This is a genomic window from Methylophaga sp. F-2, from assembly GCF_056859315.1.
Genome location: NZ_JBSXOF010000019.1, coordinates 229574 through 343763 on the forward strand (window position 1 = coordinate 229574; position 114190 = coordinate 343763).

Sequence of the window (114190 nt, forward strand, 5' to 3'; positions counted from 1 at the left end):
AGCTACAAAGGCCAGCACAGCGCCAAATACGATACCGCCAACCGCATCCACCAAAAACAGCTCTGCTACCCCAGAAAAGGTAGGTTCAGCACCTGAGAACGCTAAAGCAAAGATAGTGGTAAAAACGACCAGACCGACACCGTCGTTAAACAGCGATTCACCTTCTACCTGCACAGATATTTTTTCAGGTGCGTTCATCTTTTTGATAATCGCGAGTACGGCTATCGGATCCGTCGGGCTGATTAATGCGCCGAATAACATGCAATAAATTAATGGCAGGTTCCAGCCCAAAAGACCTAATACCCAGAAACTGGCATAGCCAATCAATACGGTAGAAAGTAGGGTGGAGAACAACGCCATGATGGTGATTTCCCAGCGTTGCTGACGAAGCAGATGTAAGTCAATTTCCAATGCGCCAGCAAACAGAAGAAAGCCTAACATCCCTTTTAATAACAAAAGGTTAAAGTTTAATCCCTGAAACGCTTCGCTGATGGATGCAGCCAGATCATTACCACCAAATTTAATTAATGCCATCAACAGAAGTGACATGGCTACTGAGCCAGTGGTGATAGCAATAGTCGTTTGCAACCTCAGTAGATATTGATTAGCAAAAGCAATAAATACCGACACCGCCGATAAAAAGCAGAGGAAATACCAAGCGTTCATGGGTTGCTCCAAATTTTTAAATTTTAAGATCTGTTTTCAGAGCAAACGCATTAGCGCTACTGTGAGAACAGTACTTAAATATTGACTGAATCAATGGTGTGTAGAGCTAAAGTCAGGCAATTTGTTCCCGATCACATAGCCACAAAATATGATCGCTGTGAGACAGCATTGTTATCACAGAAGTGATGCCAAAATTGGAATTTGCTAATAGACAAATCGAGATGTGGGACCTTACTACTTCTGCTTTGAACATTTCAGCCATCGTTCAGACAAGCGCGACAAGTTTAATGCTATTCCATCGGCCTGTAAAAACTAATTTTGTCAGTTTTAACGGTCGCTATGAAAATGGTTAATTTAGTATTAGCAACGCAGTTGGTTTGTTTTATTTACGCGGACTTTTAAGATCAAAATAACCATAGGTGGCGACAATTAAAATACAGCCAGTGGGGAAGGCGAGACAAAAGTAGGTGCCATGATACGCAAACAACACCAAAGCCGGTTCTCCTGACTCATGACATAGACTTTGCTGAACACTTTAACCAGCGGGCAGCCACGCCCCAGACAGCAAAACAGCTAATTAATAACAAAAAGATATGGCGTTTATCACGATAAACAAAGGTCTTGAGTTCGGTCATTTTTTCTCTGCCGCTTTACGTTTTTTCAATCAGTTTTTCAACAAAGTGATAAACGATACTCTCTCAGCTAACTATCGTTTATCTAGTGGCAGGATCTAACTGCTGCACTTCCCTAATAGTAAATGGCTGTTGTATCGTGTTGCCTGTCATTGATGATTCACCAAAAGGACTATGCATGCGAGCGCTATTTGCTATCAAGGGATTCTTGTTATTCAGTTTGATTGCTTTTTTGAATGCCTTTGTCGATCTTGGGCATAAAATACTGATACAAAACACTATTTTTAAAACCTATGACGGTGATGTGCAAATTATGCTGTCTGCACTGGTCAATGCCTTAATTCTGTTACCGTTTATACTGATGATGACACCATCATCGTTTCTTTCTGATAAATATCCTAAAAATAAAGTGATGCAATACAGCGCCTTATCCGCCGTCGTTGCCACCATTTTGATTACGATTTTTTATTATTTAGGTTGGTTCTGGGCTGCCTTTTTAATGACACTGGCATTGTCGATTCAAAGTGCGATTTATTCTCCAGCCAAGTATGGCTATATAAAAGAACTGGTCGGTGTAAAACAGCTTGCCTCAGGCAATGGTGTGATTCAGGCGGTGACGACAACAGCAATTTTGCTGGGGACACTGGCATTTAGTTTTGGCTTCGAGTCTTTATTGAGCAATCATTATTATCGTCAGCCTGAGGATATTTTGCCGTTGATTGCATCGCTGGGTTGGATTTTAGTGCTTTTATCCACAATCGAGTGGTTCGCGACATTAAAGCTCGAGCAAAAATCTAGCATCAGAAAAGAGCATGAATTCGATACTAAAGCTTATCTTAGTGGTCGCTCCGCCATTACTATTATGAAAGAGTTGTCCAGTAACCAGGTGATCTTTCGATCGGTGATTGGTCTGGCTGTGTTCTGGTCTTTATGTCAGGTTATGCTGGCTACCTTTCCGGCTTTTGCTAAAGATATTGCTGGCATCGATAACACCGTTATCATTCAAGGTACCATGGCTTTTGCCGGTATCGGGATTGTGATTGGGGCATTTATGGCCGGCAAAGTCTCATCAAATTATATTGAAACCGGGCTTATTCCAGTGGGCGCAATGGGCGTTGCATTAACAGTCGCTTTTGTCAGCTTTGCTATCACGCCATTTTTACAGGCTATTAACTTCTTTTTACTCGGGGTATTTGGTGGACTTTATCTGGTGCCACTGAATGCTTTGATTCAATATCATGCCAAAGCGGGTCAGATGGGCCGTATCCTTGCAGGGAATAACTTTGTTCAAAACATTGCCATGTTGTCATTTCTGATCCTGACGATGCTGGCCGCTTATGCGGGTATGAACAGTCTGGGCATTTTTGCCATTTTGTTGGCGGTGGCTCTAATTGGTGCTGTCTACACTATCACGCAGTTACCTCAGTCACTGGCTCGTCTTGTTGTCTCATTGGTGTTTTCATTACGTTACCGTCTGACAGTACTCAATATGGAACGTATTCCCGCCAGTGGTGGTGTATTGATGCTGGGGAATCATATCAGCTGGATCGACTGGGCGATTGTACAAATGGCAAGCCCACGTCCGCTTCGCTTTGTCATGGCAAAATCAATATATGAACGCTGGTATCTGCGTTTTATCTTCGAGTTCTTTAATATTATTCCTGTTGGTACAGGGGGTAGTAAACAAGCACTTGATGCGGTACGGGAAAGTTTAAATAACGGTGAAGTCGTGTGTTTATTCCCGGAAGGTGCGATCAGTCGTAATGGTCATTTGGGCGAGTTTCAGCGTGGCTTTGAAGTCGCTGCAGCGGATGCCAATGCGGTGATTGTGCCTTTTTATCTGCGTGGTTTATGGGGAAGTCGTTTTTCCCGCTCAAGTGATCGTTTAAAAACACTGCGCAGTAAACAGTCTTTTTCAGATTTAATTGTGGCTTTTGGCGAACCACTCGCCATTAATTCAGATCGGGTTGCGGTGAAACAAGCTGTTTTGCAGCTCTCAGTAGATGCCTGGACAAGTTATACCGAAACCTTGGAGCCATTACCTGAAGCCATTATCAAAGGTTTAAAACGTCAGGGCAGTGAAATGGCCGCCGCAGACATCATAGGCTCTACGATGAGTGGTCACAGAATGTTAAGTGCGTCGATTTTATTTTCTAAACAGATTCCTGCTGACTGCCATCAAAATATCGGCATTTTAATGCCAAGCTCCAGTGCAGGGATTATTGCCAATATTGCCTGTTTGTTGAAGGGAAAAACGCTGGTCAATCTCAACTTTACCGCCTCAGCTGAGGCGTTGGTTGCAGCCATCCAAAAAGCTGATATCAACACGATTATTACTTCCAGAAAATTTGTGGAAAAACTCAGCAATAAAGGGTTTGATGCGAGCCTTATAGATAAGGCGAAAAATCTGCTCTATATGGAAGATTTACGTCAGAATATTAAAAAGCGTGACTTCATCAGCATGATGATTTTTGTCCGTTTAATGCCGCTGGAAGTTATCAAAGCGCGTTATATGACCGCGGTAAAAGCAGAAGATCCTGCGGTGATTCTATTTTCATCCGGCAGTGAAGGGTCGCCGAAAGGTGTCTTACTGTCGCACCGAAATGTTATCAGTAATATCAAACAGGTAGCGGATGTTCTTAATACAGAACGTGATGATGTGGTTATGTCTGTTTTGCCGCTGTTTCATGCTTTTGGCTTAACCGTGACCACCTTATTACCACTGGTCGAGTCACTACCAGTGATTTGTCACCCGGACCCAACCGATGTCAGAAATATTGCCAAAGGCATCGCGACTTTCCGTGGCACGATTCTGTGTGGTACATCAACATTTCTTCGTATGTATGTGCGTAACCGTAAAGTGGAACCGTTAATGTTGGAGTCTTTACGTATTGTTGTCTCCGGTGCCGAAAAACTGAATCCAGATGTGCGTGACAGCTTTAAAATTAAATTTAATAAAACCATCTACGAAGGTTACGGTGCAACGGAAACTACACCCGTGGCAAGTGTGAATATTCCAGATAAGCTGGCGCCTGATACTCTAACAACACAGGTGGGCAGTAAGTTGGGTACCGTCGGCATGCCTCTGCCTGGTACACGTTTCAGAATTGTTAATCCTGATACATTTGAAGATTTAGCAGCGGGTGAAGATGGTTTAATTCTGATTGGCGGTAATCAAGTGATGATGGCTTATCTTAATGATCCTGAAAAGACTGAAGCAGTGATTACTGAGCAGGATGGCGTACGTTGGTATCACACTGGTGATAAAGGGCATCTTGATGAAGATGGTTTCCTGGTGATTGTGGATCGTTATTCTCGTTTCGCTAAGGTCGGTGGAGAAATGATTAGCCTTGGCGCCATCGAATCAGCACTAAAGTCATATATCAACGAAGAGGTGGAAATACTAGCCACCACGGTCGCCGATGATAAAAAAGGTGAAAAAGTCGTGTTGCTATACACCCAGGAACAAGCGGAGTCTGAGATAAAACAGGCGATCAGTGAACAATTATCACCGTTAATGCAGCCCAGCAAACTGCTCTATGTAGAGGAGATCCCCAAACTGGGTACAGGCAAAACTGATTTAAATGCAGCAAAAAAATTGGCTGCAGATGCTGTTGAGTGAGTCTAGAACAATGAAACCGTGTTGGCTTGGAAGAGAGATATGACAGATACGCAGCAGATGACCGATTTTTTAATGGAGCTGGATGCGCTAAAGCATATTAATCGTCGTAGTTATATTACCGGTGGTGAACGTCTTGAAAACTCTGCAGAGCATTCCTGGCATCTGGCCATGGCGTGCTGGAGCTTGGCTGCGCATTTTCAGTTAGATATAGATATGGCGAAATTACTGCAATATGCGCTGGTTCATGATTTAGGTGAAGTTGATGCCGGCGATACGTTTCTGTATTCGGCGCAAAGAGATACGGCAAATCAGGCGGAACGACAGTGTGTGGAACGCTTTGCCAAGCATCAAGGTAATGGTATCCAAGACCTGCTTACCGTCTGGGATGAGCAGGAGTTTGGTGATAGCACTGAAGCAAAATTGATGAAGGCGGTGGATCGGCTTTTGCCTTTTTTATTGAATATTGCTGCTGAAGGTAAAACCTGGAAATTACATCAAATAAAGGCCTCGCAAGTACACACTGCTCATGCCTTTATTGCAGAGACATTTCCTGAACTGCATCAATGGATTAGTGAGAAGATTGCATTTGCAACAGAGCAGGGCTGGTTATTAGCGGATGATAAGTCTGAAGTTGCCAGTAAATAGACTCTACAGGCATACTCCATTGTTCCAATGACAAGGAGAGACAAATGACATTAGCTTTAACCCCACTGATTTCACTGATTGCCGGCATTTTAATTCTACTGGTACCACGTCTGCTGAATTATATTGTTGCCATTTACCTGATTATTATTGGCTTAGTTGGTTTGTTTGGTACGCATATCAATCTGACACCATGAACCAGCATAATTAAACGTGAATGATGAATAAGCCTCGACAAAATAGTCGGGGCTTTTTTATAGAAGTGTAATCAGCTAATGACCTTATCTGATGTTATCGTCTTATTTTTAATGCTCGCTGCCATGGCAGCCTTGCCGAGTGCCAGTGTTATGTTGGTTGTATCCAGAACATTATCGTGTGGCGCGAAACACGGTGTAATGGTGAGTTTTGGCATCGTTCTGGCAGATTTGCTGTATTTGTTATTAGCTATTTTTGGACTGGCCGTGGTGGCAATGTGCTTAGAACAATATTGGCCGTTAGTACAAATAATGGCAGCGCTGATATTACTGATATTCAGCTATCAGCTTTGGCGAGCAGGCAAACTTGATACTGTCTCGTCAGCACATAATAAACACAGCGGATGGGCGAGTTTTGTTGCAGGATTTACGTTAACCGCGGTCGATTATAAGGCTATTGTTTTTTATCTTGGCATTCTACCGGTTTTTATCAATGACAATGAAATCACATTATCTTCATCACTGATATTGTTAATTACTACTGCTGTAGCAGTAGCTTCGGTAAAATTAACTTATGTTTATCTTGCCAATCTTGTGCAGCAGCATTTTTTGCCATTACAAAAAGGTCATCAAATCATGTCCGTCATGCTGCTGCTGACAGCGTTGTGGTTAATGATTAATCTGATAGTGAAATTTATATAAATTTAAGGGTAAAACATGGGGGATGATAGCCAAACTCGTCCGGATGACATCATTTGTGATTGCAGTGGCACCACGAGGGCGAAGATAGAAAGTTTGTTTGAGCAGGGTATTATCGATATCGATACAATCTCACGAAAAACAGGTGCTGTGTCAGGCTGTGGCTCATGTGAGTGGGATATTGAAGCCTTGCTGGATGAACTGGTACAGCGACTTTCCTGATCAGGTTTTCAGGTTTTCTATATACAACATCGTAGCGCCAGCAACTGCTGCGGGAATGACTAAAAAGTTAACAATAGGAATCATAGTAGCGATTAGCGTGGCAAAACCAAATCCCAGTGCCAGACTCCGATGCTGACGAAGTTTTTCACGCTGTTCTTTAAAACCCAATAAATGATTTCCCATCGGATAATCATGATAGTCAAGCGCCAATGTCCAGCTTGATAAGAAAAACCATAAAACCGGCGCGATAAGGTTCAAGCCTGGAATCCACGAGAGTAATAATAAAGGCAACATCCAACGCAATAAATAAGCCGTTTTACGCAGTTCATTCATCACCATTTTAGGCGTGTCTTTAATGACCTGTGTCCATGGCATATCTGGCGGGCTTGCCCCTGAAACCTGCTTTTCAACCATCTCTGCCAGAATACCGTTGAACGGTGCCGCGAGTATATTGGCGATAATAGAAAACGTAAAAAACACAATTAAGGCCAATAAGATCACAAAAAGTGGCCAGATGATCCAGGTTAGCGCACTTTCTAACCATGCCGGTAACCAGTTTGGCATCAGTGCCTCAAGCCAGCCTTCGAAATGAGATAAACCAAACCAGATAGCGCCACTGAATAACAAGGTATTTATCAGCATTGGTAAATAAGCAAAGCGTCTGATACCGGGCTGATTAATTAAACTGAACCCCTGAATTAAGTAACGTGCGCCTTGGATCATTTTTAGCATAAGTGCCTCATTCAGTGTTGCAGTAGTGGCTTAACCATAAATAGCTTGATGATTAAGAAAGCGGCATCAGTCAATACCGATGCCGCTGGATAATAATTTAAGGGAGGGTGACAGGCTCTGGTGCTACCCAGCCTTCTTTACGATACTCCGCGACCACTGTGGTATAGACACCACCACGCACGTTGAATATACCTGTTATACGCATAAATCTGGGCTGACATACTGCCACCAGATCATCCAGAATAGTGTTGGTCACTTTCTCGTGGAATGCGCCCTGATCGCGGTATGACCACATATAAAGTTTGAAAGCCTTTAATTCAACACATTTTTCATCTGGAACATAGTCGAGTTTGATTGTGGCAAAATCAGGTTGTCCTGTCTTAGGACACAGACAGGTAAATTCAGATGTTTCGATGTGAATGGTATAATCGCGGTCCGGTGTTGCATTATCGAAAGTTTCTAATTGTTTGCTTGGCTGTGTAGACATGGTTGCTCTCTGAAGTAATAAAATAAAACGACTATTATCTCTTAACTGAAAGATTATATTAAGTGTCTGAAATAATTATCCTGATCATTGTTATCCTTATCGCGTTTGCCGCTGCTAGTTGGTATGCCCATCATAAAAGTCAGCAACGTGCCAGTGAATTCGAGCGTGAACTGGATCTTCATAACGACGAAGATGAAGAGTTCAAAGAACGCTTTGACGCGCTTTTTGAGCAAGAGTTGCATGAGCAGTCACCATCTTCCACGTCATCGTTTAGTGAAACAGAATCAAGCGAAATAGACATTGATTTATTTGATGAGCCATTAGCGCTGACAGAAGAAGATAATGTGGTATCAGAGCCACTAAGCCAGACTGAACAACAAGAAAAACCAGCTAAGAAAGCTAAACCAGAACCTGCGCCAGCACAAGACTGGGATATGGTTATTGCATTCACGATTATGGCTGAGTCAAGCACGATGTTTTCTGGCAAAGCCGTAAAAGCGGCTCTGGAAGCACAGGACTTACATTTTGGTGATATGCAGATCTATCACCGTTTCACTCAAGGTTCACGAAAGCAGTCTTTATTCAGTGTCGCCAATATCATCGATCCTGGCACACTTTTGCCTGATAAATTTGTTTCTATGTCGACACCAGGCTTATTGATCTTTGCACGGTTACCGGCACCAGTAAATGGTTTAGCTTTATTTGATGATCTCCTGGACACAGCAAGAAATATGACCCAGTCACTGGGCGGCATTCTCTGTGACGAAACCCGTCAGCCGGTGAGTGAAGATGCCGTAGAAGCGATGCGAACCAAAATATTTGAATACCAAATGTCCGTCCAAGCCGAAAGTGATCACCTGTCGAATGACTACTTCAATTGATATTACCCAGCGAGCTGCTGAGTTACGTGAGCTTCTTAATCATTACAGCTATCAGTATTACGTTTTAGATAATCCCGAAGTACCGGATGCTGAATATGATCGTTTATTTCGTGAACTACAAGCGATAGAGAGCGAATATCCGCAGCTATTATCTGCTGATTCGCCCACACAGCGCGTGGGTGGTCAGGCGCTGGATAAGTTTGATGAAGTTCAGCATGCGATTCCGATGTTGTCTTTAGATAATGTCTTTGACCAGCAAGAGCTAAGTGCTTTTGATAAACGTGTTCGTGACTGGTTAAATACTGATAAAGCCCAAACTTACGCAGCAGAGCCTAAACTCGATGGCCTGGCTATCAGTATTCGTTATGAGAACGGTATTTTAGTTCAGGCGGCAACCCGCGGTGATGGCACAACTGGAGAGGATGTGACGGCCAATGTTCGCACCATCAATTCGGTGCCATTAAAGCTGCAAGGCGAGCATATTCCAGCGGTTGTTGAGATTCGTGGCGAGATTTTTATGCCCAAGGCCGGCTTTGAAAAGTTGAACCAGTCTCAGTTGGCAAATAATAAAAAACCGTTCGTGAACCCTCGCAATGCAGCTGCCGGATCATTAAGACAACTGGATTCTAAGATTACCGCATCCAGACCGCTGGAAATTTACTGCTATGGTATCGGCGTGATTGAAGGTATGCCTCGCCCCAACAGTCATTCTGAAGCGATGACATTGATTGCTGGTTGGGGATGTCGGATTTCTCCTGAACTAAAAGTGCTAGAAGGCTTAGAAGCCTGCCAGCGATATATTGATGACCTGGCCTTGCGTCGGGATAACCTTGAATATGATATCGATGGTGTGGTGTTTAAAGTTGATGACACCGCATTGCAGGAACGACTTGGTTTTGTGTCGCGGGCGCCACGGTGGGCTATTGCCTATAAATTTCCTGCACAGGAAGAGATGACCACGGTTGAAGATATTGAAATTCAGGTCGGTCGCACAGGGGCATTAACGCCTGTAGCTCGATTGAAACCGGTGTTTGTCGGTGGTGTTACGGTGTCCAATGCGACACTTCACAATGAAGATGAAATACGCCGTAAAGATGTCCGCATCGGTGATACCGTTATTGTGCGACGAGCCGGCGATGTGATTCCTGAAGTCGTGAAAGTAATTATCAGTAAGCGCCCTGATGATGCACGTGAGTTTGTTATGCCAACGGCTTGTCCTATTTGTGGCTCGGATGTGGAGCGGGAAGAGGGTGAAGCGGTATCTCGTTGTAGCGGTGGTTTGTTTTGTGCGGCACAGCGTAAAGAAGCGATTAAACATTTTGCCTCAAGAAAAGCATTAGATATTGATGGTCTGGGTGATAAGTTGGTTGAGCAACTTGTGGATTCAGGCCATATCAAGGATGTGGCAGATTTGTTTTTACTGGATGTCGATACTATCGCCAGTCTGGAACGCATGGGACAAAAATCTGCTGAAAACCTGGTTAATGCGCTGAATGCGGCTAAAGCAACACGATTCCAGCGCTTTCTTTATGCATTAGGCATTCGGGAAGTCGGTGAAGCCACAGCACGCGCTCTAGCATTACATTACTCGTCGCTGGAAGAACTGATGCAGGCGTCTTCAGAAAGTTTGATGGAGATTGAAGATGTAGGGCCAGTAGTTGCCCATCATATTGAGACATTTTTTCAGCAATCACATAATCGTGAGGTGATTGAGCGTCTGTTGAGCGTAGGTATTCACTGGCCAACGGAAGAGAAAAAACAAACCAATACTGCGCTAAGTGGTAAGACAATTGTTTTAACCGGAACGCTACAGACCTTATCCCGCAGTGAAGCGAAAGAAAAGTTGTTGGCACTTGGCGCAAAAGTCGCTGGCAGTGTGTCGAAAAAAACAGATTATGTGGTTGCTGGCGCTGACGCTGGTTCAAAGCTGACGAAAGCAGAATCACTTGGTATTGAAGTGGTTGATGAAGCAACATTACAACAGTGGTTAATACAGGAATAATGATGACAGCACTTGCAGACGCTATTAAAAAAGTCGCTACCGGACCTCATCTCAGTAAAGACCTGACTGAGCAAGAAGCGTTTGATGTGATGATGGAGATTTTGTCAGGCAATGCAGATCCTGTTCGAGCCGCGATATTCTTCATTGCCATGCGAATGAAGCGTGAGACCAATGAAGAAAACTTAGGTATTCTCAGAGCATGCCAGTCAATGACTATTTGCCAGTCGGTGGATGTCGACCAATTATTTATTTTTTCTGACCCGTTTAATGGCTTTAATCGTCATTGCCCAATGACTGCATTTTTGCCAGCCGTTCTGGCTGCCTGTGATTTACCAACCATGTCACAAGGGGTGTTCGAGATGGGCCCTAAGTTTGGTGTTACACATGCTCAGGTCTTATCACTGGCTGGCTACAATATTGAAAAATCGACGGCCGAGGCGTCTGACGCCGTGATGAATAATCAGATTGGCTGGGCCTATTTAGATCAGGCTCAGGCAAGTCCTGCCTTATTTGCATTACAAACACTACGCACGCAAATGATTAAACGTCCGAGTCTGGCGACATTAGAAAAAATGATTATGCCATTAAAAGCAAAAAAACAGACACATTTGGGTATTGGTTTTGTGCATAAAGAATATCCGGACATTCTGGGCTGGTTAGCTGAGGCATTTGGTTATAATTCCGCTTTTATCGCCAGAGGCCTTGAGGGAGGTTTAGTACCGACATTACGTGAGCCGTCAAATAATCATCGTTTGTTAAACGGTAAATTACAGGCTTGCACACTGGATCCTGAAGAGTTTGGTATTGAACAAGATACCCGAGGTGTTAAAACGGATGATGATGTCACTGCCCAACGCACACTTGATGAAGGTCAGCAAGCTTTATCAGGCGTAAAAGGTCCTGCATACGATAGTCTTGTCTATGGCGCTGCCATCATACTTTGGCATTGTGGCGTCATGGTGTCTCAGCGTGAAGCCGCAGATTTTGTCAGGAGCATTATTGATAATGGTAAAGCGAAAATGCACTTTGAAGCAGGTCTCGGCTAATGGTTTTTCAGCGCACATTAACATTTAAAAGTCCCGGACGAGGTACCACTAATATCACCCCTGATATACAAGAACTTGTTGCAGAGTCTGGTGTGTCTACAGGTACTTGTCATGTCTTTGTTCAACACACCAGTGCTTCATTAATGCTCTGTGAAAACGCTGATCCAGATGTGCGTCACGATCTTGAAACCTTTATGCAGCATTTGGTGCCAGATGGCGATCCAATGTTCAGGCATCAGGATGAGGGACCGGATGATATGAGTGCCCATATTCGTACGGTTTTAACCAATCCAGATCTAACTGTTCCGATAAGTGGGGCACAGTGTGATTTAGGCATTTGGCAAGGAATTTATTTGTGGGAACATCGTACCCATCAACAACGCCGTCGCATTATTGTGACGATAATAGGTGAATAACATTTATGTCAGAGTTTGAATATGATCAGGATGCAGAGTGGCCAGCTGATTGGGAATTTGAAAAAAGTAAAACACAGGTAAAACAAGAGCTTAATGCGTTAAAAGATCTTGGTCGTTCATTAATAGAGCTGTCAGCTAAAGATTTGCAAAAATTAGACTTATCTGAAGATCTTTATGATGCAATTATCAGCGCACAATCAATGAGTAAAGGTGCTTTGAAACGTCAGGTTGGGTATATCGGTGGTCTGATAGCTGATAGCGACCATGAAGCGATAAGCCAGAAGTTACAGCAGTTAAAACAGCCGCATCAGGGCCAGGTAAAACAGTTTCATCAAATCGAGCAATGGCGAGATAGATTGCTGGCAGGTGAAAATGAGGTCTATGCTGAATTAATCGCTGAGTTTGATGACTTTGATGTTCAGCATGTCAGACAGCTGGTCAGAAATGCACAACGTGAAGCGAAACAAGAAAAACCACCGAAGTCAGCACGACAATTATTCCAGTACTTACAATTACAGCAACAAGCTTAAATTCGGGGTAATTCCACAATAAAACTTGCGCCACCTAAACGGCCCCGTTCAAGGTGGATATTACCTTCGTAAGCCATAATAATATCGCTGACAATGGCAAGGCCGATACCTTGCCCCTCTGCTTGGGTATCAATGCGGTGTCCGCGTTTGATAATGTAGCTTTCAGCACGTGTCGGAATACCAGCACCATCATCTTCTACACGGATTTTGACCATATTTCCTGAGCTTGTGGCAATAACATGCACCTGATGTTTGCAATATTTGTATGCATTTTCCAGCAAATTGCCCAAAAGTTCGTACATATCGCCTTCATCTGCATGAATGTAAGCATCACGTTCAATCTCACATTGATGTCGTATAGCCTTGTTTTTATAGACTTTGTCTAAACTTCCGATAATTTTATGGATAATCTCACCGAGTGATACAGGGGCGAGTAAACTACTTTTACCTTCCGTAGAGGCACGCTGAAGTTGGTAATCGACAAGGGTACTTATCCTGTCCAGTTGTTCATACCCCGTGCTTTTAAGACTCTGCAAATCATGATTATTGGCCAGTTCACCACGAAAAACGGAAAGAGGCGTTTTAAGGCTGTGTGCCAAATCAGCAAGAGAATTTTTGTAGCGTTGACGACGTGATTGTTCGTGATCTAAAAGCGCGTTGATATTGTTGGTGAGTTGTTTTAGCTCACGTGGATATTCATCATTTAAACGATGATGTTCACCGGTTTCAATTGCATGTAGATCCTTTGCAACATCGTGTAATGGCCGTAAGCTCCACTTCAATATCAACCATTGTGCAAGTAATAGCATGAGACCCGTACCGCCTAACCAGTACCATAAACTACGTTGGAAACTGGCTGTTGTCTCTTTTATCGTCGACATGTCTTCAGCCACATTAATGGTGTAGTCCAGTTCTTTACCTGTCTCGGTTTCCCAGACAATACCAAAGGCCAGATTTTGCAATTTCATGCCTCCGTCAACATCCACCACGGTGTAATGTTCATTGGATGGTCCGGGTTGAAAGGGTAATGACAAGAAATGGCCAATGGCGGACGGGGATTGCCAGACAATTTTCCCACTACTGGTTATTTGTGCATACAAGCCGGAATTGGGAATAGAAAATTTAGGTTCTGCCAGATCGTGAGTCATTTTTAACTCACCTTTATCATTAATTTCTGCTGCGGTAAGTAGCGTGTAAACGTAGTTCTTTAAACGTTTCTTCTGTTCCAGCTCCGCGCTGCTTTTAAATGCATTATTAAGACTGATCGCAGATAGTCCAAGAAACGCAGTTAAAACAAGACTGACAGCAACAAGAACCCGGTTGGATAAAGAAAAATTAATGACTTTCACGGGGCAGGTTAAGCCTGTAACCACGACCACGTAGTGTCTCTATCGGATTTAGCTGTTTGTCTGGATCCAGTTTACTACGTAAGCGTTTTACAAATACCTCAATGACATTACTATCACGATCCTGATCCTGTTCATAGATGTGGTCTGTCAGTTCTGTTTTGGAAATCACTTCACCGGCGTGCAGTAATAAATAATGAAGCAGGCGGTATTCATAAGCCGTTAATTCAACAAGTTCATCATGTTTAGTGACTTCTTGTGTGGCCGGATTCAGTGTAATGGGGCCACAGCTTAGTGTAGGGTTTGACCAGCCGGATGCACGACGACTAAGCGCATTGATACGGGCAATCAACTCTTCAAAGTGAAAGGGTTTCACAAGGTAGTCATCTGCGCCAGACTCAAGCCCTTCCACTTTATCTTGCCAACGACTACGGGCGGTTAATATCAGGATAGGGTAATCAAAACCTTGTTTACGCAAGGATTGAATAAGTTCAATACCCGAAAGTTTAGGCAATCCTAAATCGATAATGGCGACATCATAAGGATATTCAGACCCCATAAACAGACCTTCATCACCATCAGCTACTGCATCGACAGTAAGATTATGCTGCTTTAATTGTTGGGTAATTTGTTCGCGAAGATGCTTTTCATCTTCCACTAATAGTACGCGCATGCAACCTCATGGAACGGAGTGGCCAGAGTCACGATCAAAGCGATGTATTTTCACTTTACCGTCGTTATGCAGCACTTTAACACGAAAAATAATTTTATTGCCGTAGTGTTCTTCGTCTACAGAAAGTACTTTTCCACCAGTCTCCACTTTAGCCAGTTCTGCTGCAGTGTGATCCGATAGTGGTAACGTTATTTCATTTATATTATTACCTGGTTCTTGTTCGTAGGGGAGGTGGTCATCTGCCCAGGCAGGTAGGCATAAACTGGCAACGAATAGCAGTAACATGACTTTATACATGGCTGTGCCTTACTATCTCTATGATATTTGAATATAGCGGGTTCAGCGGGCTGAAATGTCCTTTTTTAAATACTTGCATTAGTCGATTAACTCGGGTGTAACGGCTCCTAGAGCACCATCTGCTCTGGCTCTCAGGTAGCTATAAATTCTGTCTCTGTTTTTCATTACATTATCATTTGACTGCCAGGCTGGCATTTCGCCCATACGGCCTTTTTTCCCTCTGGCAACGATCTTAAAGAAATCATCACGATCCGTGTTTTTTAATGTATTGGTAAGGTCACTGGCTGCGAGTCCTTGACCAAAAGTGCCATGACAACGAGCGCACCATGTTCTGTATACCTTGTAACCGATAAACGTATCTGAATCTACTTTATTATTTTGTTTGACTGTATAAGGTCTTCCATCGGCAAGCACTGGCAACGGTATAAAAAGTGCAGAAGTAAATGAACATATAACAGCGACCGATGCCATGATATATCTTAAGCTAACCTTCATTTTCAGCACTGCTAGAGAGGTTCGTCTAACCTGAAGGTTGATTATTTTTCTTTGCATATTTCTCTCTCAATTCATTATATGCTAAGCATCAGCGCCAATATGATCCAGTAAGCTTTACTTGCATGCCATGATTTAGGTCATTTTTAATTATATTGATGTTTTATAATGCCCTAACGGCAATGCTTTGAAACAGAATTAATGTCATTAATAGTCAAAATTTAATTCATTTACTGAGATTAATATTAATGAATTAGCCGTTTTACTAAGCGCTAATTCTTCCTATCTATTTAATAGATAAACCATAGCAAAGTGAAACTGAACTACTCCTGAATGAATTGTCTAATCTTAGATATCAATTTTTCGTATTCTCGTGAACTATCTCACAGGCATATCTCATAAAGTGTGTTTTACTGTGCCGTCGTGTGATGTAGTTCAAATATTTAAATAACTTTTAAAACTCAGGAATCGTGTTGAAAACGGTTAGTCAAAGTGATGTAGAACCTGGCGTTCAGCAATTTGAGATAAACAAAATGCGTATAGGCATTTTGTTACAGCAAGGTGTTATCGCCTGCATAACAAATATTGTTATTCTGCTATTAACCCTTATCGCACTGTATTCATACAATGACTTAAAGTTATTGCATCTATGGGGCGCAACTATCTTTCTGACTATTGTGCTTCGACTTTTGATAGTCAAATATCTCAACGTGTATTTTTCTCAACGTTCTGATGATCCCAGCGTTGTTTCACGTTGTGAAAAAATCTATGCCGCTGGTGTATTTCTATCTGGTCTGGCTTGGGGCAGTCTGGGTTTTGCGTTTGATGCTGAGACGCAATTCAATCATCAGCTGATTATTCCACTCGTGGTTGCTGGGTTATGCTCAGGTGCCATTTATTCGATGTTGAGCAGCTTTATAAGCTTTATTTCTTATGTTTATCCGATGCTTATTTCCGTTATCCTGGCGATGTTCTATGTCGATCTTAAGGTTGAAGCACTGACACTTGTCACATATATGATTGCCTGCACGATGCTATTCAGAAACCTGCATGAGAGAGTCACCGAAAGTTTGCGATTACGTCAGGAAAACCGGCACTTGGTGCGTCATTTAACGAGTGTCAATGCGTCACAAACAAAGTTAGTTGAAACATTACAAAAGAAAGAGATTTTTCTGACACAAACCTTCGAAAATGCTGGTTTTCCCATCTTTTTAATGACCGCAGACATGGTCATATTAGATGCAAACAAAGCCGGATGTAAGCTATTCGGTTACAGTAAGACAGAATTCAAAGGCATGAATATGTTATTGCTATTGCATGAAGATGAATGCGGTGAAGCGAGTCGCGACTTTTATAGACTTATTGATGGTGATTTGCAGCAATATCAGATTACAAGAAAATGCTTGAGTCGCGATAAACGACCTCTGTGGTTAACAGGGACAGTTTCTGCGGTTAGAAATACGAATAACAAAGTCGATTATTTTGTCATTCACGCACAAGATATTACAGAGCAAAAGTCACTTTCGGAAGATCTTCAACATCTCACTTTACATGATACGCTGACCGGGCTTCCTAATAGATTCGCCATTGAAAAGCATTTACAGTTATTACTTCAGGAGACAAATTCTCTTAACCATGTTTTTTGTTATATCGATGTTGACCAATTTAAGGTTATCAATGATACCTGCGGTCATAAAGCAGGGGATAAACTACTTACTCAGATAGCAAACATTATCAAGTGTGAGCTACAACCATCGGATATTCTGGCCAGGTTAAGTGGTGACGAGTTTGCTGCTGTATTAATTGATACTACTTCTGAGCAGGCTAAAGAAAAACTCAACCGTGTGATGGAGAAGATCAGACGTTTCGAGTTTATTGATAATGATTTACTGTTTACCTCGTCTATCAGTGTTGGCATGGTCAATATCAGACCAGAAAGTACGATGACTGAGATTTTTAAACAGGCGGACAATGCCTGTTACGCAGCAAAAGAATCAGGCAGGGATCGACTGCATGTGTTTAGTGACAGCGATGAAGAACTTGTACAGCGCAGTGGCGAAATGCGTTGGGTATCTAGAATTCAGCAAGCACTGAGTAATAACAAACTGGTTTTGTTCAGCCAGCCTATTGTGGCTACACATAAGAAAAACAGTACGAAACCGCATTGTGAACTACTGATAAGAATGTTGGATGAAGATGGCTCAATTATTCCTCCAGGTCATTTTCTGCCCGCAGCAGAGCGGTATAACCTTGCTGCTTCTATTGATATGTGGACAGTTAGCCATGTGTTGTCACGTCTGGAAGAGGCGAGAAAAGCCGGGCGTGATATCAGTGGTGTATATGGGATCAATTTATCCGGTCAATCGCTTGGGGATACCCGATTTTATGACAAAATCATCAAGCTAATTATTTCCGCTGATTTAGTTGATTCAGGTGCCGTTATTTGTTTCGAAATTACTGAAACAGCAGCCATCTCGAATATGCATAGCGCGCTTTACTTTATTAATGAGCTGAGAAAAGTCGGCTGCTTATTTGCATTGGATGATTTTGGTAGTGGTCTGTCTTCATTTGCTTATTTGAAACAACTGCCGATTGACTTTCTCAAGATTGACGGAATGTTTGTCAAAGACTGTGTGGAAAATTCAGTGAACCTTGAAATTGTTAACTCTATCAATGGCATCGGTCAGGTGTTGGGACTCAAAACCGTGGCTGAGTTTGTTGAAGATGATGTGACACTAATCAGCTTACAACATATAGGCGTTGATTTTGTGCAAGGATATAACATTGGTCGCCCTGAAGCCTGGGTGGTTTAGGCACACATCAGCATTGTTGCCATTGTTTTTCCAAACGCTTAGCTGAAATGGGGTAGGCCGTTTTGAGTTCCTGAGCAAAGACGGAAATACGAAATTCCTCAAGCATCCAGCGGTACTCTTTAAAATCAGCCGTTTCGATTTTATTGACCTTATTAATAAACTTTTGCCAGTGTGGCATGACTTCTGCCATACGTTGTTTGTCTTTATTAGGATCGGTTAATAAACGATCAAGTCTAATACCTGCTGCCTGGCAATACACTGGCAAACGTTTTAACGCCTCATCTGGCGTATCGTGAACAAAGCCTTGATGAATCAGAAAGCCCAGTTGTTGTTTTATATCGTTTACAGAATTGATAGCTGCCAGTGGAATATTCCCTGTTAAACGTTTGGCAATGGCATGATATTCGGCAAGCGGTTTGGCAATATTCTGAGCCAGTTTGGCAGCCAGGTTAATCAGATCACTTTTTCTTTCTGTGATGCGCTTTTCAAATGCTGTTTTATCAGTGATGGTGGGCTGATCAAGAATAAAACAGCGGTCAAACGCCACATGAATCAGATCGCTTTTCAGCTGCTCGCAAGGGCTAATATCTGTCTGCTTATTATCAGCGTAGGGTGAAGGCGGCACATTGGCATAATGCAGGCACATCTGTTTGATATCTGGCAGGTTTTTATGTAAATACTTAACGGCATCAGCCTGGTTCAGCATAAACAGACGACGCAGCCCATAACGTGTTAGTTCTGCAGCCTGCGCTTTTGTATCCATCAAGGTTAAATCAACACAATCCCCTTTGTCGACCAGTGCGGGATAGGCTGTAACTTCTAAACCATTCTGTTCCAGTGTGATTTGCTCTGGTAAGCTATCGAATGACCATGACGTGAGTCCTCTCTTTTCATAATCACTATCTGGAATTTGTCTGAAACTGGCTGCGGCTTCACGAGCCCAGTTTTCCTTCAGCTTATCCAGATCACGACTTTGATCGAGCAACTCACCCTGATCATCCACCAGCTTAAAATTCATTTGTAGATAAAGCGGTAGTTCTTCTGTCCGCCAGTCTGACATATCAATTTCAATGCCAGTGAGTTTTCGTAATTGTTCACTCAGGGCAGGTAATAAAGCCCCAGATGTACTCGACATGGCTTTTATGCATTGATCAGCATACTGAGGCACTGGAATAAAATGACGACGTAACGATTTCGGTAAAGCTTTAATCAGAAAAATGACTTTTTCGCGTAATAATCCCGGCACTAACCATTCATAACGTTCACTGCTGGTTTGATTCAGTAGTGATAATGGAATGGTTTGTGTTATGCCGTCTTCTGCTTTTCCCGGCTCAAAATGATACTCAAGCGGCAGCGGGACTCTGTTGATTAATATTTGATCAGGGAACTGGTCCGGAGTAACTAGCTCGGCCTGATGCTGCATAAGCACTTCTTTGCTGAGCATCAATAAATTGGGATCTTTCTTTTCTGCCTGTTTCCGCCATTTCTCGAAACTGGCACCGTTAACAATGTTATCGGGTACTTTTTTTCGATAAAAATCAAACAACGTATCGTCATCGACCAGTACGTCACGGCGTCGCGATTTTTGTTCAAGCAGCTCAATTTCTTCAATCAGACGACGGTTATGCTGGAAAAACTTCGCCTGACAGTGCCAGTCACCTTCCACTAGCGCCGAGCGAATAAAAATCTCATTGGCTACAGGCGGATCGATAGGGCCGTAATGAATACGGCGACGGCTGACAATTGGCAGGCCATTGAGAGAGACTGATTCGAAAGCAACAACTTGGGCAGGCTTTTTCTCCCAGTGCGGATCTGAATATTGTCGTCTAACTAAGTCCCCAGCAATAGGTTCAATCCATTCCGGTTCTATTTTGGCCACAATCCTGGCGTAGAGCTTACCGGTTTCAACCAACTCAGCCGCCATAATCCATTTTGGTCCTTTTTTATGTAAGGCTGAACCTGGGAATATTTGTAACTTTAAATTGCGACCACCGGTATATTCAAACTTATCGGTTTTTGTTGCTACATGACTCAGCAAACCAGCAAGCAGCGCACGATGGATACTGTCATAGCTGGCTTCCTGCTGGTTAAACTTGAGACCAAGCTCAGCGAGTTGAACATGTAACTGCTGATGAATGTCATGCCATTCACGTAACCTTAAAAATGATAGAAACTGTTCTTTGCAATACTTTCTCAGCTTATTCTGACTGAGGTGTTTTTTCTTATCGTGATAATGATTCCATAGCTTAATAAAGGCAATAAAATCAGAACGTTCATCTTTATATTTAGAATGTGCCTCATCAGCCGCCTGCTGTTTATCCATCGGTCTTTCACGTGGATCCTGAATACTTAAAGCACTGGCAATAATCAGTACTTCGGTGAGACTGTTTTGCTCTGCACCAGCCAGTAACATTCTGGCAATTTTAGGATCAATCGGAAGTTTGGATAGCTGTCTACCCACCTCAGTAATATTGCGTTGTTTATCAACAGCACCGAGTTCATCTAACAGGCGGTAACCATCATTAATCATTTTTTGTGGCGGTGGATTAATGAAGGGGAATTTCGCCGGATTACCTAATTTCAGGGCCGACATCTGTAAAATGACGGAGGCGAGATTGGTCCTCAACACTTCAGGATCGGTAAAGGCCGGACGATTATTAAAATCATCTTCGTCATATAGACGAATACAAATACCCGCCGCAACTCGACCACAGCGACCTGAACGCTGATTAGCGCTGGACTGAGAAATTTTTTCTATTGGCAGTCGCTGCACTTTGTTACGCACACTATAGCGACTGATGCGGGCATTGCCCGGATCAACCACATAGCGTATGCCGGGCACGGTCAATGATGTTTCCGCGACATTGGTAGACAAAATAATGCGTCGTTGACCACCCGTTTTAAACACACGATTTTGCTCTGCGGCTGACTGTCTGGCAAATAGAGGCAGAATTTCCGTTTGAGGCGGATGGTGCTTGCGTAATGCTTCGGACACATCTCGTATATCCCGTTCACCGGCGAGGAAAATGAGTATATCCCCAGGTCCTTCACAACAAAGTTCATCTACGGCGGCAACAATACCTGACACCATATCGTAATCGGGTGAGTCTTCATCGGTGGTGAGAAGAGGGCGATAACGCACTTCTACCGGATAGGTGCGACCACTGACTTCGATGACCGGCGCATTATCAAAATGTTTGGAGAAACGCTCGGTGTCGATGGTCGCAGAAGTGATAATGACTTTGAGGTCAGGACGCTTGGGTAACAGCTGTTTGATATAACCTAGTAAAAAATCGATATTGAGGCTTCGTTCATGTGCTTCGTCAATAATCAGGGTGTCGTATTGATTCAGAAAGCGGTCATTTTGTGTTTCTGCCAGCAAAATACCATCGGTCATTAATTTGATGTAGCTGCTTTCTGCATTGACATGATCATGAAAGCGGACTTTATAACCCACCGTTTGTCCGATCTCGGAGCCCAGTTCCTCAGCAATACGTGTCGCAACAGTTCTGGCAGCAATACGACGTGGTTGTGTATGCCCAATCAAACCCGTGACACCACGGCCTAGTTCCAGACAGATTTTAGGGAGTTGTGTTGTTTTTCCTGAACCAGTTTCACCGCAAAGAATAATCACCTGATTATCCTGAATGGCTTTCGCCACTTCATGACGACGTTCAATAACGGGTAAATCAGCACTGAAGTCTGGTTTCGGGATATTCTTGAGACGGGTTTGGGCTCGCTCAACTGATTTCAGCACTCGCTGAGTAAACTGACCAATAGCCTCAGCATTTGCCTTATTCTTTTGTAATTGCTGCCACTGACGTTGAAGACGGTATCTGTCTGTCAGCATAGCGGATTGGATAAGTTGCGTTAAGTTTTTCTCAGAATTAGTCACAAGAATTTTATAGCAAAAAGGGAGGTATTCTACAGCTTCCAGGCTAATGAGACAGTATATTTAAAGTCATTGGGATCGGTATCGTCATGCACAGTAGAGTCATATTCATTGGTAACTCCCAGTTTCAATGCAACACCCACGAAACTGTTTAAGTCAAGAATCCAGTCCAGAGAAGTGAGATTCCTATAGTCTCTATCATTGAGGCTGGGGTAATACGTATTAGAGAACTCTACGTGTTGGTATTGATTCATATCCCATTTGGTTTCAATACCTAACATTCCCTCAGGCGTGAAATCTTGTTGTTCGCCACCAAAGGTTCGATTAAAACCTAAACCACTTCTGCCAACAAAAAACCATGTGTCGGTATTGACAAACTCATAACCAAAACCGGCATTGGCGTTAGTACGGTAATCCCAGTCTTTGAACTTATCCAGGTCAAAACGGCCACCGGCAAACTGGAACCAGGGTGAATCAGGGCGTAGCCAGTCTCGGTTCATTGAGGTAAAAAAACTTTGTGCTGACAATTCGTGATCAGATTCAGCGCGGAAGAATGCCGTCTTGTGAGATGTACGCATTTGTTTTGACTCATAATCAGCGTTAAAACCAATATTGAGCTGATTTGTACTGGATTTTCCGGCAGTACCACCTAGTCCCAGATCCAGTCTTCGTTTCCAGTTTGTGTAAAGACCTGTACCAAATAAGCCATCATCAGCATCGACATGCTGTACTTCTGGTTTTGCTTGTGGCGGCGGAGTGGTTGGCTCTGTATTGGTCGATGAGACCAGACTTTTAATGCGCGATCGCGGAATAATCATGACACCGAGTAGCGGGTGGTTTAGCTTTAAGGTGTCATCGGTTTCGGAGACGATGTCAGCCGTCAGCGTATCACCGTTAACAAGTTCAATCTTACTGGGGGTTGCTTGAGATACTAGTGGTGTTAACAAAATAGCTAAGAGTAGATATCTGATATATATCACTAGCGAATTCCTCCGCATAACTGCATAAAAAAGCAGCCTGAATCAGGCTGCTTGAAAGTAATGGCTTAGATCCTATTTTATTGACATCCACTGTTGTTTATTTCACCGTCCGGCATGATGGTGTTACAGAAGGTGACTCCACGAAGTTCAGCGCCTTCGAGGCTAGCACCTGTTAAATCTGCATCACTTAAATCAGCAAAGATAAGCTGAGTGCCTGATAAATTTGTTTTTCTGAGGTTCGCACCAGCCAATTCTGTGTAATCCATCAGTGCATTACTTACATCAGCACCCTCTAAAATGGCTCCTTGCATTCTGGAATGGGTAAACCAAACACCGTGTAATTTAGCATCAGTGAGGTTAATGCCTTTGAGGTTGGCTTCACTCATATCAGCGCCTTTCAAATCATGACCTGTCAGATCAGCTTCACTCAAGTTACAGAAGTTACACTGTAAGGTTTTAAGTAATCTGTCGAGATACACTTTGTCGTAAGCAGAAGCATTTGTCGCTATTATTGATAAGCCGAGTAAAAGAAGCATTTTTTTCATCATTTTCTCTCTCCTGGTAATTTTTATTTTATGACCATTTATTCATGAAAAATGCTTGCTCAACTGGGCGACGTTTACGAGGGGACAATTCCCTCTCTAGTTGTTCTTCAGTGAGGTTATCTAATGCAGCCTGGTGTCCGATAGCAATAACAGACCAAATATGGATATCAGCAGGAATATTGAAAGACTCACGTAGCACTTTGTCATCAAATCCCCCCATCTGGTGACTCATCAGTCCCATCGCTGTAGCTTGTAAACATAGACTGATGCTGGCTGCACCCGTGTCATAACCAGACCAACGATTGGGTTTATCATTTTGACTAAAGTTGGGGACAGAGGCAGTAACTATTAAAACTGGTGCATTTTTTGCCCATTCCTGATTGCCAGGCACAAGTGCAGAAAGCACTTTTTTCCAAGCAGATTCGTCAGTATTTTTATCGCAAACCAGATAGCGCCATGGCTCATCACCAAAACAAGAGGGAGCCCAGCGGGCAGCTTCGCAAAGCGCAGTGATTTCTTCAGCTGTGACCATAACGGTGGGATCATAAGCACGACCACTCCAACGTTCTGCCATTACATTTTCTATGGGTTGAGCTGTGTCTGCTGGTTTTTGAATCATATAATCACCTTGGTAGTTGGATTAAAGCTTTTTTTGATGGCCGATAAAATCCACCGATATGACCGATCACTTGAACCAAATCTGCGCCACTTTCTTCAGCAATTTTATCTAACATGGCCTTTCTATCTGCGCGTTCTTGACCACTTACTCGGACCTTGATTAGCTCGTGATGTTCCAGTGCATTATCAATTTCGGCAAGCACCGAATCAGTTAAACCACTGTTACCAATCATAACAACCGGTTTTAAGGTATGGGCAAGCCCTTTGAGATAACGTCTTTGTTTGTCAGTAACTGCCATTAGTGTGCTCACCTGTATTAAAATGTTTTGATTATATCAGGAAGGCAATATGGCTAAACAACACAAGTTTACGGTGACAGCAGCGAGAGGTATGTTGCCACTGCTTGCGGAAGAACTAAAACAGCTAGGTATTAAAAATACCAAGCAAGATCAGGGAAATATCCGTTTTACAGGCACTTTGGCCGAGGCATATACAGTATGTTTGTGGTCTCGCGTCGCTATCCGAGTCTTGTTACCTATTGCCCATTTAACAGCAGAAACGCCGGAACAGCTTTACGAAGGGATTAATGCACTTCCATGGGAAGACCATATTAATGAGCTTGATAGTACCATTGCTGTTGACTTTAATAGTTTCCGCTCAAAGATAAAACATACTCAGTATGGTGCTCAGCGTGTAAAAGATGCGATTGTTGATCGTTTTCGTACGCTTTTTGGTCAACGACCCTCCGTTGATCTCTACCAGCCTGATGTGCGTATTAATGTCTATCTTAAACACAATCAAGCCACGGTTAGCATTGATTTATCGGGCGAAAGTTTGCACAAGCGTGGTTACCGAGTCAGTAATACCGCCGCGCCGCTGAAAGAACATCTGGCTGCAGCCATCTTACTGAGTGCAGAGTGGCCTAAACTGGCACGACAAGGCTGGGCATTAATCGATCCCATGTGCGGATCTGGGACATTTCTTATCGAAGCCGCGATGATTGCTGCTGATATCGCCCCTGGCATTTTACGTGACTATTACGGCTTTAGTTTCTGGAAACAGCACGATAAAGACATCTGGAAACAACTTAAAGCAGATGCTGAGCGCAGAAGACAATCAGGTTTAGCCAGATGTCCTGTGATTGTGGGAGGTGACGCCGATGCGTCCGCGGTTGAAGCCGCTAAAAATAATATTGCTGAGGCGGGACTTAGCGATCGCATACACGTTAGCCAACGTGATTTGCTTGAATGGCCAAGACTGGCAACAGAACTACCGAAAACAGGTTTATTTGTCTGTAACCCCCCTTATGGTGAACGTATTGGCCGTACGGATGAATTACATTATCTGTACGAAAACCTCGGTAATATTATTAATGAGTCATTCGCAGGCTGGCGCACGGCCTTGATAACAGATAATGCGCAATTAGGTAAATTTACTGGCCTGACGCTATTTGATACCGTGCCTTTTGATAATGGCCCCATCGCCTGTGACGTACTTTTCTATCGTGCACCACGCCCGGTACGTGCAAACGAACTTACAGCATCGCCAACCCAGTTTGTCGATGACGAAGAAGAAAGCCGTGAACAAGCCCCTGTTGAAATGACCGAACAAGGTGCGATGTTTGCCAATCGCTTAAAGAAAAATAAAAAACACTTGGCGAAGTGGGCGCGTAAGTGTGGATTGAGTTGTTATCGGGTTTATGATGCTGATTTACCTGATTATGCGTTAGCCATTGATCTTTATGATGACCATATCCACGTTCAGGAATATGCACCACCCAAGCAGATTGATCCTGAAAAAGCTGTAGAACGACTGCAGGAAGCGATGCAGATTATTCCTGAGGTATTCGAAGTACCTGTCACCCATGTGGCATTAAAAGTCAGGAAGAAACAACGTGGTAAAGAACAATACGAAGCACAGGCTGCGAAAAACCAACGCTTTGAAGTGCGTGAAAATGGGCTGCGCTTTTGGGTAAACCTGACCGATTATTTAGATACAGGTTTATTTCTTGATCACCGTGATACCAGACAACTTGTCAGAGAATTAGCCAAAGGTAAGGACTTTCTCAATTTATTCTCATACACCGGATCGGCCAGTGTTTATGCGGCGGCAGGTCAGGCAAGATCAACCACCAGCGTCGATATGTCCAATACCTATTTGGCGTGGGCTGAAGACAATATGAAGCTAAATGGTTTTGTCGGCGAACAGCACCAGTATATTCGGGCTAATTGTATTGAGTGGCTGGAACAGGCGCTGCAAGATGAAAAACGTTACGGCTTAATTTTCCTTGATCCACCAACGTTTTCTAATTCAAGCCGAATGGAAGGGGTCTTTGATATTCAGCGAGATCACAGCACGCTGATCAAGCAAGCAGGTGCGTTACTGACATCAGACGGAGAATTGATTTTCTCCACAAATCGTCGTGATTTTGAATTAGATAGCGACGCTTTAAATCAATTTGTAATTGAAGATATCAGTACGGCCACCATACCGCGAGATTTTGAGAGAAATAAAAAAATTCACCGTTGTTGGCGAATTAAGCCGAGATCGTGATATTAAAAATCTGACAGTGTCTGTTTAATTTCACGCCATAATTCGGCATAAGCCTGACTAACGGTCGATTGTTTATCAAAGGCGGGGAGAGGTTGGCGATAATCACCCATTCTTTCGACGATTGCTGCGTAAGGAATCGCTGTTTTTAAACCATTTTTCAGCATCTTGGGTGGATGAGCAAGCATGACACGATGCATGCTTCTGCGTCTGTCGACCATATTAAAAAAGGCATGCAGACGTTTTGGCTTTAATTTATGTTCTTTAAAAAAGTCACGAGTCTGCTCAAATGTCCGCAGAGACAGATGTGTTGGAATCAATGGCAGAAATAACGAGTCGGCAGTGGCGAATATTTGTTCTGTGAGTAAGGAAAAACTCGGTGGGCAATCCAAAATCATCAACGCATAATTTTCACTGAATGGCTCAACCAGCTTAGCAATCAGATTCTGTTTACCTTGATCACTTTGTTCACTGAGTTGGTGATCCAAATGACGAAACGAAAAATCAGCTGGAATAATATCCAGATTCTCAAATTCTGTGCTTCTGACTAAATCGCCGATAGGGGTTTTGCCAGTTAATAATTTTTTTGGTTTTGTTTCTGATTTTGCAGTGGTATTAAATAACCAGCTGGACGCGCCTTGAGGATCCAAGTCCCATACCAGAGTCGGAATTCCCTCATTGGCAGCATGCCAGGCGATATTAACGGCGGACGTCGTTTTACCGACGCCGCCTTTCAGATTAAAAAAAGCAATGGTTTCCATAATAAAATTTAGAACGATTTCGCCATTTGTTCCAGCAAGGTAGTTTGTGCCGAAATTTGTGGCGCTGACTCTTCTTTGTCGACACGGTGATAACGACCATCAGCATTTAGAATCCATGCCTGTGTGTTATCAGTGAGATAAAGTTCTAAATCTTCCATAATACGGTTGCGTAATTTTTTCGATTCAATCGGGAAGCAGGTTTCAACTCGACGTAATAAATTTCGTTTCATTAAGTCAGCACTGCCAGCCCAGATTTCAGGTGAACCCTGGTTTTCGAAGTAGAAAACACGGGTGTGTTCGAGAAAACGACCGATAATACTTCTGACCTGAATATTCTCAGATAGGCCTTCAACTCCTGGTTTCAGACAACAAATGCCACGGACAATCAGATCGACTTTAACGCCAGCCATTGAGGCGCGATAAAACGCCTGAATCATTTCCTGTTCAACAACAGCATTCACTTTAACGATTATTCGGGCTGGTTTGTCTGCTTTTGCTGAATCAATTTCTTTTTCGATTTTTGCCAGCAAGCCTTCATGCAAAGTGAATGGTGCATGCAGCAATTTATGCATCTGAGGAATTTTACCGAGGCTGGTTAACTGAATGAACAGATTGTTAACGTCTTCGCCTATTTGTTTATCGGACGTCAGCAGGCCATAGTCGGTATAAATACGTGATGTACTGCGGTGATAGTTACCTGTACCTAGATGAACGTAACGACGTAGCTTGCCATTTTCACGGCGGAGGATAAGCAGCATTTTCGCATGCGTTTTATAACCTACGATGCCATATACCACATGGGCGCCGGCTTCCTGCAGACGTGATGCTAATGCGACATTGGCTTCTTCATCAAAGCGTGCACGTAGTTCCACCACCACGGTTACTTCTTTACCTGCCTGAGCAGCACTGACTAATGCATCAACAATCGGTGATTTAGCACCGGTACGATATAAGGTTTGTTTTATAGCCAACACACTACTGTCAGCTGCCGCCTGACGAATCATGTCAATAATTGGCGTGAATGACTGATAAGGGTGGTGCAACAGCATGTCTTGTTTACGCAGAGCATCAAAAATATCGACATCCAGACTTAAACCGCTCGGGCGACCTTGAGTGAATGGTCTGAATTTCAAATCAGGTCTATCCACCAGAGAACAGACAGTTTGAATACGGCTCAGGTTAACTGGACCATTTACCAGATAAACGTTGTCACGTTCCATCGCACATTCATTACGCAGAAACTCAACCATATCTTCAGGACAGTTATGCGCAATTTCCAAACGCACTTCATCACCGTAGTTACGTTGTGTTAGTTCGTCTGCAATGGTGGCAAGTAAATCACTGGTTTCTTCGGTATCAATGGCCAGATCACTGTTGCGTGTCACTCGGAACTGGAAACAACCTTTTATTTTCATGCCAAAGAATAGATCTTCAGCAAAGGCATGGATAATGGATGACAGGAACACAAATTTGTATTCGCCTTCGGCTACCATTTCAGGTGGAAGCTGAATAACACGTGGAAGCGCACGAGGCGCTTGTAATATGGCGTAACCACGGTCACGGCCAAAGGCATCTTTACCAACCAGTGACACAATAAAGTTCAAACTTTTATTGAGTAAACGTGGGAAGGGATGTGCCGAGTCCAGACCCATTGGACTGAGGATAGGTAAAATTTCTTCCTGGAAATAGTCTTTCAGCCAGGCATTGTGCTCATCTGTCCATTGTGCACGTGGTAAAACCTGGATAGATTCCTGATCTAACTCAGGTAATAACACGTCATTCAAGACACGGTACTGTTCTTCGACCAGTTCATGCGCGCGCTGGTTAATTAATTTCAAACATTCCTGTGCAGTGATCTGATCGGATTCAATGTAAGGATCACCAATTTCGATCTGCTGAATCAGGCCGGCAACACGTACTTCAAAAAACTCATCCAGATTGGTACTGGAGATACATAAATAGTTGAGACGTTCCAGCAAAGGCACATTAGGATCAAGCGCTTGCTGCAAAACGCGCCAGTTGAATTCAAGTAAACTTAATTCACGGTTGATGTACAGAGCCGGGTTATTTAAATCTAAAGCGTTTTCTTCAGTCATATTGCCTTTCAGATCGTTTTACACAGATTTTTTTATAATAATGCAGTTTTATGACAATGCGATGAATTACCATCGGTATTTGTCGTACATTTCGGGGTTTGCCCAGAACCGGCTATTCAGCCAATCACGTTTAGGCTGATAGTTTTCTATCGCATAACTAAAAATGCGCAAGCCTTCCTCTGTACCCGCAATATGTTTAAAGCCCATTGCCAGATAGTCGGTGAATTGCCAGTCGTTTTTAGCCGCCAGTTCAGTATGGCTGATGAGAATAACATGAGGCGAATATTGATTCTTGATCATACCAAGCCAGGCTTGGGCTGCTGGTTTTTCGAGTGACTCCGTTAAGTGACTGATAACGGCAAGGTCTACTGGTTCAATATCATGCAGTTGCTGCTGTTTAAACGGTGTCGTCAGATGCTGCAATCTAGTATCATTATCGGTTTGCAGACAACTAGCTGCTGTTTCTCCGGCCGTTAAAATCGTTTTAGGATTGAACTGCCTGATGAGAGGGGTAAGCAAGCTGGATAGGGCGATAGAATCTGTCATGACTAAGCAGCATAAAACATCTACTGAATTCTGGAAACACAAACGACTCAGTCAGATGACACACGATGAATGGGAAAGCCTGTGTGATGGCTGCGGGCGTTGCTGTCTTCACAAACTGGAAGATGAAGATGATGGACGCATGTATTACACAAAAGCCGCATGCTCTTTATTAGATATCCATAGCTGTCGCTGCAAGGATTATGAGAATCGTCAAACCGTCATTCCGGACTGTATTCAATTAAGCATCGAAAATGCGCACTATTTTGACTGGTTGCCTGCAACCTGTGCTTATCGTTTACTAGCCGAAGGTGAAGATTTGCCTGAGTGGCATCCGCTGATTAGCGGTGATCCGGATAGTGTTCATCAAGCGGGTATTTCTGTGCGTGGTATTGCTCAACCGGAAGATGAAATAGAAGAGCTGACTGAAGCTATTATTTCGCTGAGCTATGAGGCCAATTAGTTAAATGACACCACAAGAGAGCCGAGAGTTTACTGCCCGATTAGAACAAGCCGCTATATTGCTGCTTGAGATGGAAATTTACCGTAAACCTGATGACTTGGCTCGTCGATTTGGCCTTCCTGTACCGGTTGTACGTTATTGGTGGCGGCAAACGGATCAAAAAACCCATCCGGTTGACCAGAGTCAACTGTCACCTCGCGAAGTAAAAGTGATACGCAAAGCCTCTCAAACACTGGAAGGTTGGGAAAAAGTGAAACGCTACCGCCCTGAATGCGGTGCTCGTCTTACTGGGGGTAAGCGTTGTAAACGCTCAGTCGCTATCAGACCACCCGAAGGCTGGGGCATCGGTGCATTGGCTGATCGTTGTCGTTTACATGGTGGCTTATCCAAACGACCAAGAAAAAAAGTGAAAGATGATGACGAGCTGTTGTAATCTAACCATTAATAAATAAGCCTAAGCCATTGCCTGATAATTGATGATAGATAATACGGACGTTCTTAAAGAAATTTACACGCTGTCTCAAGCTGGCAAGACGGGAACTGTCTTTATTACAACAACAGAAAACCGGGCTTGTCATATTCTGCTGGAAAATGGCCGGGTCGTCGCTTTATCACACGGCTCTCTGCGTGGCGAACAAGTATTAAAACACTGGTTTAATTTGGATATTGAGCGGTATTCTTTTAAACCTAATCTCAAAATGCCATTAGCCGGACGCAGCTTTCTTGATGATGACACCGACATATTTCAGTTTTTAAATGTGTCATTTGAGGAGCGCAGCAGCGAGGCTGCTAAACCCGTGTCGACAAGTAAAAAACGCATTTACCGTGGTGTTGAAATTGAGGAGACTGAAACCTCAACTGAGTCAAATAAGCCACGTGAAAAAGTGAAAAAGCCATTACGAATCTACCGTGGCCAAATCTTAGAAGATTAACATCAGTAACAAGCCAACTTGAAAATCGGTATCATAAGCCGACTTTAACCTCTTCCAAATAATATGACGCTGACTATGAAATATACTCCAAGTGATTTTAATCCCGGTTTGTGTGATTTTCTTGATGCATCACCAACACCGTATCATGCGGTTGCATCCATGCAGACATTACTGGAAGACAATGGTTTTACTCAGCTTCACGAGGCTGACAGCTGGGGTGAGTTAGACGCTGGTCAGTATTTTGTTATTCGTCAGGCATCTATCATTGCGTTTACGCTAAACGGACAGGAATTAGTCAGCAGTGGCATACGCATGGTCGGTGCACATACTGATAGCCCTTGCCTGAAAGTGAAACCCAAACCGGAAAAGGTGAAACAGACCTTATTGCAACTTGGTGTTGAAGTCTACGGTGGTGCTTTATTAAATCCGTGGTTTGATCGTGATTTATCACTGGCTGGCAGAGTGAGTTATGAGAATGGTCAAGGGCAGATTGAACAGGTCATTATTGATTTTAAAGAGGCGATTGCGACGATCCCAAGCTTAGCGATTCACCTGGATCGTGAAGTGAATCAGAACCGTAATATTAATCCGCAATTGCATTTACCACCGATTCTGGCTCAAGTCGATGATGGCGATAGCCTGGATTTCCGCGCTTTATTGGAACAGCAATGTCGGCAACAGTATCCAGACATCAATATTGGTCGGGTGCTGGATTATGAAATGTGTTTTTATGACACCCAAAAAGCCGCAGTGATTGGTTTATCTGCTGATTTTATCAGTAGTGCCAGACTGGATAATTTGCTGAGCTGTTATATCGGTTTGCAGGCCTTGCTGGCTGCCGATAAAACACGACCTGCCTTACTGGTGTGCAATGACCATGAAGAAGTCGGCAGTCAATCTGTTTCCGGTGCTCAAGGCACATTTTTACAGTCGGTATTGCAACGTCTTGCGATGAATACTGAGGCCTATCAACGCATGGTAGAACAATCGATGATGATATCGGCTGACAATGCCCATGCGATACACCCGAATTACGCCGACAGACATGATGCTGAACACGGTCCCTTATTAAACAAAGGACCAGTCATTAAGACCAATGCTAATCAGCGTTATGCCACCAGCAGTCAAACCAGCGCCATATTCAGGCAATTATGCCAGCAGCATAATGTGCCAGTGCAGGATTTTGTGGTCAGAACAGATATGGCCTGTGGCAGCACGATTGGCCCCATCACGTCTTCTCATATTGGTGTTAAAACAATCGATATTGGCTTGCCCACATTTGCCATGCATTCGATACGCGAACTAGCAGGTAGTCAGGATGCGGTGATGCTCTGTAAAGTGCTGACCGCCTACTTTAATCAAAAATAATCTAGGAGTTTTTATTCTATGGCTGAAACAGTAGACGAATTAACCGTTGAATATCATGAAGGCGAGACCATGACGGTTAAAGAGTTAGATAAAGTCATCTTAACCAAAGGTGCGTGGGCAACGGTAATGTTCCGTTATCAGGATTTAGATCGCAAAACAGGCGAATTTGGTCCGGATAAATACACCATTCGTCGATACCAGAAGCGTAATGGCGAGTATAGCCAACGCTCGAAATTTAATATTTCCAGCCGTGATCAAGCATCGCAGATTATCAACGCATTAACTAAATGGACCGATGAATAAGAGTTTAATTACCCATCTGGTGGCTGCCACCTTTGTAGCCACCGGTTTATTTGTTGATTCTCAAGCCTCAAAGGCCATTCTGGCCACAGGTTTGTTTGCTTTGGCTGGCAGTCTGACTAACTGGATTGCCATTCATATGCTGTTTGAGAAAGTCCCAGGACTATATGGTTCTGGCGTGATTGTTGAACACTTTGAAGAGTTTAAAGCGGGTATCCATAAGCTGGTGATGCAGCAATTTTTCAGTAAAGACAATGTCGATCGGTTTCTGGCTGAATTAGTGTCAGATAATTCTCAACATCCGCTGGATTTCTCCGATGTGATTGAAAATACTGACTTAGAGCCCGTCTACGATAGCCTTGTCGCTACAATCATGGAGTCGTCTTTTGGCAGTATGTTATCGATGTTTGGTGGCAAGTCTGCTTTAGAGCCGCTACGTGAGCCTTTTATTAAAAAGATGACGCGCTCGCTGGATGATATTGCCCATAGCGATTCTTTTCAGCAAAGTGTCCGATCTAAGTTAAACAGTCATGCAGTGTTTGATGATATTCATCTACAAATTGAGCATATTGTGGAATCACGACTGGAAGAACTGACACCAAAAATGGTGAAAAACATTGTTCAGGACATGATTCGTACCCATTTAGGCTGGTTAGTTGTCTGGGGTGGGGTATTTGGTGGTTTGATTGGTTTTATTACCAGCTTCTTACCTGTATAGATGAGTGTTCTTTGTCCGCTGTGCCAGCATCAGGCCGGTGTGTTTTATCAGTTCAAAAAACGTTTATATCATCAATGTCAGTTTTGTTATGGCATTTTCATGGATCCGGCTTTATGGCCGGATCGTGAAGCAGAACAACGGCGTTATCTGGAACATTTGAATGATGTGGAAGATAGCCGCTTTCAGCGATTTGTTGCCCCGATTACCGAGCTTGTTCAGCAATTGTTTCAATCTCACCAACAGGGGTTGGATTTCGGTGCCGGTCATGCCCCGGTCATTACTCATGTTCTGCAGCAAGCGGGTTTTGCTATTGCCGCGTATGACCCTTTATTTTTTAATGATGATGTACTTTTAGAGCAGCGATATGACTATATTTGCAGTTGCGAAGTCATTGAACATTTTCATCATCCTGCACAAAGCTTTACTCAGTTAAGAAAGCTTTTGAAACCAGGTGGTCGACTGTTTTGTATGACAGAAATCTACCATGAAGGTATCGATTTTCATCGCTGGAATTATAAAAACGATCCGACACATGTCTTCATGTATCATCGTAATACTGTCAGCTATATTGCTGATAAATATGGATTTAAGGAAGCAGTAATTGAAGGTCGCTTAATACATTTCCAAGCTAATAGCTCGCTATAAATTGTTGGCGGATAGCCTGCTGATGTTGGGCGGGTAACACCAGGGTAACGACGACTTTATCAGTAAAATTCTGCTCAATGATTTCCCCGCGTAGCTGTTTGAGTTGATACTCCAGCAACTGAAGTTGGGAGTAATCAATCTCTAATGTCATTTGTGCCATTTCTACCCATTTAACAATATTCGCTTCGGCAATCGCTTGTTTTGCGGCTGCACCATAAGCACGGGTAAGACCACCAGTACCAAGTTTGATACCACCAAAATAACGGATCACACCAATCACGGTATTAATCAGATCCTGTCCTTCTAACGGCGCCAGTATCGGACGACCTGCGGTGCCGGAGGGTTCACCGGCATCATGAAAACGTTCGGTCAAAAAACCTTCTGGTTGGCGAATACGCCAGGCAAAAGCGAGATGATTAGCTTGTGGGTGTTGTCGGGCTAGCTGGCCTAATTTACGAAGAGCGTCATCTTCACTTTGGCAGGGCATGATAACGCCAATAAATCGGGATTTTTTTATTTCATATTCCACTTCAGTCGTGGTTTCTACAGTGTAAAATTCTGTGGCCATGAACACTCGGCTATAGGAAAAAATAAGCCAACAATTTACCATACTGTGCCTAACAACATTTTTGTCGCGGCTGTAAGGCGACTTGCTGAGCTTAGTGTATGGCTCAGCGTCAGTCTGATTGGATAGGATGATTTGATTCTATCGTCGCATAACAGCTTACCGGCAAGATGTTGAATAAAAAATTATGAAATTACGGAGCAAACCACATTGTCAGATAGTGCATTTATCATAGGCCAGCGCTGGGTCAGTAACAGTGAAGCAGAGCTGGGTCTGGGTATTATTCAGGAAAGCAGCGGACGTCGTATTGAAGTATTTTTTCCTGCCGCAGCAGAAAGTCGTTTTTATGCTGCCGATAATGCGCCATTGAGTCGGGTTATCTATTCTGAAGGTGACAAGGTCAGCACCCGTGAAGATGTGAGTTTTGTGATTAGTGCCGTGCAGCCCTTTAATGGCTGTTATATCTATCAAGGTGATACAGATGCGGGTGAACCTATCAGTATCCACGAAATGGATCTGGATAGCCGTGTGCACTTTAATCAACCGCAGGACCGTTTTTTTGCCGGGCAGGTCGATAAAAACAGTCAGTTTGAATTACGTGCCAAAACACTCAATTATCAACATGAACTGGTGAAGTCACCTGTATATGGATTATTAGGTGGACGAGTTCAGCTTTTACCTCATCAACTCTACATCGCCCAGCAAGTGGCACAGCGTTTCGCGCCGAGGGTGTTATTAGCCGATGAAGTGGGCTTAGGTAAAACCATCGAAGCGGGTTTGATTCTGCATAAACAAGTGTTATCGGGTCAGGTCAGACGCGCGCTTATTGTGGTGCCTGATGCCTTACTACATCAATGGCTGGTTGAAATGCTACGCCGCTTTAATCTGACATTCACATTGATTGATCATGAGCGCCATGAAGCACTGCAAGAGCTGGATGAAGGTAATCCTTTTGACAGTGCACAATTTGTTCTGTGTGGTTTGAACGATTTATTAGCCAATCCACAAATGCAGGTGGATATGCTGGCAGCCCAGTGGGATATGCTAATTGTTGATGAAGCCCATCATCTGGCGTGGTCACCTGACCAGTCAAGCGAAGGTTATCAACTGATAGAAACATTGGCTGCACAAATTCCTGCTTTATTGTTATTAACTGCGACGCCGGAGCAATTAGGCATCGAAAGCCATTTTGCGCGTCTGCGTTTATTAGACTCAGACAAGTTCTTTGATTTTGATGACTTCGTGAAACAGGAAGCCGCTTATCAACCGGTCAGCGAATTAATTGAACAGCTTGATGCGGCTGAAACCTGGGCACAATTATCAGCAGCACAGCAGTCGCAGCTTAAGGACTACATTGATGAGCTGTTATTTGAGCAATTAAACTCAGAAGACCAGTTTACTGTCGCTAAAGTGGATGCGATTCAACAATTGCTCGACAGACACGGTACTGGTCGGGTGTTGTATCGCAATACGCGTGATGTAGTGAAAGGTTTCCCCAAACGTATTCTTCATCAGTATGAATTGTCACTTCCACAAGCGTTGGTCGGTGAAGATGTCAGCCATATTATTTTGCCAGAGCAGCATTTTACAGAGGCTGACTGGTTAAAAAATGATAGCCGTGTGAGCTGGTTGGTCGATTTCTTAAAAGCGCACCGTGATGACAAGATTTTGATTATCTGTGCTCAAGCCGACACAGCTCAGCAGCTCGAAAACTACCTGAATATTAATCAAGGCATCCGTTCAGCGGTATTCCACGAAGGTTTAAGCCTGGTGAACCGTGACCGGGCGGCGGCCTATTTTGCTGATGACGAAGAAGGGGCACAATGCCTTGTTTGTTCTGAAATTGGCAGTGAAGGGCGCAACTTCCAGTTCTCGCATCATCTGGTGTTATTTGATTTACCGGTAAATCCGGACTTGCTGGAGCAGCGCATCGGCCGTTTAGACCGTATCGGTCAGCATCATGATGTGCATATTCATGTGCCTTATTATGCGGGTACAGCTCAGTCTGTGTTATTGCATTGGTATCACGACGGTATGAATGCGTTTGAACAGGTTTTGGCAGCAGGACAACGTATTGCTGGAGAAACCAAACAACAGCTGCAAGTCGCAATGGCCGAACCTGGAAACAACAAAGCATTAGACAGTTTAATAAAACAAACACAAAAAGTGACTGAGCAAACCCTGGCTGAATTACAGTCAGGTCGTCACCGTTTACTGGAACGCCATTCTTATAATGAATCTCATGCTGAATATGTGGTCGGCGAAGTCGAGTCGCTGTCACGTTCACTTGAATTAGCGGGCTTTATGGATGATGTGTTTGATGCCTTTGGTGTGGATCAGCAGCCGCATAGTACCGACAGCATTATTATCGAGCCTGGCACTCACATGCAGACCCAGTTCCCAGAGCTGCCAGATGAAGGTCTAACCGCCACCTATCAGCGTCATAAAGCCTTAGGGCGTGAAGATATGACATTCCTGACCTGGGAACATCCTATGGTGCTGGGCGCCATTGATATGGTGTTAAATAGTGAGCTTGGTAATAGCGCTTTCTGCACACTGGCAACGGATGAAATAAAAGCCGGTAGTCTGTTGCTTGAAGCGATATTTGTTATGCGAACTGTGTCTGAACGTGACTTACAGATTCAGCGTTTTATTTCTGAAAGCCATATCAGACTGGTGGTTGATGAGCGTGGCAGACAATATCAAACTCTGTTTGAAGAGCAGGATTTTAATAAAATGGCTGGGCGTATTCCGCGCGCCACCGCACAAGAACTGATTCGTCATGCTCGAAGTCCCGTGGAAAACTTGCTGGAGCAAGCCAAAAAAGCGGTTGTTGATATAGAACAGACGCTTAAACAAGAAGCGCTGGTTAATATGAACAATGAATTGGAGCAAGAGTATCATCGGCTCAGCGCACTAGCGAAGGTCAATCCAAATATCCGACCACAAGAACTGGATTACCTGAAGCAGCGTCAAGATAAGTTGAACAGTGGTATCCAATCGGCTTCATTATCACTGGATGCCATCAGGGTTGCTATAGTGACAGAACCGACTAACTAAAGAGACTGAGCCCAGGATGGTCAAGCTGAAAAAATTTTTATTACCGGTATTAATCTTTGGCCTGACCATTCTGATTGTCGTGGTGCTTGTTGCGACGAAACCCAAAGCCACGCCAAAGGATGCACAGCAAAAAGCCTGGCTGGTGAATGCGGTAGCAGCGCAGATGACCACGGTGAGTCCACAAGTCACCGTATATGGACGTATTGAAACCCCTCGTGATGCCACGCTAAAAGCGGCTGTCGAAGCCGATGTCGAGCAAGTTCTGGTGTTAGAAGGTGAAACCGTAACTCAGGGAGAGTTGCTGCTGCAATTGGATAAAACAGATGTTGAACTAGTAAAACAGCAACGTCAGGCCGACGTCGATGAAATTACCGCTTCAATTGCCAATGAAAATGTCCGCTATCAACGTGATCTCGCATTATTAGAGAATCAAAAACAACTTGTTAACCTCGCCGATAAAGCGGTGCAACGCGCAAAAAAACTCGAACAAAATAAATTAACCTCACAAGCGGCTTTGGATGAGTCTTCGGCCGCTTATCAACAACAAGAACTGGCGCTAAAGCAGTTACAAAATGATATTGCTGAGCACCCTTCACGAATCGCCCAGCTACAAGCATCAAAAAAACGGGCAGAAGCCTTGCTGAAGCAGAGTGAAGTCAATCTAGAACGAACAGATATCAGAGCGCCGTTCCCGAGCCGGGTGGCGAAGCTAAATGTTGCCGTGGGTGATCGGGTCAGACCCGGTGATAGTCTGATTAATGTCTACGATCTTAATAATCTGGAAGTGCGGGCACAGATTCCTGGACGTTATAGTCAACAAATCCGACAAATGATGCAGCACCATCAGCTTATTCAGGCGACGGCGATGATTGATGATGAACTGGTTAAGCTTGAATTAAAACGGCTCTCAGGTGAAGTCAGGCTTGATAGTGGTGGTATCGACGGCTTGTTTCGCTTAGTGAATCACCCAAATAACTTACCGCTTGGTACCTTTGTTGAGCTGCAGTTACAGCTATCAGAACAGCACAACGTGATCGAGCTGCCATTCAGTGCTTTATATGGTTTGGACCGTGTCTATCTGATTGAAGACGGCCACTTAAAAGCCGTCACCATTGAACGCGTAGGGGAAGTTGTTGGCAAAGATAATCAACATCGTTTATTAATCCGAAGTGACGAGATTGCTAGCGGTGATTTAATTGTCACTACTCAGCTTCCCAATGCCATCACCGGTTTAGCGGTTGAGACCAAGTTGTGAGTTCCACCTCCCATCGCGCAGATATCATTGGCATTTTTGCTCAACATAAGGTTGCAGCAAACCTGTTGATGCTGATGATGTTGATTGGTGGTTTTGTGTCATTGAGCAAACTCAATACCCAGTTTTTTCCAAACTTCGCCTTGGATGTGATTACTGTCAATGTGGTCTGGCGCGGTGCCAGTGCAGAAGATGTGGAAGACTCGTTAACCAGCCGTATTGAGCAAGAGCTTCGCACCATCGATTATGTCGACAAAATGACCTCGACCTCATCTTATGGTTCGTCTTTAGTGACATTAGAGTTTGATGAAGGCACTGAGATGGGCCCGGCACTTGATCAGGTGAAAGATCATGTTGCCCGGCTCCGCAACCTGCCTAAAGATGCTGAAACACCCGAAATCAGCATTGCCACACACTATGACAATGTTGCCCGATTATTGGTCACTACCGACGGTCATTTAGACGAACTCCGTGGCTTAGTACATCAAATTGAACACGAACTGCTGGATGCCGGTATTTCACGAGTCACTATCACCGGATTACCAGATGAAGAGATGGCGATTAAAGTCAGCACCTCGACACTGGAGTCTTTGGGGTTAAGTTTTGGTGATGTCAGTCAACGCGTCGCTGACCAGAGTCAGGATTTACCGGCAGGCGAGATTGGCAATGGTGAAACGACCCGGCAAATTCGTAGTCTTGACCAACGCCGGAATGCTGATGCCTTTGGCAGTATCTCTTTAAAAAGTGATTATCAGGGACGTCGTCTTCTGCTTGACGATGTGGCTGATGTGGAACGCCGCGCCATGCGTGATCAGGTGAAAGTGTTTTATCACGGACAACCCGCCGTTGAAATTGCATTGCAACGAACAGAAAATGCCGATGCCCTTGAATCAGCGAGGATTATGGAAAAATGGCTGGAACAGGCTAAACCCAGCTTACCCAAAGGTGTAGATATCCGCGTTTATGATGCCAGTTGGTCACTGATACAGGAACGCATCAATTTGCTGCTCAGTAATGGTCTCAGTGGCTTATTACTGGTGTTGGCTATCCTTTTCTTATTCCTACACGGCAGAGTGGCTTTTTGGGTAGCCGTGGGTATTCCCGTTTCTTTTATGGCTGCATTGACCGTGCTGTATATATTGGGCGGTAGCATTAATATGATCAGCCTGTTTGCCTTGATCATGGCGCTGGGGATTATTGTTGATGATGCCATTGTGGTGGGCGAAGATGCGTTATCACACTATCAGAGTGGAGAACGCTCATTATTAGCCGCTGAGGGCGGGGCAAGGCGAATGCTTGCGCCAGTGATTTCTTCTTCTTTAACCACCATTGCAGCCTTTTTACCGCTGATGCTTATCAGTGGTGTGATTGGCAATATCTTATTCGATATCCCCTTTGTGGTGATTTGTGTAATTATTGCTTCACTTGTAGAAAGTTTTCTTATACTTCCCGGCCACTTACGCCATACTTTTCATAAAATGCATCATCTTGATCCAGGTCGGTTAAGACGCTGGTTGGATGAAAAGTTTGAGCATTTTCGTGAGCAGTTTTTCAGACCGTTAGTGACTATGGCTGTGAAAAACAGTGCGGTAACCATCAGTCTCACACTGGCTTTATTGATCATTTCAATCAGCTTGCTGGCCAGTGGCCGAATCCTGTTTAACTTCTTCCCATCACCGGAAGGCACCACAATTACCGCGAATGCCCGATTTGTCGCTGGCACACCGAAGCAGGATGTTGAGCAGTTTTTGCAACATATCAATCTGGCACTGGATGAAGCTGAAGCGGATTATGAGCAACGCATTGTCAAAATGGCAGTTACACGGCTTGGCAGTGCTTCATCAGCAAATTCTAATGTCAGTAGCAGCCAAGCAGATGAGCGTTTCGGCTCTGTTCAGCTGGAGATGATATCACCAGACCAACGCGATATCAGAAACAAAGATTTCATTAACGACTGGCGTGAACATATCAGCTTACCGCCAGGTATTGAAACATTTACCATCAGTGAAGCACGGGGTGGGCCGCCTGGCAGTGATATTGATATTCGTCTCAGCGGCGCTTCAGCGCAGCAATTAAAAAAAGCCGCACATGAGGTGGCTGAACAATTAAAAAATTACACCGGTGTTAGTGCCATTGAAGATGATATGCCTTATGGTCAGGAACAGCTGATTTATCGGATCAAAGGCCAGGGTGAAGTACTGGGGTTAACCGTTGAAAACGTAGGGCGTCAGTTACGGGCCGCGTTTGATGGGCAATTAGTTCAGATTTTTCAGGATGGCAATGATGAGGTTGAAGTACGTGTCATGTTACCTGACGCCGAGCGCAACACCTTGGCAACATTAGAGAACTTTATGTTGCGTCTGCCCAATGGAGGCAGTGCGCCCTTATCGAGCGTGGTCGAGTTTGAGTCGCGTCGAGGGTTTGATGTGCTCAGACATACCGACAGTCAGTTAGCGATACATATCACCGCGACAGTAGACTCTGTAGTGAATAACAATAATGTCATTTTAGATGATATGAAAAAGGCTTTTTTACCTGAAATATCATCTAAATACGGCGTGAAAGTTGGTTATGAAGGCCGAGCAGAAGAGCAGGCTGATACCATGTCAGATATGGCACAAGGCACATTGCTGGCCTTTATTATGATTTATTTGGTGCTGGCCTGGGTGTTTTCATCCTATGGCTGGCCACTGGTGGTAATGGCAGCGATTCCATTTGGCTTGATTGGTGCCTTAATTGGACATTGGTTACTCGGTATTGATCTGACCATTTTGTCTTTGTTTGGTATTTTTGGTTTATCAGGCATTGTTGTGAATGATTCCATCATTCTGGTGACGTTTTTCAAACAACTCACCGAGTCCGGAATGCCGACACAGCAAGCCATTATTGAAGCCTCAACACAACGTCTTCGCGCGGTGTTGTTGACCTCACTCACGACGATCGCCGGACTCACGCCTTTATTATTTGAAACATCATTACAGGCACAGTTTTTAATCCCCATGGCGGTTTCCATGTCATTTGGACTGATGTTTTCAACAGTTTTAGTCTTATTGGTGATACCCGCCATGCTGGCCGTTTACGAACGAGTTGCTAATAAATTTCTGCCGAAACGAACAGACTCAGTGACAATTTGATACTGTGTTAAGTCTGATTTAACAATCACTGTGCATGCTGTTGTAATTTGGATAGATCAGCATTTATTTAAGGATTTTTCATGCGACGTTATACCTCATATGTTATAGCTGCCTTGATAGGCACATTGAGTCCTGTGGTGAGTTTTGCAGAAGATAGCGAGACGGTCAGTAGCAGCGTGCCTTATGCAGCTAACCTGGATTTAGCTTCACTAACGGATAAGGTATATCAGCGATTACCGGGATTATTAGCTGAAGATAAATACCGCCAATTGCTGCAGGCGAATGATACATACAGTCAGGCCTTGTTTGCCGAGCCGGTGACCGGGAATCTGAGCCTGTTCAGTGATGAAGTGGGGACCGGACACGGTTTTCAAGAATGGGAAGGCGGTGTTGATTTACCGTTATGGTTGCCAGGTCAAAAACAACAGCAACAGGCCTTGTCAGACAAAATAGCAGCCGAACTGCCTGCTTATCAGCAAGCATTGAAACTGGAAGCTTCTGGTGAAGTGAGACAACAAATCTGGCAGGTGAAACTGGCCGAAGCCCAACTTGAACAAGCCAAACTGACCTGGGAAAACGCGAAAAAATTACAAAATGATGTTGAATCGCGAGTAAAAGCCGGGGATTTAGCCTCAACTGAACGTTTACTGGCGAGCAGTAACACGCTTGAAGCGCACAGCAAAATGGTGAATGCAGAGTCGCAGCTTCAACAGCGGCTGAAAATATATCAACTGATTACCGGTGAGAACGCCTTGCCGCAGCAGGTGGAAGAAGCCGTTAGCAACACCACTGAGGACTTACAGCAACATCCGCAGTTGCAGTTACAGGATCAGTTGATAGCCAGACTACAGGCACAAATGGGGCTGGCACAATATGACGGCGCAGTAAATCCCAGCCTGTCTGTAGGCGTAAGACGAGAACGGGGAGATAGGGCGGAAGACTATACCAACAGTATGGGCATCGGATTTAGCATGGCGCTGGATGATAAGGCATACAGACAACCTGCCATCGCTCAGGCCTCAGCCGAATTAGCTGATGCTCAGGTTGCACGTCAATCATTATGGCGTCAGCTAAAAACCCGACAAGTCGCCCTTCAGGAAGAATTAAACAGTAGTCGACAGCAGCTGGACTTGATCACGGAACAAAATAAAACCACCCAGCAGTATTACCAATTACAAAAACGTGCCTTTGATTTAGGTGAAATTAATTTGATTGATTTATTGCGCAGTCAGGCGCTGGCGAATGATAATGAGAGCAGAAAGCGTCTGTTGGAAGTTCAAATAAAGCAACAGATTTCTGAATTAAATCAATCATATGGGATGATTTTGTCTAATAATTAATAAAGCCCTCTAAGCTTAATTTTTCGTTAAGCTTTTTTTTTTAATCTAGCTTCCATACCACCTCCCAAGGGGAATTTTATGGAAGCTAGATCGTTTGCACAGTCTGTCACTAAAAGTCGCTCTCAACGCGTCGTTGAGCGACAAATTATTCAGCCTGTTTTTCCACTCACGCTGGCAAAAGCGAATGAGCCGGGACGAATGGACGCTGAACAATTTATTTATCAGCGCTTTGAAAAACAACACGGTGCAGAGATCAGCCATTTTCTGCCGTTTATCTTGTCTGCCAGGACAGGCGGTTTAGTTTCAGCAGCACTTGGTTTTCAGCCAGCCAGTTATTCATCACACCTTTTTCTTGAGTATTATCTTGAGAATGATATTCAAACGACGCTCAGTATTCTCACCCAAACAGTCGTTCAACGTGATGCGATTGTGGAAATAGGCAATCTGGCCTCCGGCCGACAACGTGCGACTCAAACACTATTTTTACTTCTTGCTGAGTTGTTCTATCAAGCCGGTTATGAATGGGTTGTGTTTACAGCTAACTCGGCTGTTTCACAGTGGTTGGCAAAATTAGATATTGAGACTATTGCCATCCGTGTTGCAGAGCCGACCAGGTTGCCAGATAAAGGCGCAAGCTGGGGTAGTTATTACGATGATAAGCCAGTGGTAGTGGCCGGAAATATCCGACAAACCATGGCAAAACTGACTGACAATCCGCTTATGTTGTATTTGCGTCAAAGCTATCAGCATCAATTAGATGAATTTGTCGCGAGTTTCCGTCATGGCTGAGTTAGTCGAACGTTTACGTCGGATTGCGGCACAACAGCCAAACGCACTGGCCTTGCAGGACCCATATCGTCAGCTGACCTGGCGTCAGATGATAGACGAAGTGGATAGACTAACTGAACTGCTTTTACCTTATGCACAGAATGTCGTTGCCTTATATGCCGACAACAGTGTCGACTGGGCGTGTATTGATCTGGCCTGCTGTCAAGCCGGAGTCATCAGTTTGCCTATTCCTGCCTTTTTTTCGGCCGAACAACAACATCATGCCATCAGTGAAAGTGGCGCATTAGCGTTAATCGAATCGAAAGGCACGACATTATTTCAATCACTCAAGCTGTTTGACCAGCTGCATCTGTCTTTAACGGACAATCTTATTTTGTTTCCATTAGCCAAGAATGGTCAGAGTCAAATTCCAGAGAAAACCCAAAAAATTACCTTTACATCGGGATCTACTGGTCAGCCTAAAGGGGTGTGTTTGAGCACAGATAATCAATTAGCTGTGGCTGATGCCATTATTCAACGTACAGAATTACAAGCTATCAAACACCTTTGTGTATTACCGCTGACCACCTTACTGGAAAATCTAGCCGGCATTTACGCACCATTACTTAGCAGAGGATCGGTCACCTTATTACCAGCAGCCGAGCTCGGCTTTAATGGTGGACGAGGTTTTGATGTTCAGCAATTTCTACAAACGCTGAGCAAACAACAGCCAGAAAGTGTGGTGTTATTACCCGAATTATTATTAACCCTGGTGTCAGCTGCTGAAACAGGCTGGCCAGTACCTGGCAGTTTGAAGTTTATTGCGGTGGGTGGCAGTCGCGTATCAGCAGACTTATTACGTAAAGCTGATGATTTAGGCTTACCGGTTTTCGAAGGTTATGGCTTATCGGAATGTAGCTCCGTGGTGAGTCTGAATAGCCCAAAACAACGTCAAATAGGCAGCGTCGGTCAGTGTCTTGATCATGTAAAAGTCAGTATTGAGTCCGGCGAAATCATCGTTCGCGGTAACTGCTTTTTAGGTTATATCAATCATCCTGATAGTTGGTATCCAGAGCAGATAGCTACTGGTGATTTAGGGTTTATTGATGAAAACCGCTATTTGCACATTAATGGTCGCCGTAAAAACCTGTTAATCAGTAGCTTTGGCAGAAATATCAATCCGGAGTGGGTGGAAAGCGAGTTATTGGCTAATCCTATTCTGGCCTATTGCACAGTGATTGGAGATGCAAAATCACATTGCAGTGTCTTAGTTCAGCCTCGTTTTGACAATATCACTGACACCATGATTGACCAATGGATCACCCTGGTCAACAAACGCCTGCCAGATTACGCACAACTGGCAGACTGGCAGCGCTTTGAATGGCCACTCAGTGTGGAAAACGGCACGTTGACGGCAAATGGTCGCCCTGTCAGACAACAAATATTAGAGAGCTACCATCATCAAATAAATGCTTTATACAAGGAGCAGGCATAAATGCTTTTTTTCGACAGATTACAAACAGAAACAGCAGCAGCACGTGAACAATTATTCAGTGCTCCGATCATTACTAAAGCGATGACAGGCGATATCACTACCGAGCTTTATATTAACTTTCTGACGCAGGCCTATCATCACGTTAAACATACCGTACCATTGCTGATGAGTGTCGGTGGCGCTTTGCCGGAACAGAAAGAATGGCTACGTAATGCCGTGGCAGAATATATCGAAGAAGAATTAGGCCATCAGGAGTGGATACTGAACGATATCGCAGCCTGTGGTGCTGATAAAGAAGCGGTAAGACACAGTCAGCCAAATCTGCAGACAGAAATGATGGTCGCCTATGCTTATGACATGGTACATCGCATCAATCCCTTAGGTTTTTTTGGCATGGTACATGTGCTGGAAGGTACCAGTATCACCACTGCAGACAAAGCCGCAGAAAGTATTCAAAATGCACTAGGTTTACCGACTAAAGCCTTTAGTTATCTGCGATCACATGGAGCGCTGGATCAGGATCATGTCAAATTCTTCGAAGGTCTGATGAATCAAATCACCGATCCCGCCGAACAAGATCTCATTATTCATAGTGCCAAACGCTTTTATTATCTCTACGGCAACATCTTCCGTAGCCTGACTGAAGAGAAGATGCCATGCAAAGTCTGAGAGATGTCACCATTCTGATTACCGGTGCCGCCGGTGGTATCGGGCAAAAGTTAGCTAAGGCATTACACGATCAGGGCGCTAAGTTGATATTGACCGATGTCAATGCAGATAAGTTAACTGAACTGAACGTCAGCTTAGGCGAAAAGCATTACGACTTTGTAGCTGACGTTAGCAAGACAACGCAGCGCCAGTCACTGCTGGATTATTGTGAAAACCTGCCTTATCCGCTGCAAATGATCATTAATTTGGCAGGTATCAACCGTTTTGCTGCCATCATCGATCATTCAGATAATGATATTGAACGGATGTTAACGATTAATCTGAGTTCACAGATTGCATTGACTCGCGATTTTATTCCTTTACTGGAAAAAAATGCGCCATCAACCATCGTCAATGTTGGCTCTATTCTGGGAAGTATCGGCATGCCCGGTTATAGCGTTTATTGTGCTACCAAGTTTGGCTTACGGGGTTTTAGTGAAGCCCTGCATCGTGAACTTGCTGGCAGTGGGGTGGATGTGCGTTACTTTGCACCTCGCGCCACCAAAACGCCTCTCAACAATGACAATGTCAATGATATGAATAAAGCATTAGGCAGTGCGATGGACAGCCCTGAGCAAGTAGCGAATGCCATTGTCGACTTTTTGCTGACGGATAAACGAAGACATTATTTTGGCTGGCCTGAAAAACTGTTTGTCAGAATCAACAGTATTCTGCCAGGCATAGTTGATAAATCAATTATTAAACAACTACCTATCATAAAACGTTATTTTTAATGGAGAAAATGATGAAAGCGTATATATTCTCGATGATTCTGGGGCTGGTGAGTCTGCCTGTCAGTGCCGATGTGATGCAAAGCGTCGCTGATTTGCAGCATGACTGGGCTAAAGTGAATTACACTCTAACAGGTGATGCACAGGAAAAAGCCTTTGAAAGCCTGATTGAAAAAGCGAATAGTGTGGTGAAGCAATATCCAGAGGCGGCGGAATCACATATCTGGCGTGGCATTATTGAATCAAGTTATGCTGGTGCCAAGGGCGGGCTTGGCGCTTTATCTCTGGCGAAAGCCGCAAAAGCCGATTTGGAAGAAGCGATGAAAATAAATGATACCGCGCTGGACGGTTCGGCTTATACCAGCTTAGGTACCTTATATGCCAAAGTACCCGGCTGGCCTATTGGGTTTGGTGATGATGACAAAGCCGAAATGATGTTGAAAAAAGCCTTGACCATCAATCCAACTGGCATAGATAGTAATTACTTCTATGCACAGTATTTAATAGATAATAACCAGTATAAAGAAGCAGAAACTTATCTGTTAAAAGCACAACAAGCACCTGCCAGACCAAGTAGACCCCTTGCAGATAAAGGAAGACAGCAAGAAATCGAAAAAGCCTTACAGCAGGTCAGATACAAACTAGGGAATGAACAACATGCAGGTATTACTCATTGAAGATGATGTTTCACTCGCAAAAGGCTTACAAACCAGCCTGAAAAGGGAAGGTTTTATCGTTAATCATTTGAGTGAAGGCAAGCAGGCCATTAACAGCATTGCTTCTTCTGAGCCGGATATTGTGGTGTTGGATCTGGGCCTGCCAGATATGGACGGTAATGAAGTCCTGAAACAAATTCGACGGCGTAATGCCGAGTTGCCCGTGCTGATTCTTACAGCTCGTAACTCTATTCAGGATAAAGTCGCCGGGCTTGATAGTGGCGCGGATGATTATCTGGCAAAACCGTTTGAAATGGATGAGTTACTCGCGCGCCTGCGCGTGTTGGAACGCCGGCTCAGTAGCCTGAAACATGCTGATCTGACCGTAGGCAACGTGTCCATCGATACGCGCGCTCAACAGGTGAAAGTTAATGGTGAGAATGTCGATTTTTTCCGTCGTGAATACATGCTGTTAAAAATGTTGATGGAGAATGTTGGCCGCGTGCAGACCCGCGATAGTCTGGAAAGTAAGCTTTACAGCTGGGGAGAAGAAATTGCCAGTAATGCGATTGAAGTCCACATTCATCATTTAAGAAAGAAACTACCGGAGAACTTCATCACAACGGTGCGTGGTGTGGGTTACACAATTAAAGCGCAATGAAGTCTATTCGCCTTTATTTATTACTGGCGTTATTAGCCACAATAACGCTGGTGAACTTTGTGTCGTTATTGCATGGTTATCAGTCGAGTATGCAAAAGGCACAAAATTTATTTGATTCTCGTTTAGAAAGTACCGCGATATTGATCGCCTCAGCTAACTCTCGTCAGGTGGGCCAGGAAACGGTAACCAATCAGCAAACACCTTACACCTTTTTTCAGATTATTGATGATAGCGGTCAGTTATTAACGCGTTCTGAGAATGCCCCAGATAAGGTGATGGGAGAACTGGATGAGGGCTTTCATATCATTAACTTTGGCAGCTATCGCTGGCGAAATTATGTTTACCGCGACACGGTTTTGCAGCGATGGGTCGTAGTGGCCGAGCGTATCGATATTCGCTATATGCTTGCCGAAGATGTGGTGATGGAATCGTTACTGCCGATTGTGATGGCGATACCTGTAGCCGCGTTAATTATCTGGTTTGCCGTCGGGATTGGTCTCAAACCACTTAACGCGTTTGCCAGCCAGTTGAGCGAGAGAAAAGCGGATGATCTCCGTCCGATTGAGCTTGACCGTGTGCCGAAAGAACTCACAACAGTAGTCAATAATACGAATAGTCTGTTATTACGTTTGGCTGAAGCCTTTGATCGTGAGCAACGTTTCTCAGCTGATGCGGCGCATGAGTTACGTACCCCCGTCAGCGTGCTCAAAGTACATTTACATAATTTACGTGCAAGACTGGGTAATGACGATGAAGACATTATCTTATTACGTGATGGTGTCGAACGTATGGGGCACCTTATCGAACAGATTCTGGCGCTGTACCGTACCTCGCCTGATCAGGCGGCAGTCAAGTTTGAAAGTGTAGATTTATTTAAATTAGTTCAATCACTTATCGCACGAAGTTATCATGCTTTTGAGTCTAAACAGCAAGAAATAGAAATGGATGGTGAGTCACACATCATCGAAGGTAATGTGTTTGCACTGGAAACCCTGATAAGCAATTTATTAAATAATGCGAATAAATACACACCGGAGAAAGGTCGTATTCATGTTGTAGTAAGGCGTCATGAAGAAGGGGTGTTACTGAGAGTCGAAGATTCTGGCCCAGGCATACCTGAAGAACAATATCAGCGTGTGTTTGAACGTTTTTATCGCCTGCATGGTGATCAGCATAATAGTGGTGTCATTGGCTGTGGATTAGGACTGACTATTGTTAAGCATATCGCTGATTTGCATCGTGCCCACATTCAATTGGGGACATCCGCTTGGGGCCATGGATTAAAGGTCGATGTCATATTTCCTCTGAGAGCAGTCAATTATGCGTAGAGTTGGGTTATTTTTATTCTTATCGTTTTTGGTGATGCCGGTGTTCGCTGGCCCTCCGGTGATTGAAATCGAAATTCGTGATCATCTTTTCTTTCCCGATGAAGTCAAAATCCCTGCCAATACCAAAGTCAAACTGTTGGTGAAAAATATGGATCCGACAGCGGAAGAATTTGAAAGTTATGAACTAAACCGCGAAAAGGTAATTGCCGGAAACAGTCAGGCATTTATCTTTATTGGTCCACTGCCAGCCGGGGTGTATCCGTTTTTTGGTGAGTTTTTCCCTAAAACGGCACAAGGCAAAGTCATAGCGGAGTAGAAATAGTGTTACTGAATGCGGTAGTGATTGTTTTACGTGAGGTGCTGGAAGCCTCGTTGATTATCAGCGTGTTTTTGGCGCTTAGCCAGATTTTGAACCGAAGCTTAAAGTGGATGTTGCTCGCATTAGTTTTAGGGCTAGTCAGTGGTTTTATCTACGCTGGCACCATCAGTACTGTCTCAATGGCCTTTGGTGGGATTGGACAGGAAATCGTCAATGCAACGATTAATATCCTTATATTCATGGCTTTAGTTATTTTTGTCACAGCAGTACCGCATCAGAATGTGCAGCGTTGTCGTCGCCTAACCGTGATAGCTATTATGAGCACCGTTATCTTAGCGATTATGCGCGAAGGTTCAGAAGTCTTGTTATTTATCACTGGCTTTATTGGCGTGCCAGATTTATTGGGGCCCGTATTAATGGGAGGAGCTGTGGGGGCTGGACTCGGTGTAAGTGTCGGTGTGTTTATTTATTATTTCATCGTAAACCTTATCCCCCGGCACGGTGTATGGGTTGGCTATTTATTATTGTTACTGGTGGCGGGAAGTTTAATGTCGCAGGCGGTTGAGTTTCTGATTCAGGCGGATCTGTTAACCTCATCAGAACCTATCTGGAATAGCTCTAATATCATTGATGAACACTCTGTTGCCGGGCAACTTCTGTTTGCTTTATTAGGTTATGAAGCTACGCCCCAAACAAGTCAGGTCATCGCCTATATTTGTAGCATGGTCGCTTTGTTTTGTGTGGCGATGTTCAGCTTTATAAAACGAGATCGAAATTAATGAAATACCGTGTAATGACCGTTACTGGCGCTTTATTAATTGCGCCTATCCTGGCACAAGCGGATGGATCAGCAGTGGATAAAGTCTACCATCCGTATGTGCAGCCGCTGGAAAAGGAAGTAGAGTGGCGGATGATTACTGCTGAAGGCGATAGTCTGCAAAAACTGAGTTATGGCCAGTCTTTATCTGATCGCCTTTATGTTGAAGGTTATCTTACCGCCAGTGAAGAAAATGATAATTTCCGTTTGTATAGTTATGAACTCGAAGCCAAGTGGCAACTGACTGAGCAGGGAGAGTATGCCATTGACTGGGGACTGGTCACCGAACTGGAAAAATCCAATATTCGTGATCAGTGGGAAGCAGCAACAGCATTACTTATGGAAAAGGAGTGGGGTGATTGGGTCGGAGCAGCCAATCTTTGGCTTGAATACGAATGGGGTAATGATATTGAGGAAGAGCTCGAAACAGCCCTAAGCATGCAGGCGCGTTATCGACTGTCACCTATGTTTGAGCCTGCCATTGAATATTATGCCGGTGATGAAACCCGCGCCATTGGCCCGGTTGCATTGGGAGATGTGCGCTTTTCTGCTGGTAAAAAACTCCATTGGGAAACCGGAATATTATTTGGTGTTGGTAAACAATCTCCTGACGCCACCTTACGTTTTCTGACCGAGTTTGAGTTTTAGTCTGTGTAAAGTTTTGTTAACACTTTAAGACTCTGTTAATAAGCCATCACTAATATGGTGCTATCTTTATGACGGTAGAACCAAGTGATGCAAACAGGGACGATAATAAAAAAGCCAGTCACGATAGACAATGAGCTGGCAAAGCCAATTTATTCGCCTCAACAGCGACATCTGAAAAAGACAGAGCAAACTTCGTATCTGTCGACATCACCTGCGTTTTTTCCTAAAACTGGCAAGCTGATTTGCCATCTGATACTTGTCTTACAAGCACTGGCTCTCGATGTATTTTCTTTGGTCTTTATGCTTTTTTTTCCACTCTTTTGTTTAGGAAAACATGATGTTGACTAACTTGTTACGCCCCTTATTGATCACTATTACACTCGGCTTATCCATCCCCGCTTATTCGCAAAGTTTGCAATTGGATAAAACCCAAATGGACAACCTTGGAGTGAGCTATCAAACGGCGGTGTCTGTTTCCGAAACAAAAAGTCATCATTATCCCGCCAAAGTGTCTGTTCCTAATGCGAATCGGCATATTGTTCATACCAGTCAGGAAGGCGTAGTCACGCAAATGTTAGTGGCTGAAGGCGATATTGTTAAGGCAGGTCAAGTGTTGGCCACCGTTAATAGTCCGGCCTTGTTATCGTTGCAGACCCAGTATTTACAGGCTGAGGGGCTGCTCAATCAATTACTCACTGAAATGCAACGGGATAAGCAATTATTTAATGAAGGTATTATTGCCGAGCGCCGTTATCTTGATGCTAAAACGCGTTATCAACAGCAAAAAACCTTGGTTGATAGCCAAATAAAAACCTTGCAGTTAGCAGGAATGCCCTTAGATGCCATTAAAACATTAAAGCAACAACAAACCATGGACAGCCATTTACATGTTCGTGCGGTCAGTGAGGGTGTGGTCATGGCGCAAAATGCCGTGATTGGCCAACGCGTGATGGCATCTGATGTGTTGTATGAGGTGGCTGATTTATCAACATTATGGCTTGAAATCCATGTGCCACTGCTGGTCGCCAGTAACATCAATATTGGCTCAAAAGTGATGGTATGCGACAGGGATGTCTCAGCGTCAGTAATGACGGTTGGCAGGCAAGTTCATAATATTGATCAGGGTGTGCTGGTACGTGCTGAAACTTCTGAGAATACGGGGTTATTGACGCCCGGCGAATTTGTACAGGTTTGTTTTGTGCAAAATACGCAGTCGATGCTTTATGAGATTCCCTACAAAGCCATATTACGTGTCGAAGGCATAACCCATATCTTTTATTTTGATGGTCAATCTATCAGCCTGCGACCAGTACATATCGTTTCTCAATCAGAGAATAGTGTCACGGTATCAGATGCTTTTTTAAGTAACGGATATGTGATTGATGAAGGCGTGTCATCGCTGAAGTCTGCCTGGCAAGCTGAGGGGAAATAGACATGGATGGTCTGATTCGTTTTTCATTGACGCAGCGTCTGATGATGCTGATTCTGGTGGTTGTTCTGATTGGGTTTGGCTGGAAGGCCTTTAACGATACGCCGATCGATGCTTTTCCTGATGTCTCGACAACACAAGTAAAAATTATCCTCAAAGCACCGGGTATGACACCGGAAGAAGTGGAAAGCCGCATTACCGCCCTGGTCGAAGTTGAGATGCTGGGGATACCCAAACAACGCATGTTACGGTCTGTAGTGAAATATGGCCTGACCGATATTACCGTGGACTTTGAAGAGGGCACGGATATCTATTGGGCACGTCAGCAAGTGGCTGAACGTTTATCAGCTATCAAAGATACCTTGCCTGCTGATATTCAGGGTGGCTTGGCACCGTTAACGACTCCGTTGGGTGAAATGTTCATGTTTACTGTGAACAGTCCCACGCTGGATTTGATGCAACGGCGTGAATTATTGGATTGGGTCATCAGGCCAGCCTTACGCAGTGTTGAAGGGGTGGCTGATGTCAATTCATTAGGCGGTTATGTCAAAACCTTTGAAATTATCCCGGATTTAGCCAAACTTGCCGCATTAAATATCAGCCTTGCTGATATCCAACAGGCATTGGAAAACAATAACCGTAACGATGGTGCGGGACGCATTGATGAAGGCGAAGAAGTGTTACTGGTTCGTGCTCAAGGTAGTCTGCAAAATCTGGACGATATAAAACGCCTGGTGGTGAAGTCCGATGCCGATGAACCTGTTTTACTCTCACAGGTCGCGGAATGCAGAATTGGCTCACTGACGCGTTATGGTGCAGTCAGTGCCAATGGACAGGGCGAAGCGGTACAAGGCTTGGTGTTGGGTTTACGAGGTGCGAATGCCAAAAAAGTCGTAGCCGGTATTGAAAAACGGCTCGCCGAATTACAAGCCTCCTTGCCAGATGATGTAAGCATCAATGTTTTTTATAACCGTGGTGAGCTAGTCGCAGATGCAATTCATGGTGTGAACAAAGCATTGATTGAAGCGGTGGTGCTGGTTCTGGTCTTTCTGCTGCTATTTCTGGGTGATCTCAGGGCGGCGATTGTGGTTGCACTGGTATTACCGCTTTCAGCCATGATCACTTTTATCATGATGCGACAGTTTGGTTTATCAGCCAACTTGATGAGTTTAGGTGGACTAACGATTGCCATTGGTATGCTGGTTGATGCTGCGGTAGTCGTGGTTGAAAACATCGTGTCACAGTTAGCGGATAAATCACGTGCAGCGGTGCTGCCAAGACTGCATTTGATTTATCGTGCAGTAAAAAATGTCTCGGTGCCAGTTACCTCAGGCATCATTATTATCGTCATTGTTTTTCTGCCATTACTGACCTTACAGGGCCTGGAAGGCAAACTGTTTATTCCTGTGGCGTTGACCATTGTGTTTGCACTGGCTGGTTCCTTAGTTTTATCACTGACGGTGATTCCGGTGCTGGCCTCTTTTTTATTGAAACACGTGTCTCATGATGAGCCGTTCTTACCCAGAGTATTAAAAAGGCTCTATGCGCCGGTATTAGCCTGGTCACTGGATCATACAAAAAGTGTGGTGATGATTGCGTTGTTATTACTCGCCTTTGCCGCTGTTTTATACACTCAAGTGGGTAAGGCCTTTATGCCAGTTATGGATGAGGGCGATTTGATTGTGCAATTAGAAAAACTGCCTTCAATTACCCTGGAACAATCTGTTGCTTTAGACAAGCGTGTGCAACAGGCATTATTAAAAAATGTGCCTGAAATCACCGGCGTAGTCGCCAGAACCGGTGCAGATGAACTCGGCCTGGATCCGATGGGCCTAAATGAAACGGATATGTTTTTAATCCTCAAGCCTCGTGAGCAATGGCAGGTAACAACAAAAGAAGATCTAAAGCTAAAAATAAGGCAGGTTCTGGAGCAGTTTCCGGGGTTGAATTATGGCTTTACGCAGCCAATTGAAATGCGTGTGTCTGAAATGCTTACCGGCGTCAGAGGCGATCTGGCCATCAAAATATTTGGTGAAGATGGTGACACACTCAATGAGTTAGCTAAACGTGTTGTGCAAGTTGTGTCCAGTATTCGCGGTGCGGAAGATGTCATCACCAGTCAGAATGATGGTGCTCAGTATTATCAAATTGATCTGAATGCGTTAACGCTTGGCCGTCTCGGCTTAAGTGTTGAAGACATTCTGCCGCAACTACGAATGTTAATTCAGGGAAGTCAGGTAGGCACGATTTATCAGGGTGCCAGACGCTATCCACTGGTGATTCAAGGCGAACGCAGTTTACAGAAAGTGGTGAGCTTATTTGCCCATGCGAGATTGAACGTAGCGGGCAACAGACAGGTACAGATTTCTGACCTGGCCACTTTAAAACGGGTCGAAGGACCGGTATCTATTCGCAGAGAACAAGGACAGCGAATGTCGGTGGTGGTGGCGAATGTGGCCGATCGTGATTTAGTCAGTTTTGTAGAAGAAGCTCAGGCCGCTGTGGCAAAAGATATCGATTTACCGAGCGGCTATCAGTTTTCCTGGGGTGGTCAGTTTGAAAACCAGCAGCGAGCCGCAAAACGCTTAATGGTGGTCATTCCTGTGGCTTTATCTTTAATTTTCTTATTATTGTTTTCCACTTTCCGATCTTTACGCCAAGCTACATTGGTGATGAGTAATGTGCCATTTGCCATGGTGGGCGGAATCACTGCACTTTGGCTGACGGGTGAATATTTATCTGTGCCTGCTTCTGTGGGGTTTATCGCTTTACTCGGCATTGCTGTATTAAATGGCGTGGTAATGGTGAGTTACTTTAATGAGCTGTTAGAAACAGGTATGGCAGTAGATGACGTGGTCAGAGAGGGTGCGATGCGCCGCTTAAGACCAGTGATGATGACAGCGACGATTGCTGCCTTTGGTCTTGTGCCTTTACTGTTCGCAAGCGGGCCGGGCTCAGAAATTCAGCGGCCGCTAGCTATTGTGGTGATAGGCGGTTTAGTTAGCGCCACCTTATTAACCCTGGTGTTACTGCCACTCTTGTTCAGACGATTTGGAGTTGCAAAATGAAATGTCTATTAGCTCTTATCGTAAAACCCTCGTTAGAGGCAGCATTAAGCGACTGGTTATTACTTCATCCGCAGATTGAAGGCTTTACCTCACAACTGGCCTCCGGTCATGGTGCTGGTCATGCGATGAGTATTAGCGAACAGGTAGAGGGGCAACGCAAACAAATGATTTACTGGGTAGAACTTGATGATGAACGAGTAAAAACGGTTCTTGATGGTTTATCGTCGAGTTTTGCTGGCGCCGAGATACATTATTGGCAGTTACCTCTCAGCGCCAGTGGCATTATTCGCTAGTAGCTTCTTCTGCTTGTTTTTGCATACGTTTTTCTAAGTCTTGCCATAAAGACAAACGCGAAGAGCCTCCGACACGCTGGCCTTCCCCACGTGATTTTGCCAGCCATAAACCGGTACCATTGAAGCTATAAACCGGGGTTAAGTCATTACGCTGAGTGGCTGGTTTGATGTCGGTGATTAAATTATCCAGTACTAGCGGTACAGAGCGTTTTGTCTTGAAATAGGTCAGCACCATATGGGCTTGATTGAGTTCTTTCGCTTTAACATAAGTGATACGTAATTTATCTTCATCCACGCCTAATTCTTTTAGCGTGAAATATTTCGCGATCGAATAGTCTTCACAGTCACCACCCCCAATTGACAGCATTTCCAGTGGCGTTGCCCAATAGTCTTTTTTGTTCCAGAGGTCGATATCGTCGATAAACAACACATTGGTATTAAAAAACTGATTCACCAGCTCCAGTTTTTCCGCTTCAGGTAAGTCCTTATTTTCTGCCACCAGTTTTTGCCAGTCTTCAACACGCTTGCGGGCAAATTTATTATATTGCGCCTCAATCTTGTCCAATACGCGTGAACTGATATTGAGGTCAGCGACAAGCGGCAACGACAATAACAAAAATGTCAGTATCACCAATAATGACAAGGGGCGTTTTAACAGCATGGATAGCTCAGACTTTAACGACTGATACCGTAAATGCCAGCTTGTTTAACCGTATTAAAATCTTCATCCGCTGTCACTGCCTCAGCCAGTACTTTGATATCCAGCAAACGTGAGACTTCATGCATAATTTCCAGAAAGTCGGGTTTACTGGCGTTGCCACGAATATTTTGGGTCAGATCACGTGCCAGTCTGATGTAGTCAAGATGCAAATGACGCAACTCATCGACCGCAATAATATCTGCAGAGTAACGCTTTATCAGACTCTTAGCGCCCAATGACTTCACAAAACGACTGAAATTAGTGAAGGCTTTTAGATTTTTGGTAGCGGCATAGGCCGAAACAGAAAAAGTCAGTAACTCAGCAGAAATAACTGACTGCTCGATGCGAGATTCCAACCACTTATGGAAACTGGCTGAATCGATAGAATCCATGGTCAGATTGATGCTGACAGGGCAGGTAATATGATCTTGTTCCATTTTGAGCAAGACTTTGTTCACAATGCAGCGGTCAACAGATTCTGCCAGCCCAAACTCTTGTGCCATAGAGAAAAAAGTACCAACAGACAAGGTCTTACCGGCTTTATCTTTAACAAAACTAAAGGCTTCCTGCATCACTTTGACAGGCTTGGGACCATCGTAATTATAGGCTTCGGCGGTGAAATAGATTTCGGGTGTATCACGGTTAATAGCATGGGTGATAACCGCTTTCCATTCTTGTTCAGATAGGGAACTGATCGAATCATCTTTAATGAAAAAGGCATTATGTCCAATAATACGGGCTTGTTCATAAGCTTCGATCAATGCCGGCATTAAGCGTTCAAACTCGCTGGTGCGGTCAAATTTCACTAAACCAAAGTGAACCAGATCTTCCACTTCATAATGCTCAGCCAACTCTGTCAGTGCTTGTTGCAGGTTTTTAGCAAATGACTGAATGAGATTGATATCAGATTCATCGTAAATAATCGCAAATTCAGCACCATAGAGCCGGTAGGCATGACCACTACCTGCCACCGCATTGTTCAGAATACGAGCCATATCTTTCAGTAGCGTATCTGCCAGCTGATTACCTTTCTGTTTGCTGATGGCGGCCAGATCAAGAAATTTGATATAGCTGACATAACCTGTATGTCCACTGGATAGGCGTCGTTTAACATCGGCGGTAAACGTGGCCTGGTTTAGCAATCGTGTCAGAGTGTCACGTTTAAGGTTGTCATTGAGTGAGTCCAGCCGTTGATTGAGGCGAGTAATGGTATCGCCAATCTTGACTGACATGCTGTTCATGGATTGAGCGACCTGGCGGACTTCTCGCGTCCAGGGTAAACGATCAATGGTAGTAAATTGACCGGAAGAAATTTCGTTAGCCTGTTTTTGTATCGCTTTAAGGGGTTGTAGCGTAAACCGTAACACCAGCATTAATAAAGCAAAGGCACCGATAAAAATAATGGCTGAATACAGTAAGGTTTCTTTCGCTTGTTTATAGAGTTTTAGGTAGGCATAAGCCGGGTTGCTGCTGACATAGAGAGTGCCGGATATTGACCAGCCAGAGCTGATTTCAGATGAGGCCGTGGCAGACTTCATGGGTAACCAGTTGATTAGCCATTGGGGCACACCTTCCATTTTGACCGGATTTTTTAAGCTGACCAACGTTTTTCCATCAATATCTTCCAGACGCATTTCTCGGTAGTAACCCATATCAAAAATCGCGTTCATCATCGTTTGTAATATCGGATCATTTTCATCTTCCATATGTGGGCTAAGTGAAAGACCCAGCGATGTCGCGGTATCCTGCATATGTATTTCAGATTCAACTTCGAGATAGTCACGGATGCTGCCCATGCTGATCACAAAGCTTGCTGAAAAAACAATCAGAAAAAGTAAGCTGATTAGAATTAACAACTGCTTAGAAAGTGACATATTGATTTCCTTATTACGATGTTCAGGCCATTTAAGTAGTGCCTGATATATATCGGCTAACTTGATGGAATCTGATGAATTATCACCAAAACGCTAACAATACCCTGACCAAGGCATCACAGCAAGCGCCGTCATCACGGGCGATAATACTTTTGTTTCAGCAGGTAGATTGCTACGATCTACGTTTCATTTATAGGCGATACAGATGTTATTAGTGTTAGTGCAGATGGGCCTGCTTATTGCCTGTGGTTTTGCCTGGAAACAGTGGGCACCAAGACACATCCCAGCCCTGGCGCATCGCCGTGCCTTAACCGATCTGGTTTTCTTTATTTTGCTGCCAGCTCTGGTGCTTGATGTCATTTGGGGCGCGCCGATTGACGAGACCTCACTGAAAATTTCTCTCACAGCATTTTCTGGATTGCTGACAGCAGGCATCATCATGTGGTGTTTATTGCGGTTTATCAAAACCACACCCGAACAGAAAGGTGCGCTAATGCTGGCTGCCATCTTTCCGAACGTGACTTATCTAGGTTTACCTGTCACTAATCAGGTACTGGGGTCATGGAGTAATGCCATTGTGCTGCAATATGACTTGTTTGCCTGCACGCCAGCCTTGATGACCTTTGGCATTTTAATGGCTCATTACTATGGGGGTGCCGGCCAGCATAAAGTCCATCCATTAAAAGAACTGACCAGAGTGCCACCTTTGTGGGCTGTAGTGATTGCGCTTTTATTAAACGTGCTGCATGTGCCGCGTCCTGAACTGATTCATCACACATTAAGCACATTATCAGGCGGTGTGGTGCCACTGATGTTGATTGCCTTGGGCATGAGCATTCGCTGGGACAGCTTGCGATTACGCTATCTGCCTTTGTTACTTCCTGTTGCTGTGATTACCTTGTTACTAGTACCGATTGCTGTCTTTTTTACGGGCGGTTGGTTTGACCTACCTGCTGATATCGCGCTGGCCGTGGTGCTTTTGGCCGCAATGCCGACCATGGTGTTTGGCGTAGTGATCTGTGAACGTTACCAACTGGATAGTCCACTGTATGCTGCGGCAGTCACATTGACGACTTTATTAAGTGTCGTCACTCTGCCTTTATGGTTTCATTATTTACCCGGCGTATAGTCAGACCAGATAAAACCGGCTGCTTCAACCGCTGAAATCACATGTTGCATGGCTTTTTCAATCTGTTCAGCGTCACCACGCAAGCTGAACTCAATCTGAGGTTCAGCGCCGAGTTTAGGTAAGCTCGACAATTTTAACTGTGGATACTGGGCGACAATTTCATTCATTGTTGGCAGTAAATCTGACTCACGACCTTTGGTAATGGTAATAATTCTTTCAGATTTCGGACGTAAACCCTGCAAGTGTGGGTAATGTGTATCTAAAATCCATTCCAACATAGGCCATGACATTTCTGGAAACCCTGGCATAAAGTGATGGTTATCCAAGCTAAAGCCAGGCACGCGATTGATCGTATTGGGAATAATTCGGCTGCCTTCGGGTAAGTGGCCCATCAAAATACGATTAGGATAGGCATCTTGACCAAACTGACCTTCAATTGCTTTGACTGCATCAGGATGAGGTTTAATCTCAACGCCTTTCACCAAAGCAGCCGTCTGGCGGGTTCTATCATCCGGAGTAGCACCAATACCACCAAAACTGAACACCAGGTCAGGACTGTTCATTGAAAAGCGTAAGGCCCGTTCCAGTTGTTGTGGATCGTCACCGACAATTAAGGTCCAGCTAAGCTCTAATTCACGTTTGGCCAGAACGGATTGCAGATGAGCGAAATGTTTATCCTGACGTTTGCCACTCAGAATTTCATCACCAATGATTAGCGCGCCGATATTCATTGTTCTGTGGTCTCGGGACGATTACGCATAAAATCAGCTGTTTGCACAAACGACGCCATGAGTTGTTCTGAAAATAACGGATCTAAATCCATCGATTTCAATGCCTGCGCCATGCAATACAACCATTGATCACGCTCTTCTATACCAATAGAGAAGGGGAGATGCCGAGCTCTGAGTCTGGGATGACCGTATTTATCCGTATATAAGGAAGGGCCACCCAACCAGCCAGTCAGAAATAAATATAATTTTTCTTCACTGATGCTGATGTCTTTTGGGTGATAGTCGCGAATATGTTGTGTTTGGGGTGTCTCACACATAACCTCATAAAAGGTTTTGCATAATTGTCTAACACCGGCTTCGCCACCGATACGTTCGTAGGGAGTTGCTATTTCAGCCATGATCGAATTCAACAAAAAAAGAGTAGTTTAACCTTGTTGAACAAGACGATAAAGCCAATCAAGGTTGCGAGCTCGGTCGCAGACCGGGATAATTACTTCATCTTTTAGCAATCCAACAGGAGAATTATCCTATGAGCGATAGAATTATCATGCGTACAGGTGAAGCACTAGTTGCCGGTGGTCCTGCTTTTACAGCAGCTGAGCCAGAAGTGGTCATCGGTGAATTAGACGGTCCATTTGGTACCGCATTTGCTAACCTGATGGGCGACCAGGTTCAAGGTCACTCACGCGTATTAGCGCTGATGAACACTGACATGCAAGTTAAACCTGCGACATTAATGGTCAGTAAAGTGACTGTTAAGAAAACGGCGTATACCAATATTTTGATGGGTACAGTTCAAGGCGCCATCGCTAATGGTGTATTAGATGCGGTTCGTAACGGCACTATTCCAAAAGAAAAAGCGAATGATTTAGGTATCATCGTTTCTGTTTGGTTGAACCCAAGCATCGTGACTGTTGAAGATTTAGATCACGAAGCTTTATTCAATATTCACCGCGAAGCGACTCGCCGTGCTATCGAAAAAGCTATGAATAATGAGCCTAGCATCGATTATTTATTAGAAAATCAAGATAAATTGGTTCACAAGTATTACCAAAAAGAACTAGATGCAAAAAAATAAAAACTGGAAACTCAATGAGTTAGCTGTGGTCTCTTTATAAGAGGAGATATTCACAGCCTCAAGTTTTAAACGGTCTGTCTATTTAACTGGACAGACCGTTTTTTTTGCCATGTATAATCGGTGGCAAATGAAAAAACATTCAAGGTAGATATGGACCTCTATTCCATTGATAAATTAATGCATGAAACCCGACAGCTCGCGGCCAAATACCGTGAGGCGACCGGAAGTACCTTACCTATTACGGGCGAGATTGCCCGTTTTGATGCTGCTCGAGCACTGAACCTTTCTCTGATTAATGATCCTAACAGCCCGATTGATGCGACTGGTAAAGAGGGTAGTCGTCAGGATAAACGCATTATTATCAAAGGGCGTGCGATTTTTGATAGCAGTAAAGCCAGCCCAAGAATTGGACAATTAAATCCAGAGCAGGATTGGGACCTCGCTGTGTTAGTGCTGTTTGATGAGCACTATGAAGTCGATGAAATCTATGAAGCAAGCCGCGAAGCTATCGCAGAAGCCTTAGATAATAAAAAAGACAGTAACCGAAAAAAACGCGGTGCCATGTCGATTGCACAGTTCAAAATTATCGGTGAACGGGTATGGACACGTGAAAATGGGTCGGAAACCGAAGTATGGGACAACCAGGACGACTAATTATTTGAGGGAAAATGGATGACTATTACCGGATTTATATTTTGGGCCTGCGTTGTTGTTTTAATTGTCTATCTCATCATCATTTATAACAATCTGGTCACGTTGAAACACAATGTCAGCAAAGCCTGGTCAAACATTGATGTATTACTAAAACAACGTCACGATGAATTACCCAAACTGGTCGAAACCTGTCGACAATATATGCAGTATGAACAGGACACTCTGGAAAAAGTCATGCAGGCACGTGCTTCGGTCGCCACTGCCCAACAAAATGGCGATATTTCAGCGTTAGGTTCTGCCGAAGGCGCATTAAGAATGGGACTGGGTAGTTTATTTGCTGTGGCAGAAGCCTATCCCGAACTGAAGGCAGATCAATCATTCCAGCATTTACAGGCACGGATTACCGGCTTGGAAAACAGCATTGCTGATCGCCGTGAATTTTATAATGAAAGCGTCAATATCAATAATGTCCGTATCGAGCAGTTTCCTGATGTTATCCTGGCGCGCTTTTTTGGTTTTAAATCGTTTACTTTGCTCGAATTTACATCTGAAGAACTCGTCGACCTGGACATCAAGAGCTTGTTTGAACGTTAGATGCAGGACTGGCTGGCCTCACTTTCTATTGAGATAAACAAGCTCACTGTTACTGAGTTTTATATTGCGGCGGCGGTCTTATCAGCGATAGTGATCGTATTGTTTTATCAGATGGTAAAACACTATCAATATGCCAGACTGATCGAAAACGTGCCAACGGCTAAAATCCGCTCAGCACCGCAAGGTTATGTTGAACTAATTGGTACGACTGGTTTGATGGAAGGGCCACCGGTTATTTCGCCGATATCTGGGACAAGATGTGTCTGGTTTCGCTATACCATCGAAGAACAAGTCACTGAATATGAAGGAAAAGGGCGTATCAAGTCGCGCTGGAAAGTTATCAAAACACACACGAGTGATGATATTTTCCTGTTAGACGACAGCTCGGATCAGTGCGTGATTGATCCGGATGATGCCAACGTCATCACCAAGCGAAAAAAACGTTGGTATAAACGAGATAGCTTTCCTGCTCGTCGTTATACCGAGTGGAGCATTCTGGAAGGGGAATATCTTTATGCGCTGGGTGAGTTTCAAACCGTAGCCAGCATTGAAGATTCGAGTTTAAAAAATATGATGACTTCCACCTTAAAAGACTGGAAAAAAGATCCCAATGATCTTTTGCATCGATATGATACAAATCGAGATGGCCAGCTTAGCCAGCAAGAATGGGAGCAGGCCAGAAAAGATGCCTATCAGCAGGCCAAAGCAAAAGTTGGTGCAATGGCACATGAAAAACCACTGAGCATACTTAAAGCTTCCACACATAAAGACCAGCCATTTATTTTATCCACTGAGCCTGAAGCAAACTTGATAAACCAGCATAAAAGAGTCGCTTATGCCTGTGGACTTGGTTTTTTTGTCGTGGGTATCTGTCTGGTGTGGATGATAAATCAACGAATAGGGATAGCATGATCGAACGCATTGATGAACTATTTGCAGATAATGGTTTGTTATCAAAACACATTTCAGGATACACCAGCAGAACCCAACAGTTGGAGATGGCACGGCAAGTCGGTGAAGCGCTAACGCATGGCGATATTCTCATCGCTGAAGCCGGCACAGGCACAGGTAAGACCTTTGCCTACCTTGCACCAGCGATGCTTTCAGGACAGAAAGTGTTTATCTCAACGGGTACAAAAAACTTACAAGACCAATTATTTAACAAAGACTTACCGAAACTTCGTGAAGTACTTTCTGTGCCGTTAAAAACTGCTTTATTAAAAGGTCGAAGTAATTATCTATGCCATCACCGTCTTGGATTAGCTGAGTCTGAACCGGGTCAACAATATCACCAACACACTCTGCAAACCTTACGAGAATGGAGCGGTAAAACGACTACTGGGGATTTAAGTGAAACCGATTTATTAGACGAAAACTCCCCGCTATGGCCGAAAGTCACCTCAACTGTTGATAACTGTCTTGGTCAGCAATGCCCACAATACGACGAATGTTTTATTGTTGAAGCCAGACGCAAAGCTCAGGAAGCCGATATAGTAGTCGTTAACCACCACTTACTGATGTCGGATATGGCACTGAAATCGTCGGGGCAAGGTGAGGTCTTACCTGATGCCGATGCATATATTATTGATGAAGCCCATCAACTTCCGGCAATTGCCAGTCAATTCCTCGGACATCGAGTCAGCAGTCATCAAATTCAAGAGTTAAGTCGCGACAGCATTCGTGAAATGGAAGCTGAAGCTACCGATATGAACGATATTCGCAGTGCGGCAGAACAACTGGATAATCGCTTACACCAATTTAATCTGTCCCTGGGCGAGCATGAGCAACGTGTTCCCTGGCAGCCTGTGTTAGAGAAGTCTCAAGATATTATAGAAAAGCTTGATATCTTATTGGAATCATTAGAAAAACTGGAGATCCAACTTGATGCTGCAGCCGAGCGGGGCAGAGGCCTGGAACAGTGTCACCAACGTTGTCAGGATTTGATTGAACGATTGTCTTTATTTCAGCAAAACGAACAAACAGAACTGGTGTTGTGGTTGGATAACCGTAGCTCGAGTTTTATTTTGCATGCCACACCTCAAGAAGTTAGTCAGTATTTTCAAACCTGGATAAAAGATAAACCGCAGGCCTGGATATTCACTTCAGCCACACTCACTGTGGCAGGCAAGTTTAATAACTTCACGCATCAGTTAGGTTTGGAAGATCCGGTAACAGCCAGTTGGCAAAGTCCCTTTGATTATGGCAAACAAAGCTTACTTTATATGCCCACCATTCCGGTTGAACCCTCACACCCGAACTACAATAGTCATGTGGCTGAAGTAGCGAAATCGGTGATTGAACACAGCCAGGGACGCATTTTTTTATTATTCACCAGCTATAAAGCCATGCATGAAGTTGCTGAGGCCTTGAAAGAATCTGATTATCCGGTGCTGGTACAAGGCTCAGGCGCCAAAACCCAGTTACTAGAAGAATTTCGCAGTCATGGCAATGCTATTTTGCTTGGCACCAATAGCTTCTGGGAAGGCGTGGATGTGCGGGGTGAAGCGCTGTCCTGTGTGTTAATTGATAAAATTCCCTTTGCTTCACCCGGTGATCCCGTGTTGGAAGCCCGTATTAATGACTTAAAAGAGCGGGGCGGTAACCCTTTTCGAACGATCCAAATCCCGGCTGCCGTTATTCAATTGAAACAAGGGATTGGCCGCCTCATTCGTGATACCCATGATTCAGGAGTATTGGTACTCTGCGATCCCCGCTTTTTAAGTAAACCTTACGGTAAAGTGTTTATGCGTAGTTTACCGCCCATGCCAATAAGCCAGAATATTGAAGATGTAGAAAGGTTTTTTACCAGTCACACGTAACAAGGTCTAATTCAGATCTGCCGCATATTCTTTTAAAACTTCAAGCGGAATCACTTCAGTCGCACGCTGATGTGTGGCTGCCAGATAGATTTTTGGTGCCATGTCGTGCTCATAGGCTTCCAACCAGCGTTGAGCACATAAGCACCAGCGATCGCCTGGTTTCAAACCAGGAAAACCAAATTCTTTCACCGGCGTGGTTAAATCATTACCACGGAAACGTGAATATTCCAGAAATGCCTGACTAACTTGCACACAAACCGTGTGCTGACCGTAGTCAGCATCACTGGTATTACAACAACCATCACGGTAAAAGCCCGTGAGAGGTTCTTCACTACAACTTTCTAACTTTTCACCAAAGACATTCAAAGACTCATCAATATCCATTTAGCTATCCACTAATCGTATTTAATATATTTAAAGCGAGCATCATCAGGGGTGCCAACTAATGCACCATCATCCAGGCCAGGCTGCCACATCACAACTTCTTCAAATTTCTTGGCTAGCTCAAAATCTTTATCCGTAATGCCTTTGGCTGCATGGTTGGTGAGTTTGACGATAACAAACGCGTAAGACACCGTTAAATCCGGATGATGAAATGCCGCCTCTGCTAAATGACCGATGGTATTGACCACCATCAAGGTACTTTTCCAGCCACTGGTTTTATATTTGCGACGTATCCAGCCGTTCTCTAAATACCAATGTGGAAGCTCTTGTTTTAAACGTGCTTCAACTTCTTCATCTGTATAGGTTTTTTCTGTACCATCTTCACGCCATCCCATATTATTCTCCTTATCTATGTATCTGTTCACACCAGTTATACAGAAATGAAATCATGAGTCAAAAACAGATCAGGCTTTGTAAGCCAAGCAGGTAAGCGTAAGATAGATAATCACTAAGCAATAAAAGAGGTTTTTATGTCAGAGCAAACAAGTTTTAAGGATACAGGCTTTCTATCAGAGCAATCACGAACAGGAACGCTCAGTGTTGAAATGCACCAGACTCCACAATACCTTGTTTGTGAAGATTTAAGCCAGTTGGGGCAATCGATTTTAAATCACTGCCACATTCATCCTGATGATAAAAATGAAGTCTATCTAAGCCTTTATTTCCAACGCATGCTCTCTCACTTTCAATCTATTCTGCTGATGGCCGAACGGGGCATGATTCATGAAACAGAAATCATGTCGCGTTGTTTACTAGAGGCCTTATTCAATCTCGCGGCATTTTATCGTCATGAAGACTTTCTCGAAGCCATGACCGAAGGTGATACCGATCAAAGAAGGGAAGTGCTGACACGCTTTTATCTGAAACAGCTCGAGATTCATGCTTTAACCGAACTTGAGATGAATGATTTGGAACGCATGATAAACAGCGCGGATGAAATTAACCGTGGTGATGTCAGTACTGCTATCAAAGCTGAAATGGCCGGTTTGATGAGTGAATATCGCACAGAATATGCCTTTTTAAGCGAAACCGTTCATTCTCGAATTCACTCTGTCGAACAAGATCTTGAAATGGATGATCATCAGATTATTGTCGGTATTGCCACCCGAGCCGAAGACACCAATCGTTTAGCCAGTTTATTAATGAACGCGGCAGATTATCTGATAGACGGCATTAGCATAATGCTTGAACTTCATAAACAGCCAGAACAATCAGCACACTTTGAACAAATCAAAAGACAAGTTCACAAAGTCTGGCAAAACACGACCGTCAAAGTAGCACACCGCTAAAATCGACATATTCAGATTTTAAAATCTGCAGGGTAATTACCCGAAACCAACGTCAGATTTTAAATTTTGAACATACAAAGAAGAGGGGGCGATTATGCAAATTAATCGCTCTTTTTTTTATGACTCTCTTTTTGTTTTCTTTGCCTCAGATTCTTTTCATAAAGTTCATCCGCCAATTTTCTAGTAATACGCGATGCTAGAATTTCTACGCTGGTAAATTTCTCTCCAGAGGGTGACCACAGATAACCATTGCCAAAAGACCAACCCTCAAAACAATTCCGACGGCCGATACTTGGCATCTTGCCACCAAGCAATAAAAGACACTCAATAATTACTTTGGGGGCATGGTTTGTTTTTTCATAATTAGCCACAGTGCCTGGTGATATTTCCAGGTACTCAGCCACTTGTTTCTTTGTCATTCTGGCTGCATATCGAGCCTTTCTGAACGTTATCTTCATCACAAATATCTGTGCTTTTAACCACCAAAAGAGGTGGGTCTTAAGAAAACTATGTAAATACTCACATCTATTAGAGAAAGCATTATTATATATTCTATTTAACATAATATATATTGACTTTAACTATGCGCTGCAAGTCACTGAAAACACAGATATTTTGAAAAAGAGCGGTGCTGGTTGCACAGCTTAAATATGACGTGGATCAAGTGAGTCGTCAAGTGTCAAGACTGTTTTTATAAGTCATTCCCTGTTGAAAATAGCCACCGCCGGAGTAGCTACCGGACGAAGTTTTTCCTGTCTCGCTGGGCGCAAAAGTGCCCAGCTAGAGAAAGGAAAAAAGGTTAGAAAAAAGGGAAAACGAAGTGACAGAAAACAGTGTAAAAATTAAAAACGAATACATACACAAAATCAGGCAGATTTTGGGGAAAAAAGACCCGTTCTCATCTTATTGGGATGATGAGCTTAACCACAACGAGCGGCGGGCGGTTATGTTGTTTGCTGGTATTGCTTTAGAGCCAAGCCAGCGGGCACAAAAACAATTCATTAATAAGCCATTCGGCGAACATATAGCCAGAGATAAAAAGCGAATAAAGCAAGCAACCGAGAATATGACGGTATGGGCTGAGGTTAAGTCGGGGTTAGTCAATGCGTGAGCCTTTAGACATTGCACAGCCTTTTTTTGATGACCGAGAGTTTGTGTCTGGAATCTTGGAGCAATTGCCGATTCGCTGGGCATTTGGTTATGCAAAAAAATACAATCAAATTTTGAACGATGAAAAGCAGGGCAGACGTGAGGCTAATCTGTACCTGCTGGAAAAGCGTGATTCTTTAAAAGTGCATCCGGTCGGGTTGGGTGCATCAGATGATGAAATACAGAGCGCAGCAAAAGCAAAAGCAAAACACTATCAAGAGCGAATAAGCCAGCTAGTAAAACATGAATTGTCATGGCTTGGTGTCGAGCAAAATCCCAGCGGTCAGGATTGGGAGTTTCTTTATAAAGAAATTGAAAAGGAAATAAAGCCTTTAGGGGTTAAGGCTCCGCCTTTAAAGACTGGCTCAACTTACGAGACATTATGTAAGCGTTTTGCCTGTCCTGTTTGGTGGCGTAGAGCTTTAAGGGTTGCAGTTAATCGACACGTTGAACATGAGGCAATCAAGGCGGGTTTGGTTGGTTTCAAATCAAATTATGTCAGTAATGAGACTTTAAAGCGTCGGGAGCAGCAAAACAGAAGAAACAGCCAGTTATTAGAGTTTATCGAGGCTGAAAACGATGTTGGTTATAAGGCATCACTGGCGGAGCTGTCGGCGGCTGGGGTGTCCAATCCTGTAAACCGTAAAAATGAATTAATGGTAAGGATTCGTGGGCTAGAAGAAGAAGCCAAAAGAAAAGGGCTTGTATGTGAGTTCTACACGCTGACGTGTCCGAGTAAGTATCACGCCACAAGCAACGGCAGGCCAAACCCAAAATATAACGGCGAAAGCCCGAAGCAGGCGCAGAAATATCTATCTGATATTTACAGCCGGATAAGGGCAAAACTTCACAGAAACAAATTAAATCCTGTCGGTTTTCGGGTGGCTGAGCCACACAAGGACGCCTGTCCGCATTGGCATTTCTTGCTGTTCATTGAGAAGTCAAACGCAGCACAGATGCGTGCCATTTTCAGGGAGCACGCTTTAAAAGAAGATGGTGACGAAAAAGGGGCATATCTTGCCCGTTTTAAGCCTGTGAGAATCGACCCAAACAAAGGCAGCGCGGCGGGCTATATAGCTAAGTACATAGCAAAAAATGTATCTATGGACGGCTTGGACGATTTCGACAGAGACGGCAAAAGTGCCAGTGATGGCCTTTTACGTTCTGTTGCTTGGGCTGCTACATGGGGAATACACCAATTCCAAGAAATAGGAAACAAAGTAATAGGCAAATGGCGAGAGCTGAGACGCATTAGAAATGAGCAGGACTTGCCGGAGTGTGTAAAGCCTTTATGGCGTGCGGCTGATGCTGGCGAGTATGCAGCATTTCTGCGTGAGCTTATGGGGCGAGAGGTTGAGTATTTGAGAGAAACAGAGAAGGAAATGGATTTGTATAAAAAGTCATTTGTTCCAGATGAAAAGAGCTTTTTTGGAAAGCAGGAATACATAAAAAGCGGTGTTCTGGTCACTGGTCTTTTAAACAGATATGGGGAGCCAGCTTTAGGCGCTGTAAAAGGGTTGATTGTTGACAAAGTGGAAGTGATAACGCGGTTTTTTAAGTGGTCATTTTCTTATAAAGAGCAGGGCTTGCCAGAGGTGGACGTGAAGGCAAGTTTTAAAGGTCTGGAAATGGGGGAGGTTAAAACGACAAAACAGAAGTCTAGCCGTAAGGCGTTATTAGTTCGTGCCGCTCATGGCATGAATGGTTTTTTTTCTTTTTCAATGAACGCGAAGCGGTCATTGCTTGGACTGGTGTAAATAGTTGTACGGTGAATTATGAGTGAAAAAAAATTAAGGGAACGACTCCATAGAGTGACCGAGCAGGTCAGAAATATTAAAAAAATGCCTTTGTTGCAGCGTGCCAGCGCGGCGGAGCAGTGCCTAGAAAGTACGCTTTATTTAGTTGAGGGCATCATTGATGAGTTGGAGATTCTAGGGGGTAATAAGTGATTTATCCCGCCAGTATGGAAACGAGTGAAGCCAGAAAACAGGTAGAAAGCAACAGAAAGAAAAGAGAGGCGAGAGAGGCGGCTATTCGTAGACGTTCAAAAGCCTGTCCAGTGATAAAGGCGTTAGATTCGGCAATAAATGTAGAGTTGGTTGATATTCAACATGCAATTGATTTGATGATTATTAGTGTATCAGATATGCCAGAAGGGGCGGCAACAGTCGAGCTATTGAATAAGTTGAAATTAAAAGCGGGGGTGTTTTGATTTGAAAGCAAAGAATCCAAAGGTGGGGGAGATAACTTGTCGTCATCATGACGATGTGCAAGTTATAGCGGGCGTGTTCAAAAGCCTGAAAACAGCAAAGCTGTATATAAATTGCAGTGAGTGCGGGTTAATAATGCCGACTTTGCCAGCGTTTCAGGCATACATTAAAAAACACGCAAAATTCAATATGGACATTGCGGCGCTTTATAAGCCTGCAAATGATGAAAGTTACGAAAGTAAAAGTATTGAGCCTGCCAATGATGCCAAGTACGAGCAAAAAAAACGGGCTAACAGTTTTGAAGATGAAATGGGGCTATAAATGACAAGCGAAGCAATAAAACAAGATGACGATTTTAAGCATCTGGAATCACAGATAAATGATGAGGAACCCATGCAGGCGGCAAATGATGCAGCCTATGTGGAGCCAGCACAGCCAGAAACAAGGCAAATTGTCCAGCCATTGCTGGAAATGGGGTTTCTAATTGGGGCGTTTCACAGCCGGAAATTGAGCAGTTAAGCGGGGCTTATGCTGATTTACTGGATAAATATTTCCCTGATGGGTTAGGTGATCACGGGCTGGAAATTAACGCAGTATTAATCACTGGCGCAATTGTTTTGCCAAGGCTGAGAACGCCACGAAAGCAACACATAGAAGCGGCAAATGACGCCAGTTATGACCAAAAGGAAGGGGGGAGTAATGCCGAGGCTTGATAACTCGCAAAAGGCGGAGATAGTCCTTGTAAGTGGTAGCAGTGGGAGCAGAAAAACGACCTATGTTAAAAAAATCATTGCCAGACGTAAGCGGGTTGCTGTTTACGATGCCGCTAAGCATGAATACGGAGACGTACAGGGAATTGTTATTGCCAAAACACAAAGAGAGCTTTTAAACCTGCTGAAAACACACAAAACAGAGGCGCTAAAAGTGGCTTTTCAACCGCCTAGACCATGTGCGAAAAGTTTTGAGTTCTTTTGTAATTGTATGATGGCATGGGGCTGGGCTACGGTGGTCGCGGAGGAGTTGGCAGACGTAACAACGCCAAGCAAGGCGCCTGCGGGTTGGGGTGATGTTTGCCGAAAAGGGCGCGCTATTGGTTTAAAAATCTACGGATTAACACAAAGGCCAGCGGAAAGCGACAAGACCATTATAGGCAATGCTTCAATGCTTCACGCTGGGAGGCAAACCAGAGCAGCCGACCGGAAATATATGGCGGCGGAGCTAAATATAAATCCAGATGATTTAATGCTGGATGATGGCGAATATATTGAATTTATCCCATCAAAAGCAGGCAAAGAGGGGGCATATAAAAAAGGCGTTACAACATAAAAAAATAGCGCAGTTTTTAAAGATAAAGGGGCGGTTAGCCCCTTTTTTTTGGCCTTTTGTTCTTTATAAGGAAATATGATTTAAACGTGTTGTTTATATCGACTTTTATTATTTAACTGGTATCGACCGCATAGCGGGGAAAACATTTAAATAACTAAGGGATGGAAGTAATGCCAAGCATTAAAACAATTTTAAAAACTGCGGCTATCGTGGTCGCCACTATGGCGGTAGTAAACCGCGTCGAAGCTGCTAGTAATTTCGTAAACAACAAGTAAGGGGCAGTAAATGCGTTTAACAAAATCACTGCCAAGCCTTGCGAATGTCGGAGCAGGTCAAACAGCGACTTTAAACTGTCCTGTAGGTCTGACTTATGACCGCATTGAATTTGAATATTCAGGCGTCACACTGGCACAAATGAAAAATGTTGAAGTCGTCATTAATGGTAAACCTGTGATGACCTTTAAGGACATGGCGCGAGTTAAAAAACTAAATGACTATTACGGTCGTGCGGAAACATCAGGCTTTATCACGCTGCATTTTGCCCGCCCTGAAATGGTGGCGCTACGTGATCAGCGATTAACGGCGCTGGGCACGCAAGATGTATCAACGCTGGCGATTAATATTGATATTGATAGCGGCGCGACGGCACCAGTTATCAAGGCGCACGCGGTACAGTCTGAGCCTCAACTGCTGGGCGCATTTATTAAAGTGCGTGAATTTCAATTTGATGCATCAGTTGCCGGAACAATGGAAATTTCAACACTTCCAAAAGGCCCGCGCATCATGGCTTTACACGCTTTTAAATCAGACGTTAATGACTTAGAAGTAGAGATTGACAGTCAAAAAGTATTTGACGCTTCCAAGACACTGGCGCAAGCAATTCAGAAAGGATACGGGCGCACGCCACAGACGGCGGATGCTACGCATTTCGATACATGCTTAGAGGGTGATTTAGCTCAGTCTCTTGTCACTCAAGGCGCTCAGGATTTGCGCTTTCGTATGGATTTAGGCAGCGCGGGTGCAGTCTCTTTGCTGGTTGAGTATTTAGACGGCTTTAACGGCATTTAAGGGGGCTTTATGTTTGGTGCATCAGCGGATGACATTTTTGCTTCTGACGTTTTGGACGCTTCCTATAATGCGCCGTCAACGACTGGAACCAGTGGCATTTCTAGCGGCTCATTAATAGACCGCGTTTTTGCTACTGGCTCTGATTTTGTTAGTCAGTTTTTAGACTTTCAAGCGGCGCAACGTTTGCAGCAAGAGCAGTTCAAGTATCAATTGGCGGCTCAGCAGCAAGCGCAAATGCTGGGAACCACTGAGGTTCCGCAGAATGTAAGCGTTCAGCCTACGCCGATTTATGTGCCGACAAGTTCTGATAGCTTTGGCGGTGTAGATAAAAAATGGTGGTTGCTGTTGGCTGCTGCTGCTGTGACTTATGCAGTGGTTAAAAAGTAATGTGGGGACAGTTGGCAGCGCTTGGGCTTCAAGCGGTATCAGCGGGTGAAGAAAGAAAGTCGGCAGGAGGTGCAGCGCCTGCCGCAACTTCGCCCGTTTCGGTGTCGGTGGGCGGGTTAAATGTGCCCGCCTTTCCTGATTTCCCACGTATCAATACAACCTATGCAGGCTTTAACTCTGGTCAAGCAAATGCAAATCAACTGGTCACAGATAACCGGATTTTGTATATAGCGGGTGCTGCTGTCTTGGTGGTGTTCATTCTCAAAAAAGTAAATTAATGATTGAGCTAGTAAAAGAGAAATGGAGCAGCGAGGCGGCGGAAGGTCTGGCGCTTGCGCTGGGTGATACTTTGCCAGTTGTTGGCGGAGACGTTCAGCGGGGGCGCTGTGAGCTTTGGCGCGTAGTCGGTTACGGTTGGGCGGTGACGTGCTTGGAAGAGCGGGCAAACGGGCTGGTGTTGGTGATGGTAGGCGGGCAAAAAGCCGAAAAGGCAGCGTTTTGTTATGAGGACAGCTTGAAGGCGTTCTGCAATTTGGCGGCAAATGTCGGCGCGGTAGCTGTTGAGGTGTCAACGCATAGGCGCGGCATAGGCCGTATTGTTGAGGGGCTAGGCTTTGAGGAAGTCGGGCGAAAGTATGAATTAAATTTAGAAGCGGTGACCAATGGGAAGTAGTAGCAGCAAAAGCAGTGCAAGCACTACCACAACGACAAATACTAAAAATGTCAATGTGCAAGGCGTGCAGGGCACAAGTATTTTTACCGATGGCGCTGTGAATGTAACGGACGCCGGAGCCGTTCAGGGGGCGCTCGGTATTGGTCAGGATGCAGTGGCAGGGATTACTGCGGTTACACAAGCATTTTTAGATGCTCAAGAGCGTGTAAATAATGCGGCAATGGGGCTTGCTGATGGTGTGGCGGCTGGCGCGGGACAGTATGCCGAAAAGGTGTCTGACTTAGCCAAAACGGCAGCAACGGATGACACGGCGGAAACTATCCAGACAATGATTAAATATGGGGCAGGCGCGGCGGCAATCGTGGCGGGTGTCTACTTCTATTCTAAAAAGGCGAAGTAATGCGGCGTTATAAGTTAAAACTCAAGGCGGGGGAAAGTACGCCTTTATCAGTGGTCGGGGATTATTTCCGAGTGATTTCCGGTGAGGCTGAATTTTCAGTGCAGCCGGACACGGGCGCGAGTCTGGCGGGGCTAGAGTCTGGCATGTCTTTAACGACAGAAAAGCCATTTTCAAAACTGACATTGCAAAGTGCTGTAACTCAAGAAGTCAGCATTATTGCGGGCAAGGGAAAGATTGACGACAACCGCACAAGCATATCGGGAAGTGTTGACGTTTTTAGTAAGGCTGAATCATTAATTGTGTCAAGTGATACGGTCAGCGGAACAGCAAAAAAGATTCTTGATTATGACGTGTCAAGACGCTCTTTTGTGCTAATGAATAATAACGATGATGGTGTGCTGTTTATTGGTTCAGATTCGGGGGTATTGCCTGCAAACGGGATGCCTTTAGATGCAAAACAGCAAATAACGATTGATAAGGCGGCAAGGGCTGAAATATGGGCGGTTTCTGATGGCTTAAGTGTAGATTTGAGGATATTGGAGGAGATCAGTTAATGTCAGGATTGGCCACAAATTTAAAACCGATAAAAAAACACTATGGTTTAGGCGTTAATCAACAGGTTGTCGATGTTATCGCGGATAGGGCTTTCAATGTGGTTTATACCAACACAACCAGCAAAACGATAGCCGTATTTGTGGGAAGTATTGTTTATGTCGGAGCCTATCGCATGATGTATGCGGAGATAGACGGGGAAATGTGCCCTTTTTCTGGTGATGCTTCACCGACTGGTCAGAGCTGGTGCGGTGGGATGTTCCTAGTTCCTGCTGGTTCAGAATATCAAGTTGTAGCGAGCGGGACTATTTCAGATTGGCGGGAGCTGAGATAGTCATGAAGTATTTTAAAAGAAACGGGCAAATATTCGCTTTTGAGTCAGACGGAAGTCAGGACAATTTTATAAAGCCTGAAATGCAGCCATTAACGGCTGATGAGGTTGCGGAAGTATTAGCACCTGTTAAGCCGCAAATAAAAGCAGTTTCTATGCGTCAGGCAAGACTAGCTCTTTTAAAAAAAGGCTACTTATCACAAGTTGAAACAATTATTAATAACTTGCCAGATGAGGAGCGTTTAGCGGCTCAAATAGAATGGGAGTTTGCCGGAGCAGTGGATAGGGATGAAAAATTGACACGGGTTTTAGTGGCGGGGCTTAACCTAACAGAGCAGCAAGAAAATGAACTTTTTGAACTGGCGGCGACATTATGACAATTGAAAAAATCATTGCAGCGTTAGGGCTGGGGTTGATAGCGGCAAAGCTATCGAAGGAGCAAGAGCAAGCGATTCTTTTACCACTGGTCAACACAATGAAGGGAAGTTATGCGACGGTCAGCGGTTTTAATACGTGGATTCCACCCAAAAGCGCGGAGCCTTACTTGTACCAGCTCCAGAAAACAGAGATTAAATATTCGTTACCTGAAAATCTGCTGGTTAGGGTGGCGTATCAAGAAAGCCGATTCCGCGATGACATAATCAAGGGTGACACGGTAAGTGGTGCGGGTGCGGTTGGAATTATGCAGATTGTGCCGCGATGGCATCCAAATGTAGACCCGTTAAACGTCAATGAGGCGATTGACTACGCGGGGCAATACCTGAGAAGCCTATACACGCAAACAGGTTCGTGGCTAATGGCGCTTGCGGCTTATAACTGGGGTATAGGAAACCTAAAGAAAAAAGGCTTTGCCAATGCGCCAAAAGAGACGCGGCAATATGTGGAACAGATAGCGGATGACGTATTGAAGGGGTACGCATGACAAAAAGCACAAAGGATTTAGTTTTAATGGGGGCGGCATTGATTGGGGCTTATGCTGCATGGCTGCAAATTAAGAAAGAAAAACAGTTTTCTAGTGAGTTTTCAAACTGGTTTAGCTCCGGTTCATTTGGGGCGGGTTCTTTCGACTTTTACGGTCAGAATGATGACTTTTTGGCGCGATATATGGATGAGTCCTACGTAGATACACACATGAGGGCTTTGTGATGCCTATATGGTTGATTCCTTCGCTGGTAGGTGGTGCGGCGGGCTGGATTGCGTCCGATGTTACCGATTCAGTATCGGAAAATAATAAATTGTTCTGGGTGGCTGTTGGGGCTGCTGGTTTTTGGTATGCACACAAAAAGGGGGTGTTTAAATAATGGGTTTTATTGTTGAAAGATTGACAGAGCGCAGCTCATGGGTTGGCTTGGTTGCTATCCTGACGGGGGCAGGTGTTCAGGTTGCACCTGAGCTGCAAGGCGCTATCGTTTCGGTGGGCTCGGGTATTGCGGGATTGATTGGCTTTTTCACGCGGGATAAATGATGGAGTATGCACCGGAAATAATCGCGTCGTGCGGAATTGCGATGGTCGGCTGGTATTTAAATAGAATGACTAACCAGCTCGACACAATACACGAAGATATGCGGGACATTGTGCAGCGTGTCGTAAAACTGGAAACAATGGCAGAGGTGAGGCTATAAAAAAAGGCGGAATAAATCCGCCTTTTTTGTGCCTGGCTAAAATGTGAGAGTCGTAGCCCGCTCGTTATCAATAAAAACCATACAATTAATAACTTCGTTTAATATCTGAGTTTGTCTAGTACATACGGCGGATGCGTCATAATTGCCATAAGTGCCGTTTAATTCCATTGAGTCGGAAAATATAGGCATCTTGCCTTGTAGTGTGGGTGTGCCGTCAAAATAGATATTTAACGCTGTACTAAACTCGTTATAGTCTCCGCTGATTTTAATAGCTTGCTGAGCGTTGCTTGGGCGGTAAACCTGAGAGGGTGCAGTAGTTGCACAGCCAGACAGTACAGACAGTAAAAGAAGGGCGAATATTGATAGTTTTTTCATTGTATAGGCTCCATTTTTAACCAATTCGACGATTTGGAAATTTTAAAACATTGGTTTGTTGAATCGGTTTTCCATCAGGGGTGAGGTCAATTATCTGTTTATTGAGTTTTTTCACTTCGACCTCAAGTGTGTTAATCATCGACCGTAATAGTCGAATCTCTCTTATATCTTCGGCGGTGTATTTTTCTCCTTCTGGTGTAATTAAAAAATCCTCTCTAAAACGCCAGCCAACAAAACAAGACCGCAGAGAGAGGTCAGGCAATTCGCCTGATATTACTCTGAGCAGCTCTTGAACTGCAAAAGGTGCTTTTACTCGGTCATTATCCCAACGGTTGACCGTGGAAAGATTAACCCCTAAATAGTCGGCGCACGCTTGGCGAGAAAGGCGTGCTTTGTGTCTTAAATCTTGAAATTTTCCCATCCTAAAACCTCGCAGGGTTGCGCATTTTACAGGGAGTGAGCGCTTAATTCTAAAATTATGTAATTTTTTTTGTGCAATTTGCACAATTTAACATAATATATATTATGCGAACTTAAGTAGGTGCAAAAACGAGAGCCGAACGACTCGACTTTTAAGATGTTCAAATCCGCTTCTGGTCTATTCTTATAATATGCGTTATGACAAATCGATCGCTGTCATTGAGGATGTTTCTTGTGTCGTTTTGCAGGTGTTTAAAATTTAAAATCTGACATTCATTTCGGGTAATTACCCTGCAGATTTTTAAATTCAAAAAGTGGTTATTCAGCACTTTTTTGTCTGCTTGTTTTATTTATTAGATGTCACATTCTGGTTAATCAGAGATCCAAACCAATCATTAATAAATAAATGTTAGTAAGTCCAGATGGACGATTTTGTATTCTGTAATAGTTGTCTCAAACCGGACTTACTAGCATTGGTTATTTTTTCTGCTGCTGCATCAAATCTCTTACTAAAGTAAAACTGACATAAATAAATACAGCTGGAATTAAGCCATAGATTAACGCCTGTTCTAATATGGTGACGACGTTAGCCTGAGTAACTACTAAAATCATGTACGAAACATAAGATGTATATAAAAGAAGGAATAAAAATCCCTCAAACCGGGTTAATGCGGCACCCACAAAAAATAAAGGTAGACATAACACTGAAACAGCCAACATGACAGGTATATCTAATGTTGCCAATTGTGGGCCAGCAATTAATGGTTCTGGTGAGATGAGTCCTGCCAGGCCAAGCACACAGAGGATATTGAAAATATTACTACCGACAACATTACCAATTGCAATGTCTCGCTCCCCTCGTATTGTTGCCATAACTGAGGTCATGACTTCGGGCAATGATGTGCCCACAGCAACAATGGTTAGTCCGATAACAGCTTCACTAACACCTAATCCTGTAGCAATGCTAATCGCACTTTGTACTAACCAGCGAGCACCTAACACCAGTAATATGAGGCCGACAACGAAATACAATACGCTTTTCCATGTCGGTGTATTCCCGGAGAGTAATTCATCGATTTCAGCTATTCCCTCTTCATCATTTTGCTTTTTACCTTGGATAAACAGAAAACCGGTGTAAGCAAGTAAAGCTAAAAACAAAATGGCTGATTCCCATCTCTCAAGTAATCCATTCCATACCATGACCGTCGCTATGGCAGATACAGCAATCATAATAGGCACATCCTGTCTGATAAGCTGCTTGGAAACGAGTAATGGGGATATGAGTGCGGCCAGACCAAGAATGAATAGAATGTTAAAAATATTACTTCCAATCACATTCGCAATAGCCAGCTCTGCCTGGCCGGACCAGGCAGATTTAACGCTGACAGCGAGTTCAGGAGCACTCGTTCCAAAGGCGACGACGGTTAAGCCAATGACTAATGGCGGCACACCAAAACTACCGGCAAGCTTGGCAGCCCCTTTTACCAGCATATCCGCTCCAACAATGAGCAGTACTAAACCACTTAACAGCAATAGCCAAACCATACTTATCCTCTCTAAGGAATTTGGGCCAACTTCTCACGCATTTCTTCTGTCGTTGGTCTCAGCAGTGCCAGACCTTTTTGGCTTCTGCGTTGACTCAAGAAATACAAAATAGGTGCCGCAATAAATACTGATGAACTTGTACCAATCACTATGCCAAAAAGCATAGGTAAGGCAAAACTTGAAACGGCTGACCCGCCTGCTATTCCCATCGGTAAAAGTGCCAAAAATGTGGTAACAGACGTAAATACCGTCCTGGTTAATGTCGACGAAATACTCTCATTCATCATCTGAATAATCGGTTTGTCCGGTGTGGCCCGTATGCTTTCTCGAATACGATCAAACACCACCACTTTATCATTGATGGAATAACCGATAAGGGCTAACAATGCCGCCACTGCCGTCAGATTAAATTCAACACCTGTTAACGCAAAGAAACCAATGGTTTTAGTTAAATCTAAAGCAATCGTTAATGTTGCAGCGATAGCAAAATGAGATTCAAACCGCAGTGTCAGGTAGATTAACATCCCTACCCCAGCTAACAAGATAGCCAGGATCGTGTTATCGGAGAAATGTCCACTGACTTTAGGGCCTACCATATCGACTTTAGGAAAGTCAGCATCAGGCTGAATAGTCAGTACGGCTTCTTTTAAATCATTAACTTGCTGTGATGTGGCACCAGGGTCAGTTGATGTCACAGGCAGCCTGACCAGAAAGTCCCCCGCCTTCCCTGTTTCCTGAATAAGGGCATCTGATAAATGGTGAGTTCCCAGCGTATTTCTGATTTGTTCAACAGATAAATCTGTGGCGTGAACCTCAACTAATGTTCCCCCAGTAAAATCAACGCCATATTTCAGACCCGGCTGAAAGAACAACACCACAGCAGCAATAGACAAAATGGCTGACGTTGTCAGGCCTGCATAACGCCCACGCAGAAAATTAATGCCCTTATCACTTAATCTATCTAAGAAATTGAAACCGTTGATCTTTAAAGGCTGTTTTTCTTTACCCCGAATAGACCATTCCATAAGTAATCGTGTCACGGCAACGGCAGTAAACATTGAAGTCACCAAACCGATTCCTATCGTCACAGCAAAGCCCTGAACAGGTCCTGTGCCAAACATAAATAACAAACTTACCGCGATAAGCGTCGTTAAATTTGAATCCAGAATGGTGGTATACGCTTTGTCAAAGCCCTCACGAAGCGCTTTCCAGGCTGCTTTACCTCGCTTTGATTCTTCCCGGATGCGTTCATTAATAAGAATATTGGCATCCACCGCCATGCCAATGGTCAGGATAATTCCGGCAATACCAGGCAGGGTTAGTGTTGCACCAAGTAAACCCAGTGCACCAAAAATCAGGCCTACGTTAATAGCAAGACCTGTACACGCGATAAGCCCCCATCTGCCATAGATTCCCAGCATGAAAATCACTACCATCGCTGCACCTAACAGGCCGGTTGTTAGCCCCATTTGTATGGCATCACTGCCAAGATCAGGACCAACGGTTCGCTCTTCAATCACATGTAATGGAACAGGCAAAGCCCCTGCCCTCAATAATAACGCTAAATTATTCGCTTCAGAGGTAGTGAAATTGCCACTAATCTCACCGCTTCCACCCGGTATTTCACTACGAATAACAGGGGCTGTAATGACTTTCCCATCAAGCACAATAGCGAGTGCACGCCCTATATTGTTATGGGTCATATTGCCAAATAATTTGGCGCCTTCACTATCAAGCTTGAAATTAACTACGGGTTCGCCGGTTTTCTGATTAAACCCTACCTGAGCATCACGTATGTGTTTACCTTCCATGGCCACCTGAGTTTCGAGACGGTAGCGGCTATCCGTATTGATATCGGGGTAAGTCACCGTATTTTTTGTTGTATCAGTGGCTGCCCAATGAAATGTCATTTTTGCCGTGGTGCCAAGCAGTTCACGAATCTTAGTAGGATCTGCCACACCCGGCATTTGAACCAGAATATCTTGCTTGCCTTGACGGGTAATACTCGGATCAACCAGTCCCGTCTCATCAAGGCGTTTTCTGACCACCTCAAGACTTTGGTTAACAACATCCGTGACAAGTGATTCAACCCATCGTTGATCTAAGCTTATTTGAATCCCGTCAATTTCTTTTTTGATGTCAAAACGTTTTTTGCCATCTGTTGAATTACGCGCTAATTGACTAGCAAGTTCAATGGATTTATCGATGTCCGCGCTTTTACGAATGGGTATATATAAACCTGACTCAGAAATGACAGGACTCGTGTAGTAAATCCCCTGCTTTTGCAACTCGCTGGTCAGCTCAGACTGCAGTAAGTCATATTGTTTGTTTAATAACTCTTTTGTGTCCGCTTCCAAAAGCAGGTGTGAACCGCCCTGTAAATCTAACCCCATAGAAATGGTCGTGTCGGTATACCAGGCAGGCAGTTTTTGAGACAAGGAATAAGGAAGAATGTTAGGTAAACTGCACAGCAGCCCGAACACAATCAACAAACCATAAACAATGGTCCGTGAAGACAATGATTTCATGAAAAACCTCTAACGTTTTCGAAATAAAAAGCCCTGGCCAAAGGGCCGATTTGTATGGACGAAACTAAGCTAGAGGTGGCGCTCTCAAAGGCGGATAGAGGTAATAATGAGAAAAAGGCGTTGCTTCTGTAATGTCTTTAAATACAAAACAGACTGAACCCCAGTTTTTCGGATGTTGATTTTGTGAGTGACAAATAGCCCACAAAGGTAAGTCAATATCAGGAAAAAATGCTTCAGCAGACTGATGTTTAATTTCAGCTATTCGAAGAAAGTATCCCTGAGTATTAAATGAATCAAGATGACTAATAAGCCCGTGATTAATCTCATTGCTTGAGTCGCTTTTAGCATAGGAAGCTATTGGCAGAGTCAGCAACAACAACGACAAGAAGCAGATCCCAAAAAGGGATAAGACATAGCGTTGAGAGAGAGCTGATTCGGATTTATACATGACTGGATTAGAGGTACAGGGATATACCATTAACAAGATGGCGAAATCGTATCACGTTTTTATTCAAGTCTGTTTAATTATTAATAGACACGATTAGTAAGCATCACACCGCGTTATTCAGAATGTTTTTTTGTCGATTTTGGTGAGGCTCGAAATTTAAAAACTGGTGATGATTTCGGGAATACCCCTGCAGAATTTAAAATTCAACAATCGTCTAATAAATGCTTTTTAGTCTGTCTATTAACGAATCCAGTACACGATGTTCCATATGTATTTGGAATTTATCCGCGACGAGTTCTTGTAATTTGATCGCTGTGGTTATGTAGCTAATTTGTTCATCAATGGAAAATCTGGTCCAGTTCTCATTACTTTTACGAGCATTGTGTGCTCGGAGTAATAACTGCAAATTATCTGGATGATGCTGACCAGACTCTGATGCATTTAATAACGACTTGGCATGATCCACTTCAAAGTCCAAACCAAAAAACGCTTTAAGTTGTTTGGCTATATTTTCAAATTCAGTCAATCGATACCGTTCATGCGTCGATATTGTATTAAGTGATTGCTTGATAATGTCATCACGTTTTAATGGCGCAATATCTTCTTCTATTTCTTGTGCTTGGTGGATTTGTCGAAGCGGTTCAGGAACAAAACGAACACGTTTAGGTTTATCGCTGGTATCGATTTCGACTAAGTCATCATATGCACCACGACTTAATGCAGAACTGATCCTTGCTGCTATCTCTCTGATGCCTGTGGTGTCATTAAGTTGATTAGCGGCTTCTAACTCGGCTTTTTCTAAAAGGTCTGGGTACATCTCACCAAACTTCTTCGCCCAGTCCGAGACAATGACCCAATCATCAAATGTTTTTAATGCTTCTAAATATTTATCAATTATTCTCATTATATGTATTTGTTTTTTTGTATATTTTTAAACTACTATCTTCCTCGTAAATTATTTATTTACTCCATGAGTTAGATAACGTCTCCGCCTGTTTTAATATCATTTCAACTGCCTCAGCTGACTTATCAGGTGGATATTTGTAGCGCTGTAAAGTGCGGCGTACAAGGATTTTTAACTTGGCGCGAACGCTGTCACGTACTTGCCAGTCAACCGTGGTCGATTTTCTGAGTTTGTCAGTAATTTCGACGGCAATCTTTTTTAGGATTTCATCTCCAAGTTCACGCACTGCGCTTTCATTGTTGGCTAGAGCATCATAAAACGCGATTTCATCTGGATTTAAGCCCAGTTCAGCCTCGCGCATTATTTCGTCCTGAAACTCTTTCGCCATTTGAATGAGCTCTTCAATTACCTGAGCCGTTTCAATGGCGCGGTTATTGTACTTTCTTAAAGTTTCTTGCAAGCGGTCGGCGTATTTTTTTTCCTGCACAACGTTATTACGCGTTTTTGACTTGATGTCATCTTTCAATAGTTTTTCTAGTAGCTCAACTGCTAGGTTTCGCTCAGGCATTCGGCGAACATCTTCTAAAAAATCATCCGACAACAAACCAAGGTTAGGCTTGTCCAAGCCACAAAGTGCGAACACATCAGCAACACCTTCAGCGATAATTGCATTATCAAGGATCTGTTTCAGTGCAGAGTTTTTCTCTTCCTGAGTGCGCTTTTTATCTACGCTAGTAAATTTGTTGATCGCGGCCTTTATAGCAGAGTAAAAGGCAATTTCTTTCCTTAACTCTTTGGCCTCATCTAAGGTACTGCATAGTGAGTAAGATTTTGTCGCTGCCAATACTAAATCTAAGAAACGCTTTTTGCCATCCTCTAAGCCGAGTACATAGTTGGCAGTAGGCACCAATAGTTTGTGCGCTTGTGTTTCATAACCCGAAATGTCCAAACCATCAGAGTTTGGTGTTTTACCGAACATGCCACGGATAGCATCTATTTTTTCTAAGAGGATTGAAAAAGCTTCTTCTGCATTGAGCGTTGGCTCCCCTTTACCTTTTGAGTCCGTATAGATTTTTAATGCTTGCTTAAGTTCATTGGCTATACCAATGTAATCAACGACTAGACCGCCAGGCTTATTTTTAAATACGCGGTTCACCCGAGCAATTGCCTGCATCAGGTTATGACCTTTCATTGGCTTATCTATGTACATGGTGTGACAACAAGGCGCATCAAATCCCGTCAACCACATATCCCTTACAATGACCAACTTCAGAGGATCATTGATATCTTTAAAGCGTTTTTCTAAGCGTTTTTTCGTTTTTTTGTTATAGATATGGGGTTGCAGAAGTGGCTTGTCCGAAGCTGATCCTGTCATAACAATCTTAATGGCCCCTTTTTCAGGATCATCTGAATGCCATTCAGGGCGCAATGCAACAATCTCATTATAGAGATGCGCACAAATATCACGGCTCATGGCAACTATCATGGCTTTACCATCCATAGTGGCATTGCGTGTTTCAAAGTGTTCGATCAGATCCGCCGCTACTTGGCTTAATCTGGGTGTAGCACCAACTAGCTTTTCAAGACGACTCCATTCCCCTTTAGTTTTCTCACGATTACTGAGATCCTCTTCATCCTCGACCACTTCATCTACTTGAGCTGACAACTGAGCGATTTCAGCATGGTTCAAATCGAGTTTAGCTAAGCGTGATTCATAGTAAATAGGAACGGTTGCACCATCATCAACAGCATCTTGAATATCGTATATGGACACATACCCACCAAATACGGCACGAGTGTCTTTGTCTTCTTGTGAAATGGGGGTACCGGTAAATCCAATAAATGATGCAAAAGGTAAAGCATCGCGCATATGCTTTGCGTAACCAAACTTATATTGGCCATCAGCACTTAGTGTCGCTTTGAGGCCATATTGACTGCGATGTGCTTCATCCGAAATAACGACTATATTGTGTCGTTCATTGAGTATTGGGTGGTTTTTCTCGTCATCAAGCAAGGCAAACTTCTGTACCGTGGTAAAAATAATACCGCCAGATTCACGCTCGGCCAGTAACTGCCTCAACTCATCACGATTACCTGCTTTGACCGGAGTTTGCTTGAGCAGCTCAACGGCGTTGCTGAATGTTTCAAATAATTGGCCGTCTAAATCGTTGCGGTCAGTCACCACAATCATGGTCGGGTTATTCATAGCCTTTTGCTGGAGCAACTTACCAGCATAACAACACATAGAAATACTTTTGCCACTTCCTTGCGTATGCCAAACTACACCGGCTTTTTTACTACCAGGTACAACTTCATCAGCATAGGTTGCCCGCTTCTCGCTTACACCATCTACTTGCTGCGCCGCAATCACAGTCGCCTTTACCGCTTCACGCACAGCATGAAACTGGTGGTAACCAGCAATTTTTTTGATGATAACGCCCGTGGCCTGATCAAGAGTACCGTCTGTTTCAAACAACACGAAAAATCGTATGTAATCCAGCAGCAACTCACGATCAAAGAAACCCCGAACCATGGTTTCTAATTGCCACTCCAGTAGCGGTTTGTCATCTTCATTTTTAATGGTGCGCCAAGGCATAAAACGCTCTTGGTTAGCTGTTAGAGAGCCTACCCGAGCGGTGTAACCATCACTGATGACTAATGCCTCGTTAAAAATGAAAAGGTCGGAAACTTCATCTTTATAGGTTTGCAGTTGATTAAACGCATCCCAAATGTCAGCGTTTTCATCGCTTGGGCTTTTCAGCTCAAGCACAGCAATCGGTAAGCCGTTGATAAAACAAAGGACATCAGGTCTGCGTGGCTGTTTAGCACCAGTAATCGTGAACTGATTAACGACTGAAAAGATATTGTTGTTTAGGTTATCGAAATCAATGATAAATGCATGGTCAGTTACTTGTTCGCCATCGTCCTTTTTGTATTCAACAGGCACGCCTTCCAATAACAATCGGTGAAATGCGCGGTTATTGGTGATTAAATCCAAGCTTTCGGGCTTTAAAACAATCGCTTTAAACTGCTCGAAGCAATGATCTATTTGTGCAGCAGGTAGGTGTTTATTGATCGTTCCAAATGCCGCTCGAAGTTGACCATCCAATACCACTTGAGCGTAATCATTGCGTAGTGGGTTGGCGCTATCTGGGGCTATATTAGGGCCATGCAAAACTTCCCAGCCACCCTCTTGGAACCAGTCTAAACAGAGGTTTTCTAGTTGTTCTTCGTTCATTAGTTTAGTCCCTCTGATAGTTTCTCCAGTAAGGCTTCTATTGATTCATCATGATCATCGGTATACCAAATTGGGTAGATATTGGCCTCCGCTAGTTGATCTCTTCTTGCGAGCCTATCTTCACCTTCATTTAGCTTTAAGAAGGCATAATGGCGGGGAACATGTTCATGCCCTCTACGTGCGACGATGCGGGCTAAGCATTGAACCGTTCGATCAACGGTAAGGCTGCATCCTAAAAACAATAACGTACGATTGCTTATTGCCTCAATGACAGATTCTAATGCCTGTTCATCGTGATAGTGTTTATCATATTCATCTTTGGTCAGTATGCGATTGCGGGAGGAGTTTGCTTTTCCATGCAGCTTTACCAGTACCCGCTTGTTTTCTCCCAAAGCTCTTGGAAGCTCTTCAGCAACAGGGCCGAGTAATTCTTCATCAAAGTTAAAGTTAGCATTCTCATAGCAACGATTTAGCACATTATCAAAATTGGTTGTTACCACTGCTTGTTTAAATATCAATGGCAAACGTTGCACCACACCACAAATTTCTTGATTAGCACCGAATGCGTTTTCTACATATTCAAGAAAACAGCCCGATGGTAAAGCATCACTAAGCATTTGCGCCGCTTCTTCGTACTGACCTTTTGCTATCGCCTCATCAAAATCCGTTTTACTGACTTTTGTTTCATCTAGCACTTGATAAAGAAAATTTGTCCATCCCGGATAGTCGCTAGGCATTGCCATATCCGCACCAACAAAAGGAATAATTGCACCACGAGCATATATTTCTTTGAGCTTATTAAATCGACGTTGGTTATCGTAAAGGACTAGTATTTCATCCGCACGACTCAGGTTGTCTTGCTGCCGCTGTTGCAGCCACTCATTGAAGGCTTCTTGATATCCTTCTTTTTCAAGTTCTTTCAGAATATTGTCGCGTCTGAAAGAATAACCAGCAACATCCACTTCGCCTTCTTCATTCAGGTAATCGTGGAATTGAGGAATCAGATATTCCATTATTATCCCCTAAATCAACTTACCAGCTAGAAGTTCAGGAAGAAGAGCATCTCGAAGATTCGAAAGGGCTTCACTTTCAGTAACATTTGAAAAAATACTTTCGAGAACCGAGTTCGCATGCCAATTAAATTCGGTTAAAATTTCATCAGGTGGGACTAATACTTCGAGCGTTCTTAGAGCCTTTAAGGAAAGATATTTTTGAGTTGTGCCTGCCATCCTTGCATCTAAGTAGCTCTGCATTTGCTCGGACTTTAATAACATAAAGAAATAACTCCTTATCAAAGGCATCTCTGAAGTTCTAAAAAGACCGACATTTTTGATTGCAAAATCAACTTTATTTTGAGAGACGAGGTAAGCAATGCCAACAGTCCCAATCATTGTAAGTAAAATGTCACCTTGGGAAACGTTGCTTCGTTTATTGATTTTTAAATAATCTTCTTCAGATATTAGATATGCATCTTTTAGTGCGAGAACACCTGTCGTTATGTGCTTCGATGTAACTAGTGGGTAACCGACTTCTGATCGCCTTGGTGAATCATGAGTACCATCTCTTACATCCATAATTTCGCCACTCAACTTGACTTCCCACCCCACTGGTATTTCCCCAAGCTCAGAGTCTTGCATTGCAGCAGGAAAGAGCGCGGCGGTTTGGGCGAGTTTGTTAAATGCCCCGGGATTGCTGGCTTTTAAGCTGTTAAGTTCATCAAGGGTTTTGGCAGAAATAACACTCATAGCAGCGAGTTCTGTATCGTCTGCGCTGCCACCCGCTGCCAAAGCTTCAATTTTGGCTTTGACCGGATCAAAATCGACAAACCAGCTTTTGAAGAGCGCTTGAGCGATTTGCTCTAAGGTTTGACTGGCTTGGGTGTTGAGTTCAATTTTTTCATCAAATTTTGAAATCCAAGAACCAAGTAATTTTCTATCATCAGAGTTTTCTGGAATTCTAATAGCAAGTGCATGTGCATTGTCTCGGTTAAGGCCTGGAACAGCACTATCAGAATTCATGTGCTCTAAGCCCAATGACTTCAACAAATAATATGCAAAATACAATTCCTCTATTGAATCTTTCTCGATATAGAATGAAGTATCGATTGGCCAAAACTCACCTTTAGAAAGGTGTATCGCTCCAACGCTGCCTTTTCTTCCAATAATTATCCCGCAACCTTTTACATGTGGAGTATTATGATAATCAACGATGCCATTTGATCCATAAACTGGCACATTGCCATTTTCTCTGTTCCTTTGTGGCAACGATTTTCCGTAAACAAACGGGCAATATTCACCAACTGTTGTATCAATCCATTTCATAACCAATCCCCGCAAGATTATCCTTAATCGCCTTTTCTAGTCGGTCAGATTCATCAAACTGCGACTTTAATTGTGCTGTTAATCGCTGCATTTTCTCTGGGAATGGCTCACTATCTTCCTCGGCATCGGCTGCGCCAACATAGCGCCCTGGTGTTAATACATAATCATGCTTTTGCATGTCTTCAAGTTTTGCGCTGAAGCAAAAGCCTTTTTCGTCCTGATAGTCAGTACCAGACTGCCAAGCGTGGAAAATATCGGCTATCTTGGTAATATCACCGTTGGTAAAGTCGCGCAACACGCGGTCTTTCATAAAACCAAGGTTACGAGCATCAACAAACAATGTTTCGCCACGGCGATCACGCTTACCTTTTTGACCTGGTGACGTGCCGCCTTTTTTGTTTTTAGTTAAAAACCAAATACAGGCTGGAATTTGCGTGTTGGTGAAAAGTTGCCCAGGCAAAGCAACCATACATTCGACTAAATCAGCTTCAATAAGCGCTTTGCGGATCTCACCTTCGTTATTGGTATTGGAGCTCATCGAGCCATTCGCCAACAATAAGCCCATAGAGCCGTTATCGTTAAGGTGGTGCAGCATATGCTGTATCCAGCCATAGTTGGCATTACCTTGCGGTGGTGTGCCATATTTCCAGCGAATATCGCCCTCTAATTTAGCATGCCACCAGGCTTTAATATTAAACGGTGGGTTGGCCATGACATAATCAGCGCGCAGGTCAGGGTGTTGGTCATCTAAGAAGCTATCGGCGTTCTTTTTACCAAAGTTAAAGTCAATGCCGCGAATAGCCATGTTCATAGCGGCCAACTTCCATGTAGTCGGGTTGCTTTCTTGGCCATACACAGAAATATGTTTGCGCTGTTCACTAGCGTTGTAATGTTTATCGGCGGCATGAGATTCAATGAACTTATCGTTACTCACAAAGAAGCCACCGGCCCCCATTGCAGGGTCATAGACTCGGCCTTGATAAGGCTGAAGCATTTCAACGATCAGTGTAACGATACTTTTTGGAGTGTAGTACTGGCCACCTTGTTTACCTTCTGCAAGGGCAAATTGGCCCAAGAAGTACTCGTAGACATGCCCCAAAATATCTTTGCTGTGTAGATCCAACTTTTTACCATTGTATTCAGGGTTACGGAAGCTGGTGTCAGAGAAGCGGTTAATCAGCTCAGTAAGGTTATGATTATCCACTTCATAACGGCTGATGCGAGGCAGAACCCCTTTTAGCTTGGGGTTGGCCAGCTTATCGTCGATCTTATAGGTTTCGATTGCTTCTAAGGCATTGTCGATGAGTTTAGAAATTGAGCTAAGTTTAAAAACTTCTTTTTCACCATTAGGCCCGGCTGTTTGAATCTCAATTTCCGTACCAATAGGCAATGCCGCAGTACTTTTAAGAAATTCCCAGCGTGACTGTTTGGGGACCCAGAAAACGTTTTTCTCTTGGTAGTATTCGTGCAGCTCTAACTCTGCGTTTACTGCTTCGTTGTATTCTTCGTCAGAGTCGTAATCATCATGAGGCATAAAGTAGATGTTGTCGTCGCTATCGTCCTGAGTAAACAACTGACGTAACTCATGTTGGCGCTCTTCAAATGCGTCTGACACATACTTTAAAAAGATGATACCGAGCACAACATGCTTGTAGTTGGCAGCATCCAAATTGTTACGAAGCCTGTCCGCAGCTGCCCAAAGTTTGTCGTCAAGTGCGTCAAGAAAATCTTTTTCTGCATTATTCATTTTATTCCTTAATTATTAATGCTGTGTTGGTTAGCTACCCTTTATATATGTATTACTGCTCACAATAGTTACCCAACCAAATTTTATTCATATCACCAAATAACACCCATCATTTCCTACTGCTTCAACTCACTACATCTCATCTGAGTAGACTATGTAGTTATTCAAAATTTTTAGGATACGAGTCGTTTGGACTAATTACATAATTAAAACCTCTATCATCAGGTTCCATAAACGTCCAAGGAGCATACCATGTGATAGAGATTTATCTAGCACTTTGCTTCTTCAAATTTATGCCTACAAATCTATCATTACCACGTCATCACGACCTCCCGAACATAGACTGCTTCTTAACCATTTTGCCCCAATACCGTACACAGCCGCCCCTAAAGAGTAGACTGGCCTTTCAAATAAAGGAGAGAGAAGATGATTCAATCTGTAAAAGACGATGGTCGAGGGCCTTCTGGCCCACCCGACCTCTTTGAATTAATAAAAAAGTTGACTGGTGGTGGCCGCGGCCCTTCGCGTGGCAAGTTAGGTGGCGGTTTTATCGGCGTCCTACTACTTATTCTGCTGGTGTGGGGTGCAATGACTTCTTTCTATACGGTGCAACCAGAACAGCGCGCTGTAGTGAAACGCTTCGGTTCCGTCAAAGGGATTACTGATCCGGGTCTGCATTTCAAAATTCCGTTTGGTATTGATCAAATACAACTGGTCGCGACTGAACGCGTATTGAAGCAGGAGTTTGGCTTCCGCACTCGGGGAACCCGTCAGGGAGAAAGCTCCACCTACAGTGCGGCCGAATTTGAAGATGAGTCATTAATGCTCACTGGCGATTTGAATATGATCGATGTTGAATGGGTGGTGCAATACCGTATTGAAGACCCCATCAAGTTTCTCTATCAGATGCGTGAACCTACTCGTACTCTGCGTGATATTTCCGAGTCTGTGATGCGTCGCATCGTCGGTAATATGCTGGGCTCTGAGGTGTTGACTATCGGCCGTGTGGAAATTCAACAGAAAGCCGGTGATGAGATTCAGGAGATACTCAACCAATACGATGCTGGCATTCGCATCAGCACCGTTGAAATGCAGGATGTAGTGCCGCCCCCTGCTGTTCAACCTGCCTTCAATGAAGTGAATGAAGCCCGTCAGGAGCGCGAACGTATGATTAATGAGGCACAAAAACGAGTGAATCAGGAGATTCCAAACGCTGAGGGTGCTGCGCTTCGAACCGTCGCTGAGGCTGAAGGTTATGCCACGGAACGGGTGAACCGGGCCGATGGTGAAAGTACACGTTTCAGTGCTGTTTTGCGTGAATACCAACAAGCCCCCACGGTGACGCGTTCACGTCTCTATCTGGAAACGTTGAATGAGATCCTGCCGAATATCGGCCAAATTTTGGTGGTGCAGGATGGCCAAGTCGGGCCGCTGCCATTGCTTGATGTGAATCGTAAAACCATTGGAGGTGACAAATGAAAACCTCACTACTTGCCTTCATCGTTGTGTTAGCCGTTATCCTCGGTAACCTTACTCTCTACACCGTAGATGAAGCTGAACAAGCCATTGTGGTCCAGTTCGGTGAACCGATTGGCGATGTGATTAATGAGTCGGGGCTGAAGTTCAAACTCCCTTGGCAGAATGTCCGTTATTTCGATAAACGTCTGTTGGTCTGGGATGGTGATGTGACACAGATTCCGACACTGGGTCGTGAGTTTATTCTTGTGGATACCACGGCACGCTGGAGAATCACTGATCCCCTACTCTTTTTAACCAGTGTTCGCGATGAAGCTGGTGCACGTACTCGACTCGATGACATTATTGATTCGGTGGTAAGAGATATGGTGTCGTCCACCGAACTGGAAGAGATCGTTCGCTCGAAAGACTGGCAAGTGAATGTCGCGGAGTTAGAAGATCCCGCTTTGGCTGAACGCAGTGACGTTAATCTGGAGAAACAACCAAAACTGGGTCGTGAATTATTGGAAGCCGGTATTCTGAAACGGGCTCGGGATTCTATGCCAGCACTGGGGATTGAGCTTGATGATGTGCGTATTAAACGGGTCAATTACATTGAATCTGTGCGTCGTCAGGTGGAAAGCCGCATGATTGCAGAACGTCAGTCCATTGCAGAACGTTTTCGTTCTGAAGGCCGTGGCCGTAGCCAGGAAATCCTGGGTAATATGGAACGCGATCTACGTCGTATTCGTTCTGAAGCCGCGCGTGATGCTGAGAAAATACGCGGTGAGGCAGATGCTGAAGCGACGCGTATTTATGGTGAAGCTTTCGGCGCTGATGCCGAGTTCTATTCTTTCTTCCGTACGCTGGAAAGCTACCGGGCCTTGGGTGCGAATAGTACGCTTATGCTCAATGCTGACTCAGACTTCTTCCGTTATCTGGAAGAGCCACAAGCTCAGTAAACCATTGCCTGTCAGAATCGTCACGCCCACCTGGGCGTGACACCCTGTTTTGATCATCCCATTCTTAGCTTTAACTAAAACGTACTGAGCCCTGTGGCTTCCATGGTGCGATATAACAGTTGGGGCCAACGTCTTTCATCTGCATAGTTTTCATAGTCCACGCTGTAATGACGGCCATACAGATTATGCCAGCGTTCATCAAACCAGCTACGACCACGCCGAAAAGGTGCTGCGTTGGCTGGTCCAGTTAGCACGACACTAGTTTCAAGGTTTAGGTTGTGTAGGTTGCGTCGGGTGAAATTAGTTGAGCCAAGCAACATGGTTGTTTCACCAGTACCACGGTGCATTAGCCATTTAGCATGACATTGTTCGCCATGGGTATCACACCAGCGAACGGTAATACCGGCTTGCGTTAATTCATGGGCCACTGGCCGATTCGGAATACCATTTTTTTGTCGCCCGAAGGCATCTTTATTGGGATCCAGCAACACTCTTAACACGACACCTCGCGTTTGTGCAGATTTCAGCGCTTCCACAATATCCCGATCAGATAAGTAGAACATCGCCATATCCAGCTTATCACCCGATTTAGCTTGGTTAATCATGGCTAATGAGGCTTGTTCTACGGCATTCTCGGTGACGACTTGCACACTGAGATTACTGTCCGTGTTTTCAGTCTTTTGTTGAAGTGACACTTCGGCTAACGCTTTACCTGATAATGCCAGCACGGCCTTTTCGCTCTCCAGTAAATCCCATGCCGCCGGCCCATTAAAACGTAAGGCCACATTGCCGTGGGCGCTGCTGCCATCATGTGGATTGGCCGAGGTCACTAATGCGGTTAATTCTGAGCCATTATCAGCGATAAGCAGTTTGCGGTGATTCGCTTTGAAATTCAGTAAGTTGAGATAGCTTCTTGCAGAGACTTGTCCTTCACCAAACGGATTGGGTAACCACCCGCCTTCACTATTGCCAAACGGCTGAATCAACAAACGCCAAAAACCGGAATAAGCCGGGTTGCTATCACGTAATTGAGTCAAGTCAGTTTGCGTGACGGGTATGCCAGCCGCTTTAAGCTCAGCAAAATGTTTGGAAGGAAGCCCGCCATACAGGCTATTAATGGGATCGGAAATAACGTGTATTTGCAGATCCGGATAACGCTTTTTCTGAGCAATCAACGCGTTGCTGAGTTCATCTGAAAGTGGTCGATGCTGTTCCGCCCCCTCGCCCAGATAGTCATTAAATAAAAACATATCGATCAGTACGATATGACGTGCGTTGGCAATCATCTCAAATACGGTATCGAAAATCTGTTGCCGCGTTTGGCGCTCACCATCAACGGTGAAGGTTCTGTCAGCCAGAAACTGCACATCCGTGGTTGTGCGTTGGGGGCCTGAGAAATTAACACCTGCAGGCAAAGGCTTGTTAACGTGATAGATGGCGACACAAACCGTTGTTAGCAAAAGTAAAAAGAATATCCAACGCCATTTTCCCTTATTCCTTCTCTGCTGTTTCGTACCGAATAAGGCTCTGTGTTGCTGTTTTTTTCTGAATGGCATATTGGATGATCTAAGTAATAATCAATCTCATAAAGTAGCACTATTTATCGATAGTGATAAACCACGTTATCTCGTCTCTCCCCTTTCAAGCTGGCTGACTACTGATTTTTATGCAAAACATTGCAGCTTAATTATTTCAGTTTGCGTAATAGTTTTTTAATCATTCGTCCTATTATTTTATAAATCTGAATGAGAAATAATGTCTCCGCTGATTCGAAAATCATCAGTCACTTAATGTGTAACGAATCGAAACTGTAATTAATACAAACACCTATAACGGAGATGTAAACCATGATAAAGCAATTTTTAATGACGACTACTGCAGCGGTTGCGATCACGCTTTCAGCAGCAACATTGGCAGCAGATATTGATATGAATGCCAACGCCAATGACCTGGCTATTCAGGGTTATGACCCAGTGGCGTATTTCACCAAAGCGGCACCCACTAAAGGATCGAGTGAATATACCGCGACCTATAAAAATGCGATTTATCACTTTAGCAGTGAAAAAAATCGCGATTTATTCCGTGCTGAGCCAAGCAAATATGCCCCACAGTTCGGTGGCTTTTGTGCTTATGGCGTCACCAAAGGCAGAAAGTTTGATACCGACCCAACTGCTTGGCGTGTAGTGGATGGCAAGCTCTATCTGAACCTGAATAAAGATGTGCAAAAACTCTGGGTTGAAGATATTCCTGGCTATATCACCAATGCCAATGACACCTGGCCAACCATCAAAACTTTCAGTGATAAAACACTTGAAACATTTTAGTGCTTTAGCCCTGGCTTTACTTGCCGAATAGGTCAGGGCTTTCATTAAGGAGTTTAACAATGCGAAGAATTACTACTCATGACGAGCTAGAAGCTGAGGCGCAACGTCATGCTTATTTATTACTGAAAATCTCAGCTTCCTGGTGCAACCCTTGCCAAATTTATAGCCCGGTTATTGAGTCAGTTTCAAAGACTCGTAGCGATATTAGTGTGGCTGAAGTGGATGTCGATGATATGCCCGCCATTCGTGAGACCTTTCATGTTCGCTCTGTACCGACACTCATCATGTTTAAAAATGGCAGTGCAGTTGATTCGCTGATTGGCTCACAGGCGGTTGAAAACGTACATGCCTGGATTGACCACACTATCCAAGCTTAATACTCATATAAGGAATGAAGTGATGAAAAACAACGCAATTATTGCTGCTGCAATTGCAGCGACTGTATCACTGGGCGTAACAGCCCCAATCAATGCCTATGCGGCGAGTAAAGAAAAATGCTACGGCGTGGCGAAAGCAGGTCAAAACGACTGTGCCAACTTGGCGGGTACGCACTCATGTGCCGCTCAATCTAAAACGGACAACGATCCAGGTGAATGGAAACTGGTGCCAGCCGGTACCTGTAGCGATCTGGGTGGCTTATCCAAAGATGAAGCGAAGAAGCTTCTTACAAACTAATGACCCGTGACGAACCTATGGAGGCTGAGATGATACAACTCGGTGTAGGATTACGATCCAAACATTATGAAGCCGCCTTAGAACCGGCCTCCATAGACTTCGTTGAAGTGCATGCAGAGAATTTTTTTGCCGATGGTGGTGTATCTCATGCCATATTGGAGCGTATTTCTGAGCGGTATAAGCTGAGTTTTCATGGTACTTCACTGGGGTTGGGTTCATTCACTCCCCCGCCCTTGGCCCATATCCAGAAAATGCGACGGTTGATTGAACGCTATTCACCCCTATTAGTATCGGATCATGCCTGCTTTAGTTGGTCGAGTGACGGTGACAATATCATGCATGCTGGTGACTTATTGCCACTTCGCTTTGATAAGGAAACACTGAGGACGATGTGTCGTAATATCCGACGCGTGCAGGATGTTTTTGGTCAGCAACTACTTGTTGAAAATATTTCGTCGTATTTACCCATAACGGCCTCTGTCATACCTGAAGCAGAATTTTTTAATTTACTTTGTCAGTCGACAGGCTGTGCTGTGTTGCTGGATGTTCACAATCTTCACGTCAATGCGGTCAATCAACAGTCACAATCACCTTTAGATGATGTTTTACAGTTCATTTCAGAATTGGATACGAACTTTGTCGGTGAAATTCATTTAGCCGGCATTGCCGAGCCTTCAGCTGAAATGTGGATTGATGATCATAGTGGCCCAGTCAGTGATGACTGCTGGACGGCTTATTCAGCGGCCATTCAACGTTTTGGTAATGTACCTACCTTAGTTGAATGGGATAGCAGATTACCCGAATGGTCCGAACTTATCGACGAAGCTATGTGCGCTAAGGACTATGCAAATAAGGTGTCTGGCCATGGCTAATTATCAGTCAGATTTATTTCAGGCACTTTGGCTGCAGACAACTTCCACGTACAGCATAGAGGCAGTTTCTATCTACAGAAATAATCTGTTGATGAATGCCAATAGAGCCTTATCCATCACTTATCCAACCTTCGTTCAACTGCTGGGTGAGGACGTGTTTAGCTTGTTGATAAGGGACTTTATCCAGCATGAACTATTGACCGAAGGTGACTGGGGCATGTGGGGGGAAACCCTACCAGACTGGTTAGAACAACATCAGGATCTGGACGATTGTCCATTCATTAAAGACTGTGCCAGGCTCGACTGGCTTTGCCATAAAGCCGAGCGTGCGTGTGATGTGGTTAATATAACCGGGTTTGATCTTGCGCCAGAAGCTAACTTAGCAAGCCTGAAACTTCAATATTGTGCTGGTGTGGCGCTGCTTGAATCGAATTACCCCGTGGTTGATATCTGGCAGGCACATCAAACCTCAGATAAACATCAACGCCAATCTTTTTTTCAGCAGGCAAAAAACAAACTCACAGATGGCAGCGGTCAACACGTTCTGGTTTGGCGACCTAAGTGGAAGGCCAATGTCCGTGAGGTGGATGAGGCTGAGATCGATTGGCTCAGACTCACTGTTTCCGGCTGCGGTATTTCTGACGCACTGGACCAGGTTCATCCTCAATTTAATTTTGAAACTTGGTTACAACAATCCATCAGTGAGGGGCTTATCACTGGCTTTTATCAGGAGAAAACACGATGACTTATCTTAATTTACGCGTCCAGTATAGCGAGCAACTTATAAAGGCGCGATCGGTACTTGAATCACTGACTTTACTCAGTGTCAGGTTTTACCTGTTCTCTGTCTTTTTCTTTGCTGGCTTTAATAAATTAAAAGACTGGGAGTCCACCCTGTTTTTATTTGAATACGAATATAGCGTGCCGTTTTTAAGACATGATATTGCAGCTTATCTTGGCACAGCAGCCGAGATTGCTTTACCGGTGTTGCTGCTAATTGGGTTATTAACCCCGGTAGCCGCTATCGGTTTGTTTATATTTAATTTTGTGGCCGTTATCAGTTTGGCAGAAATGCCTGCGGCGGCTTTTTTATTACACGTTATCTGGGGTGGATTGCTATTTTCTCTATTGCTTTGGGGACCAGGCAAAATAGCGTTGGATAAGTTCGTATTTAATAGTAGAGATACATACTGATCATATCAGCTATCCAGAGCATATCGACTCTGGATAGCTAGTTGTTTTGCGTTTAATTCAACGACGTTTGTGAACGTAAGTGTTCCACCATCCAGTCAATCAGGCTACGTGTTCTGGCAGAAGAGTAACGGCCTTCTCTGTGCACCACATGCACGGGGACGGGGGGATGTTCGTATTCGCTTAGAATGATTTTTAATGCCCCACTCTCCAGACTGTCGGCGACTTGATAAGACAGAAATCGTGAAATGCCCATATCAGCTAACACGGCTTTTTCTGCCGAGAAATTATCACTGACGGTTAAAAATGGATTGACTCTGACACTGGTGGCTTTGCCTTTATTTATAAACTTAAGCTCGTTACTTGGGCTGAGTCCTCTGGCTAGAATAATTCTGTGGTCGGCTAAGTCTTCTGGTTTTTTCGGGTAGCCATGTTCCTTCAGATACGGCGTCGATGCACATAAAACCCGACGAATAGCCCCGACTTTAATGGCTTTATACGATGAGTCCTGTAGTTCACCAATTCGTATCGCGACATCGACACCCTCTTCCAGCATATTGATCACACGATCAACGAATAAGGCATCCACCTGCATGTCCGGGTAGTTTTTTAAATAACTGATAAGCCCATCCATCACATAAAGCCGCCCGAATAATACGGAGGCAGTAATTCTGACCAGCCCTTTGGGGATGGCATTTCTGCCTCTGACAGCATCATCGGCCTCTTCGGATAAGGCGACTATTTGTTTGGCATCTTTATAGTAACGTTGCCCGGCATCAGTGATTTGCAGGTGTCGGGTAGTTCGGTGTAACAGCTTTACGCCCAGCCGGGTTTCGAGTTCTGATACGGCCCGACTGACGGCGGGAGGACTTAGTCTGAGTTTACGGGCGGCACTGGCAAAACCTTCGTTTTCCACCACGGCCACGAACACCGTCATTAAGTGTAATCGGTCCATTTATTATTCCACTTTATGCAATAGTTAATTAATCATTTGTCTGATTATTATATTTCTGATAATAGCCAATAATGTTCTCGCTGGAAACACAACATCATTAATTACTGACAACAGGAGAACAAACATGAGCAGAATCACTACCGTCACAGACGATATTGCGAATAACGAACAAGCAGAATTATTTGCAGCCATTAAAACAAAATTAGGCATCGTGCCCAATTTCCTTCGGGTGTTTGCCAATTCACCGGATGCACTGAAAGCCTTTCTGGGGTTTCACCATATTGCTGGCAATGGCTCTTTGGATGCCGCCACACGTGAGCGAATTGCATTAACGCTGGCCCAGAAAAATGAATGTAGCTATTGCTTATCAGCGCATACGGCTATCGGACGTAAAACTGGACTCAACAGCGATGAGATAACCGCCAACCGTCAGGGTGACAGCCATGATGCGAAAGCAGCTGTGGCGGTGAAGTTTGCACGTAAACTGGCTGAGCACACAGGTGATGTGACGACCGCTGAACTACAGGAAATGCGTGATGCAGGGTTTACTGATGCCGATATTGTCGAAGTGATCACCCATACAGGCATTAACTTATTAACGAATATTCTGAGTAAAGCCAGTCGTGTCGACATTGACTTTCCTAAAGTCGATTTGAATCAGGCGGCGTAGAGCAGCAGAGCGTGCCCGGCCTTCTGGCCGGGCAATTATTCTGAGGAGCGTAATATGGCCAGAGCTTTTACCAAAATCGCTTTCACCGATCATGTGAAACAGGTTCAGTCTGAGATGGGCAGCCGTGAGCTTTATGAGACACTGGAACAAGGTGTAACAGATGAAGTATTTATTGATGCCCGAGTAAAACAGTTTATTGAACAACAGGATAGCTTTTATATAGCAACCACCAATGAGGATGGTTGGCCGTATATTCAGCACCGTGGCGGACCAAAAGGTTTTCTGAAAGTATTGAATGAGACACAAATTGGCTTTGCTGACCTTGCTGGCAACCGGCAATATCTTACGGTGGGTAATATTCTTGGCAATAATAAGGTGTGTTTATTTTTGATGAACTATGCCGACAAACGCCGACTGAAACTATGGGGCCGTGCTGAACTGGTTCATGAACAAGATAATTTCAGTCTGGTTCAGCAACTTGAGGTGGATGAGTTTCGTGCTCCAGTTGAGCGAGGCATTGTTATCACGCTGGAAGCGATGGACTGGAACTGCCCAAAGTATATTACGCCGCGTTATACGCAGGATGAAATATCGCAGTTTTTAGTTGATGATTAGCGTGTAATTAATTGAAAAGACTATTTTATTTAGACTTTAGAAGAGCTTCGTGATTATGATTTTATATAACATTCCATTATCGGGTAACTGCCATAAAGTCAGGCTAATGCTTCGCTTTTTAGGCTTGGATTATCAAATATACGATTTAGATTTGGGGATGACTGAACAGTTAAGTGAAGATTTTTTGAAATTAAATCCTTTTGGGCAGGCACCTGTGATTAATGATCAGGGTGTGATGGTTCGAGATAGTCAGGCGATTTTAGTTTATCTGGCTAAAAAATATGGCGGTGAACAATGGTGGTCTGAGGATCCTATTGTATTAGCCAAGATCATAAGCTGGTTATCTACTGCCGCGAATGAGCTACAAAATGGTCCGGCCAGATTACGTCTGCACCATAAAATGGGCCGACCTATCGACGTTAAACACGCCACCGATACTACAACGAAGTTGCTGAACATCATTGACCGTCATTTAGCCAATAGACAATGGCTAGTTGCTGACAAGTTAAGCATTGCTGATATTGCTATTTACCCTTATCTGGCCTTGGCTCATGAAGGCCAGGTCAATCTCAGTCCCTACCAGAATATCAGTGCTTGGCTGGCACGGTTTGAGTCATTACCAAACTATATATCCATGCCAGGCATCAACGTATAAATCTAATATTGGAGAACAAACACTATGACAACTGACATAAAGCACCCTCTTCCGCCATTTGATGAAGCCTCGGCGACACAGAAAGTCCGCATGGCTGAAGATGCCTGGAATAGTCGCGATCCGGATCGTGTTGCACAGGTTTATACCGAAGATACGATTTGGCGTAACCGCGCTGAATTTCCTCGTGGTCGAGACCAAGTCAGAGACTTTTTGCAGAAAAAATGGGCAAGAGAGCTCAACTATCGTTTAATAAAAGAATTGTGGGTCTTTGAACAAAACCGTATTGCCGTGCGTTTTGCTTATGAATGGCATGATGATAGTGGTAACTGGTTTCGGTCCTACGGCAATGAAAACTGGGAATTTAATGAGCAAGGCTTAATGCAGCGTCGCTTTGCCTGCATTAATGATTTGCCCATTAAAGAATCCGATCGTCTATTTCACTGGGCATTAGGCAGAAGACCGGATGACCACCCGAGTTTGAGTGATTTAAACCTGTAAATACGATTTAGCTCCAGGAGTTATCTTGGAGCTATTTTTTGTGATGGTTAGTCTGCTTTAGAAAATGACTTTAGTTCAGCGACTAATTCGTCGAATATACTCTGCATCTTATCAAGCACTGGATGGTCACCGAGAAGATATGCTTTGCTGTAGTCTTTGACATTAGGATAGATAAGCAGTGTTTCGCCTTTATTTTCAATAGCTGCTAAGCGTAAGGGCAGTTCGATACTGACGTTTATATCCTTTTGCATCAGGGGTGTGCCTGCTTTGGGGTTACCAAAAATCAGCACATGGGATGCTGGCATATCCAGTTCATGTTTTTTTGCGTTGGCTTGATGATCGATATCACAAAATAGGGTTAAACCTTTTTCTTGAATGGACTGTTTTAAAAAATCTACGGTTTGATTTACAGGTAAGTCTATTTTGATTTGTTCCATGCCCTACTATCCAATTGTTTGTTTAAAGTGTGACTAAATTTTATTGAAAACCGTTATTTGTTACTTAAAGTCATATCTTCAACATACTGATTATCAATTAAAATCGTGATTTTAATAATATCTTGCAGTGTGAATATTAGTGTTTCGTTTTTAACCTTAATTTTGATACCTTCTTTTCGTTCAGCTGTGTAGGCAGTATCAAACGGGATGCCCTTCACAGTATCGCCAGATTGAAGGGTGAGCTGAATGGGATATTGACACAGGCAGATCAGTTCTATTCGGTCGTAATCGCTACAACTTATTCGTGTGTCAGCCGATTGAGATTCGGTCATCTTAATGTCCATCCAATGAAAGTAAATAGATCAGACTGTGTAAGGTGTTGGAAACGGTAAGATTTTGGTCTTTTAACAGGATTGGGCAGCCAGAAGACTACCCAACCAGACGTTTCTGTTATTTAGAATGTCACTTGACCAAATAACCAGAATTTTTCAGTATCAACACTAGCATAACTGTCATCACCCGCGTTGTAGTCAGCATATTTCACACCAACTACATAATGCTTATTGAATGATTTTTGTAGTAACAGGTCAATTTCATCACCTGCATCCTGACTGCCCTTGTCTGTTTCAAAATCATGGTAAACAACGACTAATTTCAGACCGTAAACTGTACCAGCCAGCGTGAAGTATGTATCTTGTAAACCGACGCTAGGCGTGGCTGAGAACATATCTGCCCAACCTTGATATGCATGGTTAGTACCTAACAGAGTTTTAAAGCTTGATGTGCCATTGCCTTCTTGCAGTTCATATGAGACTTTTGCTAACCAACCCTTATACTTACCACCCAGTTCAGCCATATAATAATTCTGGTCGTCCATGGTACCGGATTTATACTCATCCTGATTCGCGTATTCAGCTGCATAAACCACGTTAAAATTATCATTGACTGGTTGGGTGCCACTGAAGCGAATCCCCAGCGTTTTATTTGATTTCGTTTCGTACAATTTGGAATCGTACTCAAGAAAATAGCCATAACCTTCTAACTTACCGATGGGTAAACCACTGTATTGAATATTGAATAAATGTGAGTTCATATCGACCACACCGTCTTCAACACCAAAAACCGGGTTGTTGGCATCATCACCCATCACAAAATTAATTTTATTGATATAGGCATAGCTGATTTGTGTATCAGCGAAGCTTGTATTTTTCAAACTAAACGCATCAAATGATTGATGATGTTGGCGCCAAATGATATTACCGATATGGCGGTGCCATGGTGTGTCACGATACATAAGCTCCTGACGGCCAAACTTGAACTCAGTATCAAACCCGTTGTATTGCAGGTAAGCCTGGTTTACTTCAGTTCCGTCTGGATCCGCAATAACTGAATACTCATTTTTACCTTGTGGTGCAGGATTAAAGTCATATTTCTCACTGCCTAAAGCGGTGACATCTTCAAACTCGACAAAGCCTTTAAAGCCATGAAATACACCTGTTTGATAACCCAAGGTAGTACGAATAGTGTAGGCATCGGCATCTTTTCTCGATGGGTTATCATCCGATACAGACTCATATCTGGCTCTCGCCGAAAAGCTGACTTTACCGCCAGTTAATGCTGAGTAAAAGTCATCTTCAGCCAATACCGTGTTACTTGTTAAGCCTAAACCCAAGCTAATAGCTGAACCCAGGATGGTAGGGATTAATCTCTGTTTCATTTCCATCGTCTTTCCTAATTATAAAGTTGTTTATAAATAACCTGACGACCTACTACCAGCTTTTATATGGCAAGAACTTACCATTCATTGTGACGACAACACGATCCCCTTTTGGATCTTCTTGTTTATCAACCTCCATTGAAAAGTCGATAGCACTCATAATGCCATCGCCAAATTTTTCTTGGATGACTTCCTTCAGTGTTTCCCCATATACACCAACGATTTCATAGAGGCGATAAACCAGTGGATCAGTGGGAACGGCTTGGTCCCAGACTTTAGTCGGGTAAGCTTGTAATGCCACAGACACTTCAGCATCCAAGCCTAAGAATTTCACCATGGTATCCGCGACTTCTTTTGATGTGCTGTTCATCCCCAGGCATGCAGAGGTTAACCATACGGGTGATACATTCACGGCTTTTGCAATCTCTTCCCAGCTCACACCTTTAGCTAGTTTTGCTGCGATGATGGTTTCTGTCATTGTGATTTTGTTCATTATTAGCTTCCTATCAATTGAGTTAAATAAACATGAATAAAACTATTCACAATGAGTATTGCAACTGTGGTGCCAATATTTTTATAACGCATAAGTATCTGATAAACAATAATATTATTTATTTTTTGTGATGGGTTTTATGTTACGATAATTCGTAAATAACGAAACATCGTAATCATTTATTACTAAATATCGTAATAGACGATATACTCTTTTTTATGGCATCGATATTAAACAATTTGGACACGGACTTAATGATGGATAAACACCCATTTTTCCAGCTCTCTGCCACACCACAATTAATTATTCTGCCTTATGAAAACCGTGTTCTTATGGCTAATGATGAAGCGTGTTTATTGTTGGGTCTGTCGCTCTCTGAAATTAGGCAAACAGCCGTCACCTATTTTTTCTCTGCTGATGTGCCTGAGCTTATTGCATTCACTGAAAAGGTCTTAGCTCAGCATAAAGGCTATGCTGAATTCATGCTCAAGCTTAAAAACGAAGATATTCAGGTAGGCATCCATGCTCGAAGTGTCGTCATGGGTGACATCGCTCACTTATTATTGAGTCTCAATAAAATAGCAGAACAAAAGCAGCGTGATGACTTCAAAGAAATCCAAAACTACTATCATTCAGGAATAGGCTATTGGAACTATATTTCGCATATTTTCCAGGACTTTGAACGAGAGAATAAACTCCTGCTAGATGCTGCCGGAGATGGTATTTATGGCGTTGATAAAAGTGGCTCTACAACATTTTTGAACCCCGCGGCTGAGCGAATTTTGGGTTATAAAGCGTCTGAGCTTGCTGGAAAAAATATGCATAAGATGGTGCACCATTCGAATGCCGATGGTACCCATTTCAGAGATGAGGACTGCCCCATATTCGAAGCGTTTCGTGATGGCACAGTCCATAAAATCGAAGACGATGTTTTCTGGACGAAGTCAGGCAAGCCAATAGATGTTGAATACACCAGCACACCCATCAAGGACAAAGGTACGGTTATCGGTGCTGTGGTTATCTTTCGTGACGTCACTCAAAAGAAATCCGATCACAAAAAATTGCTTGAGGCACTTAATGAAGTCGAGACCTTGAAAAACAAATTGGAACAGGAAAAAGCCTACCTTCAAGAAGAAATCAAGTCAGACTTTAATCATCACAACATTATTGGCAAAAGTGCCGCGATTCAGCATGTTATTCGCCAGGTGTCTTTGGTTGCACCGACTGATTCAACAGTACTTATTACTGGCGAGTCTGGTACAGGTAAAGAACTTATCGCTAGGGCGATTCATGAAATGAGCCTGCGATCAAAACATCCACTTATTCGTGTTAACTGCTCTGCTATTCCGGCCGATTTATTTGAGAGTGAATTTTTTGGCCACGTTAAAGGAGCTTTTACTGGTGCCTCATCGGATCGACTGGGCCGGTTTGAACTGGCCGATGGCGGCACCTTATTTCTGGATGAAGTGGGTGAAATACCGTTGAATTTGCAAGGCAAGTTATTACGGGTCTTACAAGAACAACAATTTGATCGAGTGGGTGAATCAAAAACGCGTCATACCGATGTCCGAATCATTTCAGCCACTAACCGCGACTTGAAGCAACTGGTCAATCAAGGGTTATTCAGAGAGGATTTGTACTTTAGATTGAATGTGTTCCCTATTGAGTCTATTCCTCTTCGTAAACGCAAAGAAGACATCCCTATCCTGACGCAATTTTTCCTGCAGAAATTTAGCTTACGCACCAAGAAACATGAGCTCAAGATTCCCATAAGTGAACTCAAGAATCTTCAGGCTTATCATTGGCCTGGAAATATACGGGAGCTTGAAAATGTAATCGAACGCCAAGTCATATTAACCCAGGGCGACACGCTGAGGTTCAGTCATCTGATTGCCAGCCCTGAAAGCCATTTTGTCGAAGCTAAAAATGCAGAACCACATGCTATTTTGACTAAAGCCCAATTAGTGAAAAAAGAATATGAAAATATTATCAGCGCCTTAAAAGCTTGCAACGGTAAGGTGTCAGGTGCTGATGGCGCGGCTGAGTTACTGGCTATCAAAACAACGACATTGTATTCCCGAATCAAAAAATACGGTATTGATTGTCGTCAATTCAAAACTGCTAATGATGCTTGACGTAGTCGTTACCAGACACTGTCAGCTATTATAAAGGTTTATCTTCTCCCACCGCTTTTTTAAAATTTTTAATAGCACTGCCTAAGTCGCCACCTAGGGAACGGAATTTTTTTGTGCCAAATAATAAGACCAAAATGGCTAATACAATCAATAACTGCCAAATACTAATTCCAGCTAACCCCATCTGTTTTTCCTCTAAGATTTGAATATATGTGTTTGAACCTTACTGAATCCGTTTGTATAGTGCATACAGGTAGGGTCTTGGTGAGCCATCTGGATTAATGTAGGTATGTTCAAGATGATCAACAAGCTCAAACTGCTTGCCTAAAAAGTCAGTGAGACTCTCGAGTGAATAACGCTTTATCTTTAATCCTGCACATTTCTCTGCACCATGACTGGCAAATTCAGCAAATAGTGCATAACCACCCACTTTTAAATCTGCATTCAGATTATTCAGATAACCATTTTGTTCGTACTCATCAGTGAGAAAATGCAATACCGCACGATCTAGCCAAATATCGATCCGATTCGTCAGATCAGTCAATGGCGTTGATATAGTTTGATTATAAAATTCGATCATCCTACCTTGTGATAACACCCTTGCCAAAACATGATTAATCGCTTTAAGGCTTATATCATTGATGATGACCTGTGAACCTGAGTCCAATAAAGTATCCACAATACGTGAAACGCCCACACCAGGAATAAATACCTGCTTATTAACTAAGGTCGTTGCCTTTTCCAACAATGAAAGTGTGAGTGAATAGTCTTGCTCATACCACCCCAGCGAAGATTCGGGCGTTGAGTTAAATATCGCATCCCAATGTGTGGAGTGAGACATTACACACTCAGATAAAAATTAAACATCGGTTAGTCCCAGTTTTTGAATACGGTAGTGAAATTGTCGCGGCGTCATCCCCAGACTCGCTGCTGCCCGAGTTTTGTTACCACCACAGCGTTGATAAGCCTCACGTAATATCTCAGCTTCATCTTCTCTTACCCAGTTATAAGGACGTTGGGCAATGGCCTCTTCTTGTGGGTAACCATAAACAGGCGTTTGTGTTACGCGGGGATGATTGATTGACTGTCTACCGGCTTCAACATGACCTTCAATGTACGATTCCTGGGCTAGAATGTGTTGTAAATCAGTGCTTGTAATCTCATTCCCATGACAGGTTATGACTAACCTTTTGATGACATTTTCCAGCTGGCGAATATTGCCTGGCCAGGTATATTGCTCAAGACTTTCCATGGTGCCTTTTGCCATAAAAACGCTACGGTTGTATTCACGGTTAGCTTCAAGTAGAAAATGAATCGCAAGGATTTTAATGTCCCCTGTTCTTTCTCTGATGGGTGGTAAGGTTATGGGAAAAACATTTAGGCGATAAAATAAATCCAGTCTGAATTTACCTTCATTAACAGCACGTTGAAGATTCTTATGTGAGGCAGAAATAAATCGTACATTAATGGGGATATCCTTACTGCCGCCAACTCGCTGGATACTATTACTCTCTAGTGCCCGCAATAATTTGGATTGAAGCTCAAGATCCAGGTCGCCAATCTCGTCCAGAAAGAAAGTGCCGCCGTTTGCTAGTTCAAGCTTGCCTTTTTTCGTGGTGGTAGCGCCTGTAAATGCACCTTTCTCGTGACCGAACAGTTCAGACTCAATGAGGTTTTCAGGTATCGCCGCACAGTTCACCGCTATAAAAGGTTCATCTCTTCGGGAACTGCTTAGATGAATCATCCGTGAGAATTTTTCTTTTCCTGTGCCTGACTCGCCCGATAACAAAACATTGACCGTAGTGTCAGCCACTTGTAATACTTGTCTCAAGACATATTTAATCGCATCACTCTCTCCTAAAATGCCATGCCCGACATTGTGATGAGATAAGGCATCTTTTAGCTCTTTATTCTCTTCAGTCAAACGAGCCGTTCTTTCTTCAATTAGATGATTAATTTTTATGATCTGAGCAATAAAGGTGGCAATGATTTTTAGGATGACCAAATCATCATCAATGGCGCGCTTTCGCATTCTTAAACGATGGCAAGCTAAAACCCCAACCGTAATTTCCCCATCCAGTATCGGTACAGCAATATAGGCGACCACTTCATTGGGTAAACTGGCACGATCAACAGCTCTGTATAGATATAGAGGCTCTTCATCAATATTCTGAACAACCGCCGTCTGTCCGGTTTTCATAACATGACCAGTCACGCCTTCATTCAGGGTATACGAACCACGTTTTTTTTCTTCATGAGTTAAACCATAGGCATAGTTGATTCGTAAGGTTTCACCATAGGCATAGGGTAAAAGCACCCGACCTCTGTTTAAGCCCAGCATTTGAGACATCAGACGTAATAAATTGCCTATAGCTATCTCCGGGCTATCTGACTGGCCGATCAATTTGGCCGCCTCATGGAGTACGGACAGGTCAACCTTTTCATTATCAGGCAGTGAGAGGTTTGCTTGTAGCTGTTTACTCGAGGTCATCGCAATATCACCTTAATAAGCGATGAAGTGTGAAGCAAGTGACTTCACACTTCATTTTTGTTGTTAACACGTCAACGCGTTTCACTTATTACTCAATATGCCAGTTAAATTTTTTAATAAAATACTGACAAATCCAGTCCAGCCCATATCCAATCAGGCCTATGACGATAACGATGGCTGCCAATGTGTCGTATTCCAACGTATCTCTAGCATCGTTGATTGAGTATCCAAGTCCACTGGTAACACCTAAATACTCTGCAGGAACAAGCACCACCCAGGCCACGCCAACTGCTAGGCGTATACCAGCAAGAACGTCCGTCATGATTGCCGGCATAATGACGTGTCTTAATACTTGAGTGGTCGAGCCACCCAAGTTTTTAGCTACTTTAAACCAGGTAGGGTCGATACGACGAACACCATGCGCCGTGGAAAAGATAATCGGCCATACCGTAGCCATGACAATCAAAAAGATAATGGCCGAATCCCATGATGCAAAAGCGATAACAGCGATTGGCATCCATGCCAAAGGACTGATCATTCTCAAAAACTGAAAAGGGATATTGGTCAGCTTCATCATGGTACTAAAGTAGCCCACGATCACACCAACCGGAATACCTATAGCCGCACCCCAGAACATACCCACTAAAATACGGTATAGGCTAGAGACGATGCTGTCCCATATACGACCAGTAACCAAGATGTCATAGAGGGCGTGAAAGGTCGGGCCTGGAGCAAATGCTGCAAAAGCTTCAGTATTGGGGGTAGATGAAATGAGATAGCCACCAAACCACCAAACGGCCAGCAAAATACCGATACCCAGAACAGGATAGCCCATTCCCTTTGCTTTATTCCACATCCAGCCAAGGCTGGCACTCCCTACCGAAGAGGTGTTTGTACTCAAGGTCTGTGAACTCATAATTTAATCATCTCTTCTCGGTTAAATGGGTCTTCAGCATTAAATCCGGGGGCATTTTCCCAACCACCATGTTTTTCCATCGCGGCCTTGACGAATTTATAGTCCACCAAATCATTGGCTACGAAATCCGCATCCAGTTTCTGTAAGAAGGTTGTGTCACCACTGACCAGTGTATTTTTCAGTTCATTCACGATTAACTTCGTGGCTGAAGGGAAAGGCCATGGTTGGAAATCAATTCGACCACTGCCCCACTCCGGATGCTGAATGGCATCGGGTGTGGAATAAGTATCGTCATCATAGAGTGTCATAGCTCTTTCAATGACTTTGGCTTTCATTGGCAGGTATTGCTCACCATCTCTTGATAGCAGATGGGCAACTTCTTTTTTATTTTGCTGTGCATACACCTGTGCTTTTACAATGGCATTCATGACTTTCTGGGTCCATTCAGGGTTAGCATTAACCTGGTTTTCATTCATGCATACAACACAGCAAGGATGGTTTCGCCACATATCACCGGTGAAACGCAACATTTTACCGCCGGCGAGCATTTCACCAGCGGCATTAAACGGTTCTGCCACGATGAAGGCATCAATTTTTCTCGCCGCCAGAGCCGGTGGCATATCTGGTGGTGGCATGATTTGTAAATTGACTTCGTTGGGTTTTAATTCTTCATTTTGTGGTTTGATAACAGGTTCCAGTCCCACATGGCGTAAGCCCATTTGTAACACGATATTATGCATCGAGTACCAGTATGGAACGGCCACTTGTTTACCCGCTAAATCAGCAAAACTCTCGACATTAGAATGCTTACCGACCACAATGCCTGAACCATTCAGGTGGGCCCATGACATAATTTTTACTGGAAAATTATTGTTGTAACGCATCCAGATTGGAATCGGTTTTAAAAAGTGAACCAGGTTAAATTTATTGGCAGCAAAGCCTTCAATCAACGGTGACCAACCACGAATCAGGGTCGGCTTTTCTGTTTTCAACCCTTCTTCTTCAAAAAAGCCTTTGGCATGAGCGACCAGTAATACAGTAGCATCGGTGATGGGTAGGTAACCGATACGTACAACTTCGTCTTCTGGAGCCTGAATACCCGCCATGGCGTTTCCACTCGCAAGCAGACCACTGCCAAACATCGCAGCCAATCCACCTACAGCTAGTGCATCCATAAAAAAGTCGCGACGACTCATTTCATACTTCTGAAGATAATCTAATTCTTCTTCGTTCAGGTTATCGCTGTTTTCATTAATATTTTTCATTTAGATCCCCAAATACATTGAATGACTATGCAGCATGATTGCTGACGAGTTTGATGTTTGATTCATTCTTTGAATTTTTTCCAGCGAGTCCATCGTCGGTCTGCTTGAAACGTTGCATGAGTTCATCTCGTAACTGTTGAAAGTTTTCATCAGCGTGAGATCGTGGTCTGGGTAGGTTGACATTTAATTCACCGACAAGCCGTCCAGGATTTTGAGACATGATGAGTACGCGATCTGCCATGGCGATCGCCTCATCAATATCATGAGTTACAATCACCATGGTGATACCGAGGCGCTGACATATCGCAGGGACTTCATTTTGTAAATCGCCTCTAGTGAAAGCATCCAGCGCAGAAAAAGGCTCATCCAATAATAAGACATCGGGTTCAGTTGCCAGTGACCGTGCCAATGCCACACGTTGTTGCTGACCACCCGATAAACTTTGAACATTCACATTTTTTTTGTCATGTAATCCCACCAGATCGAGTAGGTGGTCGACACGCTCACCTGCTTCAGTCTTATTCATACCAGCGAATATCAATCCTAACGCGGCATTCTCTCTAACACTCATCCAAGGGTATAAAGAAGCTTTTTGAAACATCATGTTCCATTTTGCACTGGGTTTGGTGATTTGATGTCCGTTAATTCTGACGCAACCTTCACTAGGCGTAATAAGACCTGCCATCATGTGAAGAAGTGTTGATTTACCACATCCACTTCTACCAATTAATGCGATTAACTCACCACTACGAATTTTATTTTCAAAATCCTTAATAGTGGGTGCTGCACCGGCACTAAATTGATGCGTGATATAGTCGAGCGAAATACTTGCTCCCATGGTGAACTCCTAAAGTAGATGTTTATTGATCATTAGCACATACCGTGCCTGACTTGTAACATATTGATTTATAATTGCATTTATGATTCAAGTACTGTCGACGCTGTCAGGCTTGCATCATTGGTGAACATTGTCGAACAATGTCAGTGCATCATTTGATGGGTAACTTGAAATAGTACTTACCATCATTTTCTGCAGGAGGCAGAACACCGGCTCTGATATTCATCTGAATTGATGGAATTAACAATGCTGGTGCAGCAAGACTTTTATCCCGCTGTTGACGCATATTGATAAATTTATCGATGGTCATATCCCCTGAAAGGTGGATATTGTTTTTTTTCTGTTGCTCGACTGTGAACTCGGGAATGGCTGCTCTGCCATTGGGTGGATAGTCATGACACATAAACAGCCGAGTATCGGCAGGTAATGACAGAATACGTTGAATTGATTGATACAGTGCTGAAGCATCCCCACCTGGAAAGTCACAGCGTGCTGTACCCACATCGGTCGGAAAAATAGTGTCGCCGACAAAGACAATGCTGTTGTCAAAATAATAGGCCATATCGGCAGGTGTATGGCCTGGTACGTGTAGTGCCTGTACTGTAATATCACCGACCTTGAAGATCTCTTCCGGTGCAAAAAAATAGTCGAACAGCCCCTCATCTCTGCAATAGTCAGCCTGCAAATTATAAAGCTTGGTAAAAACAGCTTGTACTTGGCTGATCTGGCGACCAGCCGCTACTCTTCCCCCCGTTTTCTGCTTGATGTACGAAGCAGCAGTCAGATGATCCGCATGAATATGAGTTTCTAATATCCATTCAACATCAAGCTGCTTAGCCCGGGTGAATGCAATAATGTCATCTGCAAAAGCGGTATCAGTTTGTCCTGTTTTTACGTCGAAGCCTAATACTGGATCAATAACTGCACACTGTGACTGTGTATCACTGTAGGCAACATGACTAAATGTTGACGTGGCATTATCAAAAAAAGATTTTACATTCATGTTTATCTCTACCAAGGCTGTTTAATTTCAGATTAGTGTTGAGAAAATCGTTCTGAAGATAAGAAGCAATGCGATTGCAAAAGCAAAACAAGCAAATATCAGGGTCAGTATGCGAGCTGGTATATGGGGTGCTAGAACCCGTCCGGCTAACATGCCCACAACACAAGCCACAACAAAGCCCCACTCGTTTATGGGCTGGTATACCCCTGAGATGAGGCCCATTGATGCCGTTACACCTGTAATGATTGAGATCACTGCTAATGAGGTGGCTATCGTGCCGTGCATTTCCAGATCACTTAAATATCTGACGCCAGGAACAATTAGAAACCCACCGCCTACACCCAGCATGCCACTGAACAATCCAGATAACCCACCAAGTATGGACAGACTT

123 protein-coding genes and 1 pseudogene (2 of these 124 cut by a window edge) are annotated in these 114190 nt (G+C 43.8%); 76 read left to right on the plus strand and 48 right to left on the minus strand.

All coding sequences use genetic code 11. The features are described from left to right. On the minus strand, positions 1 to 666 hold the 5' portion of the coding sequence (locus tag AC13DA_RS10410) for a cation:proton antiporter (RefSeq protein ID WP_007144980.1). Its footprint begins 606 nt before the window's first position; the window shows 666 of its 1272 coding nt (coding positions 1-666); its start codon is at positions 664 to 666; the stop codon falls past the left edge of the window. Positions 667 to 1175: 509 nt separating this feature from the next. After that, positions 1176 to 1301: a hypothetical protein gene (locus tag AC13DA_RS10415; RefSeq protein ID WP_007144983.1), complete on the minus strand. Its 126-nt coding sequence runs from the start codon at positions 1299 to 1301 to the stop codon at positions 1176 to 1178. Between the two features lie 175 nt (positions 1302 to 1476). Between AC13DA_RS10415 and AC13DA_RS10420 the strand changes: the two genes are divergently transcribed. From AC13DA_RS10420 to AC13DA_RS10440, 5 genes are all read left to right on the plus strand, one after another. Further along, complete coding sequence (locus tag AC13DA_RS10420) at positions 1477 to 4920, plus strand: acyl-[ACP]--phospholipid O-acyltransferase (protein WP_284451225.1); 3444 nt, start codon at positions 1477 to 1479, stop codon at positions 4918 to 4920. A gap of 39 nt (positions 4921 to 4959) precedes the next feature. Beyond that, positions 4960 to 5565, plus strand: coding sequence for an HD domain-containing protein (locus tag AC13DA_RS10425; RefSeq protein ID WP_273180527.1), 606 nt, complete (start codon positions 4960 to 4962; stop codon positions 5563 to 5565). Positions 5566 to 5609: 44 nt separating this feature from the next. Further along, positions 5610 to 5759 carry a DUF3096 domain-containing protein gene (locus tag AC13DA_RS10430; RefSeq protein WP_007144986.1) on the plus strand — a complete coding sequence of 50 codons (150 nt, stop codon included), beginning with the start codon at positions 5610 to 5612 and terminating at the stop codon, positions 5757 to 5759. A gap of 78 nt (positions 5760 to 5837) precedes the next feature. Beyond that, positions 5838 to 6458: a LysE family translocator gene (locus AC13DA_RS10435; protein ID WP_284451224.1), complete on the plus strand. Its 621-nt coding sequence runs from the start codon at positions 5838 to 5840 to the stop codon at positions 6456 to 6458. A 15-nt stretch (positions 6459 to 6473) separates the two neighbouring features. Then, positions 6474 to 6677, plus strand: a complete 204-nt coding sequence (locus AC13DA_RS10440; RefSeq protein WP_007144988.1) for a (2Fe-2S)-binding protein — start codon at positions 6474 to 6476, stop codon at positions 6675 to 6677. Here AC13DA_RS10440 and cysZ read toward each other — a convergent pair whose 3' ends face one another. Both cysZ and queF read right to left on the minus strand, forming a co-directional pair. Then, on the minus strand, positions 6678 to 7409 hold the full coding sequence (gene cysZ / locus AC13DA_RS10445) for a sulfate transporter CysZ (RefSeq protein WP_273180523.1): 732 nt from the start codon (positions 7407 to 7409) through the stop codon (positions 6678 to 6680). It lies immediately after the preceding gene. Positions 7410 to 7506: 97 nt separating this feature from the next. Further along, positions 7507 to 7896 (minus strand): preQ(1) synthase, encoded by a 390-nt coding sequence (queF, locus tag AC13DA_RS10450; protein WP_007144990.1) that lies wholly within the window; start codon positions 7894 to 7896, stop codon positions 7507 to 7509. A gap of 62 nt (positions 7897 to 7958) precedes the next feature. Here queF and AC13DA_RS10455 point away from each other — a divergent pair, with 62 nt between their 5' ends. From AC13DA_RS10455 to yjgA, 5 genes are read left to right on the plus strand one after another with little or no spacing between them, the layout of a single operon-like run. Then, a complete protein-coding gene (locus AC13DA_RS10455) occupies positions 7959 to 8777 on the plus strand; it encodes a cell division protein ZipA (protein WP_273180520.1) in 819 nt (272 codons plus the stop codon). Next, positions 8761 to 10779, plus strand: a complete 2019-nt coding sequence (gene ligA, locus AC13DA_RS10460; RefSeq protein ID WP_284451223.1) for an NAD-dependent DNA ligase LigA — start codon at positions 8761 to 8763, stop codon at positions 10777 to 10779. Before AC13DA_RS10455 ends, ligA begins: the two co-directional genes overlap by 17 nt. 2 nt (positions 10780 to 10781) lie before the next feature. Next, positions 10782 to 11825, plus strand: coding sequence for an anthranilate phosphoribosyltransferase (locus AC13DA_RS10465; protein ID WP_284451222.1), 1044 nt, complete (start codon positions 10782 to 10784; stop codon positions 11823 to 11825). Beyond that, a complete protein-coding gene (locus AC13DA_RS10470) occupies positions 11825 to 12241 on the plus strand; it encodes a secondary thiamine-phosphate synthase enzyme YjbQ (protein WP_007144994.1) in 417 nt (138 codons plus the stop codon). Before AC13DA_RS10465 ends, AC13DA_RS10470 begins: the two co-directional genes overlap by 1 nt. A 5-nt stretch (positions 12242 to 12246) precedes the next feature. Beyond that, positions 12247 to 12771 carry a ribosome biogenesis factor YjgA gene (gene yjgA / locus AC13DA_RS10475; protein ID WP_284451221.1) on the plus strand — a complete coding sequence of 175 codons (525 nt, stop codon included), beginning with the start codon at positions 12247 to 12249 and terminating at the stop codon, positions 12769 to 12771. Here yjgA and AC13DA_RS10480 read toward each other — a convergent pair. The 4 genes from AC13DA_RS10480 to AC13DA_RS10495 all read right to left on the minus strand — a co-directional run bounded on the left by AC13DA_RS10480 (position 12768) and on the right by AC13DA_RS10495 (position 15558). After that, the gene (locus AC13DA_RS10480) at positions 12768 to 14150 is read right to left on the minus strand and encodes an ATP-binding protein (RefSeq protein ID WP_273180515.1); all 1383 of its coding nucleotides are present in this window, start codon (positions 14148 to 14150) and stop codon (positions 12768 to 12770) included. The two genes, yjgA and AC13DA_RS10480, sit on opposite strands and share 4 nt — an antisense overlap. Next, entirely contained in the window at positions 14107 to 14790 is a 684-nt protein-coding gene (locus tag AC13DA_RS10485) for a response regulator transcription factor (RefSeq protein ID WP_007144997.1), read from the minus strand. The genes AC13DA_RS10480 and AC13DA_RS10485 overlap by 44 nt, the downstream gene beginning before the upstream one ends. Before the next feature lie 6 nt (positions 14791 to 14796). Further along, entirely contained in the window at positions 14797 to 15087 is a 291-nt protein-coding gene (locus tag AC13DA_RS10490) for a PepSY domain-containing protein (RefSeq protein ID WP_007144998.1), read from the minus strand. 78 nt (positions 15088 to 15165) lie between these two features. Continuing rightward, positions 15166 to 15558: a c-type cytochrome gene (locus tag AC13DA_RS10495; protein WP_007144999.1), complete on the minus strand. Its 393-nt coding sequence runs from the start codon at positions 15556 to 15558 to the stop codon at positions 15166 to 15168. Positions 15559 to 16052: 494 nt separating this feature from the next. On the opposite strand from AC13DA_RS10495, the gene AC13DA_RS10500 reads away from it, so the two are divergent. Continuing rightward, complete coding sequence (locus AC13DA_RS10500; protein WP_284451220.1) at positions 16053 to 18392, plus strand: putative bifunctional diguanylate cyclase/phosphodiesterase; 2340 nt, start codon at positions 16053 to 16055, stop codon at positions 18390 to 18392. Positions 18393 to 18399: 7 nt separating this feature from the next. Here the strand turns inward: AC13DA_RS10500 and hrpA are convergent, their stop codons facing one another. From hrpA to yhbY, 5 genes are all read right to left on the minus strand, one after another. Beyond that, positions 18400 to 22242, minus strand: a complete 3843-nt coding sequence (hrpA, locus tag AC13DA_RS10505; protein ID WP_431522806.1) for an ATP-dependent RNA helicase HrpA — start codon at positions 22240 to 22242, stop codon at positions 18400 to 18402. A 74-nt stretch (positions 22243 to 22316) separates the two neighbouring features. Next, positions 22317 to 23264: a DUF481 domain-containing protein gene (locus tag AC13DA_RS10510; protein WP_007145002.1), complete on the minus strand. Its 948-nt coding sequence runs from the start codon at positions 23262 to 23264 to the stop codon at positions 22317 to 22319. A gap of 77 nt (positions 23265 to 23341) precedes the next feature. Beyond that, on the minus strand, positions 23342 to 23812 hold the full coding sequence (locus AC13DA_RS10515; RefSeq protein ID WP_284451218.1) for a pentapeptide repeat-containing protein: 471 nt from the start codon (positions 23810 to 23812) through the stop codon (positions 23342 to 23344). Positions 23813 to 23837: 25 nt separating this feature from the next. Then, on the minus strand, positions 23838 to 24428 hold the full coding sequence (locus AC13DA_RS10520; protein WP_284451217.1) for a nitroreductase family protein: 591 nt from the start codon (positions 24426 to 24428) through the stop codon (positions 23838 to 23840). A 4-nt stretch (positions 24429 to 24432) separates the two neighbouring features. Then, on the minus strand, positions 24433 to 24726 hold the full coding sequence (yhbY, locus tag AC13DA_RS10525) for a ribosome assembly RNA-binding protein YhbY (RefSeq protein ID WP_007145005.1): 294 nt from the start codon (positions 24724 to 24726) through the stop codon (positions 24433 to 24435). 49 nt (positions 24727 to 24775) lie between these two features. Here yhbY and rlmKL point away from each other — a divergent pair, with 49 nt between their 5' ends. Then, a complete protein-coding gene (gene rlmKL, locus AC13DA_RS10530) occupies positions 24776 to 26980 on the plus strand; it encodes a bifunctional 23S rRNA (guanine(2069)-N(7))-methyltransferase RlmK/23S rRNA (guanine(2445)-N(2))-methyltransferase RlmL (protein ID WP_284451216.1) in 2205 nt (734 codons plus the stop codon). A gap of 2 nt (positions 26981 to 26982) precedes the next feature. Here the strand turns inward: rlmKL and AC13DA_RS10535 are convergent, their stop codons facing one another. The 3 genes from AC13DA_RS10535 to AC13DA_RS10545 form a co-directional block, all read right to left on the minus strand. Next, positions 26983 to 27738: a ParA family protein gene (locus AC13DA_RS10535; RefSeq protein ID WP_284451215.1), complete on the minus strand. Its 756-nt coding sequence runs from the start codon at positions 27736 to 27738 to the stop codon at positions 26983 to 26985. An 8-nt stretch (positions 27739 to 27746) separates the two neighbouring features. Then, complete coding sequence (ppk1, locus tag AC13DA_RS10540; RefSeq protein ID WP_284451214.1) at positions 27747 to 29834, minus strand: polyphosphate kinase 1; 2088 nt, start codon at positions 29832 to 29834, stop codon at positions 27747 to 27749. A gap of 66 nt (positions 29835 to 29900) precedes the next feature. Beyond that, positions 29901 to 30380 carry a DUF6231 family protein gene (locus tag AC13DA_RS10545; RefSeq protein ID WP_284451213.1) on the minus strand — a complete coding sequence of 160 codons (480 nt, stop codon included), beginning with the start codon at positions 30378 to 30380 and terminating at the stop codon, positions 29901 to 29903. Between AC13DA_RS10545 and AC13DA_RS10550 the strand changes: the two genes are divergently transcribed. The 7 genes from AC13DA_RS10550 to AC13DA_RS10580 all read left to right on the plus strand — a co-directional run bounded on the left by AC13DA_RS10550 (position 30379) and on the right by AC13DA_RS10580 (position 34803). Beyond that, positions 30379 to 30840, plus strand: a complete 462-nt coding sequence (locus tag AC13DA_RS10550) for a YcgN family cysteine cluster protein (RefSeq protein ID WP_040576208.1) — start codon at positions 30379 to 30381, stop codon at positions 30838 to 30840. The genes AC13DA_RS10545 and AC13DA_RS10550 overlap by 2 nt on opposite strands. Before the next feature lie 4 nt (positions 30841 to 30844). Continuing rightward, the gene (locus AC13DA_RS10555; protein ID WP_007145011.1) at positions 30845 to 31273 is read left to right on the plus strand and encodes a hypothetical protein; all 429 of its coding nucleotides are present in this window, start codon (positions 30845 to 30847) and stop codon (positions 31271 to 31273) included. Positions 31274 to 31316: 43 nt separating this feature from the next. Further along, on the plus strand, positions 31317 to 31772 hold the full coding sequence (locus tag AC13DA_RS10560) for a hypothetical protein (protein WP_284451212.1): 456 nt from the start codon (positions 31317 to 31319) through the stop codon (positions 31770 to 31772). 75 nt (positions 31773 to 31847) lie between these two features. Continuing rightward, entirely contained in the window at positions 31848 to 33140 is a 1293-nt protein-coding gene (locus tag AC13DA_RS10565; protein WP_284451211.1) for a M18 family aminopeptidase, read from the plus strand. Between the two features lie 18 nt (positions 33141 to 33158). Continuing rightward, complete coding sequence (locus AC13DA_RS10570) at positions 33159 to 33443, plus strand: hypothetical protein (protein WP_007145014.1); 285 nt, start codon at positions 33159 to 33161, stop codon at positions 33441 to 33443. Continuing rightward, positions 33436 to 34158 carry a DUF445 family protein gene (locus AC13DA_RS10575; RefSeq protein ID WP_284451210.1) on the plus strand — a complete coding sequence of 241 codons (723 nt, stop codon included), beginning with the start codon at positions 33436 to 33438 and terminating at the stop codon, positions 34156 to 34158. Before AC13DA_RS10570 ends, AC13DA_RS10575 begins: the two co-directional genes overlap by 8 nt. After that, positions 34159 to 34803, plus strand: a complete 645-nt coding sequence (locus AC13DA_RS10580; protein WP_284451209.1) for a class I SAM-dependent methyltransferase — start codon at positions 34159 to 34161, stop codon at positions 34801 to 34803. Here AC13DA_RS10580 and AC13DA_RS10585 read toward each other — a convergent pair. Continuing rightward, positions 34787 to 35371, minus strand: coding sequence for a YigZ family protein (locus tag AC13DA_RS10585; protein WP_284451208.1), 585 nt, complete (start codon positions 35369 to 35371; stop codon positions 34787 to 34789). The two genes, AC13DA_RS10580 and AC13DA_RS10585, sit on opposite strands and share 17 nt — an antisense overlap. Positions 35372 to 35578: 207 nt before the next feature. Between AC13DA_RS10585 and rapA the strand changes: the two genes are divergently transcribed. From rapA to AC13DA_RS10670, 17 genes are all read left to right on the plus strand, one after another. Continuing rightward, positions 35579 to 38428 (plus strand): RNA polymerase-associated protein RapA, encoded by a 2850-nt coding sequence (rapA, locus tag AC13DA_RS10590; RefSeq protein ID WP_284451207.1) that lies wholly within the window; start codon positions 35579 to 35581, stop codon positions 38426 to 38428. 16 nt (positions 38429 to 38444) lie between these two features. Further along, positions 38445 to 39683 (plus strand): efflux RND transporter periplasmic adaptor subunit, encoded by a 1239-nt coding sequence (locus tag AC13DA_RS10595; protein ID WP_284451206.1) that lies wholly within the window; start codon positions 38445 to 38447, stop codon positions 39681 to 39683. Beyond that, complete coding sequence (locus tag AC13DA_RS10600) at positions 39680 to 42814, plus strand: efflux RND transporter permease subunit (RefSeq protein WP_482945922.1); 3135 nt, start codon at positions 39680 to 39682, stop codon at positions 42812 to 42814. The genes AC13DA_RS10595 and AC13DA_RS10600 overlap by 4 nt, the downstream gene beginning before the upstream one ends. A gap of 80 nt (positions 42815 to 42894) precedes the next feature. Beyond that, the gene (locus AC13DA_RS10605) at positions 42895 to 44154 is read left to right on the plus strand and encodes a TolC family protein (protein ID WP_284451204.1); all 1260 of its coding nucleotides are present in this window, start codon (positions 42895 to 42897) and stop codon (positions 44152 to 44154) included. A gap of 78 nt (positions 44155 to 44232) precedes the next feature. Next, complete coding sequence (locus tag AC13DA_RS10610; protein ID WP_284451203.1) at positions 44233 to 44943, plus strand: thermostable hemolysin; 711 nt, start codon at positions 44233 to 44235, stop codon at positions 44941 to 44943. Next, positions 44936 to 46417, plus strand: a complete 1482-nt coding sequence (locus AC13DA_RS10615; RefSeq protein ID WP_284451202.1) for an AMP-binding protein — start codon at positions 44936 to 44938, stop codon at positions 46415 to 46417. Before AC13DA_RS10610 ends, AC13DA_RS10615 begins: the two co-directional genes overlap by 8 nt. Beyond that, positions 46418 to 47086, plus strand: a complete 669-nt coding sequence (locus AC13DA_RS10620) for an iron-containing redox enzyme family protein (RefSeq protein ID WP_284451201.1) — start codon at positions 46418 to 46420, stop codon at positions 47084 to 47086. It abuts the gene before it with no gap. Continuing rightward, on the plus strand, positions 47074 to 47859 hold the full coding sequence (locus AC13DA_RS10625) for an SDR family oxidoreductase (RefSeq protein WP_284451200.1): 786 nt from the start codon (positions 47074 to 47076) through the stop codon (positions 47857 to 47859). The genes AC13DA_RS10620 and AC13DA_RS10625 overlap by 13 nt, the downstream gene beginning before the upstream one ends. 11 nt (positions 47860 to 47870) lie before the next feature. Next, positions 47871 to 48533 (plus strand): tetratricopeptide repeat protein, encoded by a 663-nt coding sequence (locus AC13DA_RS10630; protein ID WP_007145026.1) that lies wholly within the window; start codon positions 47871 to 47873, stop codon positions 48531 to 48533. Beyond that, positions 48514 to 49173, plus strand: a complete 660-nt coding sequence (locus AC13DA_RS10635) for a response regulator (protein WP_007145027.1) — start codon at positions 48514 to 48516, stop codon at positions 49171 to 49173. Before AC13DA_RS10630 ends, AC13DA_RS10635 begins: the two co-directional genes overlap by 20 nt. Continuing rightward, positions 49170 to 50501 carry a sensor histidine kinase gene (locus AC13DA_RS10640; RefSeq protein ID WP_284451199.1) on the plus strand — a complete coding sequence of 444 codons (1332 nt, stop codon included), beginning with the start codon at positions 49170 to 49172 and terminating at the stop codon, positions 50499 to 50501. Before AC13DA_RS10635 ends, AC13DA_RS10640 begins: the two co-directional genes overlap by 4 nt. Then, positions 50494 to 50817 carry a cupredoxin domain-containing protein gene (locus AC13DA_RS10645; RefSeq protein WP_007145029.1) on the plus strand — a complete coding sequence of 108 codons (324 nt, stop codon included), beginning with the start codon at positions 50494 to 50496 and terminating at the stop codon, positions 50815 to 50817. Before AC13DA_RS10640 ends, AC13DA_RS10645 begins: the two co-directional genes overlap by 8 nt. Before the next feature lie 5 nt (positions 50818 to 50822). After that, entirely contained in the window at positions 50823 to 51599 is a 777-nt protein-coding gene (locus tag AC13DA_RS10650) for an FTR1 family protein (RefSeq protein ID WP_284451198.1), read from the plus strand. Next, entirely contained in the window at positions 51599 to 52285 is a 687-nt protein-coding gene (locus tag AC13DA_RS10655; protein ID WP_007145031.1) for a hypothetical protein, read from the plus strand. Before AC13DA_RS10650 ends, AC13DA_RS10655 begins: the two co-directional genes overlap by 1 nt. 337 nt (positions 52286 to 52622) lie before the next feature. Next, complete coding sequence (locus AC13DA_RS10660; RefSeq protein ID WP_284451197.1) at positions 52623 to 53717, plus strand: efflux RND transporter periplasmic adaptor subunit; 1095 nt, start codon at positions 52623 to 52625, stop codon at positions 53715 to 53717. A gap of 2 nt (positions 53718 to 53719) precedes the next feature. Beyond that, positions 53720 to 56782 carry an efflux RND transporter permease subunit gene (locus AC13DA_RS10665; RefSeq protein ID WP_284451196.1) on the plus strand — a complete coding sequence of 1021 codons (3063 nt, stop codon included), beginning with the start codon at positions 53720 to 53722 and terminating at the stop codon, positions 56780 to 56782. Further along, the gene (locus AC13DA_RS10670; protein WP_284451195.1) at positions 56779 to 57075 is read left to right on the plus strand and encodes a DUF3240 family protein; all 297 of its coding nucleotides are present in this window, start codon (positions 56779 to 56781) and stop codon (positions 57073 to 57075) included. The genes AC13DA_RS10665 and AC13DA_RS10670 overlap by 4 nt, the downstream gene beginning before the upstream one ends. On the opposite strand, the gene AC13DA_RS10675 is transcribed toward AC13DA_RS10670, so the two are convergent. Continuing rightward, positions 57065 to 57736, minus strand: a complete 672-nt coding sequence (locus tag AC13DA_RS10675; protein ID WP_007145036.1) for a transglutaminase-like cysteine peptidase — start codon at positions 57734 to 57736, stop codon at positions 57065 to 57067. The genes AC13DA_RS10670 and AC13DA_RS10675 overlap by 11 nt on opposite strands. A 14-nt stretch (positions 57737 to 57750) precedes the next feature. After that, the gene (locus AC13DA_RS10680) at positions 57751 to 59649 is read right to left on the minus strand and encodes a bifunctional diguanylate cyclase/phosphodiesterase (RefSeq protein WP_284451194.1); all 1899 of its coding nucleotides are present in this window, start codon (positions 59647 to 59649) and stop codon (positions 57751 to 57753) included. Between the two features lie 205 nt (positions 59650 to 59854). Between AC13DA_RS10680 and AC13DA_RS10685 the strand changes: the two genes are divergently transcribed. Beyond that, positions 59855 to 60778 carry an AEC family transporter gene (locus tag AC13DA_RS10685; RefSeq protein WP_284451193.1) on the plus strand — a complete coding sequence of 308 codons (924 nt, stop codon included), beginning with the start codon at positions 59855 to 59857 and terminating at the stop codon, positions 60776 to 60778. On the opposite strand, the gene AC13DA_RS10690 is transcribed toward AC13DA_RS10685, so the two are convergent. Then, positions 60760 to 61509, minus strand: a complete 750-nt coding sequence (locus AC13DA_RS10690; RefSeq protein WP_284451192.1) for a competence/damage-inducible protein A — start codon at positions 61507 to 61509, stop codon at positions 60760 to 60762. The two genes, AC13DA_RS10685 and AC13DA_RS10690, sit on opposite strands and share 19 nt — an antisense overlap. Beyond that, positions 61506 to 61907 carry a group II truncated hemoglobin gene (locus tag AC13DA_RS10695; protein ID WP_007145040.1) on the minus strand — a complete coding sequence of 134 codons (402 nt, stop codon included), beginning with the start codon at positions 61905 to 61907 and terminating at the stop codon, positions 61506 to 61508. Before AC13DA_RS10695 ends, AC13DA_RS10690 begins: the two co-directional genes overlap by 4 nt. A gap of 131 nt (positions 61908 to 62038) precedes the next feature. On the opposite strand from AC13DA_RS10695, the gene fae reads away from it, so the two are divergent. From fae to yoaA, 5 genes are all read left to right on the plus strand, one after another. Continuing rightward, a complete protein-coding gene (fae, locus tag AC13DA_RS10700; protein WP_007145041.1) occupies positions 62039 to 62587 on the plus strand; it encodes a formaldehyde-activating enzyme in 549 nt (182 codons plus the stop codon). A gap of 120 nt (positions 62588 to 62707) precedes the next feature. Continuing rightward, complete coding sequence (locus AC13DA_RS10705) at positions 62708 to 63241, plus strand: hypothetical protein (protein ID WP_237701193.1); 534 nt, start codon at positions 62708 to 62710, stop codon at positions 63239 to 63241. An 18-nt stretch (positions 63242 to 63259) separates the two neighbouring features. After that, positions 63260 to 63835, plus strand: coding sequence for a LemA family protein (locus tag AC13DA_RS10710; RefSeq protein WP_284451191.1), 576 nt, complete (start codon positions 63260 to 63262; stop codon positions 63833 to 63835). Next, on the plus strand, positions 63836 to 64747 hold the full coding sequence (locus AC13DA_RS10715) for a hypothetical protein (protein WP_284451190.1): 912 nt from the start codon (positions 63836 to 63838) through the stop codon (positions 64745 to 64747). Then, entirely contained in the window at positions 64744 to 66654 is a 1911-nt protein-coding gene (yoaA, locus tag AC13DA_RS10720; protein WP_284451189.1) for a DNA repair helicase YoaA, read from the plus strand. Before AC13DA_RS10715 ends, yoaA begins: the two co-directional genes overlap by 4 nt. 6 nt (positions 66655 to 66660) lie before the next feature. Here the strand turns inward: yoaA and AC13DA_RS10725 are convergent, their stop codons facing one another. Then, on the minus strand, positions 66661 to 67032 hold the full coding sequence (locus AC13DA_RS10725) for a DUF2237 family protein (protein ID WP_272941592.1): 372 nt from the start codon (positions 67030 to 67032) through the stop codon (positions 66661 to 66663). Positions 67033 to 67049: 17 nt separating this feature from the next. After that, positions 67050 to 67433, minus strand: a complete 384-nt coding sequence (locus AC13DA_RS10730) for a 4a-hydroxytetrahydrobiopterin dehydratase (protein ID WP_007145047.1) — start codon at positions 67431 to 67433, stop codon at positions 67050 to 67052. 135 nt (positions 67434 to 67568) lie between these two features. On the opposite strand from AC13DA_RS10730, the gene AC13DA_RS10735 reads away from it, so the two are divergent. After that, entirely contained in the window at positions 67569 to 68387 is an 819-nt protein-coding gene (locus AC13DA_RS10735) for a DUF5677 domain-containing protein (RefSeq protein WP_284451188.1), read from the plus strand. Positions 68388 to 68488: 101 nt separating this feature from the next. Here the strand turns inward: AC13DA_RS10735 and AC13DA_RS10740 are convergent, their stop codons facing one another. Further along, positions 68489 to 68806, minus strand: a complete 318-nt coding sequence (locus tag AC13DA_RS10740) for a hypothetical protein (protein ID WP_284451187.1) — start codon at positions 68804 to 68806, stop codon at positions 68489 to 68491. A 401-nt stretch (positions 68807 to 69207) separates the two neighbouring features. Here AC13DA_RS10740 and AC13DA_RS10745 point away from each other — a divergent pair, with 401 nt between their 5' ends. From AC13DA_RS10745 to AC13DA_RS10840, 20 genes are all read left to right on the plus strand, one after another. Further along, positions 69208 to 69498, plus strand: coding sequence for a hypothetical protein (locus AC13DA_RS10745; RefSeq protein WP_482945923.1), 291 nt, complete (start codon positions 69208 to 69210; stop codon positions 69496 to 69498). Next, positions 69491 to 71293: a replication endonuclease gene (locus tag AC13DA_RS10750; protein ID WP_482945924.1), complete on the plus strand. Its 1803-nt coding sequence runs from the start codon at positions 69491 to 69493 to the stop codon at positions 71291 to 71293. Before AC13DA_RS10745 ends, AC13DA_RS10750 begins: the two co-directional genes overlap by 8 nt. Positions 71294 to 71311: 18 nt before the next feature. Beyond that, positions 71312 to 71485, plus strand: a complete 174-nt coding sequence (locus tag AC13DA_RS10755) for a hypothetical protein (protein ID WP_482945925.1) — start codon at positions 71312 to 71314, stop codon at positions 71483 to 71485. Next, positions 71482 to 71748 (plus strand): hypothetical protein, encoded by a 267-nt coding sequence (locus tag AC13DA_RS10760; protein ID WP_482945926.1) that lies wholly within the window; start codon positions 71482 to 71484, stop codon positions 71746 to 71748. The genes AC13DA_RS10755 and AC13DA_RS10760 overlap by 4 nt, the downstream gene beginning before the upstream one ends. 1 nt (position 71749) lies before the next feature. Then, positions 71750 to 72067, plus strand: coding sequence for a hypothetical protein (locus tag AC13DA_RS10765; RefSeq protein ID WP_482945927.1), 318 nt, complete (start codon positions 71750 to 71752; stop codon positions 72065 to 72067). Continuing rightward, positions 72068 to 72265 carry a hypothetical protein gene (locus AC13DA_RS10770; RefSeq protein ID WP_482945928.1) on the plus strand — a complete coding sequence of 66 codons (198 nt, stop codon included), beginning with the start codon at positions 72068 to 72070 and terminating at the stop codon, positions 72263 to 72265. Positions 72266 to 72409: 144 nt separating this feature from the next. Then, a complete protein-coding gene (locus tag AC13DA_RS10775) occupies positions 72410 to 73072 on the plus strand; it encodes an ATP-binding protein (protein WP_482945929.1) in 663 nt (220 codons plus the stop codon). Between the two features lie 285 nt (positions 73073 to 73357). Beyond that, positions 73358 to 74140, plus strand: a complete 783-nt coding sequence (locus AC13DA_RS10780; RefSeq protein WP_482945930.1) for a major capsid protein P2 — start codon at positions 73358 to 73360, stop codon at positions 74138 to 74140. A gap of 9 nt (positions 74141 to 74149) precedes the next feature. Then, positions 74150 to 74527, plus strand: a complete 378-nt coding sequence (locus tag AC13DA_RS10785; RefSeq protein WP_482945931.1) for a hypothetical protein — start codon at positions 74150 to 74152, stop codon at positions 74525 to 74527. Continuing rightward, positions 74527 to 74805, plus strand: coding sequence for a hypothetical protein (locus AC13DA_RS10790; RefSeq protein ID WP_482945932.1), 279 nt, complete (start codon positions 74527 to 74529; stop codon positions 74803 to 74805). The genes AC13DA_RS10785 and AC13DA_RS10790 overlap by 1 nt, the downstream gene beginning before the upstream one ends. Then, positions 74805 to 75200: a hypothetical protein gene (locus AC13DA_RS10795; RefSeq protein ID WP_482945933.1), complete on the plus strand. Its 396-nt coding sequence runs from the start codon at positions 74805 to 74807 to the stop codon at positions 75198 to 75200. The genes AC13DA_RS10790 and AC13DA_RS10795 overlap by 1 nt, the downstream gene beginning before the upstream one ends. Beyond that, a complete protein-coding gene (locus tag AC13DA_RS10800; protein ID WP_482945934.1) occupies positions 75190 to 75600 on the plus strand; it encodes a hypothetical protein in 411 nt (136 codons plus the stop codon). Before AC13DA_RS10795 ends, AC13DA_RS10800 begins: the two co-directional genes overlap by 11 nt. Beyond that, complete coding sequence (locus AC13DA_RS10805) at positions 75600 to 76154, plus strand: hypothetical protein (protein ID WP_482945935.1); 555 nt, start codon at positions 75600 to 75602, stop codon at positions 76152 to 76154. Before AC13DA_RS10800 ends, AC13DA_RS10805 begins: the two co-directional genes overlap by 1 nt. Beyond that, a complete protein-coding gene (locus AC13DA_RS10810; RefSeq protein ID WP_482945936.1) occupies positions 76154 to 76486 on the plus strand; it encodes a hypothetical protein in 333 nt (110 codons plus the stop codon). The genes AC13DA_RS10805 and AC13DA_RS10810 overlap by 1 nt, the downstream gene beginning before the upstream one ends. Positions 76487 to 76488: 2 nt before the next feature. Beyond that, positions 76489 to 76860 carry a hypothetical protein gene (locus AC13DA_RS10815; RefSeq protein WP_482945937.1) on the plus strand — a complete coding sequence of 124 codons (372 nt, stop codon included), beginning with the start codon at positions 76489 to 76491 and terminating at the stop codon, positions 76858 to 76860. After that, positions 76857 to 77405 carry a lytic transglycosylase domain-containing protein gene (locus tag AC13DA_RS10820; protein WP_482945938.1) on the plus strand — a complete coding sequence of 183 codons (549 nt, stop codon included), beginning with the start codon at positions 76857 to 76859 and terminating at the stop codon, positions 77403 to 77405. The genes AC13DA_RS10815 and AC13DA_RS10820 overlap by 4 nt, the downstream gene beginning before the upstream one ends. Further along, complete coding sequence (locus AC13DA_RS10825; protein ID WP_482945939.1) at positions 77402 to 77629, plus strand: hypothetical protein; 228 nt, start codon at positions 77402 to 77404, stop codon at positions 77627 to 77629. The genes AC13DA_RS10820 and AC13DA_RS10825 overlap by 4 nt, the downstream gene beginning before the upstream one ends. Next, positions 77629 to 77784, plus strand: coding sequence for a hypothetical protein (locus tag AC13DA_RS10830; RefSeq protein WP_482945940.1), 156 nt, complete (start codon positions 77629 to 77631; stop codon positions 77782 to 77784). Before AC13DA_RS10825 ends, AC13DA_RS10830 begins: the two co-directional genes overlap by 1 nt. Then, positions 77784 to 77948 (plus strand): hypothetical protein, encoded by a 165-nt coding sequence (locus AC13DA_RS10835; RefSeq protein WP_482945941.1) that lies wholly within the window; start codon positions 77784 to 77786, stop codon positions 77946 to 77948. The genes AC13DA_RS10830 and AC13DA_RS10835 overlap by 1 nt, the downstream gene beginning before the upstream one ends. Then, positions 77948 to 78106 carry a hypothetical protein gene (locus tag AC13DA_RS10840; RefSeq protein WP_482945942.1) on the plus strand — a complete coding sequence of 53 codons (159 nt, stop codon included), beginning with the start codon at positions 77948 to 77950 and terminating at the stop codon, positions 78104 to 78106. The genes AC13DA_RS10835 and AC13DA_RS10840 overlap by 1 nt, the downstream gene beginning before the upstream one ends. 36 nt (positions 78107 to 78142) lie before the next feature. Here the strand turns inward: AC13DA_RS10840 and AC13DA_RS10845 are convergent, their stop codons facing one another. The 10 genes from AC13DA_RS10845 to AC13DA_RS10890 form a co-directional block, all read right to left on the minus strand. After that, the gene (locus tag AC13DA_RS10845; RefSeq protein WP_482945943.1) at positions 78143 to 78481 is read right to left on the minus strand and encodes a hypothetical protein; all 339 of its coding nucleotides are present in this window, start codon (positions 78479 to 78481) and stop codon (positions 78143 to 78145) included. 16 nt (positions 78482 to 78497) lie between these two features. Further along, a complete protein-coding gene (locus AC13DA_RS10850) occupies positions 78498 to 78902 on the minus strand; it encodes a DUF3653 domain-containing protein (RefSeq protein ID WP_482945944.1) in 405 nt (134 codons plus the stop codon). 476 nt (positions 78903 to 79378) lie between these two features. Beyond that, positions 79379 to 80446 carry a calcium/sodium antiporter gene (locus tag AC13DA_RS10855; protein ID WP_284451186.1) on the minus strand — a complete coding sequence of 356 codons (1068 nt, stop codon included), beginning with the start codon at positions 80444 to 80446 and terminating at the stop codon, positions 79379 to 79381. An 11-nt stretch (positions 80447 to 80457) separates the two neighbouring features. Continuing rightward, positions 80458 to 82974 carry a protein translocase subunit SecD gene (secD, locus tag AC13DA_RS10860; protein ID WP_284451185.1) on the minus strand — a complete coding sequence of 839 codons (2517 nt, stop codon included), beginning with the start codon at positions 82972 to 82974 and terminating at the stop codon, positions 80458 to 80460. A gap of 64 nt (positions 82975 to 83038) precedes the next feature. Then, entirely contained in the window at positions 83039 to 83359 is a 321-nt protein-coding gene (locus AC13DA_RS10865; RefSeq protein WP_284451184.1) for a hypothetical protein, read from the minus strand. 277 nt (positions 83360 to 83636) lie between these two features. Continuing rightward, positions 83637 to 84326 carry an HNH endonuclease gene (locus AC13DA_RS10870; RefSeq protein ID WP_284451183.1) on the minus strand — a complete coding sequence of 230 codons (690 nt, stop codon included), beginning with the start codon at positions 84324 to 84326 and terminating at the stop codon, positions 83637 to 83639. Between the two features lie 55 nt (positions 84327 to 84381). After that, positions 84382 to 87564 (minus strand): type I restriction endonuclease subunit R, encoded by a 3183-nt coding sequence (locus AC13DA_RS10875; protein WP_482945945.1) that lies wholly within the window; start codon positions 87562 to 87564, stop codon positions 84382 to 84384. Continuing rightward, the gene (locus tag AC13DA_RS10880) at positions 87564 to 88577 is read right to left on the minus strand and encodes an SIR2 family protein (protein ID WP_284451181.1); all 1014 of its coding nucleotides are present in this window, start codon (positions 88575 to 88577) and stop codon (positions 87564 to 87566) included. The genes AC13DA_RS10875 and AC13DA_RS10880 overlap by 1 nt, the downstream gene beginning before the upstream one ends. Positions 88578 to 88586: 9 nt before the next feature. After that, a complete protein-coding gene (locus AC13DA_RS10885) occupies positions 88587 to 89885 on the minus strand; it encodes a restriction endonuclease subunit S (RefSeq protein ID WP_284451180.1) in 1299 nt (432 codons plus the stop codon). Next, positions 89872 to 91632, minus strand: coding sequence for a type I restriction-modification system subunit M (locus AC13DA_RS10890; protein WP_284451179.1), 1761 nt, complete (start codon positions 91630 to 91632; stop codon positions 89872 to 89874). The genes AC13DA_RS10885 and AC13DA_RS10890 overlap by 14 nt, the downstream gene beginning before the upstream one ends. Positions 91633 to 92058: 426 nt before the next feature. Between AC13DA_RS10890 and hflK the strand changes: the two genes are divergently transcribed. Next, positions 92059 to 93111 carry an FtsH protease activity modulator HflK gene (gene hflK, locus AC13DA_RS10895; RefSeq protein ID WP_284451178.1) on the plus strand — a complete coding sequence of 351 codons (1053 nt, stop codon included), beginning with the start codon at positions 92059 to 92061 and terminating at the stop codon, positions 93109 to 93111. Continuing rightward, positions 93108 to 94049 carry a protease modulator HflC gene (gene hflC, locus AC13DA_RS10900; protein WP_284451177.1) on the plus strand — a complete coding sequence of 314 codons (942 nt, stop codon included), beginning with the start codon at positions 93108 to 93110 and terminating at the stop codon, positions 94047 to 94049. The genes hflK and hflC overlap by 4 nt, the downstream gene beginning before the upstream one ends. A 74-nt stretch (positions 94050 to 94123) precedes the next feature. Here the strand turns inward: hflC and AC13DA_RS10905 are convergent, their stop codons facing one another. Continuing rightward, a complete protein-coding gene (locus tag AC13DA_RS10905; RefSeq protein ID WP_284451176.1) occupies positions 94124 to 95605 on the minus strand; it encodes a phospholipase D family protein in 1482 nt (493 codons plus the stop codon). 291 nt (positions 95606 to 95896) lie between these two features. On the opposite strand from AC13DA_RS10905, the gene AC13DA_RS10910 reads away from it, so the two are divergent. From AC13DA_RS10910 to AC13DA_RS10935, 6 genes are read left to right on the plus strand one after another with little or no spacing between them, the layout of a single operon-like run. Continuing rightward, entirely contained in the window at positions 95897 to 96373 is a 477-nt protein-coding gene (locus AC13DA_RS10910) for a YHS domain-containing (seleno)protein (RefSeq protein WP_284451175.1), read from the plus strand. 59 nt (positions 96374 to 96432) lie between these two features. Further along, entirely contained in the window at positions 96433 to 96750 is a 318-nt protein-coding gene (locus AC13DA_RS10915) for a thioredoxin family protein (protein ID WP_284451174.1), read from the plus strand. Between the two features lie 22 nt (positions 96751 to 96772). Further along, a complete protein-coding gene (locus AC13DA_RS10920) occupies positions 96773 to 97048 on the plus strand; it encodes a BufA1 family periplasmic bufferin-type metallophore (protein ID WP_284451173.1) in 276 nt (91 codons plus the stop codon). A gap of 29 nt (positions 97049 to 97077) precedes the next feature. Then, entirely contained in the window at positions 97078 to 97920 is an 843-nt protein-coding gene (locus tag AC13DA_RS10925) for an MbnB/TglH/ChrH family RiPP precursor modification enzyme (protein WP_284451172.1), read from the plus strand. Continuing rightward, a complete protein-coding gene (locus AC13DA_RS10930) occupies positions 97913 to 98665 on the plus strand; it encodes an HvfC/BufC family peptide modification chaperone (RefSeq protein ID WP_284451171.1) in 753 nt (250 codons plus the stop codon). The genes AC13DA_RS10925 and AC13DA_RS10930 overlap by 8 nt, the downstream gene beginning before the upstream one ends. Then, on the plus strand, positions 98662 to 99114 hold the full coding sequence (locus AC13DA_RS10935; protein WP_284451170.1) for a DoxX family protein: 453 nt from the start codon (positions 98662 to 98664) through the stop codon (positions 99112 to 99114). Before AC13DA_RS10930 ends, AC13DA_RS10935 begins: the two co-directional genes overlap by 4 nt. 52 nt (positions 99115 to 99166) lie before the next feature. Here AC13DA_RS10935 and AC13DA_RS10940 read toward each other — a convergent pair whose 3' ends face one another. Beyond that, positions 99167 to 100066 carry a LysR family transcriptional regulator gene (locus AC13DA_RS10940; RefSeq protein ID WP_482945946.1) on the minus strand — a complete coding sequence of 300 codons (900 nt, stop codon included), beginning with the start codon at positions 100064 to 100066 and terminating at the stop codon, positions 99167 to 99169. Between the two features lie 124 nt (positions 100067 to 100190). Here AC13DA_RS10940 and AC13DA_RS10945 point away from each other — a divergent pair, with 124 nt between their 5' ends. From AC13DA_RS10945 to AC13DA_RS10960, 4 genes are read left to right on the plus strand one after another with little or no spacing between them, the layout of a single operon-like run. Next, on the plus strand, positions 100191 to 100736 hold the full coding sequence (locus tag AC13DA_RS10945) for a carboxymuconolactone decarboxylase family protein (protein WP_284451168.1): 546 nt from the start codon (positions 100191 to 100193) through the stop codon (positions 100734 to 100736). Positions 100737 to 100790: 54 nt separating this feature from the next. Next, entirely contained in the window at positions 100791 to 101351 is a 561-nt protein-coding gene (locus AC13DA_RS10950) for a pyridoxamine 5'-phosphate oxidase family protein (protein WP_284451167.1), read from the plus strand. Between the two features lie 55 nt (positions 101352 to 101406). Further along, positions 101407 to 102006, plus strand: a complete 600-nt coding sequence (locus AC13DA_RS10955; RefSeq protein WP_284451166.1) for a glutathione S-transferase family protein — start codon at positions 101407 to 101409, stop codon at positions 102004 to 102006. Between the two features lie 24 nt (positions 102007 to 102030). Further along, on the plus strand, positions 102031 to 102504 hold the full coding sequence (locus tag AC13DA_RS10960; protein WP_284451165.1) for a nuclear transport factor 2 family protein: 474 nt from the start codon (positions 102031 to 102033) through the stop codon (positions 102502 to 102504). Between the two features lie 47 nt (positions 102505 to 102551). On the opposite strand, the gene AC13DA_RS10965 is transcribed toward AC13DA_RS10960, so the two are convergent. The 4 genes from AC13DA_RS10965 to cynS all read right to left on the minus strand — a co-directional run bounded on the left by AC13DA_RS10965 (position 102552) and on the right by cynS (position 105151). Further along, positions 102552 to 102941, minus strand: coding sequence for a DUF302 domain-containing protein (locus AC13DA_RS10965; protein WP_284451164.1), 390 nt, complete (start codon positions 102939 to 102941; stop codon positions 102552 to 102554). A gap of 53 nt (positions 102942 to 102994) precedes the next feature. Continuing rightward, positions 102995 to 103273, minus strand: a complete 279-nt coding sequence (locus tag AC13DA_RS10970) for a Rho-binding antiterminator (RefSeq protein WP_284451163.1) — start codon at positions 103271 to 103273, stop codon at positions 102995 to 102997. A gap of 122 nt (positions 103274 to 103395) precedes the next feature. Then, positions 103396 to 104658, minus strand: coding sequence for an alginate export family protein (locus tag AC13DA_RS10975; protein ID WP_284451162.1), 1263 nt, complete (start codon positions 104656 to 104658; stop codon positions 103396 to 103398). A 52-nt stretch (positions 104659 to 104710) separates the two neighbouring features. Next, positions 104711 to 105151: a cyanase gene (gene cynS, locus AC13DA_RS10980; protein ID WP_284451161.1), complete on the minus strand. Its 441-nt coding sequence runs from the start codon at positions 105149 to 105151 to the stop codon at positions 104711 to 104713. Between the two features lie 254 nt (positions 105152 to 105405). Here cynS and AC13DA_RS10985 point away from each other — a divergent pair, with 254 nt between their 5' ends. Continuing rightward, positions 105406 to 107286: a sigma 54-interacting transcriptional regulator gene (locus tag AC13DA_RS10985; RefSeq protein ID WP_284451160.1), complete on the plus strand. Its 1881-nt coding sequence runs from the start codon at positions 105406 to 105408 to the stop codon at positions 107284 to 107286. 37 nt (positions 107287 to 107323) lie between these two features. Here AC13DA_RS10985 and tatA read toward each other — a convergent pair. From tatA to AC13DA_RS11025, 8 genes and pseudogenes are all read right to left on the minus strand, one after another. Beyond that, positions 107324 to 107470 (minus strand): annotated as a pseudogene (gene tatA / locus AC13DA_RS10990) (twin-arginine translocase TatA/TatE family subunit); the annotation flags it as partial. A gap of 39 nt (positions 107471 to 107509) precedes the next feature. After that, positions 107510 to 108127 (minus strand): hypothetical protein, encoded by a 618-nt coding sequence (locus tag AC13DA_RS10995; RefSeq protein ID WP_284451159.1) that lies wholly within the window; start codon positions 108125 to 108127, stop codon positions 107510 to 107512. 18 nt (positions 108128 to 108145) lie between these two features. Further along, complete coding sequence (locus tag AC13DA_RS11000; RefSeq protein ID WP_284451158.1) at positions 108146 to 109777, minus strand: sigma-54 interaction domain-containing protein; 1632 nt, start codon at positions 109775 to 109777, stop codon at positions 108146 to 108148. An 88-nt stretch (positions 109778 to 109865) separates the two neighbouring features. After that, on the minus strand, positions 109866 to 110693 hold the full coding sequence (locus tag AC13DA_RS11005) for an ABC transporter permease (RefSeq protein ID WP_284451157.1): 828 nt from the start codon (positions 110691 to 110693) through the stop codon (positions 109866 to 109868). Then, on the minus strand, positions 110690 to 111958 hold the full coding sequence (locus AC13DA_RS11010) for an ABC transporter substrate-binding protein (protein ID WP_284451156.1): 1269 nt from the start codon (positions 111956 to 111958) through the stop codon (positions 110690 to 110692). The genes AC13DA_RS11005 and AC13DA_RS11010 overlap by 4 nt, the downstream gene beginning before the upstream one ends. Before the next feature lie 25 nt (positions 111959 to 111983). Further along, a complete protein-coding gene (locus AC13DA_RS11015) occupies positions 111984 to 112796 on the minus strand; it encodes an ABC transporter ATP-binding protein (protein WP_284451155.1) in 813 nt (270 codons plus the stop codon). A 151-nt stretch (positions 112797 to 112947) separates the two neighbouring features. Beyond that, positions 112948 to 113799: an MBL fold metallo-hydrolase gene (locus AC13DA_RS11020; RefSeq protein WP_284451154.1), complete on the minus strand. Its 852-nt coding sequence runs from the start codon at positions 113797 to 113799 to the stop codon at positions 112948 to 112950. Positions 113800 to 113826: 27 nt separating this feature from the next. Further along, positions 113827 to 114190 carry the 3' portion of a sulfite exporter TauE/SafE family protein gene (locus AC13DA_RS11025; RefSeq protein WP_284451153.1) on the minus strand. 443 nt of this gene lie beyond the right edge of the window, so the window shows 364 of its 807 coding nt (coding positions 444-807); its start codon lies beyond the right edge, outside the window — the gene reads right to left on this strand; it ends in the stop codon at positions 113827 to 113829.

What these genes read in the sequence shown, in the direction of transcription:
- AC13DA_RS10415 (WP_007144983.1), bottom strand. Translation starts at nt 1,301, where the DNA reads ATGACCGAACTCAAGACCTTTGTTTATCGTGATAAACGCCATATCTTT.
- AC13DA_RS10420 (WP_284451225.1), top strand. Translation starts at nt 1,477, where the DNA reads ATGCGAGCGCTATTTGCTATCAAGGGATTCTTGTTATTCAGTTTGATT.
- AC13DA_RS10425 (WP_273180527.1), top strand. Translation starts at nt 4,960, where the DNA reads ATGACAGATACGCAGCAGATGACCGATTTTTTAATGGAGCTGGATGCG.
- AC13DA_RS10430 (WP_007144986.1), top strand. Translation starts at nt 5,610, where the DNA reads ATGACATTAGCTTTAACCCCACTGATTTCACTGATTGCCGGCATTTTA.
- AC13DA_RS10435 (WP_284451224.1), top strand. Translation starts at nt 5,838, where the DNA reads ATGACCTTATCTGATGTTATCGTCTTATTTTTAATGCTCGCTGCCATG.
- AC13DA_RS10440 (WP_007144988.1), top strand. Translation starts at nt 6,474, where the DNA reads ATGGGGGATGATAGCCAAACTCGTCCGGATGACATCATTTGTGATTGC.
- cysZ (WP_273180523.1), bottom strand. Translation starts at nt 7,409, where the DNA reads ATGCTAAAAATGATCCAAGGCGCACGTTACTTAATTCAGGGGTTCAGT.
- queF (WP_007144990.1), bottom strand. Translation starts at nt 7,896, where the DNA reads ATGTCTACACAGCCAAGCAAACAATTAGAAACTTTCGATAATGCAACA.
- ligA (WP_284451223.1), top strand. Translation starts at nt 8,761, where the DNA reads ATGACTACTTCAATTGATATTACCCAGCGAGCTGCTGAGTTACGTGAG.
- AC13DA_RS10465 (WP_284451222.1), top strand. Translation starts at nt 10,782, where the DNA reads ATGACAGCACTTGCAGACGCTATTAAAAAAGTCGCTACCGGACCTCAT.
- AC13DA_RS10470 (WP_007144994.1), top strand. Translation starts at nt 11,825, where the DNA reads ATGGTTTTTCAGCGCACATTAACATTTAAAAGTCCCGGACGAGGTACC.
- yjgA (WP_284451221.1), top strand. Translation starts at nt 12,247, where the DNA reads ATGTCAGAGTTTGAATATGATCAGGATGCAGAGTGGCCAGCTGATTGG.
- AC13DA_RS10485 (WP_007144997.1), bottom strand. Translation starts at nt 14,790, where the DNA reads ATGCGCGTACTATTAGTGGAAGATGAAAAGCATCTTCGCGAACAAATT.
- AC13DA_RS10490 (WP_007144998.1), bottom strand. Translation starts at nt 15,087, where the DNA reads ATGTATAAAGTCATGTTACTGCTATTCGTTGCCAGTTTATGCCTACCT.
- AC13DA_RS10495 (WP_007144999.1), bottom strand. Translation starts at nt 15,558, where the DNA reads ATGGCATCGGTCGCTGTTATATGTTCATTTACTTCTGCACTTTTTATA.
- hrpA (WP_431522806.1), bottom strand. Translation starts at nt 22,242, where the DNA reads ATGCTGACAGACAGATACCGTCTTCAACGTCAGTGGCAGCAATTACAA.
- AC13DA_RS10515 (WP_284451218.1), bottom strand. Translation starts at nt 23,812, where the DNA reads ATGATGAAAAAAATGCTTCTTTTACTCGGCTTATCAATAATAGCGACA.
- AC13DA_RS10520 (WP_284451217.1), bottom strand. Translation starts at nt 24,428, where the DNA reads ATGATTCAAAAACCAGCAGACACAGCTCAACCCATAGAAAATGTAATG.
- yhbY (WP_007145005.1), bottom strand. Translation starts at nt 24,726, where the DNA reads ATGGCAGTTACTGACAAACAAAGACGTTATCTCAAAGGGCTTGCCCAT.
- rlmKL (WP_284451216.1), top strand. Translation starts at nt 24,776, where the DNA reads ATGGCTAAACAACACAAGTTTACGGTGACAGCAGCGAGAGGTATGTTG.
- AC13DA_RS10535 (WP_284451215.1), bottom strand. Translation starts at nt 27,738, where the DNA reads ATGGAAACCATTGCTTTTTTTAATCTGAAAGGCGGCGTCGGTAAAACG.
- ppk1 (WP_284451214.1), bottom strand. Translation starts at nt 29,834, where the DNA reads ATGACTGAAGAAAACGCTTTAGATTTAAATAACCCGGCTCTGTACATC.
- AC13DA_RS10550 (WP_040576208.1), top strand. Translation starts at nt 30,379, where the DNA reads ATGACTAAGCAGCATAAAACATCTACTGAATTCTGGAAACACAAACGA.
- AC13DA_RS10545 (WP_284451213.1), bottom strand. Translation starts at nt 30,380, where the DNA reads ATGACAGATTCTATCGCCCTATCCAGCTTGCTTACCCCTCTCATCAGG.
- AC13DA_RS10555 (WP_007145011.1), top strand. Translation starts at nt 30,845, where the DNA reads ATGACACCACAAGAGAGCCGAGAGTTTACTGCCCGATTAGAACAAGCC.
- AC13DA_RS10560 (WP_284451212.1), top strand. Translation starts at nt 31,317, where the DNA reads ATGATAGATAATACGGACGTTCTTAAAGAAATTTACACGCTGTCTCAA.
- AC13DA_RS10565 (WP_284451211.1), top strand. Translation starts at nt 31,848, where the DNA reads ATGAAATATACTCCAAGTGATTTTAATCCCGGTTTGTGTGATTTTCTT.
- AC13DA_RS10570 (WP_007145014.1), top strand. Translation starts at nt 33,159, where the DNA reads ATGGCTGAAACAGTAGACGAATTAACCGTTGAATATCATGAAGGCGAG.
- AC13DA_RS10575 (WP_284451210.1), top strand. Translation starts at nt 33,436, where the DNA reads ATGAATAAGAGTTTAATTACCCATCTGGTGGCTGCCACCTTTGTAGCC.
- AC13DA_RS10580 (WP_284451209.1), top strand. Translation starts at nt 34,159, where the DNA reads ATGAGTGTTCTTTGTCCGCTGTGCCAGCATCAGGCCGGTGTGTTTTAT.
- AC13DA_RS10585 (WP_284451208.1), bottom strand. Translation starts at nt 35,371, where the DNA reads ATGGCCACAGAATTTTACACTGTAGAAACCACGACTGAAGTGGAATAT.
- AC13DA_RS10595 (WP_284451206.1), top strand. Translation starts at nt 38,445, where the DNA reads ATGGTCAAGCTGAAAAAATTTTTATTACCGGTATTAATCTTTGGCCTG.
- AC13DA_RS10605 (WP_284451204.1), top strand. Translation starts at nt 42,895, where the DNA reads ATGCGACGTTATACCTCATATGTTATAGCTGCCTTGATAGGCACATTG.
- AC13DA_RS10610 (WP_284451203.1), top strand. Translation starts at nt 44,233, where the DNA reads ATGGAAGCTAGATCGTTTGCACAGTCTGTCACTAAAAGTCGCTCTCAA.
- AC13DA_RS10615 (WP_284451202.1), top strand. Translation starts at nt 44,936, where the DNA reads ATGGCTGAGTTAGTCGAACGTTTACGTCGGATTGCGGCACAACAGCCA.
- AC13DA_RS10620 (WP_284451201.1), top strand. Translation starts at nt 46,418, where the DNA reads ATGCTTTTTTTCGACAGATTACAAACAGAAACAGCAGCAGCACGTGAA.
- AC13DA_RS10625 (WP_284451200.1), top strand. Translation starts at nt 47,074, where the DNA reads ATGCAAAGTCTGAGAGATGTCACCATTCTGATTACCGGTGCCGCCGGT.
- AC13DA_RS10630 (WP_007145026.1), top strand. Translation starts at nt 47,871, where the DNA reads ATGAAAGCGTATATATTCTCGATGATTCTGGGGCTGGTGAGTCTGCCT.
- AC13DA_RS10635 (WP_007145027.1), top strand. Translation starts at nt 48,514, where the DNA reads ATGCAGGTATTACTCATTGAAGATGATGTTTCACTCGCAAAAGGCTTA.
- AC13DA_RS10640 (WP_284451199.1), top strand. Translation starts at nt 49,170, where the DNA reads ATGAAGTCTATTCGCCTTTATTTATTACTGGCGTTATTAGCCACAATA.
- AC13DA_RS10645 (WP_007145029.1), top strand. Translation starts at nt 50,494, where the DNA reads ATGCGTAGAGTTGGGTTATTTTTATTCTTATCGTTTTTGGTGATGCCG.
- AC13DA_RS10655 (WP_007145031.1), top strand. Translation starts at nt 51,599, where the DNA reads ATGAAATACCGTGTAATGACCGTTACTGGCGCTTTATTAATTGCGCCT.
- AC13DA_RS10660 (WP_284451197.1), top strand. Translation starts at nt 52,623, where the DNA reads ATGTTGACTAACTTGTTACGCCCCTTATTGATCACTATTACACTCGGC.
- AC13DA_RS10665 (WP_284451196.1), top strand. Translation starts at nt 53,720, where the DNA reads ATGGATGGTCTGATTCGTTTTTCATTGACGCAGCGTCTGATGATGCTG.
- AC13DA_RS10670 (WP_284451195.1), top strand. Translation starts at nt 56,779, where the DNA reads ATGAAATGTCTATTAGCTCTTATCGTAAAACCCTCGTTAGAGGCAGCA.
- AC13DA_RS10675 (WP_007145036.1), bottom strand. Translation starts at nt 57,736, where the DNA reads ATGCTGTTAAAACGCCCCTTGTCATTATTGGTGATACTGACATTTTTG.
- AC13DA_RS10680 (WP_284451194.1), bottom strand. Translation starts at nt 59,649, where the DNA reads ATGTCACTTTCTAAGCAGTTGTTAATTCTAATCAGCTTACTTTTTCTG.
- AC13DA_RS10685 (WP_284451193.1), top strand. Translation starts at nt 59,855, where the DNA reads ATGTTATTAGTGTTAGTGCAGATGGGCCTGCTTATTGCCTGTGGTTTT.
- AC13DA_RS10690 (WP_284451192.1), bottom strand. Translation starts at nt 61,509, where the DNA reads ATGAATATCGGCGCGCTAATCATTGGTGATGAAATTCTGAGTGGCAAA.
- AC13DA_RS10695 (WP_007145040.1), bottom strand. Translation starts at nt 61,907, where the DNA reads ATGGCTGAAATAGCAACTCCCTACGAACGTATCGGTGGCGAAGCCGGT.
- fae (WP_007145041.1), top strand. Translation starts at nt 62,039, where the DNA reads ATGAGCGATAGAATTATCATGCGTACAGGTGAAGCACTAGTTGCCGGT.
- AC13DA_RS10710 (WP_284451191.1), top strand. Translation starts at nt 63,260, where the DNA reads ATGACTATTACCGGATTTATATTTTGGGCCTGCGTTGTTGTTTTAATT.
- AC13DA_RS10715 (WP_284451190.1), top strand. Translation starts at nt 63,836, where the DNA reads ATGCAGGACTGGCTGGCCTCACTTTCTATTGAGATAAACAAGCTCACT.
- yoaA (WP_284451189.1), top strand. Translation starts at nt 64,744, where the DNA reads ATGATCGAACGCATTGATGAACTATTTGCAGATAATGGTTTGTTATCA.
- AC13DA_RS10730 (WP_007145047.1), bottom strand. Translation starts at nt 67,433, where the DNA reads ATGGGATGGCGTGAAGATGGTACAGAAAAAACCTATACAGATGAAGAA.
- AC13DA_RS10735 (WP_284451188.1), top strand. Translation starts at nt 67,569, where the DNA reads ATGTCAGAGCAAACAAGTTTTAAGGATACAGGCTTTCTATCAGAGCAA.
- AC13DA_RS10740 (WP_284451187.1), bottom strand. Translation starts at nt 68,806, where the DNA reads ATGACAAAGAAACAAGTGGCTGAGTACCTGGAAATATCACCAGGCACT.
- AC13DA_RS10750 (WP_482945924.1), top strand. Translation starts at nt 69,491, where the DNA reads ATGCGTGAGCCTTTAGACATTGCACAGCCTTTTTTTGATGACCGAGAG.
- AC13DA_RS10755 (WP_482945925.1), top strand. Translation starts at nt 71,312, where the DNA reads ATGAGTGAAAAAAAATTAAGGGAACGACTCCATAGAGTGACCGAGCAG.
- AC13DA_RS10770 (WP_482945928.1), top strand. Translation starts at nt 72,068, where the DNA reads ATGACAAGCGAAGCAATAAAACAAGATGACGATTTTAAGCATCTGGAA.
- AC13DA_RS10775 (WP_482945929.1), top strand. Translation starts at nt 72,410, where the DNA reads ATGACGCCAGTTATGACCAAAAGGAAGGGGGGAGTAATGCCGAGGCTT.
- AC13DA_RS10780 (WP_482945930.1), top strand. Translation starts at nt 73,358, where the DNA reads ATGCGTTTAACAAAATCACTGCCAAGCCTTGCGAATGTCGGAGCAGGT.
- AC13DA_RS10785 (WP_482945931.1), top strand. Translation starts at nt 74,150, where the DNA reads ATGTTTGGTGCATCAGCGGATGACATTTTTGCTTCTGACGTTTTGGAC.
- AC13DA_RS10790 (WP_482945932.1), top strand. Translation starts at nt 74,527, where the DNA reads ATGTGGGGACAGTTGGCAGCGCTTGGGCTTCAAGCGGTATCAGCGGGT.
- AC13DA_RS10795 (WP_482945933.1), top strand. Translation starts at nt 74,805, where the DNA reads ATGATTGAGCTAGTAAAAGAGAAATGGAGCAGCGAGGCGGCGGAAGGT.
- AC13DA_RS10800 (WP_482945934.1), top strand. Translation starts at nt 75,190, where the DNA reads ATGGGAAGTAGTAGCAGCAAAAGCAGTGCAAGCACTACCACAACGACA.
- AC13DA_RS10805 (WP_482945935.1), top strand. Translation starts at nt 75,600, where the DNA reads ATGCGGCGTTATAAGTTAAAACTCAAGGCGGGGGAAAGTACGCCTTTA.
- AC13DA_RS10810 (WP_482945936.1), top strand. Translation starts at nt 76,154, where the DNA reads ATGTCAGGATTGGCCACAAATTTAAAACCGATAAAAAAACACTATGGT.
- AC13DA_RS10815 (WP_482945937.1), top strand. Translation starts at nt 76,489, where the DNA reads ATGAAGTATTTTAAAAGAAACGGGCAAATATTCGCTTTTGAGTCAGAC.
- AC13DA_RS10820 (WP_482945938.1), top strand. Translation starts at nt 76,857, where the DNA reads ATGACAATTGAAAAAATCATTGCAGCGTTAGGGCTGGGGTTGATAGCG.
- AC13DA_RS10825 (WP_482945939.1), top strand. Translation starts at nt 77,402, where the DNA reads ATGACAAAAAGCACAAAGGATTTAGTTTTAATGGGGGCGGCATTGATT.
- AC13DA_RS10830 (WP_482945940.1), top strand. Translation starts at nt 77,629, where the DNA reads ATGCCTATATGGTTGATTCCTTCGCTGGTAGGTGGTGCGGCGGGCTGG.
- AC13DA_RS10835 (WP_482945941.1), top strand. Translation starts at nt 77,784, where the DNA reads ATGGGTTTTATTGTTGAAAGATTGACAGAGCGCAGCTCATGGGTTGGC.
- AC13DA_RS10840 (WP_482945942.1), top strand. Translation starts at nt 77,948, where the DNA reads ATGGAGTATGCACCGGAAATAATCGCGTCGTGCGGAATTGCGATGGTC.
- AC13DA_RS10845 (WP_482945943.1), bottom strand. Translation starts at nt 78,481, where the DNA reads ATGAAAAAACTATCAATATTCGCCCTTCTTTTACTGTCTGTACTGTCT.
- AC13DA_RS10850 (WP_482945944.1), bottom strand. Translation starts at nt 78,902, where the DNA reads ATGGGAAAATTTCAAGATTTAAGACACAAAGCACGCCTTTCTCGCCAA.
- AC13DA_RS10855 (WP_284451186.1), bottom strand. Translation starts at nt 80,446, where the DNA reads ATGGTTTGGCTATTGCTGTTAAGTGGTTTAGTACTGCTCATTGTTGGA.
- secD (WP_284451185.1), bottom strand. Translation starts at nt 82,974, where the DNA reads ATGAAATCATTGTCTTCACGGACCATTGTTTATGGTTTGTTGATTGTG.
- AC13DA_RS10870 (WP_284451183.1), bottom strand. Translation starts at nt 84,326, where the DNA reads ATGAGAATAATTGATAAATATTTAGAAGCATTAAAAACATTTGATGAT.
- AC13DA_RS10875 (WP_482945945.1), bottom strand. Translation starts at nt 87,564, where the DNA reads ATGAACGAAGAACAACTAGAAAACCTCTGTTTAGACTGGTTCCAAGAG.
- AC13DA_RS10880 (WP_284451181.1), bottom strand. Translation starts at nt 88,577, where the DNA reads ATGGAATATCTGATTCCTCAATTCCACGATTACCTGAATGAAGAAGGC.
- AC13DA_RS10885 (WP_284451180.1), bottom strand. Translation starts at nt 89,885, where the DNA reads ATGAAATGGATTGATACAACAGTTGGTGAATATTGCCCGTTTGTTTAC.
- AC13DA_RS10890 (WP_284451179.1), bottom strand. Translation starts at nt 91,632, where the DNA reads ATGAATAATGCAGAAAAAGATTTTCTTGACGCACTTGACGACAAACTT.
- hflK (WP_284451178.1), top strand. Translation starts at nt 92,059, where the DNA reads ATGATTCAATCTGTAAAAGACGATGGTCGAGGGCCTTCTGGCCCACCC.
- hflC (WP_284451177.1), top strand. Translation starts at nt 93,108, where the DNA reads ATGAAAACCTCACTACTTGCCTTCATCGTTGTGTTAGCCGTTATCCTC.
- AC13DA_RS10905 (WP_284451176.1), bottom strand. Translation starts at nt 95,605, where the DNA reads ATGCCATTCAGAAAAAAACAGCAACACAGAGCCTTATTCGGTACGAAA.
- AC13DA_RS10910 (WP_284451175.1), top strand. Translation starts at nt 95,897, where the DNA reads ATGATAAAGCAATTTTTAATGACGACTACTGCAGCGGTTGCGATCACG.
- AC13DA_RS10915 (WP_284451174.1), top strand. Translation starts at nt 96,433, where the DNA reads ATGCGAAGAATTACTACTCATGACGAGCTAGAAGCTGAGGCGCAACGT.
- AC13DA_RS10920 (WP_284451173.1), top strand. Translation starts at nt 96,773, where the DNA reads ATGAAAAACAACGCAATTATTGCTGCTGCAATTGCAGCGACTGTATCA.
- AC13DA_RS10925 (WP_284451172.1), top strand. Translation starts at nt 97,078, where the DNA reads ATGATACAACTCGGTGTAGGATTACGATCCAAACATTATGAAGCCGCC.
- AC13DA_RS10930 (WP_284451171.1), top strand. Translation starts at nt 97,913, where the DNA reads ATGGCTAATTATCAGTCAGATTTATTTCAGGCACTTTGGCTGCAGACA.
- AC13DA_RS10935 (WP_284451170.1), top strand. Translation starts at nt 98,662, where the DNA reads ATGACTTATCTTAATTTACGCGTCCAGTATAGCGAGCAACTTATAAAG.
- AC13DA_RS10940 (WP_482945946.1), bottom strand. Translation starts at nt 100,066, where the DNA reads ATGGACCGATTACACTTAATGACGGTGTTCGTGGCCGTGGTGGAAAAC.
- AC13DA_RS10945 (WP_284451168.1), top strand. Translation starts at nt 100,191, where the DNA reads ATGAGCAGAATCACTACCGTCACAGACGATATTGCGAATAACGAACAA.
- AC13DA_RS10950 (WP_284451167.1), top strand. Translation starts at nt 100,791, where the DNA reads ATGGCCAGAGCTTTTACCAAAATCGCTTTCACCGATCATGTGAAACAG.
- AC13DA_RS10955 (WP_284451166.1), top strand. Translation starts at nt 101,407, where the DNA reads ATGATTTTATATAACATTCCATTATCGGGTAACTGCCATAAAGTCAGG.
- AC13DA_RS10960 (WP_284451165.1), top strand. Translation starts at nt 102,031, where the DNA reads ATGACAACTGACATAAAGCACCCTCTTCCGCCATTTGATGAAGCCTCG.
- AC13DA_RS10965 (WP_284451164.1), bottom strand. Translation starts at nt 102,941, where the DNA reads ATGGAACAAATCAAAATAGACTTACCTGTAAATCAAACCGTAGATTTT.
- AC13DA_RS10970 (WP_284451163.1), bottom strand. Translation starts at nt 103,273, where the DNA reads ATGACCGAATCTCAATCGGCTGACACACGAATAAGTTGTAGCGATTAC.
- AC13DA_RS10975 (WP_284451162.1), bottom strand. Translation starts at nt 104,658, where the DNA reads ATGAAACAGAGATTAATCCCTACCATCCTGGGTTCAGCTATTAGCTTG.
- cynS (WP_284451161.1), bottom strand. Translation starts at nt 105,151, where the DNA reads ATGAACAAAATCACAATGACAGAAACCATCATCGCAGCAAAACTAGCT.
- AC13DA_RS10985 (WP_284451160.1), top strand. Translation starts at nt 105,406, where the DNA reads ATGATGGATAAACACCCATTTTTCCAGCTCTCTGCCACACCACAATTA.
- AC13DA_RS10995 (WP_284451159.1), bottom strand. Translation starts at nt 108,127, where the DNA reads ATGTCTCACTCCACACATTGGGATGCGATATTTAACTCAACGCCCGAA.
- AC13DA_RS11000 (WP_284451158.1), bottom strand. Translation starts at nt 109,777, where the DNA reads ATGACCTCGAGTAAACAGCTACAAGCAAACCTCTCACTGCCTGATAAT.
- AC13DA_RS11005 (WP_284451157.1), bottom strand. Translation starts at nt 110,693, where the DNA reads ATGAGTTCACAGACCTTGAGTACAAACACCTCTTCGGTAGGGAGTGCC.
- AC13DA_RS11010 (WP_284451156.1), bottom strand. Translation starts at nt 111,958, where the DNA reads ATGAAAAATATTAATGAAAACAGCGATAACCTGAACGAAGAAGAATTA.
- AC13DA_RS11015 (WP_284451155.1), bottom strand. Translation starts at nt 112,796, where the DNA reads ATGGGAGCAAGTATTTCGCTCGACTATATCACGCATCAATTTAGTGCC.
- AC13DA_RS11020 (WP_284451154.1), bottom strand. Translation starts at nt 113,799, where the DNA reads ATGAATGTAAAATCTTTTTTTGATAATGCCACGTCAACATTTAGTCAT.